Origin of the sequence: Azospirillum sp. TSO35-2, from assembly GCF_003116095.1 — a bacterium.
Classification (GTDB): Bacteria; Pseudomonadota; Alphaproteobacteria; order Azospirillales; family Azospirillaceae; genus Azospirillum.
Map to the genome: position 1 here is coordinate 1,151,514 of NZ_LGRA01000008.1, position 101,187 is coordinate 1,252,700.

At 69.2% G+C, this 101,187-nt stretch carries 86 protein-coding genes and 3 pseudogenes; 40 read left to right on the forward strand and 49 right to left on the reverse strand.

Annotated elements, in window-relative coordinates:
- From TSO352_RS06750 to hydA, 4 genes are all read left to right on the forward strand, one after another.
- Positions 1-798 (forward strand): amidase (locus TSO352_RS06750; protein WP_146210727.1); only part of this gene is annotated, 798 nt, incomplete at its 5' end.
- On the forward strand, positions 795-1,511 hold the full coding sequence (locus TSO352_RS06755) for a GntR family transcriptional regulator (RefSeq protein WP_109106708.1): 717 nt from the start codon (positions 795-797) through the stop codon (positions 1,509-1,511). The genes TSO352_RS06750 and TSO352_RS06755, both read left to right, overlap by 4 nt.
- A gap of 195 nt (positions 1,512-1,706) precedes the next feature.
- A complete protein-coding gene (locus tag TSO352_RS06760) occupies positions 1,707-2,438 on the forward strand; it encodes an aspartate/glutamate racemase family protein (protein ID WP_109106509.1) in 732 nt (243 codons plus the stop codon).
- 20 nt (positions 2,439-2,458) lie between these two features.
- The gene (gene hydA / locus TSO352_RS06765; RefSeq protein ID WP_109106510.1) at positions 2,459-3,910 is read left to right on the forward strand and encodes a dihydropyrimidinase; all 1,452 of its coding nucleotides are present in this window, start codon (positions 2,459-2,461) and stop codon (positions 3,908-3,910) included.
- A 34-nt stretch (positions 3,911-3,944) separates the two neighbouring features.
- Here hydA and TSO352_RS06770 read toward each other — a convergent pair whose 3' ends face one another.
- Both TSO352_RS06770 and TSO352_RS33165 read right to left on the reverse strand, forming a co-directional pair.
- Entirely contained in the window at positions 3,945-5,894 is a 1,950-nt protein-coding gene (locus TSO352_RS06770) for an FUSC family protein (protein ID WP_158284539.1), read from the reverse strand.
- A complete protein-coding gene (locus TSO352_RS33165) occupies positions 5,891-6,343 on the reverse strand; it encodes a MarR family transcriptional regulator (RefSeq protein ID WP_158284540.1) in 453 nt (150 codons plus the stop codon). Before TSO352_RS33165 ends, TSO352_RS06770 begins: the two co-directional genes overlap by 4 nt.
- Positions 6,344-6,518: 175 nt before the next feature.
- Here TSO352_RS33165 and TSO352_RS06775 point away from each other — a divergent pair, with 175 nt between their 5' ends.
- Entirely contained in the window at positions 6,519-7,412 is an 894-nt protein-coding gene (locus tag TSO352_RS06775) for a LysR family transcriptional regulator (RefSeq protein ID WP_109106512.1), read from the forward strand.
- 5 nt (positions 7,413-7,417) lie between these two features.
- Here TSO352_RS06775 and TSO352_RS06780 read toward each other — a convergent pair whose 3' ends face one another.
- The 8 genes from TSO352_RS06780 to TSO352_RS06815 form a co-directional block, all read right to left on the reverse strand.
- On the reverse strand, positions 7,418-8,122 hold the full coding sequence (locus tag TSO352_RS06780) for an SDR family oxidoreductase (protein ID WP_109106513.1): 705 nt from the start codon (positions 8,120-8,122) through the stop codon (positions 7,418-7,420).
- A gap of 15 nt (positions 8,123-8,137) precedes the next feature.
- Positions 8,138-8,902 (reverse strand): fumarylacetoacetate hydrolase family protein, encoded by a 765-nt coding sequence (locus TSO352_RS06785; RefSeq protein WP_109106514.1) that lies wholly within the window; start codon positions 8,900-8,902, stop codon positions 8,138-8,140.
- A gap of 86 nt (positions 8,903-8,988) precedes the next feature.
- A complete protein-coding gene (locus tag TSO352_RS06790; RefSeq protein WP_199231504.1) occupies positions 8,989-10,206 on the reverse strand; it encodes an exo-alpha-sialidase in 1,218 nt (405 codons plus the stop codon).
- A 52-nt stretch (positions 10,207-10,258) separates the two neighbouring features.
- Complete coding sequence (locus TSO352_RS06795) at positions 10,259-11,674, reverse strand: sodium:solute symporter family protein (RefSeq protein WP_109106515.1); 1,416 nt, start codon at positions 11,672-11,674, stop codon at positions 10,259-10,261.
- A gap of 94 nt (positions 11,675-11,768) precedes the next feature.
- Positions 11,769-12,668, reverse strand: coding sequence for a dihydrodipicolinate synthase family protein (locus TSO352_RS06800; RefSeq protein ID WP_109106516.1), 900 nt, complete (start codon positions 12,666-12,668; stop codon positions 11,769-11,771).
- A 46-nt stretch (positions 12,669-12,714) separates the two neighbouring features.
- A complete protein-coding gene (locus TSO352_RS06805; protein ID WP_109106517.1) occupies positions 12,715-13,851 on the reverse strand; it encodes an iron-containing alcohol dehydrogenase in 1,137 nt (378 codons plus the stop codon).
- A gap of 11 nt (positions 13,852-13,862) precedes the next feature.
- Complete coding sequence (gene pdxA, locus TSO352_RS06810; protein ID WP_109106518.1) at positions 13,863-14,897, reverse strand: 4-hydroxythreonine-4-phosphate dehydrogenase PdxA; 1,035 nt, start codon at positions 14,895-14,897, stop codon at positions 13,863-13,865.
- Positions 14,894-16,090, reverse strand: a complete 1,197-nt coding sequence (locus TSO352_RS06815; protein ID WP_247871936.1) for a four-carbon acid sugar kinase family protein — start codon at positions 16,088-16,090, stop codon at positions 14,894-14,896. Before TSO352_RS06815 ends, pdxA begins: the two co-directional genes overlap by 4 nt.
- Positions 16,091-16,339: 249 nt before the next feature.
- Between TSO352_RS06815 and mgtA the strand changes: the two genes are divergently transcribed.
- The 6 genes from mgtA to TSO352_RS06845 all read left to right on the forward strand — a co-directional run bounded on the left by mgtA (position 16,340) and on the right by TSO352_RS06845 (position 25,153).
- The gene (gene mgtA, locus TSO352_RS06820; protein ID WP_247871937.1) at positions 16,340-19,009 is read left to right on the forward strand and encodes a magnesium-translocating P-type ATPase; all 2,670 of its coding nucleotides are present in this window, start codon (positions 16,340-16,342) and stop codon (positions 19,007-19,009) included.
- Between the two features lie 286 nt (positions 19,010-19,295).
- Positions 19,296-20,306, forward strand: a complete 1,011-nt coding sequence (locus TSO352_RS06825; RefSeq protein ID WP_109106519.1) for a BMP family protein — start codon at positions 19,296-19,298, stop codon at positions 20,304-20,306.
- A 17-nt stretch (positions 20,307-20,323) separates the two neighbouring features.
- Positions 20,324-21,904 carry an ABC transporter ATP-binding protein gene (locus tag TSO352_RS06830; protein WP_109106520.1) on the forward strand — a complete coding sequence of 527 codons (1,581 nt, stop codon included), beginning with the start codon at positions 20,324-20,326 and terminating at the stop codon, positions 21,902-21,904.
- Positions 21,894-22,943, forward strand: a complete 1,050-nt coding sequence (locus TSO352_RS06835; protein WP_109106521.1) for an ABC transporter permease — start codon at positions 21,894-21,896, stop codon at positions 22,941-22,943. The genes TSO352_RS06830 and TSO352_RS06835 overlap by 11 nt, the downstream gene beginning before the upstream one ends.
- A 6-nt stretch (positions 22,944-22,949) precedes the next feature.
- Positions 22,950-23,873 (forward strand): ABC transporter permease, encoded by a 924-nt coding sequence (locus TSO352_RS06840; RefSeq protein WP_109106522.1) that lies wholly within the window; start codon positions 22,950-22,952, stop codon positions 23,871-23,873.
- The gene (locus tag TSO352_RS06845) at positions 23,873-25,153 is read left to right on the forward strand and encodes an amidohydrolase family protein (RefSeq protein ID WP_109106523.1); all 1,281 of its coding nucleotides are present in this window, start codon (positions 23,873-23,875) and stop codon (positions 25,151-25,153) included. Before TSO352_RS06840 ends, TSO352_RS06845 begins: the two co-directional genes overlap by 1 nt.
- Positions 25,154-25,180: 27 nt before the next feature.
- On the opposite strand, the gene TSO352_RS06850 is transcribed toward TSO352_RS06845, so the two are convergent.
- Positions 25,181-25,549, reverse strand: coding sequence for a hypothetical protein (locus tag TSO352_RS06850; RefSeq protein ID WP_109106524.1), 369 nt, complete (start codon positions 25,547-25,549; stop codon positions 25,181-25,183).
- 351 nt (positions 25,550-25,900) lie between these two features.
- On the opposite strand from TSO352_RS06850, the gene TSO352_RS06855 reads away from it, so the two are divergent.
- Both TSO352_RS06855 and TSO352_RS06860 read left to right on the forward strand, forming a co-directional pair.
- Complete coding sequence (locus TSO352_RS06855; protein ID WP_109106525.1) at positions 25,901-26,875, forward strand: TRAP transporter substrate-binding protein; 975 nt, start codon at positions 25,901-25,903, stop codon at positions 26,873-26,875.
- 290 nt (positions 26,876-27,165) lie between these two features.
- Positions 27,166-29,019, forward strand: coding sequence for a HAMP domain-containing methyl-accepting chemotaxis protein (locus TSO352_RS06860; RefSeq protein WP_247871938.1), 1,854 nt, complete (start codon positions 27,166-27,168; stop codon positions 29,017-29,019).
- Positions 29,020-29,167: 148 nt separating this feature from the next.
- Here the strand turns inward: TSO352_RS06860 and TSO352_RS06865 are convergent, their stop codons facing one another.
- The 15 genes from TSO352_RS06865 to TSO352_RS06935 all read right to left on the reverse strand — a co-directional run bounded on the left by TSO352_RS06865 (position 29,168) and on the right by TSO352_RS06935 (position 48,798).
- Positions 29,168-29,659: a cupin domain-containing protein gene (locus TSO352_RS06865; RefSeq protein ID WP_109106527.1), complete on the reverse strand. Its 492-nt coding sequence runs from the start codon at positions 29,657-29,659 to the stop codon at positions 29,168-29,170.
- Between the two features lie 58 nt (positions 29,660-29,717).
- The gene (locus TSO352_RS06870) at positions 29,718-30,974 is read right to left on the reverse strand and encodes an MFS transporter (RefSeq protein ID WP_109106528.1); all 1,257 of its coding nucleotides are present in this window, start codon (positions 30,972-30,974) and stop codon (positions 29,718-29,720) included.
- Between the two features lie 18 nt (positions 30,975-30,992).
- A complete protein-coding gene (menD, locus tag TSO352_RS06875; RefSeq protein WP_247871939.1) occupies positions 30,993-32,801 on the reverse strand; it encodes a 2-succinyl-5-enolpyruvyl-6-hydroxy-3-cyclohexene-1-carboxylic-acid synthase in 1,809 nt (602 codons plus the stop codon).
- A gap of 433 nt (positions 32,802-33,234) precedes the next feature.
- Positions 33,235-34,416 (reverse strand): tricarballylate utilization 4Fe-4S protein TcuB, encoded by a 1,182-nt coding sequence (gene tcuB / locus TSO352_RS06880; RefSeq protein WP_109106529.1) that lies wholly within the window; start codon positions 34,414-34,416, stop codon positions 33,235-33,237.
- On the reverse strand, positions 34,400-35,845 hold the full coding sequence (gene tcuA / locus TSO352_RS06885; protein WP_109106530.1) for an FAD-dependent tricarballylate dehydrogenase TcuA: 1,446 nt from the start codon (positions 35,843-35,845) through the stop codon (positions 34,400-34,402). Before tcuA ends, tcuB begins: the two co-directional genes overlap by 17 nt.
- 17 nt (positions 35,846-35,862) lie before the next feature.
- Positions 35,863-37,602: an FAD-dependent oxidoreductase gene (locus TSO352_RS06890; protein ID WP_109106531.1), complete on the reverse strand. Its 1,740-nt coding sequence runs from the start codon at positions 37,600-37,602 to the stop codon at positions 35,863-35,865.
- Complete coding sequence (locus TSO352_RS06895; RefSeq protein ID WP_109106532.1) at positions 37,599-38,309, reverse strand: SDR family oxidoreductase; 711 nt, start codon at positions 38,307-38,309, stop codon at positions 37,599-37,601. The genes TSO352_RS06890 and TSO352_RS06895 overlap by 4 nt, the downstream gene beginning before the upstream one ends.
- Before the next feature lie 111 nt (positions 38,310-38,420).
- On the reverse strand, positions 38,421-39,377 hold the full coding sequence (locus tag TSO352_RS06900; protein WP_109106533.1) for an NAD(P)-dependent oxidoreductase: 957 nt from the start codon (positions 39,375-39,377) through the stop codon (positions 38,421-38,423).
- Positions 39,378-39,385: 8 nt separating this feature from the next.
- A complete protein-coding gene (locus TSO352_RS06905; RefSeq protein ID WP_109106534.1) occupies positions 39,386-39,808 on the reverse strand; it encodes a cupin domain-containing protein in 423 nt (140 codons plus the stop codon).
- A gap of 3 nt (positions 39,809-39,811) precedes the next feature.
- Positions 39,812-40,735: an NAD-dependent epimerase/dehydratase family protein gene (locus TSO352_RS06910; RefSeq protein WP_109106535.1), complete on the reverse strand. Its 924-nt coding sequence runs from the start codon at positions 40,733-40,735 to the stop codon at positions 39,812-39,814.
- Positions 40,732-43,320, reverse strand: coding sequence for a branched-chain amino acid ABC transporter ATP-binding protein/permease (locus TSO352_RS06915; protein WP_109106536.1), 2,589 nt, complete (start codon positions 43,318-43,320; stop codon positions 40,732-40,734). The genes TSO352_RS06910 and TSO352_RS06915 overlap by 4 nt, the downstream gene beginning before the upstream one ends.
- Positions 43,317-44,186, reverse strand: a complete 870-nt coding sequence (locus TSO352_RS06920) for a branched-chain amino acid ABC transporter permease (protein ID WP_109106537.1) — start codon at positions 44,184-44,186, stop codon at positions 43,317-43,319. The genes TSO352_RS06915 and TSO352_RS06920 overlap by 4 nt, the downstream gene beginning before the upstream one ends.
- A gap of 42 nt (positions 44,187-44,228) precedes the next feature.
- Positions 44,229-45,467, reverse strand: a complete 1,239-nt coding sequence (locus tag TSO352_RS06925) for an ABC transporter substrate-binding protein (RefSeq protein WP_109106538.1) — start codon at positions 45,465-45,467, stop codon at positions 44,229-44,231.
- Positions 45,468-45,525: 58 nt separating this feature from the next.
- Positions 45,526-47,316 (reverse strand): thiamine pyrophosphate-binding protein, encoded by a 1,791-nt coding sequence (locus tag TSO352_RS06930; RefSeq protein ID WP_109106539.1) that lies wholly within the window; start codon positions 47,314-47,316, stop codon positions 45,526-45,528.
- 27 nt (positions 47,317-47,343) lie between these two features.
- The gene (locus TSO352_RS06935) at positions 47,344-48,798 is read right to left on the reverse strand and encodes an aldehyde dehydrogenase family protein (RefSeq protein ID WP_109106540.1); all 1,455 of its coding nucleotides are present in this window, start codon (positions 48,796-48,798) and stop codon (positions 47,344-47,346) included.
- A gap of 135 nt (positions 48,799-48,933) precedes the next feature.
- Between TSO352_RS06935 and TSO352_RS06940 the strand changes: the two genes are divergently transcribed.
- From TSO352_RS06940 to TSO352_RS06950, 3 genes are all read left to right on the forward strand, one after another.
- Positions 48,934-49,902 (forward strand): LysR substrate-binding domain-containing protein, encoded by a 969-nt coding sequence (locus tag TSO352_RS06940; RefSeq protein ID WP_109106541.1) that lies wholly within the window; start codon positions 48,934-48,936, stop codon positions 49,900-49,902.
- Positions 49,903-50,151: 249 nt separating this feature from the next.
- On the forward strand, positions 50,152-50,535 hold the full coding sequence (locus TSO352_RS06945) for a response regulator (RefSeq protein ID WP_109106542.1): 384 nt from the start codon (positions 50,152-50,154) through the stop codon (positions 50,533-50,535).
- Positions 50,536-50,690: 155 nt separating this feature from the next.
- Positions 50,691-51,353 (forward strand): response regulator, encoded by a 663-nt coding sequence (locus TSO352_RS06950; RefSeq protein ID WP_109106543.1) that lies wholly within the window; start codon positions 50,691-50,693, stop codon positions 51,351-51,353.
- Here TSO352_RS06950 and TSO352_RS06955 read toward each other — a convergent pair.
- Positions 51,335-51,544: pseudogene (locus TSO352_RS06955) on the reverse strand (ATP-binding protein); the annotation flags it as partial. The gene TSO352_RS06950 and the pseudogene TSO352_RS06955 sit on opposite strands and share 19 nt — an antisense overlap.
- A 103-nt stretch (positions 51,545-51,647) precedes the next feature.
- On the opposite strand from TSO352_RS06955, the gene TSO352_RS06960 reads away from it, so the two are divergent.
- Both TSO352_RS06960 and TSO352_RS06965 read left to right on the forward strand, forming a co-directional pair.
- Positions 51,648-52,094: a (2Fe-2S)-binding protein gene (locus TSO352_RS06960; protein WP_109106545.1), complete on the forward strand. Its 447-nt coding sequence runs from the start codon at positions 51,648-51,650 to the stop codon at positions 52,092-52,094.
- Between the two features lie 16 nt (positions 52,095-52,110).
- The gene (locus tag TSO352_RS06965) at positions 52,111-54,387 is read left to right on the forward strand and encodes a xanthine dehydrogenase family protein molybdopterin-binding subunit (protein WP_109106546.1); all 2,277 of its coding nucleotides are present in this window, start codon (positions 52,111-52,113) and stop codon (positions 54,385-54,387) included.
- Between the two features lie 198 nt (positions 54,388-54,585).
- Here TSO352_RS06965 and TSO352_RS06970 read toward each other — a convergent pair whose 3' ends face one another.
- The gene (locus TSO352_RS06970) at positions 54,586-55,212 is read right to left on the reverse strand and encodes an AraC family transcriptional regulator (RefSeq protein ID WP_109106547.1); all 627 of its coding nucleotides are present in this window, start codon (positions 55,210-55,212) and stop codon (positions 54,586-54,588) included.
- A 358-nt stretch (positions 55,213-55,570) separates the two neighbouring features.
- On the opposite strand from TSO352_RS06970, the gene TSO352_RS06975 reads away from it, so the two are divergent.
- The 10 genes from TSO352_RS06975 to TSO352_RS07020 all read left to right on the forward strand — a co-directional run bounded on the left by TSO352_RS06975 (position 55,571) and on the right by TSO352_RS07020 (position 65,984).
- Complete coding sequence (locus tag TSO352_RS06975; RefSeq protein ID WP_109106548.1) at positions 55,571-56,524, forward strand: LysR substrate-binding domain-containing protein; 954 nt, start codon at positions 55,571-55,573, stop codon at positions 56,522-56,524.
- A gap of 171 nt (positions 56,525-56,695) precedes the next feature.
- Positions 56,696-57,721 carry a TRAP transporter substrate-binding protein DctP gene (dctP, locus tag TSO352_RS06980; protein WP_109106549.1) on the forward strand — a complete coding sequence of 342 codons (1,026 nt, stop codon included), beginning with the start codon at positions 56,696-56,698 and terminating at the stop codon, positions 57,719-57,721.
- Positions 57,722-57,734: 13 nt separating this feature from the next.
- Positions 57,735-58,313 carry a TRAP transporter small permease gene (locus tag TSO352_RS06985; RefSeq protein ID WP_109106550.1) on the forward strand — a complete coding sequence of 193 codons (579 nt, stop codon included), beginning with the start codon at positions 57,735-57,737 and terminating at the stop codon, positions 58,311-58,313.
- Complete coding sequence (locus TSO352_RS06990; protein WP_109106551.1) at positions 58,313-59,596, forward strand: TRAP transporter large permease subunit; 1,284 nt, start codon at positions 58,313-58,315, stop codon at positions 59,594-59,596. The genes TSO352_RS06985 and TSO352_RS06990 overlap by 1 nt, the downstream gene beginning before the upstream one ends.
- 121 nt (positions 59,597-59,717) lie before the next feature.
- Positions 59,718-60,662, forward strand: coding sequence for a hydroxymethylglutaryl-CoA lyase (locus TSO352_RS06995; protein ID WP_109106552.1), 945 nt, complete (start codon positions 59,718-59,720; stop codon positions 60,660-60,662).
- Positions 60,655-61,896 (forward strand): CaiB/BaiF CoA-transferase family protein, encoded by a 1,242-nt coding sequence (locus tag TSO352_RS07000; RefSeq protein ID WP_109106553.1) that lies wholly within the window; start codon positions 60,655-60,657, stop codon positions 61,894-61,896. The genes TSO352_RS06995 and TSO352_RS07000 overlap by 8 nt, the downstream gene beginning before the upstream one ends.
- Before the next feature lie 41 nt (positions 61,897-61,937).
- The gene (locus TSO352_RS07005) at positions 61,938-62,528 is read left to right on the forward strand and encodes a gamma carbonic anhydrase family protein (RefSeq protein WP_109106554.1); all 591 of its coding nucleotides are present in this window, start codon (positions 61,938-61,940) and stop codon (positions 62,526-62,528) included.
- A 322-nt stretch (positions 62,529-62,850) separates the two neighbouring features.
- A complete protein-coding gene (locus tag TSO352_RS07010; RefSeq protein ID WP_109106555.1) occupies positions 62,851-63,534 on the forward strand; it encodes a GntR family transcriptional regulator in 684 nt (227 codons plus the stop codon).
- 41 nt (positions 63,535-63,575) lie between these two features.
- Positions 63,576-64,661, forward strand: a complete 1,086-nt coding sequence (locus TSO352_RS07015) for a phosphotransferase (RefSeq protein ID WP_247871940.1) — start codon at positions 63,576-63,578, stop codon at positions 64,659-64,661.
- A gap of 6 nt (positions 64,662-64,667) precedes the next feature.
- Entirely contained in the window at positions 64,668-65,984 is a 1,317-nt protein-coding gene (locus TSO352_RS07020) for an aminotransferase class III-fold pyridoxal phosphate-dependent enzyme (protein ID WP_109106557.1), read from the forward strand.
- Between the two features lie 136 nt (positions 65,985-66,120).
- On the opposite strand, the gene TSO352_RS07025 is transcribed toward TSO352_RS07020, so the two are convergent.
- On the reverse strand, positions 66,121-67,005 hold the full coding sequence (locus TSO352_RS07025) for a LysR family transcriptional regulator (protein ID WP_109106558.1): 885 nt from the start codon (positions 67,003-67,005) through the stop codon (positions 66,121-66,123).
- Positions 67,006-67,187: 182 nt separating this feature from the next.
- On the opposite strand from TSO352_RS07025, the gene TSO352_RS07030 reads away from it, so the two are divergent.
- Positions 67,188-68,069 (forward strand): MBL fold metallo-hydrolase, encoded by an 882-nt coding sequence (locus TSO352_RS07030; protein WP_109106559.1) that lies wholly within the window; start codon positions 67,188-67,190, stop codon positions 68,067-68,069.
- A gap of 88 nt (positions 68,070-68,157) precedes the next feature.
- On the opposite strand, the gene TSO352_RS07035 is transcribed toward TSO352_RS07030, so the two are convergent.
- Positions 68,158-69,123: a LysR family transcriptional regulator gene (locus tag TSO352_RS07035; RefSeq protein ID WP_247871941.1), complete on the reverse strand. Its 966-nt coding sequence runs from the start codon at positions 69,121-69,123 to the stop codon at positions 68,158-68,160.
- 138 nt (positions 69,124-69,261) lie between these two features.
- Here TSO352_RS07035 and TSO352_RS07040 point away from each other — a divergent pair, with 138 nt between their 5' ends.
- From TSO352_RS07040 to alr, 3 genes are all read left to right on the forward strand, one after another.
- Positions 69,262-70,623, forward strand: a complete 1,362-nt coding sequence (locus TSO352_RS07040) for an aspartate aminotransferase family protein (RefSeq protein WP_109106560.1) — start codon at positions 69,262-69,264, stop codon at positions 70,621-70,623.
- Positions 70,624-70,766: 143 nt separating this feature from the next.
- Positions 70,767-72,266, forward strand: a complete 1,500-nt coding sequence (locus TSO352_RS07045; RefSeq protein ID WP_109106561.1) for a CoA-acylating methylmalonate-semialdehyde dehydrogenase — start codon at positions 70,767-70,769, stop codon at positions 72,264-72,266.
- A gap of 129 nt (positions 72,267-72,395) precedes the next feature.
- Positions 72,396-73,502, forward strand: coding sequence for an alanine racemase (alr, locus tag TSO352_RS07050; RefSeq protein WP_109106562.1), 1,107 nt, complete (start codon positions 72,396-72,398; stop codon positions 73,500-73,502).
- A 27-nt stretch (positions 73,503-73,529) separates the two neighbouring features.
- Here the strand turns inward: alr and TSO352_RS07055 are convergent, their stop codons facing one another.
- The 9 genes from TSO352_RS07055 to TSO352_RS07095 form a co-directional block, all read right to left on the reverse strand.
- On the reverse strand, positions 73,530-74,297 hold the full coding sequence (locus TSO352_RS07055) for an SDR family NAD(P)-dependent oxidoreductase (RefSeq protein ID WP_109106563.1): 768 nt from the start codon (positions 74,295-74,297) through the stop codon (positions 73,530-73,532).
- 71 nt (positions 74,298-74,368) lie between these two features.
- Positions 74,369-75,403 (reverse strand): proline racemase family protein, encoded by a 1,035-nt coding sequence (locus TSO352_RS07060; RefSeq protein ID WP_109106564.1) that lies wholly within the window; start codon positions 75,401-75,403, stop codon positions 74,369-74,371.
- Positions 75,404-75,417: 14 nt separating this feature from the next.
- Positions 75,418-76,890 carry an aldehyde dehydrogenase family protein gene (locus TSO352_RS07065; protein WP_109106565.1) on the reverse strand — a complete coding sequence of 491 codons (1,473 nt, stop codon included), beginning with the start codon at positions 76,888-76,890 and terminating at the stop codon, positions 75,418-75,420.
- Between the two features lie 59 nt (positions 76,891-76,949).
- Positions 76,950-78,215: an FAD-dependent oxidoreductase gene (locus TSO352_RS07070; protein WP_109106712.1), complete on the reverse strand. Its 1,266-nt coding sequence runs from the start codon at positions 78,213-78,215 to the stop codon at positions 76,950-76,952.
- A gap of 8 nt (positions 78,216-78,223) precedes the next feature.
- A complete protein-coding gene (locus tag TSO352_RS07075) occupies positions 78,224-79,099 on the reverse strand; it encodes a dihydrodipicolinate synthase family protein (RefSeq protein WP_109106566.1) in 876 nt (291 codons plus the stop codon).
- 64 nt (positions 79,100-79,163) lie between these two features.
- Positions 79,164-79,829 (reverse strand): amino acid ABC transporter permease, encoded by a 666-nt coding sequence (locus TSO352_RS07080; RefSeq protein WP_109106567.1) that lies wholly within the window; start codon positions 79,827-79,829, stop codon positions 79,164-79,166.
- A 13-nt stretch (positions 79,830-79,842) separates the two neighbouring features.
- Positions 79,843-80,511, reverse strand: coding sequence for an amino acid ABC transporter permease (locus TSO352_RS07085; RefSeq protein WP_109106568.1), 669 nt, complete (start codon positions 80,509-80,511; stop codon positions 79,843-79,845).
- 15 nt (positions 80,512-80,526) lie between these two features.
- Positions 80,527-81,231: an amino acid ABC transporter ATP-binding protein gene (locus tag TSO352_RS07090; protein ID WP_247871942.1), complete on the reverse strand. Its 705-nt coding sequence runs from the start codon at positions 81,229-81,231 to the stop codon at positions 80,527-80,529.
- A 214-nt stretch (positions 81,232-81,445) separates the two neighbouring features.
- Positions 81,446-82,276 (reverse strand): transporter substrate-binding domain-containing protein, encoded by an 831-nt coding sequence (locus tag TSO352_RS07095; protein ID WP_109106570.1) that lies wholly within the window; start codon positions 82,274-82,276, stop codon positions 81,446-81,448.
- 216 nt (positions 82,277-82,492) lie between these two features.
- Between TSO352_RS07095 and TSO352_RS07100 the strand changes: the two genes are divergently transcribed.
- Positions 82,493-83,203, forward strand: coding sequence for a GntR family transcriptional regulator (locus tag TSO352_RS07100; RefSeq protein ID WP_109106571.1), 711 nt, complete (start codon positions 82,493-82,495; stop codon positions 83,201-83,203).
- Positions 83,204-83,447: 244 nt separating this feature from the next.
- Here the strand turns inward: TSO352_RS07100 and TSO352_RS07105 are convergent, their stop codons facing one another.
- From TSO352_RS07105 to TSO352_RS33170, 4 genes and pseudogenes are all read right to left on the reverse strand, one after another.
- Positions 83,448-83,957, reverse strand: a complete 510-nt coding sequence (locus tag TSO352_RS07105; RefSeq protein WP_109106572.1) for a plastocyanin/azurin family copper-binding protein — start codon at positions 83,955-83,957, stop codon at positions 83,448-83,450.
- Positions 83,958-83,962: 5 nt separating this feature from the next.
- A complete protein-coding gene (locus TSO352_RS07110) occupies positions 83,963-84,376 on the reverse strand; it encodes a DUF5602 domain-containing protein (protein WP_109106573.1) in 414 nt (137 codons plus the stop codon).
- A gap of 57 nt (positions 84,377-84,433) precedes the next feature.
- The gene (locus TSO352_RS07115; RefSeq protein ID WP_109106574.1) at positions 84,434-85,150 is read right to left on the reverse strand and encodes an RNA polymerase sigma factor; all 717 of its coding nucleotides are present in this window, start codon (positions 85,148-85,150) and stop codon (positions 84,434-84,436) included.
- 214 nt (positions 85,151-85,364) lie between these two features.
- A pseudogene (locus TSO352_RS33170) lies at positions 85,365-85,466 on the reverse strand (IS5/IS1182 family transposase); the annotation flags it as partial.
- A 201-nt stretch (positions 85,467-85,667) separates the two neighbouring features.
- Between TSO352_RS33170 and TSO352_RS07120 the strand changes: the two are divergent.
- Positions 85,668-87,989 (forward strand): molybdopterin-dependent oxidoreductase, encoded by a 2,322-nt coding sequence (locus TSO352_RS07120; protein WP_109106575.1) that lies wholly within the window; start codon positions 85,668-85,670, stop codon positions 87,987-87,989.
- Between the two features lie 30 nt (positions 87,990-88,019).
- On the opposite strand, the gene TSO352_RS07125 is transcribed toward TSO352_RS07120, so the two are convergent.
- From TSO352_RS07125 to TSO352_RS07145, 5 genes are all read right to left on the reverse strand, one after another.
- Entirely contained in the window at positions 88,020-89,030 is a 1,011-nt protein-coding gene (locus TSO352_RS07125) for an ABC transporter ATP-binding protein (RefSeq protein ID WP_158284542.1), read from the reverse strand.
- Between the two features lie 109 nt (positions 89,031-89,139).
- Positions 89,140-90,372 (reverse strand): ABC transporter permease, encoded by a 1,233-nt coding sequence (locus TSO352_RS07130; RefSeq protein ID WP_109106577.1) that lies wholly within the window; start codon positions 90,370-90,372, stop codon positions 89,140-89,142.
- On the reverse strand, positions 90,369-91,115 hold the full coding sequence (locus TSO352_RS07135) for an ABC transporter ATP-binding protein (RefSeq protein WP_109106578.1): 747 nt from the start codon (positions 91,113-91,115) through the stop codon (positions 90,369-90,371). The genes TSO352_RS07130 and TSO352_RS07135 overlap by 4 nt, the downstream gene beginning before the upstream one ends.
- A 45-nt stretch (positions 91,116-91,160) precedes the next feature.
- Entirely contained in the window at positions 91,161-92,588 is a 1,428-nt protein-coding gene (locus tag TSO352_RS07140; RefSeq protein WP_109106579.1) for an efflux RND transporter periplasmic adaptor subunit, read from the reverse strand.
- A gap of 252 nt (positions 92,589-92,840) precedes the next feature.
- Complete coding sequence (locus TSO352_RS07145; protein WP_109106713.1) at positions 92,841-94,562, reverse strand: long-chain fatty acid--CoA ligase; 1,722 nt, start codon at positions 94,560-94,562, stop codon at positions 92,841-92,843.
- On the opposite strand from TSO352_RS07145, the gene TSO352_RS33175 reads away from it, so the two are divergent.
- Together TSO352_RS33175 and TSO352_RS07150 are read left to right on the forward strand one after the other, a co-directional pair.
- Complete coding sequence (locus tag TSO352_RS33175; protein ID WP_158284543.1) at positions 94,549-94,710, forward strand: hypothetical protein; 162 nt, start codon at positions 94,549-94,551, stop codon at positions 94,708-94,710. The two genes, TSO352_RS07145 and TSO352_RS33175, sit on opposite strands and share 14 nt — an antisense overlap.
- Positions 94,711-94,856: 146 nt before the next feature.
- A protein-coding gene (locus TSO352_RS07150; RefSeq protein ID WP_109106580.1) for an IS3 family transposase occupies positions 94,857-95,995 on the forward strand; the annotation gives its coding sequence in 2 pieces (ribosomal slippage) (positions 94,857-95,112 and positions 95,112-95,995; 1,140 coding nt in all).
- 141 nt (positions 95,996-96,136) lie between these two features.
- On the opposite strand, the gene TSO352_RS07155 is transcribed toward TSO352_RS07150, so the two are convergent.
- On the reverse strand, positions 96,137-97,066 hold the full coding sequence (locus tag TSO352_RS07155) for a LysR family transcriptional regulator (RefSeq protein WP_109106581.1): 930 nt from the start codon (positions 97,064-97,066) through the stop codon (positions 96,137-96,139).
- A 246-nt stretch (positions 97,067-97,312) separates the two neighbouring features.
- On the opposite strand from TSO352_RS07155, the gene leuC reads away from it, so the two are divergent.
- From leuC to TSO352_RS07175, 4 genes and pseudogenes are all read left to right on the forward strand, one after another.
- Positions 97,313-98,725, forward strand: a complete 1,413-nt coding sequence (gene leuC / locus TSO352_RS07160; protein ID WP_109106582.1) for a 3-isopropylmalate dehydratase large subunit — start codon at positions 97,313-97,315, stop codon at positions 98,723-98,725.
- Positions 98,726-98,737: 12 nt separating this feature from the next.
- Positions 98,738-99,349 (forward strand): 3-isopropylmalate dehydratase small subunit, encoded by a 612-nt coding sequence (leuD, locus tag TSO352_RS07165; protein ID WP_109106583.1) that lies wholly within the window; start codon positions 98,738-98,740, stop codon positions 99,347-99,349.
- A 200-nt stretch (positions 99,350-99,549) separates the two neighbouring features.
- Positions 99,550-100,821, forward strand: coding sequence for a 2-hydroxycarboxylate transporter family protein (locus TSO352_RS07170; RefSeq protein WP_199231506.1), 1,272 nt, complete (start codon positions 99,550-99,552; stop codon positions 100,819-100,821).
- A 123-nt stretch (positions 100,822-100,944) separates the two neighbouring features.
- Positions 100,945-101,187 (forward strand): annotated as a pseudogene (locus tag TSO352_RS07175) (NADP-dependent malic enzyme); the annotation flags it as partial.

The window sequence follows — 101,187 nt, forward strand, 5'->3', positions numbered from 1 at the left end:
GGCCCCGGCTTCGCCGAGCCGTTCAGCGGTCTCGCGGTGATGGCCCCCATCGCCGCCGATGTGGCCGACGCCGCGCTGATGGTCGAGGCGCTGCTCGGTCCCGACCCGCGCGACCCGGATTCCGCCGCCGTCGCCCCGGCCGAGGAGCGCCCGCCCGCCAGCCTGACCGTGGCGTTCAGCCTGCGCTGGGGCCTCGACGCGCCGGTGGACGGCGACGTGCGCGAGGCGGTGGAACGCGGTGTCGAGGCCCTGGAGCGGGCCGGTGCCCGCATCGTCCGCCGCGATCCCTGCTGGCCGGCGGGCGTCACCGAAACCGCGCTGATGCCGTTGCAGCACGCCGGCCTCGCCGCGCTGTACGGCGCCGCCTTCCGCCGCGACCCGGCGCTGTTCGATCCCGACATCGCCGCCCAGATCGAGCGCGGCCTGGCGCTGAGCGGGGCGGAGGTCGCCGCCGCGCAGATGCTGAGCGCCGACGTCGCCCGGGCCTTCGCCGGCTTCTTCAGCAACGCGGACCTGCTGATCGGCCCGACGACGCCCTGCGTCGCGTGGCCGCTGACCAAACTGGGGCCGGAGACCATCGGCGGCCAACCGGTGCCGCCGCGCGCCCACGCGGTGTTCACCCCGCTGATCAACCACGCCAAGGCGCCGGCGGTCAGCGTCCCCTGCGGGACCGGGCGCGACGGCCTGCCGGTCGGCGTGCAGATCGCCGGACCGCGCGGGCTGGACCGGCGGGTGTTGCGCTTCGCCGCCGTCGTCGAGCGGACGCTGGGCTCCCAAGGCCGGGGAGCGGACGCATGACCGACGCCGGGACCGACGCCACCCCCGCGCGCCGCCGCCGGGCGGCTCCACCGCCGCCGCTCGCCGACATGGCGACCGACCGGTTGCGCCACCTGATCGTCTATGGCGAACTGGCGCCGGCGACCCGGCTGATCGAACCGGAGCTGAGCGAGAAGCTCGGCATCTCGCGCACGCCGCTGCGCGAGGCGCTGAAGCTGCTGGCGGCGGAGGGGCTGGTGATGCTGCGCCCCAACCGCAACGCCATCGTCGCGCCGCTCGACCCCACCGAACTGACCCACCTGTTCGAGGCGGAGGGCTGCATCGAGAGCTTCGCCGCCCACGCCGCCGCCGAGCGGATGACCGCCGCCGACCTGCGCCGCCTGCACGGCTTCCAGACCCGGATCGAGGCGCTGCAGGGGGCCGGCGCGCTGGAGGAGTATTTCGCCATCAACCAGAAAATCCACCGGCTGATCGTCGCCGGCGCCAAGAACCCGGCGCTGGCCGAGGCGCACGACCGGCTGCTCGGCCGGCTGGCGCGGGCGCGCTACTTCGCGCTGGGCGCGCAGGGCCGCTGGAAGGAGTCGGTGCTGGAGCACCGCGAGATCCTGACCGCGCTGGAGGCCCGCGACGGCGCCACCGCGCAACGCCTGTTCGTCCAGCATGTCGGCCGCACCGGCGAGGTCGTCGCCGCCGCCTGCGCCTCCCCCCGCGCGGCGCGGGAGGAAGAGGGGTGATGCGATCCCTCACAGCCGCGCCGCCGCAGCCGCCCTAGGCCCCGTCATTCCCGCGCAGGCGGGGCGCCAGAACTTCCGAAGCAAAACCAATGGGTCAGCCTGGATCCCCGCCTGCGCGGGGATGACGGCCCCCCTGTGTCCGCCCCCCTGTGTCCGGCCCCCAAACCACCACCCTATCCCCACGGAACCCTCCCCATGACCAAACGCACCCTCCTGGGCATGCTCACCCCGTCCTCCAACACGGTGCTGGAGCCGGTGACGGCGGCCATGCTGTCCGGCCTGCCCGACGTCACCGCGCATTTCGGCCGCTTCCGCGTCACCGAGATCTCGCTGAGCCCGGCGGCGCTCGGCCAGTTCGACGACGCGCCCTTCCTCGACGCCGCCCGGCTGCTAGCCGACGCCCGGCTCGACGTGATCGGCTGGAACGGCACCTCGGCCGGCTGGCTCGGCTTCGACGCCGACGAGCGGCTGTGCGCGGCGATCCGGGACGAGACCGGCATCGCCGCCTGCACTTCGATGCTGGCGCTGAACGAGATCCTGGAGACCACCGGCCGCAAACGCATCGCGCTGGTCACCCCCTACCTGGACGAGGTGCAGGCGGCGATGGTCGCCAACTACCGCGCCGCCGGGTTCGACGTGGTGGCGGAGCAGCACCTCAACGACCGCGGCAACTTCTCCTTCTCCGAGGTGACGGAGGCGCAGATCGCCGCGATGTGCCGCGTGGTGGCCGCCGCCAAGCCCGACGCCATCGCCATCATCTGCACCAACATGCGCGGCGCCCCGGTCGCCGAGGCGATGGAGCGCGAGCTGGGCATCCCGATCTACGACACCATCAGCACCGTGGTGTGGAAGGCGCTGCGCCTGACCGGGGTGGACACCCGCCGGGTCGCCGGCTGGGGCAGCCTGTTCCGGGAACTCCACGGCTGACGCGAGAGGGGGGCATCGACATGGAAACGTTCGATCTGGTGATCCGCGGCGCCACCATCGCCACCGCCGCCGAGGTGTTCAAGGCCGACATCGGCGTGCGCGGCGGCCGGGTCGCCGCCCTGGCCGACCACCTGCCCGACGGCGAGCGGACCATCGACGCCACCGGCCTGCTGGCCCTGCCCGGCGGGGTGGATTCCCACTGCCATCTCGACCAGCCGACCGGCGACGGCACGGTGATGGCCGACGATTTCCTGACCGGCACCCGCGCGGCGGCCTTCGGCGGCACCACCACGGTGATCCCCTTCGCCTGCCAGCAGAAGGGCCGGTCGCTGCGCGACGCCGTCGACGACTACCACCGCCGCGCCGCCGGCAAGCCGGTGGTCGACTACGCCTTCCACCTGATCGTCAGCGACCCGACGCCGACGGTGCGCGGCCAGGAGCTGCCGGCGCTGATCCGCGACGGCTACACCTCGTTCAAGATCTACATGACCTACGACGACCTGAAGCTGAGCGACCGCGAGATCCTGGAGGTGCTCGACGTCGCCCGGTCCGAGGGCGCCATGGTGATGATGCACGCGGAGAACGCCGACTGCATCGCCTGGCTGACCGACAAGCTGGAGCGCGCCGGCCAGACCGCGCCCTTTTTCCACGGCCTGTCCCGCCCCCCGGTGGTGGAGCGCGAGGCGACGCACCGCGCCATCGCGCTGTCCGAGCTGGCCGACGTGCCGATCCTGATCGTCCATGTCTCCGGCGCCGAGGCGGTCGAGCAGATCCGCTGGGCGCAGGGCCGCGGCCTGCGGCTCTACGCCGAGACCTGCCCGCAATATCTGTTCCTCACCGCCGACGACCTGGGCGGTCCGCACGGGCCGCCGGGCTTCGAGGGCGCCAAATGCGTCTGCTCGCCGCCGCCGCGCGACGCGGCGAACCAGCGGGTGATCTGGGACGCGCTGGAAAACGGCGTGTTCCAGGTCTTCTCGTCCGACCACGCGCCGTTCCGCTACGACGACCCGCAGGGCAAGAAGGTGAGGGGCGAGGCCGCTTCCTTCCGCCATGTGCCCAACGGCATTCCCGGCATCGAGACGCGCCTGCCCCTGCTGTTCTCCGAAGGGGTGGTCCGGGGCCGCATCACCCTGCCCCGCTTCGTCGAGCTGACCGCCGCCGGCCCGGCGCGGATGTACGGGCTGCACCCGCGCAAGGGCACCATCGCGGTCGGGGCCGACGCCGACATCGTGCTGTGGGACCCGGAGCGCCGTGTCACCATCACCAATGCCGACCTGCACCACAACGTCGACTACACCCCCTACGAGGGCATGGCGGTGACCGGCTGGCCGGTGGTCACCCTGTCGCGCGGCGTGGTGGTGTGCGACCACGGCCGGCTGCTGGCGCCCGCCGGCCATGGCGAATTCCTGCGCTGCGCCTCGCCCGATCTGGCCCGCCCCAAGGGGGTGCGGCCACCGGCGCCGGCCTTCTGACGGCCGGGGTGACGGATCCCGGCGGGTCCCGTCGTCACGCGGCGGGACGGCGGAAGATGGCGGGCTGGTCGGCCATCGCCCGGGCGGCGTCGGCGAACGGACGCGCCTCGGCCGGCGTGGTCCGCGCCAGCCAGCGCGCGGTCCGCTCCAGCGCGGAACGGGCGCGGTCGGGATCCCGGGTGATCCGCCGCAGCCGCCGCAGCGCGGCGTCGAAGCGGCGGGCGGTTGCCGGCGGCAGGTCCGCGCCGCCGCGCAGTTCCTGCAGGCGCAGGATGGCGCGGCCGACCTGCAGCATGGCGAGGCTGCCGTCGATGGCGACCAGATCACGCTCGCCGGTCTTGTCCACCCAACGCACCAGCCGCAGCAGGCGGTGATAGAGCCGCACCCGCCAGACGCGCCAATGGGCCGGGGCGTCCGGCGCCGCGGCGATGCCCTCCAGCTCGTGCAGCATCATGCCGACCAGCGTGTCCATCCGCCGCCGCGCGTCGGCCGGATAGGCCAGCCGGAAGGCGGCGAGCGCCACCACCGGCGCCGCCACCACCGCCAGCACCGTCGCCGCCGAGGCGGCGACGCTGCCGGTCAGCGGGTAATGCGGCTGCAGGAGCAGCAGCATGACCATGTTGTAGTCGAAGCCGCTTGCCATGGTCCGCCGATGGGCGACCGCCAGCGCGCCGGCCAGGATGAAGGGCATGACCAGCAGGATCAGCCCCAGCTCGCCACCGGCCGCCGGCCAGACCAGCCAGCGGCAGGCCAGCGCCGCCAGCGCGCCGGCCGCCTGCCCCAGCAGGACGTGGCGCATGATCACCGCCGGGTTCTCGAAGGTCGAGAACAGCGAGATCATCACCGTGGTGCCGAGCAGGGTGAAGGCGCCGGCGCTCCAGCCCGACAGTTGCCAGGCGACCCCGACCAGCAGCACGGTGGCGGCGGCGCGGATCAGCGCCTCGCGCGCGCCCACCCAGTCGCGATGGAGCGGGGCGTGGAGAAGGTGTGGGGTGGCCGGCGGCATTGCCCCCCGGTCCGGCTCGGCGTCGCCGACGCCCAGCCGCGCGCTCAGGGCGGCCTCGATCCGCTGCAGGGTCTCGCGCAGGGCGGGTGCGTCGGCCGACCGCTCCACCGCCCGGCGCAGCGCCGCCACCCCGTCCGCAGCCGCGCCGCGGTCGAGCGCGTCGGCGGCCTGCCGCAGGGCGGCGCCGACGGCGGCACCGGCGGCCGGGTCGATCGCCTCCGCCTCCGAGCCGCGCAGCCACAGCAGGGCCGCCGTCTGGGCGATCAGCACGTCGCGCAGCGTGCGCGCCGACCGGCGGCTGCGCCGCGACCCGGCGCCGTGCGGGTCCAGCGCCTCCTCGATCGCCGCCATGTCGGACAGCAGGGCGTGCTGCTCGCGGGCGGCGACGCCGCCATCCCCGTGCAGCCGCGCCGCCAGATCGCGCAGGACGCGCCCGGTCAGCCGCCGCATGCGGCCGACGATCTCGTCCTCCGCCGCCTTCGGCGTCAGCAGCAGCCCGATCACCAGCGCGGTGAGCACGCCGACCAGCACCGTCAGGAAACGGTCGAGCCCCAGGGCCAGGATGCGGTCGGGGTGCGCCGTGTCGAGCAGGGCGACCATCGCCGCCGAATAGCCGGCGAGGATCGCGCCGTAGGAGACGAAACCGCGCAGCACGTTGCCCGCCCCGGCGCACAGCCCGAGCCAGACCGCGAGCCCGACGACCATCAGGATCGGCTGCCCCAGCGACACCAGCACCAGCAGCACCCCGACGACCACGCCCACAACGGTGCCGACGCCGCGGAACAGGCTCTTTTCCACCAGCATCCCGCGCGTCGGCTGGGCGGAGGCCCAGACCGTCATCGCCGACCATTGCGGATGCTCCAGCCCCAGCAGCCACGCCACCAGCAGGGCCAGGCAGGCGCCCAGCGCCGTGCGCAGGGCGAAGGGCAGCCGCGCCGCGTCGAAGCCCAGCCGGGACAGCGTCGCCACGGCGGTCACGCCGACCGCTCCCGCAGGGTGGAGAGCCGGTGGGCGATCCTGTCGAAGCCGTCCAGCATCGCCGCCAATTCGCCATCGTCGAGGTCGCGGAGCATGTCGGCCTCCGACCGCGCCAGCAGGCGGCGGATGTCCGCCACCGCCGCCCGCCCGGCCGGGGTCAGCAGGATCCGCTTGCTGCGGCGGTCGGCCCCGTCGGTGTGCCGCTCGACCAGCCCGCGTTCGACCAGCGCGTCCAGCAGGCGGACGAGGCTCGGCCCCTCGATGCCGACCAGCCCGGCCAGCTCCTTCTGGCTGATGCCGTCGCCGGACATTTCCAGATGGATCAGCGGCGTCCAGGTCGCGTCGGTCAAGCCGGCCGCCGCCAGTTGACGGTCGAGTTCGCGGCGCCAGCGCCGGGCCAGCGTGACGAGGTGAAATCCGAAACGGAGGCGGGGGTCGGTGGGATCCATTGCTAATTATTAGCATCCTAATTAGTAGGATCATACCGTTTCCGCGAACCTGTTCCGGAAGCCGACCCGGTTCACGGCACCAAGCCCGGGGGCGTGCCGCACGAGGCATCTGCCGGATGTCGCCTCGTTCAATCCCATGCGATAATCCGCGTGTCGCCAGAAGAGGGATTCATCAATGCCGCGGGAGAACGTCAATGACCTGCTGGCGTTCATAGCCGTCGCCCGGGAGCGGAGCTTCACCAGGGCGGCGGCCAAGTTCGGCCTGTCGCAGTCGGCCCTGAGCCACACCATCCGCCAGCTCGAAGCCCGGCTCGGGGTCCGCCTGCTCACCCGCACGACGCGGGCGGTGTCCCCGACCGAAGCCGGGGAACGGCTGCTCAACGGAATCGCGCCGCATTTCGCCGAGATCGAGGCCCAGCTCGACGCGCTGAGCGAGCTTCGCGACACGCCGGCCGGCAACATCCGCATCACGGCGTCCGATCATGCGATCCGGTACGTGCTCTGGCCCAAGCTGCGCCGGGTCCTGCCGAACTACCCGGACATCAAGGTCGAGCTGGTTCTCGACAACGGTCTGACCGACATCGTGACGGAACGCTGCGATGCCGGCGTGCGCATGGGCGAGCACCTCGCCAAGGACATGATTTCGGCCCGGGTCGGCCCGGACATCCGCTTTGCCGTGGTCGGCGCCCCGTCCTACTTCGAACGCAACCCGGAACCGTCGCACCCGCAGGACCTCGTCCACCACATCTGCATCAATCAACGCCTGCCCACCTATGGCGGCTTCTGGGCCTGGGAGTTCGAGGAGAACGGCCGCGAGATCAAGATCCGTGTCGACGGCCAACTCGCCTTCAACGACATCCACAGCGTTCTTGCGGCGGCGGTCGACGGCTTCGGTCTTGCCTATGTTCCCGAAGACGTCGTCCTGCCCGACCTAGCGCAAGGACGGCTGCGGCGCGTTCTGGAAGAATGGTCGCCCTATTGGGACGGTTACCACCTCTACTATCCAAGCCGGCGCCAGTCCTCGCCCGCCTTCGTCACGCTGGTCGACGCCCTGCGCCACCGCGCGTGACCGGTCTAGAGCGACGCTCCGCCGCAGACGAGGATCTGCTGGCCGGTGATGGCGGCGGCGGCGTCGGACAGCAGGAACGCGGCCAGCGCCGCCACCTCCTCCGGCTTGATGAAGCGGCCGATCGGGGGAAGCCTGGGCGGGACGCCGGTGCGGCCGGGGTCCTTCAGCATCGGGGTGTCGGTCGCGCCCGGCGCGACGACATTCACCGTGACGCCGCGCGGCGCCAGCTCGATCGCCCAGGACCGGGCAAGGCCGACCATGGCGGCCTTGGTCGCCGCGTATTGGCCTCGGCCGGCGGCGCCCTGGGCCGTGCGGCTGCCGATCAGGACGACGCGGCCGCCGCCGGCGCCGGATTCGGGCATCCGTGGGACGACATGCTCGACGAGCTGCGTCGCCGCCTCCACATGCAGGCGCCACATCGTCCTGGCGTCGCCGCCGGCCCCCTCGCCGAGCCGGCCGACGCGCATCACACCGGCGGCGTGGACCAGCGCATCGACGGGCGGCAGCCCGGCCAGGGCACCGGCGGTGGAGCCGGGGTCGAGCAGATCGGCGGGCCGGAACCGCAGTTGCGGGTGGCCGAGGGCCGGCGCCGACCGGCTCATCCCCTCCACCAGCCAGCCGTCCTCCAGCAACCGCCGGGCGACGGCGGCGCCGATGCCCGAGCTGACCCCGGTGACCAGCGCCCGGCGGCGCTGCGGTTCGGCGTTCATGACGGGGCCCCCAGATCAGCGCACAGCCAGGGCGATGCGGCCCAAGCCGGGGAAGTCGGCGACCGCGTGGCTGCCGGGCTGGATGAAGAGGGTGCCGGTGCAGGAGCCGGTGGTCACCGTATCGCCGGCGTGCAGGCCGCCGAACGGCCGGGCGCCGACGTTGGCCAGCCACGCCAGCAGGCGGATGGGGTCGCCGGCCTTGTTGCCGCCCACCACGTCGACCTTGCGCTCGCCGTCGATGTCGAGCGTCAGCGGCTGGCGGACCGGGTCGATGGCGCGCCAGTCCGCGGTGGCCGGGCCGACGATCAGCGCGCCATGGTTGCCCTGGTCCGCCAGCGCCGCGAACGGCCCCTGCGACCCGTAGGTGGCGAAGCGGGTGTCGCAGATCTCGAAGGCCGGATGGACGGAGCCGATGGCGTCCAGCACCTCCTCCCGCGTCCAGGGCGTGTCGCGGGCCGGCAGGTCGCTGTTCAGACGGTAGACGATCTCCGCCTCGATGCCGATGACGTGGAACATCGCCGCCGGCAGCTCCGCGACCTCGAAGAACAGGGTCTCGGCATGGATGGGGGCGCTGGACGGCTCGGCGTCCGGGGCGGAGGCGCCGACCTTCCAGGCGGTGACGGGACCGATGCGGCGGGCGACCTCGGTCTGGATGGCGTAGGCGTCGGCCTTGTCGGCCGGCCGCGCGGTGGCGGGCAGCGCATCGAGCGGGCAACGGTCACGGCGCGCGGCGAGCAGCGCGCCGGCGGCCTCGCGAACAGCCTCGGCGGTCATGGTCATGGTGCGGATCCCGGAAGGAAGAGGGGGCGGACGGGCGGGGACGCCGGGCGGCGACCCCATCGCCGGTCATCGCCGATTATCGCCGTTCAATGGCCGCCGCGCACCCAGTCGGGCGAGACGCGGCTGTGTTTGATGGCCTGCCGGAAATAGGTGAAGGCAACGTGCAGGTCGCCGTCCGCCGACTGGGTGACCGACGGGTAGGAGAATTCCCGGTTCAGGCTGTCCTTGGAGTTGTTGGTCATGCAATAGCCGTCGCCGACCTCCAGGTTCCGGCGCAGCGGCCAGGTCAGCCCGCCGTCCTCCGACAGGGCCAGCGTCAGCGGCGCGCGGGGGGCGCCCCAGAAGGCCTTGCGGGCGGGCGCCGGCGGCGGGGCCACGGCGGCGACCACGGCGGCGCCGCCGGCGGGAACATCGTCCTCGATCTCGTCATAGAGCGAGGCGCGCCGCCCGGTGGCGTCCTCCGCGCTCGACTGGTTGAAGACGATGGCGAGCCGGCCGTCGGCGAGCGCGGTCACCTGGATCGAGGAGTTGTTGTTGGGCAGCTCGGTCGGGACGGGGGCGCTCCAGCTCCGGCCGTTGTCGGTGGAGACGCTGCGGTAGACATGGTCGGCCCAGCGGCTGCGGTAGAAGGCGGCCAGCGTGCCGTCGCGCAGGGGAACGATGCTCATATGGACGCAGCCGACGCTGTCCGGCACCGGATGCTCGGTCCAGCTTCGGCCCTGGTCGGTGGAGATCCGCACGGCGCTGGTGTCGTTGTCGCCCACCCACTTCTCGCCCGGCGTGCCGTGGCAGAGGAAGGTCGGCAGCAGCCAGTCGCCGTTCGGCAGCACCACCACCGGCTGGCGGATGAAGACGCCGTCGCCGTCGCGGCCCTCGAACAGGGTGCGGATCGGCCCCCAGCTCCGCCCATGGTCGGCGGAGCTGCGGCAACGCACGAACGCGGTGTCCTGGTTGCCGGAGATCTGCGCGGTGTAGAACAGCCACAGCGTGCCGTCCGGCGCCGGGAACAGGACCGGGTTCTGTTCCGACCGGGTCGGGTCGTCCGACAGCTTCACCGGATCGGTCCAGCGGTCGCTTCCCCGGGCCAGCCGCGAGAAATAGATCGAGATGTCCGGAATGCCTTCCTGCGTGCCGCCGAACCAGACGCAGCCGAGATCGCCGTTGCCGAGCACGGCGATGTTGGCGGCGTGGTTCTGGACGCAAGGCGACGGCAGGTAGGCGTCGCGGCGCCCGGCATCCCCCTCGGCGGGCGCGATGCGCCCGCGGTCGGTGGTCGAAGGCAGGGATGAGCGTGTCGTCATCATATCGGTCACATGCAAACGGAGGACGAGGGACGAACGGAGAATGGCCGGCCGGTCAGCTTATGTCGGCTTGCGGCGGGGCCACGACCATGGCCGGGGCGCTGCGGCCGCGGATCAGACGCTCCACCGCCATCACCAGCATCGGGGTGAACAGGGCGACATACATGTTGTCGATGCCGTAGGGGTTGCCCATCACGTACCAGACGGTGGTGCTGACCGTGGCGCCCAGCAGGCCCAGCGTCGCGCCGAGGTTGCTGGCGAACAGCGGCAGGAAGAAGCCGATGACCGCGACGACCGTGATCGACAGGCGCAGCGCCCGGGTGAAGAAGGACAGCTTCAGGATTTCCGGCACGAAGAAGACGAAGATCAGCGGCAGGAAGCCGATGACCAGCGACAGGATGCGGGTGGTGCGGAACTCCTGCTCCGGCGTCGGCTTCTTCCACGGCACGTAGAAGTCGCGCACCATCAGCGAGGCGATGGCGAGCGCCACCGTGCTGACGCTGACGAAGACCGAGGCGACGAGCGAGGTGGTGACGATCGCGGCCATCAGCGGGTGCATGGCGTCGAGGAACACCGGCAGCGCGTACAGGCTCTTCATGTCCGGGTAGAGGTAATGCGCGGTCACGCCGATCAGCGCCAGCATGAGGCCCAGCGGCAGGCAGAAGATCGCGGCGTAGAAGGCGGAGCGCTGGGCCTCGCCGGCGCTGCGGTTGGACGAGATCGCCTGGATGACGAACTGGGTGGAGAAGATGGCGCCGACGGTGCCGATGACCCAGGCGAAGACGGTCGGCAGGCCGATGGTGCCGTCGATGGTGAAATAGTGGGGCGGCAGCTTCTCCACCATCGGGCCGATGCCGCCGCTGAGCGACAGCGCGGTGCCCAGCAGCAGCGCGATGCCGAGAAGCTTCATGCCGCTGTGCAGGATGGTGACGTAGGCGATGCCCTTCAGCCCGCCGAACACGTAGTAGAAGGTGCTGACCACCGCGATGATGACCATCGCCCAGGTCAGGTTCAGGTTCATGACGGTGGACAGGGCGGCGGCACCACTGATGTAGTTGCCGACATTCACCAGCAGCAGCGCGTACATCATGATGATCGACACCGTCCGCATGGTGGAGGTGCCGTAGTGCTTCGCGATGGCGGCCGAGATGGTGTATTCGCCGGAGCCGTAGATGCGCTTGGCGAAGAACAGGCCGAACAGCAGGAAGCCGATCGACGCCCCCAGCACCGACCAGGCCGACGCCATGCCGGAGTTGAAGGCCTCCTGCGCGGTGCCGACCGTCGACTTGGCGCCGATGAACTCCGACATCAGCAGGACGCCGACAACCGCCGCCGGCATCGACCGCGCGGCGTTCATGAACTCGCCGTTGTTGCGGCTGCGCAACCGCACCGTCAGCCAGGAGGTGAAGAGGATGTAGACGATGACGACGCCCAGGATGAGCGCACTTTCTCCACTGGTGAAGTGATTCATGGACGGGTCTCCCTAGCGGGCGGATGGGTCCGCCTTCCGTGTTGTTCGGGGGGTGGCGCCGGCCTGCGGCCGCGCCATGCGGTGCGGAACAGCGTCACACCGCTTCGGCGTAGCGCGCCGCGATCTCCTTGATCTGCCGGTCGACCTCCTCGGCGATCAGCACCGGGGCGCGGCTGAGGCCGACCTCCGGCATGGCGCTGCGCAGCGCGCGCTTGACCATCGCCGGCGGGAAGCCCAGCGCGTACAGCTCCTTGCGCAGCGTGCTGAACTGGGCCTGGTGCGCGTCGGCCGCCGCGGCGTCGCCGGCCACGAAGGCGGCGTGGATGCCATTGAGCGTGACCGGCGCGATGTTGCCCAGCCCGGAGATGCAGCCGGCGGCGCCGTTGCGCAGGCCGTGCAGCACCAGCGAGTCCGGCCCGACCAGCACGTCGAAATCGTCGCGCTCGCGCGCGATGGCGAGGAAGGCGTCCAGGCTCTCCTGCGAGCCGGCGCTGTCCTTGATGCCGATGATGTTCGGGTGGTCGGCCAGGATGCGGGCGGTCTGCGGTTCCAGCGTGTTCCCGGTGCGCGCCGGGATGTTGTAGAGGTAGAGCGGCACCGTCAGCGCGTCGGCGACGCGGCGGTAATGCGCGACCAGCTCGGCCTGCGAGCAGGCGATGAAGGACGGGGTGATGGCGGACACCGCCTTGACGCCCAGCCCCTGGACCGCCTTGCCCAGCGCGATGGTTTGGTGGGTGGAAATCTCGCCGACGTGGGCCAGCACCGGCACGCGGCCGGCCGCCGCCTCGACGCAGGTCTCCGCCACCGCCAGCTTCTCGTCGAAGGACAGGGCGTAGAACTCGCCGTTGGTGCCGGCGCAGAAGACGCCGTTGCCGGCGGTCGCCTGCCGCGTCACCTGACGTCGCAGCGCTGCGAATTCGACGCGCTCGTCGCCGTCGAAGGGGGTGACGATCGCGACGAAGGGGCCGCCGATCCTGCTACCGGTCTTGCTCATGGGCTTTGGCCTTTTTAACGAACGGGATGAGAGTCGCGCCGCGCCGTCAGGCGGCGGCGCGGTACATGCCCAATATGTCCTCGCGGCCGAGGTCGCGCGGGTTGTTGTCGAGCAGGCGGCGGATGGCGTGCGCCTCCTCCGCCATGCGGGCCAAGTCGGCCTCGGGCACGCCGAACTCGGACAGCCGCATCGTGCAGCCGAGCCCCAGGCACCAGCGGTAGGCCGCCTCGAACACCGCGGCCGGATCGCTGGAGGCCGGCAGTCCCAGCGCCTGCAGCACGGCGGCGGTCTTCTCCGGAACGGCCGGCGCGTTGAAGGCCAGGACATGCGGGAAGATCAGCGCGTTTGCCGCGCCATGCGGGATGTGGTGGCGGGTGCCCAGCGGGTAGGCGACGGCGTGGCCGGCCGCCGTGTTGACCGGACCCAGGCAGACGCCGCCGTAGAAGGACGCCAGCGACAGGCCGGCCCGCGCCTCGCGGTCGTTGCCGTCGGCGATGGCGCGCGGCAGGAAGCGCCCGACCAGCCGGATGCCTTCCAGGGCGTAGAGGTCGACCAGCGGATGGGCCTTGCGGTTGGTGTAGGCCTCGACGCAATGGGCCAGCGCGTCGACGCCGGTGGCGGCGGTGACGGCGGCCGGCACGCTGAGCGTCAGGTCGGGATCGACCACGGCGAGGTCGGCCAGCGTGTGGACGCTCTGCACCGCCAGCTTGCTCATCGTCGCCGGGTCGGTGACCAGCGCGCGGGTGCCGACCTCGCTGCCGGTGCCGGCGGTGGTCGGCACCTGGACCAGGGCGGCGCGCTTGGCCGCGACCTTTTCCGGCCCGACCACGTCGCGGATGGTCTGGCCGCTGCCGGGCAGGACGGCGGCCAGCTTGGCCAGATCCATGGCGCTGCCGCCGCCGAAGCCGATCACCAGCTGCGGCTCCACCCGTTCGGCAACGGCGAGCAGCGCCTCCAGGTTGGGGACGTCGGGCTCCGGCTTGATGTCGGCGAAGACGGTGACGGCGCCGTCCAGCGCCAGCCGGTCCACCCGCGCCGCGTTGAAGGCGTCGGCGACCACCAGGATGCGGGTGAAGCCGCGCTCGCGCGCCCAGCGCCCGGCCTCCGGCGCCGTCCCGGCACCGAAGACGACGCGGGGCGGGCGGAGCAGCTCGATGGGTGTGGTCAGGTCGATGGTGCTCATGGTCGGGATCCTCAGGCGGCCGCGCGGACGCGGGCGGCGGCGAGCTTTTCGGCGTAGTCGATCGCCTCGATCAGGCTCAGCTCGTTGGCGATGCCCTTGCCGGCGATGTCGAAGGCGGTGCCGTGGTCGACCGAGGTGCGGATGATCGGCAGGCCCAGCGTGATGTTGACCCCGCTCAGCGCGTCCCAGGTGCCGGTGTCGGGATTGACGTTGAAGCCCAGCAGCTTCACCGGGATGTGCCCCTGGTCGTGGTACATGGCGACCACCGCGTCGTACTGGCCGGCGCGCAGCTTGACGAAGATGGTGTCGCCCGGCACCGGCCCGACCACGTCCAGCCCATCGGCGACGCAGGCGGCGACCACCGGCTCGGTCACATCGATGTCCTGGCGGCCGAACAGCCCACCCTCGCCGGCGTGCGGATTCAGCGCGGCGATGGCGATGCGGCGGCGCGGCAGGCCGAGCCCGGCCAGCGTCTCGTCGGTGCGGTCGATGACGTAGCGCAGCCGCTCCGGCGTCAGCCGCTTCGGCACGTCCTCCAGCGCGATGTGGGTGGTGACGTGGCTGACCCGCATGTTGCCGTGGGCCAGCATCATGACGGAGCCGCGGGCGCCGGTCAGTTCGGCCAGCAGGTCGGTGTGCCCGGCGTAATGGTAGCCGGCCTTGTTCATCGCCTCCTTGTTCAGGGGCGCGGTGACGATGCCGTGGATGCGGCCGGCCTCGGCCAGCCGCACCGCGCGTTCCACCGCCAGATAGGCGAAGCGGCCGCCGTCGACCGACAGCACGCCGGGGCGGATCGGCTCGCCCTCCGGCCCCGCCTGCAGGCAGGCCAGCGCCGGCCACGCGCCCTCGACGTCGCTCACCTCGGGGAAGTCGAGGTCGGCGCCGAGCGCGGCGCGCGCCGCGTGGAGGGCCGGGTTGCTGCCGATGACCAGCAGGCGCAGCGTGCCGTCGGCCAGCCGGTCCTTCAGACGCGCGCAGGCCTTCACGATGATCTCCGGCCCGACGCCGGCCGGATCACCCATGGTGATGGCCAGATGCGGTGTCATGCTTGTTCTCCCTGATGATGCGGCGCGCCCAGGGCGAGCAGCCGGCACAGCAGCGCCGGGTCGCCGAACGCACCCGATTTCGAGACGACGCGGACACCGTCGAAGCGACCGCCGCGCAGGATGGAGCGGGGAACCCCCGGCCAGATCTGGCCGTCGAGGTCGAGCCGGTCGGCTCCCAGGGCCAGGCAGAGCCCGCGCAGCGTCTCGCCGCCGGCCACCAGCAGGGTGCCGGGCGGGTCGAGTTGACGAACCAGCCGGGCGAAGTCCCGCTCGATCCGCCGCGCCGCGTCGGCACGGGGCAGCCCGTCCGGCAGGGCGAGGGTGGCGAGCGCGACCCCGTCCCGGTCCAGCCCCTGGGCCAGCACCGCGGCGCTGGTGGCGCCGCCGTCGGGCAGCGCCAGCACACGCGGCGCGCAGGCGTCGAGCTGGGCGACCATCACCGGGTGGTTGGTCCCGAACAGCCCGAGGATCGGCCGCGGCAGCCGGACCGGGTCGGGCTCGCCGGCCGGGGCGCCGGCCTGCCGGGCCAGCGCCCCGGCAAGCCCGCTGCTGCCGCACCACAGGACGGGACCGTCGAGCGCGAGGCCGGCGGCGGCGATGGCGTCGAGGTCGGCGTCGGTCTCCGCGTCCCACAGGCTGACGCCGCCCGGAACGGCCTCGCCGGGCGCGCGGGGTTGGACGCGGAAGCCCTCCTGTTCCAGATCGGCGCGCAGGTCGCTGGCCGCCGCCATCCACCCCGGCTGATCCTTCCGGCGGGCAAGCTGGAGGCCACCGCGGGTGATGCGGCCCTGATAGGGGAAGGCGGGCGCCACGATGCAATGGACCGGGGCGACGGCGGACATCCAGGCGGCGATCTCAGCCCCGGCATGGCCGCGCAGCAGGCTGTCGAGCTTGGCGTAATGGAGCGTGCCGGGGCCGCGCGGCAGCCCGGCGGCGAGGGCCGCGACCCGGGTCCGCGCGTCGTCCCGCGACGCCTCGCGCGTGCCGCTGTCGAGGGCGATGGCGGCCGGCGAGGTCGCGGGCAGGCCGGACCAGCGAACGGGGATCGGGTTGGCGGCGGTGGCGAACTGGGCAGCGGTGTCGAGCGCGCCGGTCAGGTCGTCGGCGATCAGGCACAGGCGCAACGCCGCCGCCGCGGCGGTCACCCTCCCGGCGCCTTCCGGCGATCCGACATGCGGAACCATGCTGTCCATGGGTGGTCCCCATCCTGTGAGCGGCGGCCGTCGAAGGCGACGGACCGCGTCCGGGCGTTCCCGCCATCCTCGACGATGCCTCACCTGATCACAGCGCTGCGGAGATGTCAATATGTTGTAATCTTGTGCGCGACGGAATGGCGCAGATGAGGCCCGGTGACGTCTTTACATGTTTACAGATTTGTCGGCGACCATCCGCCGGAGAGCCAGGACGGCAGGGGCGAAGCGCGCACCGGCGGGACGGGATTCATGCAGGGCAGCAACGCGTCGTTCGCATCGTTTCCCGGTGGGCACCCGTCTACACTGGAGCAGACCGCACAGCCGAAGGGCACGCCGTTGAGCCAGGGCACCATCCACGACGGGATCTGGAACCGACCGATCACCGCCATCCTCGAAAGCCTGGGGTCGACCGCCGCCGGGCTGGGCCGCGCTGAGGTGGAGGCCCGCCAGCGGCGCTACGGCCTCAACCAGCCGCTGGCGCACCGGCGCCGGCCGTTGTGGCTGCAGTTCCTGGCCCGGTTCCTGAACCCGCTGGTGCTGATCCTGCTGTTCGCCAGCGGCCTGTCGGCGGCCACCGGCAACGTCACCAGCTTCGTCATCGTCATCGTGATGGTCGTGCTCAGCGTCACCCTGGACTTCGCCCAGGAGATGCGGGCCGAGAACGCCGTCGAGGCGTTGCGCCGCACCGTCGCCGTGCGCGTCCAGGTCCGCCGCGACGGCGTGGAGGTGTCGGAACCGGTCGACCAGCTGGTGCCGGGCGACGTGGTCCGCCTGGCCGCCGGCGACCTGGTGCCGGCCGACTGCCGCCTGCTCGAGGCGCGCAACCTGTTCGTCAACCAGGCCATGCTGACCGGCGAGCCCTACCCGACGGAAAAGCGCGTCGATCCGCCGGCCGTCCCGGCGCAAGACCCCGGCGAGGCGGTCGACACCGTCTTCATGGGCACCTCGGTGATCAGCGGCAGCGCCGTCGCCGTGGTTTGCCGGACCGGCGACGCCACCGCCTTCGGCCAGTTGAGCGGCAGCCTGCAGGCGACGCCGCCGCCCACCGCCTTCGAGCTGGGCATCCGCCAGTTCGGCTTCCTGATCCTGCGGCTGACCGTCTTCCTGGTGCTGTTCGTGCTGGCGGTGAACGTGCTGTTCCACCGGCCCTGGCTGGAATCGCTGATGTTCGCGCTGGCGCTGGCGGTCGGGCTGACGCCGGAACTGCTGCCGATGATCGTCACCGTCACGCTGGCGCGCGGGGCGACGCGGCTGGCGCAGCGCCGGGTCATCGTCAAGCGGCTGGCGGCGATGCACAACATCGGCGCGATGGACGTGCTGTGCACCGACAAGACCGGGACGCTGACCGAGGCGACCATCCGCATGGTCCGGCATCTGGATTTCCGCGGCGAGGAGAGCGAGCGCGTCTTCCGGCTGGCCTACCTGAACAGCCATTTCGAGAGCGGCATCAAAAGCCCGCTCGACGAGGCGATCATCGCCTTCCGCCGCCTGGACGTGACCGGCTGGCAGAAGATCGACGAGGTGCCGTTCGATTTCGAGCGGCGCCGCGTCTCCGTCCTCGTCACCGACGGTGCGGAGCGGCGGCTGGTGGTCAAGGGCGCGCCGGAGGACGTGCTGCGGCTGTCGACCCACTATGAGGCCGAGGGCGGCGTGGAACGGCCGCTCGATCCGGCGGCGCGGGCGGAGCTGGACGCCCTGTTCCAGAAGCTGGGGGAGGACGGCTTCCGGGTGCTGGCGATCGCGTCCAAGGCGATGGGGCCGGAGCACGTCTCCGCGGCGCTGGGGGATGAGAGCGAATTGGCCTTCGCCGGCTATGCCGTCTTCCTCGACCCGCCCAAGGCCAGCGCGCTGGCGGCGATCCACGCCCTGACCGGGGCCGGGGTGGCGGTGCGGATCCTGACCGGCGACAACGAGCGGGTGACCCGCCACGTCTGCGCCGAGCTTGGCCTGACCGTCACCGGCCTGATCACCGGCGATGACCTGCGGGCGATGAGCGAGGAGGCGCTGCGCGCCCGGCTGGCCAAGGTCAACGTGTTCTGCCGGGTGACGCCGCAGCAGAAGGAACGCGTGCTGATGGCCTACAAGCGGTCCGGCCGGGTGGTCGGCTTCCTCGGCGACGGGATCAACGACGCCTCGGCCATCCACGCCGCCGACGTCGGCATCTCGGTGGACAGCGCGGCCGACGTCGCCAAGGAGGCGGCGGGCCTCATCCTGCTCGACCACGACCTGTCGGTGGTGCACGACGCGGTGATGGAGGGGCGCCGCACGGTGCAGAACGTCACCAAATACATCCTGATGGGCAGCAGTTCGAACTTCGGCAACATGTTCAGCATGGCGGGGGCGTCGCTGTTCCTGCCCTTCCTGCCGATGCTGCCGACCCAGGTGCTGCTCAACAACCTGCTGTACGACATGTCGGAGGCCGGGGTTCCGCTGGACAACGTGGAGGCGGAGGCGCTGGCCAAGCCGGTGCGCTGGGATCTGCGGCTGATCCAGCGCTTCATGCTGGTTCTGGGGCCGGTCAGCTCGCTGTTCGACTTCCTGACCTTCTACGCCCTGCTCCACCTGTTCGACGCCGACGAGGCGCTGTTCCAGACCGGATGGTTCGTCGAGAGCCTGGCCACCCAGGTGCTGGTCATCTTCGTGATCCGCACCCGCCGCAGCCCGTGGCTCAGCCGCCCCAACCCGGTCCTGGCCGGGCTGACGCTGGGGGCCGCCGCCACCGGCGCGCTGCTGCCGCTGACGCCGCTGGCGTCCTTCTTCGGCTTCGTCGCCCTGCCGGTGTCCTTCTATCTGGCCCTGGCCGCGGCCGTCGCCGCCTATCTGGTCCTGGTGGAGATCATCAAGCGGGTGTTCTTCCGCCACCTCGCCGTGCGACACGGCGTACGGGGGCAGGCCATGCGGGGCGCCCGGCGATCCTGATCGGACAGTCAAGAAGAGTTGCCCTTTTTTCAACCACATGCCAGCATTCTGACCGGCCGGACGACCGCGACCGCGCGGTGGGCGGCGGTCCCGGTCGCTGGCATTCTCGTTGCATTCGGATGTGCGCCACGCACAGCTCCATGGATCGGGGTGACATTCCCCAGTATTCATGAGTATTCATGATCTTGAGCATTCATGGTCCTGGCGGGCCAGCCGCCTTGCGGCCAACGACACTCGGTGACGAAGGGGAATGACGATGGGGGCTCGGGGGATGGAGGTTCAGGGGATGAAGGTTTGGGCAGCGACCCGCCGTGCGGTGCTGTGCGGCGGCGCCGCGGCCGCCATCGCGGCGGTGGCGGGCGGATCCGCGCCGGCGCTGGCGCAGGAAAAGCTGAAGGTCGCCGGCATCTACACCGTGCCGATCGAGCAGCAGTGGGTCAGCCGCATCCATGTCGCGCTGAAGGCCGCCGCCGACCGTGGCGAGATCGAGTATGTCTGGGCCGAGTCGGTCGCCAACACCGATTACGAGCGCGTGATGCGCCAGTACGCCGAGGGTGGCCAGCAGCTGGTCTTCGGCGAGGTCTTCGGGGTGGAACGCGCCGCCCGCACCGTCGCCAAGGACTACCCGAAGACCGCCTTCGTCATGGGCTCCAGCTTCAAGCCGCAGGAGCCGAACTTCTCGGTCTTCGACAACTACATCCAGGAGCCGGCCTACCTGACCGGCATGATAGCCGGCGGCATGACCAAGTCGAACGTGATCGGCATGGTCGGCGGCTACCCGATCCCCGAGGTGAACCGCCTGATGAACGCCTTCATGGAGGGCGCGAAGGAGGTCAACCCGCAGGTCAAGTTCTCGGTCAGCTTCATCGGCTCCTGGTTTGACCCGCCGAAGGCCAAGGAAGCCGCCTTCGCCATGATCGACCGCGGTGCCGACGTGATGTACGCCGAGCGCTTCGGCGTGTCCGACGCCGCCAAGGAGCGCAAGGTGCTGGCGATCGGCAACGTCATCGACACCCAGCCGCAGTACCCGGACACCGTCGTCGCCAGCGCGCTGTGGCACATGGAGCCGTCGGTGCAGCGCGCCATCGCCGCGGTGAAGGCCGGCGGCTACAAGGCCGAGGATTACGGCCCCTTCAGCATGATGGCGAACAAGGGCTCCAGCCTGGCGCCCCTGGGCAGCTTCGAGGCGAAGGTCCCCGACGCCGTCAAGGCCAAGGTGGCGGAGCGCGAGCAGCAGATCCGCGACGGCAAGTTCACCGTGAAGGTCAACGACGCCGAGCCGAAGTCGACGATGTGACGCCCGGCGCATCCCCGATGTCATCGCCCACGACAGGCGGGCCGGAGGTCGTCCTCCGGCTCGCCGGCATTTCCAAGCGGTTCGGCCCGCTGCTGGCCAACGACGCCATCTCGCTGACGCTGCGCGCCGGCGAGGTGCTGGCGTTGCTGGGCGAGAACGGCGCCGGCAAGACCACCTTGATGAACATCCTGTTCGGCCATTACGTCGCCGACGAGGGGACCATCGAGGCGTTCGGCCGGCCCCTGCCGCCGGGGTCGCCCCGCGCGGCGCTGGCGGCCGGCATCGGCATGGTCCACCAGCATTTCACCCTGGCGGACAACCTGTCGGTGCTGGACAACATCGCGGTGGGGACGGAGTCGCTGTGGCGCCTGCGTTCCGACCGCGGCGGCGCCCGCCGCCGGCTGCTCGACCTGTCCCAGCGCTTCGGGCTGGCGGTGCGGCCGGACGCGCTGGTCGGCGACCTGTCGGTCGGCGAGCGCCAGCGGGTGGAGATCCTGAAGGCGCTCTACCGCGACGCCCGCATCCTGATCCTGGACGAGCCGACCGCGGTGCTGACCCCGCAGGAATCGGCCGGCCTGTTCGACACGCTGCGCCGGCTGACCGCCGACGGGCTCGCCGTCGTCTTCATCAGCCACAAGATGAACGAGGTCTTCGCCGCCAGCGACACCGTCGCCGTCCTGCGCGCCGGAAGGCTGGTCGCCACCCACCCCACCGCCTCCACCGACCGGGCGAAGCTGGCCGAGCTGATGGTCGGCCGCAGCGTCAAGCCGCCCGCCCCCGCCCCGCTCAGCCCGGGCGAGCCGGTGCTGGAGCTGGCGGGCGTCACCGTCGCCTCGGGCCACGCCCGGCCGCTGCTGGACGCGGTCGACCTGACGGTGCGGCGCCATCAGGTGATCGGCGTCGCCGGGGTGTCCGGCAACGGCCAGTCCGCGCTGGCCGAGCTGGTCAGCGGCCTGATCCGTCCCGATGCCGGGCAGGTGTCGCTGAAGGGCAGCGTGGTGCACCACGCCGACCCGGCCGACATGGTCCGGCGCGGCGTCGCCCGCATCCCGGAGGACCGCCACAGCGCCGGGCTGGTCGGCGCCATGGCGGTGTGGGAGAACCTGATCGCCGAGCGCTACCGCGACCCCGCCTTCTCCCGCTTCGGCGTGCTGCGGCGCGACGCCGCGCGCGCCCATGCCCGCCGGGTGATCGAGGAGTTCGACGTCCGCTGCCCCGGTCCCGACGCCCGCACGCAACTGCTGTCGGGCGGCAACATGCAGAAGCTGATCCTGGGCCGCACCCTGGCCTATGGGCCGGACCTGATCCTGGCGAGCCAGCCGACGCGCGGGCTCGACATCGGCGCCGTGTCCTACGTCCACAGCCGGCTGCTCGACGCCCGCGCCGCCGGGGCCGGCGTGCTGCTGATCTCCGAGGATCTGGACGAGATCCTGGCGCTGGCCGACTGCGTCACCGTCGCCTATCACGGCCGGCTGACGCCGCTGCTGCCGCATGACCGCGTGTCGGTCAGCCAGCTCGGCCTGCTGATGGCCGGGCATTGGGACATCCTGCGCGACATCCTGCCGGAGACCCCAAGGGAGAATGGCAATGCGGCTTGAACCGCGCACCGACACCCCGCTTGCCCTGCGGCTGTTGGCGCCGATCGGCGCCGTCGTCGCGGCGCTGGCGCTGTGCGCCCTGCTGGTCGCCTGGACCGGCGCGCCGGTGCTGCGCGCCTATGGCCTGCTGTTCGAGGGCGCCGTCGGCTCCCGCTTCGCCCTGACGGAGACGCTGACCCGCGCCACCCCGCTGATCCTGACCGGCCTCGCCGCCGCCGTCGCCTTCCGCGCCAAGCTGTGGAACATCGGGGCGGAGGGGCAGCTCTACATGGGGGCGCTGGCCGCCGTGGTGGTCGGCGGCGGCATGCTCGACCTGCCGGGCTGGGCGCTGGTCCCGCTGGTGATGATCGCCGGCATGGCGGCGGGCGGCGTCACGCTGCTGGGGCCCGCCGTGCTGAAGGTCCGCTTCGGCGTCGACGAGGTGGTGACCACCCTGCTGCTGAACTTCGTCGTGCTGCTGCTGGTGTCGATGCTGCTGGAAGGGGCCCTGAAGGACCCGATGGGCATGGGCTGGCCGCAGTCCGCCCCGGTGGCCGAGGCGGCGGAGCTGCCCAAGCTGGTGGCGCGCACCCGCCTGCACGCCGGGCTGGCCATCGCGCTCGGCCTGTCGGTGCTGCTGTGGCTGGTCGACACCCGGACCATCTGGGGCTACGAGAACCGCGCGGTCGGCGCCAACCCGCGCGCTGCCGCCTTCGCCGGCATGCCGGTGAACCGGATCATGCTGCGCACCGCCCTGCTGTCGGGTGGCCTCGCCGGGCTGGCCGGGGCGGCCGAGATCTGCGGGCTGAAGGGCTACCTGACGCTCGACCTGTCGCCCGGCTTCGGCTACAGCGGCATCGTCGTCGCCATGCTGGCGCAACTGCACCCGATCGGCGTGGTCGGTGCGGCGCTGTTCATCGCCGGCATCTTCGTCGGCGCCGACGCGATGAGCCGGGCCATGCCGGTGCCCAACTACATCGCCGACGTCCTGGTCGCCACCAGCCTGCTGTGCATGCTGGTCGCCGGGCTGCTGGCGCGCTACCGGCTGCGGCGGGGGTAAGGGGTCATGGATTTCCTGTCGATCATCCTCGACATCCTGCTGTCGGCCGCCTTCTGGACCGCGGTGCTGCGCATCGCCACCCCCTATGTGCTGGGCACCCTGGGCGAGCTGGTGTGCGAGCGCGCCGGCGTGCTGAACCTCGGCATCGAGGGCATCATGACGCTGGGCGCCATGGCCGGCTGGATGGCGGTCTATCAAGGGGCCGACCTGTGGACCGGCGTGCTGGTCGCCGCCGCCTGCGGCGCGCTGCTCGGCCTGCTGCACGCGGCGCTGACCGTGCCGCTCGGCCTGTCGCAGCATGTGACCGGCATCGGCGTGACCCTGCTGGGGACAAGCCTGTCCTACTTCGTCTACCGCCTGGTCCTGCCGCAGGCCAGCACGCCGCCGACCATCGTGCCGTTCCAGCCGCTCGACCTGCCCGGCGCCTTCGCCCAGACGCCGCTGACCTATCTGGCGCTCGCCCTGGTCGGCGTCGTCGCCTATGCGCTGTACCGCACGCCGGTCGGGCTGGCGGTGCGGATGGTCGGCGAGCATCCGGCGGCGGCCGAGGCGCAGGGGCTGAACGTCACCGCCATCCGCATCGGCGCGGTGATGGCGGGCAGCGCGCTGATGGGGCTGGCCGGTGCCTTCCTGACCCTGTCGGCCTTCAACGCCTTTTTCTTCAACATGGTGAACGGGCGCGGCTGGATCTGCATCGCGCTGGTGGTCTTCGCCTCCTGGCGGCCGGGCAAGGCGCTGCTGGGCGCCCTGCTGTTCGCGCTGTTCGACGCGCTGCAACTGCGGCTGCAGCAGGCGAGCGGCGGCGTCCTGCCCTACCAGCTGTTCCTGATGATGCCCTATCTGCTGAGCATCCTGGCGCTGGTCCTGGTCGCCCGCCGGGCGTCCTACCCGCGCGCCCTGATGATCCCGTACCGCAAAGGAGAACGCTGATGTTCGACCTGATCCTGCGCCGCGCCACCCTGCCGGATGGCCGCAGCGGCATCGACATCGGCATCCGGGATGGCCGCATCGCCGCGGTCGAACCCGGTCTGGCGGGCGAGGCGGCGGCGGAGATCGACGCCACCGGCCGGCTGGTCACCCCGCCCTTCGTCGATTCCCATTTCCACATGGACAGCACGCTCAGCTACGGCCTGCCGCGCGTGAACCAGAGCGGCACGCTGCTGGAGGGCATCGCGCTGTGGGGCGAGCTGAAACCGCAGCTGGTGCAGGACGCCATCGTCGAGCGGGCGCTGGCCTATTGCGACTGGGCGGTCGGGCGCGGCCTGCTGGCGGTGCGCAGCCATGTCGACGTCTGCGACCCGCGCCTGCTGGCGGTCGAAGCCCTGCTGGACGTCAAGAAACGCGTCGCGCCCTATCTGGACCTGCAGCTGGTCGCCTTCCCGCAGGATGGCGTCCTGCGGTCGCCGGGCACCGAGGAGCTGCTGGTCCGGGCGCTGGACATGGGCGTCGACGTGGTCGGCGGCATCCCGCATTTCGAACGCACGATGGCCGACGGCGCCGCCTCGGTCCGCCTGCTCTGCGAGATCGCGGCGCAGCGCGGGCTGCTGGTCGACATGCACTGCGACGAGAGCGACGACCCGCTGTCGCGCCATGTCGAGACGCTGGCCTGTGAGACGCAACGTCTGGGGCTGCACGGCCGGGTGACCGGCTCGCACCTGACCTCGATGCATTCGATGGACAATTACTATGTCTCCAAGCTGATCCCGCTGATGGCGGAGGCGCAGCTGGGGGTGATCGCCAACCCGCTGATCAACATCGTCCTCCAGGGCCGCCACGACACCTACCCCAAGCGCCGCGGCATGACCCGCGTGCCGGAGCTGATGGCCGCCGGCCTGACCGTCGCCTTCGGCCACGACTGCGTCATGGATCCCTGGTATCCGCTGGGCTCCGGCGACATGCTGGAGGTGGCGCACATGGGCCTGCATGTCGGCCAGATGACCGGACAGGACGGCATCAAGGCCGCCTTCGACGCCGTCACGGTCAACCCGGCCCGCCTGCTGCACCTGGAGGGCTATGGGCTGGAGCCCGGCTGCAACGCCGATCTGGTGGTCCTGCAGGCCAGCGGTCCGGTGGAGGCGATCCGCACCCGCGCCGCCCGCCTGTTCGTCCTGCGCCGCGGCCGGATCGTCAGCCGCTGCGAACCGGTGCAGGCCAGGCTCGACCTGCCGGGCCGGCCGGCGACGGTCGATTTCCTGCTGAACCGCGGATAAGTCGGACGACGGGAAGCCCGGCGCGGTTCAGCCGGGCCCGGGGGTGGCGGCCACCTCGGCGCGCGTCGAGCAGCCGGGCGGCAGGACATCGCCGACGGCAAAGCCGCCGCCAGCGCCCACCACCCCGACACCGTCGACACCCTTGCGCAGGATGCGGGTCGGCGGATCGACCCGTATCTCGATCATCGCCTTGTCGCCCGGTGCGTCGCCCGCGGTGATCAGCCTCTCCGCTGTGCCGACCGGCACCACGCACAACACCGCCAGCGCCCCGTCCCAGAGCGAGCGCACCGCACGGTTGAGCCGGCGCGGCGGCGGATGGCCGCGATCGACGCGGGCGCCGGCGCGCAGGGCGGCGCTCATGATGCCGCCGGGCGGCTCCGGCCGCTGCGCCGCCATGGCATCGTGGCGGCCGGATGCGGTTCCGTGGGGCCTGCCCCACCGGGCGATCCGCCAATCTCCACCACGTCCGTGGACACTGCCGCCACCTGCAGGACAGGCGACGCTGAAGCGCCGCTCAAGTCCGGCGCCGTCACGCGAATCATGCGACCTATGGACGCATACTCCGGAATGCCGGCCGTTTTGAACGGTAACAAATGACTGATCGCTCTCGCGTAGAGGGTTTTAGCGCGACTGGATGCTAAAATAGGTTTGACCTGAAAGCATACACTTTCTACTTTTGCAACTGCCAAGCGGTATAGGTGCTGCAACTCTTATGCAGGTTCAGCGGTTCACGGACGGAGGCTCGTTATGAGGGCGTTTTGGGGTGCGGTGATCGGCGCGGCGTTGCTGATGGCATCGGCCGGCGTGCAGGCGCAGGAAAAGCTTCGGGTCGGCCACGTGCTGCCGAAGGGTTCGCAGTTCAGTGAAGCCGTTCGCGTGATGAACGAGGAACTGCAGCGCCGGACGAACAACAAGTATGTGCTTGAGGAGCATCCGGCCAGCGTGCTGGGGTCCGGCCCGGCCATGCTGGACGCCGTGAAGCTTGGCACCATCGACATGGTGCTGTCGTCGTCGGGCGGGGCGCTGGCGCAGTTCAATCCCAACATGGGCATCCTCGACCTGATGCTGCTGTTCCGGGACGAGGCGCACGCGGATCTGGTCCTGGACGGCCCCATCGGCGCGGCCCTCCTCGACTCCTTCAAGGACACCGGCACGGTTGCGCTGGGTTGGGCCGAGAACGGCTTCCGGCAGCTCACCAACTCGCTGCGGCCGATCAAGACTCCGGCCGACCTGAAGGGCATGAAGATGCGCATCGCGGAGAGCGAGCTGTACAAGCAGGCTTTCCTGACGCTGGGGGCGGAGCCCTTCACCATGCCGTTCGCGCAGCTGTATCCCGCCCTGAAGAGCGGTCAGGCGGAAGCGGAGGAGAACCCGGTCACCACCATCGTCGGCTCGAAGCTGTACGAGGTGCAGAGCCACATCACGATCAGCAAGCACACCTATTCGCCGGGCGTCTTCCTGATCAACAAGGAGTTCTTCGACGAGCTGTCGCCCGAGCTGAAGACCGCCTTCATCGAAGCGGCCCGCGCCGGCGGCAAGGCCTCGCGCGAGTACGTGCGCAGCCGCGACCGCGAGGGCATGAACACCCTCAAGACGACGCCGATCACCATCACCACGGACTTCGATCGCGCAGCGTTCGAGACGGCTCTTGAACCCTTCTACAAGGAAGCCGCCAAGAAGTTCACGATGGAGAAGATCCTGGCGATCAAGAACGCCAAGTAACCGGCACGCCTTGGTACCGATGGCGGGGAATTCGCCGGGGTCGGACATCTCACCCCTCTGCGCTTTTCCCGCCTCCCTGACGCGATCTCGCGCCCAACGTCCAACCGACGTTTTTCACAACGGGTGTCCGCATGTTTCGTTTGGCCTCGCACATGAAGATCTCGCAGAAAATCTACGCAGGTTTCATGGCCTCGATCGCCTTGATCGTATTTCTGGGCGTTCAGTTTGTGAACAACGTCGACACCATCCGCGGCGAACTTGAACGGGTCATGGCCGTCGGTCACAACGCCATGAGCACGGCTCGCCTCGTCGAGATAAGCGAGCATATGGACCGGGCGGTCCTGAACTACATCGCGTCCCAATCCGAGGCCGAGCTCTACAGCGCGCGCAAGGAAGTGGATGTGTTCGTGCGCGCCATCGGCGAAACCGATGCCCTGACGGAATCGACGGCGGACCGGGCCAGCATCAGCGCCCTGCAGAAGGCCGCGGCCAACTACCGCGCCGCTTTCGATGACACCGTCGGAGCGGTCACCCGCCGCCGCGAGGGCGTCGGCCAGTCCTTCCTGGTCGGCGCCCAGTTGAACACCACCGCCGTCGCCCTGGTGGAGGGCACGCAGAACAGCGGGGAAGCGCCGGCGCTTCAGGCCGCGCTGCGCCTGCAGCAGGCGCTTCAGGCCACCCGCATGGCGGCCGCCCGCTATTTCACCACCTTCGATCCCAACGACGCCGATTCCGCCAAGGGCGAGCTGGCGCGCCTGCGCGACACGATCCAGGAAGCCAAGACGATCATCACGAACAAGCGCCTGCTGCGCTTCCTCGGCTCCATGGAGCCGCAGCTCGTCACCTTCACCAAGGGGCTGGAGGACGCCGTCGGCGGCAGCCAGACGCTGATCGAATCGCAGGTCCGGATCCGCGACATCCTGGCCGAGCTGGAACGCATCGTCCGCAGCATCGTCACCGCCTTCTCGGACATGCAGGCGCAGACCCAGTCGCGCGCCGCCGAGGCCCTCGACGCCAGCTGGCGCCAGGCCGTCGTCACGCCCGTCATCGCGGTGCTCGCCGGCATCATCTTCGCGCTGCTGATCGCCCGATCGATCGTCCGTCCGGTCCGCAGCATGACGACGGCCATGAGCGTGCTGGCCAAAGGCGACACCTCGATCGACATCCCGGCCACCGGGAACCGGGACGAGGTCGGCGACATGGCCCGAGCGGTCCAGGTGTTCAAGGAAAACGCCATCCACATGGAGCGGATGCGCAACGCGCAGGAGGAGCAGCGGCAGCGCAACGAGACGGAAAAGCGCGAGACCATGAACAACCTGGCCGAGAATTTCGAAGGCACGGTCATGGACGTGGTTCAGCTCGTCATCCGCGAGGCCGAGGCGGTGGAGACCAACGCCCGCCTGTTCGCCGACGTCGCCGAACAGACGGTCGAACTGGCCACCCAGGGCGCCTCCGCCACCGAAGAGGCGAGCATCAACGTCAAGATGGTGTCGGAGGCGGTGGAGGAGCTGTCCCGTTCCGTTGCCGCCATCAGCAATCAGGCGTCCCAGTCCACCGAGATCGCCCGCGACGCGGTCAACGAGGCGCGCAAGACCAACGGGGTCGTCTCGGCACTGGCCGAAGCGGCCGGCCGCATCGGCGATGTGGTCCACATGATCGAGAACATCGCCAAACAGACCAACCTGCTGGCGCTGAACGCGACGATCGAGGCCGCCCGCGCCGGCGAGTTCGGCAAGGGCTTCGCCGTGGTCGCCAACGAGGTGAAGGCGCTGGCCAACCAGACCACCGTCGCGACCGGCGAGATCAGCGTGCAGATCGACGCCATCCAGTCGACCACCTTCAGCGCCGTGAACGCCATCAAGCGGATCGGCGAAACCATCGACCGCATGGACAGCATCGCCATGAGCATCTCGGGGGCGGTGCAGCAGCAATTCCAGGCGACGACGGAAATCAGCGAGAACCTGCGTCAGGCGGCGTTGGGCACCACGGAAGTCGCCAGCTCCATCACCCATGTGCTCCACAAGGCGACGGATGCCGGCAGCTCCGCCGAATCGCTCCTGGAAAGCTCGGGAACGCTGAGCCACCAGACGTCGCTGCTGAAGGACGAAGTGAACTCCTTCACCGACCGCATCCGGGCGTCCTGACGCCGGCGAATGGCCGGGGTGCTGCCGAAGGCACCCCGCAATTTCCGCCGACGCGATCACCCCGCCAGGACCATCCGTCAAAAACGTCGCGGCGCCGGAACGGGATTTGTCCAGTTCCGGCGCCGTCGGCGTTCTTCCGTGAAAAGCCTTACTGGGGCGGCTTGATCGACAGCGGCGCCCCGACTTCGCCGGCGTAGACGGCAAGCAGCCGGACCGGTTTCTTCCCCTCGTTGGCCCCGTGGTGGAATTCCGCCGTCTCCACGAAGGCGTCGCCCTCCTTGTACACATGGACGGCGCCCGACACGCCCCGGATGGTCAGCTCGCCCGCCAGCATGTAGGTGACCAGCGGGATGGGATGGTTGTGGACGCCGGTGTCCACGCCCGGCGGGATTTCGGTGATGCGCACCGTCACCTGCGGCGTTCCCGTCGGATAGACGATCGGGACCCCGTTGCTGTGGGTCGTCGACTGCAGCAGGATCCAGGACTGGGGCGTCGGCGGGGGCTTGACCGCTTCGGTCGTCTCGGCCAGAGCCGACGATCCCGCCAGCAGGCCGGCGGCGAGCAAAAGGCCGCAAGGACGCAGCCGGCGGCGCAGGTCGGCTGCGTCGACGCTCTGCCGGTGTTTCATGAAAGTGACCATGGCGCGCTTCTCTCATCCGTGGGAGGAGGGTTGGACAGGGCGCTTCCGGCTCTGGAACTCAGGCCGGGTCCGCAGCGGTGCGACTCCCCTCGCGCATCGCCAGGGACATGAGGGCGCCCAGTGAAAGGGCGGCAAGAACCAGGGCGACACATCCGGGCCACCCTGCGGTCTTCCACAGAAGTCCGGGCGCGATGGCGCCGAGGCTGCCACCGAGGTAGAAGCAGCAGACGTAAAGACCGGCGGCCGCGCCTTTGTTCGTCGTCGCCACCCGGCCCACATAGCCGAGCGCCAGCGACTGGCACAGGAACACGCCGCCGAGGAAGATGCCGGTTCCCACGGCCACGGCCGCGAGGTGGGGCAGCAAAAGGAGCAGTTGCCCGACCATGCAGACGCCGAAGGCCACGCGATAGGCGTTGCCCGTCCCCAGGGCGTGCAGCAGCCGACTGTTGACGAGTGGAGCGGTGGCGCTGAGCGGATAGACCAGGAAGACGAGGCCGATCCCCGCCGCCGTCAGTTCAAAGGGCGGGGCCGCCAGATGAAACCCGAGGTAGGACAGGCATCCGGTCATCGAGAACAGCACGGTGCCGCCGCACAGGCTCACAGCCCGGATCCGGCCATCACGGAGATGCTCCCGCATGCCCCGAAGGTTGGACAGGATCGACCCGGTCTGGCGCGCGGTGTCCGGTGTCAGCCACAGCGCGACGAAGACCGCGCACAGCGCGGAAACCACGGCCAGGGCCGCGAAGCCGCTCTGCCAGCCGGCGAGATCCGCGAGCAGGCCGGAGACGAACCGCCCGGCGAACCCGCCGATGGCCGATCCGGTCACGAACATGCCCGTGACCGACGCGCCGCGCGCGCCGTCCCAGCGGGTGCCGATGTAGGCCACCGCGCCGGTGAACAGCGCCGGCAGCACGATGCCCTGGGCGAAGCGGACGGCGAGCAACTCGTCGAGGGTGCCGCACAGCGTCAGCAGAAGCGTCAGCGGCACCAGGGTGGAGATGGCCGCCAGCATGGAGCGCTTGCGGCCGAAACGGTCGGTCAGCGGCCCGGCCAACGGCGCCGACAGGGCGACGGCGAGCGTCGTCGCGCCGATCACCGCCCCGGTCTCCGCCGGGCTGGCCGAGAAGCTGCTGGCCAGCTGCGGCAGGACCGATTGGGGCGCGTAGAGGGGCAGGAACGCCGCGAACCCGAGGAGAAAGATCGCCGCCCGCTCCCGCGGCAGGATCGGGAGAGGGGGTGACCGGGTGGAAGACGCGGGTTCGGCCCGGTGGTCCTCCTTCGCCGCGCGCGCTTTTTCGGGTTGATGACCGTCCATGGGATCCGTGTCGCGCGATCAGTCGTTGACGTTCGGGTCGAACTCGACGCTCGACTTGTCGGATTCGGTGATCTGCGGAACGCCGAAGGTGATGGTCATGCCCTCGGGCCCGCGCAGCCGGATGATGGCGTTGATGCCCTCGGCGGCACCCCAGAACAGCTTGTGCTGGCGCACGCTCTCCTTGCGATCGATGACCGCCTCGATCAGGCACGGACCGGTGGCCGCCATCGCCTCCTCCAGCGCGCCGTTGAAACCGGCAAGGTCGTCGGCCCGCCAGGTCCGCCAGCCGGCGGCCTGGGCCGCGAGGCCGATGTTCAGCGTCGGGGGGGCGATGAAGTCCATGACCTCCGGCGTCTTCGCCATCGGCAGATATTCGAAGATGGCGCCGCCGCCGTTGTTCAGGACGACCAGCACGATGTTCAGATCGCCGGCGAGCTGCAGGCTGCCGACGTCGTGCGAGAAGGCCATGTCGCCGATGACCGACAGGGTCTTCATCGGGCGCTGCGCCGCCGCGATGCCGACCAGCGTGCCGATGGAGCCGTCGATGCCGTTCACGCCGCGGTTGGCGAAGAGACGCAGCCGGGCGTCGGTCCGGCCGGAGAAGCTGTCGGCGTCGCGGACGGCCATGGAGTTGCCGCAGAAGAACACCGCCCCATCGGGCGTCGCCTGGACCATCCGCCGCAGGATTGGCGCTTCCCAGAACATCGTGTCGAAGGCGGTGCGCGACAGGCCGTCGATGTAGGTGTCGCAGGCGACGAAGGACTGCACCCAGGCCGCCGGGGCGGGACGGAGGGCGCCGGACGCGACCAGCGCCTTGCACAGGGCTTCGGGGCTGGCGCGCACGATCTCGGTCATGCGCAGGATCGGGTCTTGCCACTTGGTGGTCGGGTCGACGCCGATGTAGTCGGTGCAGTTGATGTTCTGGAGGTAGGTCAGCACCGGCTTGGAGATCGGCGGACCGCCGAAGTTCATCACCCATTCCGGCTTGTGGGTGTCGGTGAAGCGCGTCGCCCTCAGGAAGGAATCGGCGCGCGCGATCACCGGAACGTCGCTCGGGGCGCCGAAACGCAGGTTGCTGAAGGGGTCGGCGATGATCGGCGCGCCGAGCCGGCGCGACAGCTCGTAGATGGCGGTCGGGAAGCCCGGCTCGTCGATCCCGCCGGCGCCGCAGACGATCACGCCGGGGCGTCCGGCCAGACTCCCGGCAAGCCGGCGGGCGTGGGCCTCGTTGACCGTGAGGGTCGGGGTGGTGACCGCCGGCGGCGTGGGAACCGGGCGCTTCCTGCGGATCTGCGCGACCAGCGGGTCGCGGAACGCCTGGTTGACATGCACCGGGCCCGGGGTGGCGCCCGTGGCCTGCTCGTAGATGCGGGAGACGAGCGGCGAGAGCGAGTCGATGCTTGCGTCGGGAAGCTGGATGTTGTGGGACGCCCGCACATGCTGGCCAAAGGCGCGGATCTGGTCGATCGCCTGCGCGGAACTCCGGTCCTGGTTCTCGGGGGCACGATCCGCGGTGATGATGATCAGCGGGATCATCCCGTAGTTGGCTTCCATGACGCTGGGATAGAACTGTCCCACCGCCGACCCGGATGTGCAGACCAGGATGGTCGGCTTTTGCGTCACGTTCGACAGGCCGAGGGCGAAAAAGCCGGCCGACCGTTCATCGATGACGACCGATACCTTCAGCTTTGGGTTGGCGCGGCAGGCAAGCGCCAGCGGCGCCATCTGCGCGCCCGGACACATCACGGCGTGCGTGCAGCCAGCCTCCACCAGGGAATCGATCAGGAAGGCCGACCAGGTGAAGTTCAGCTCCGCGTCGCCGGACACAATCCCGCGGAAGGTTGTGTTGTCGACCTCCGCCGGCACCGGGGCTGTGGGCGGCGGCGCTGACACAACTCCCTGCGCGGCCTGCGCCGCATCATCACTGGTGGAGCGCCCAACCAATTCAACTGTATTGCTCACCTCAGCCCCCATTTTGAACACCATAGCATGACATTGAGGCCACGCAAGTTCAGAATAGGTTAGTTCAGCTCGCTTCCGCAACTTCAATGGGAATACTCGATCTTCCAACAATTTGGGATAATTGCACTCCAGGTTGTGGATGATGAGCCGTTTCCAATCGTCGCGGCATGGCGCGCGCAGCTGGGGCGGTGGCGAGGCCGCGGTGACCGCGCCGGGTTCCCCGGATGCCGGTCCGAGGAGGGACACGCCGCCCGGGCAACGTCCTCGGGCCGGGCATCGCCGCCGCGCGCTCTCCCCGTCAGTCGCCGACCTCCAGACGGTTCGGCAGGCGCTTTTCGATGGCGAATTTCAGCAGGGCGGCGGCCCGGAAGACCCCATGGGCGAACTTGCCGTAGGGCATGGTCAGGAAGAACGCCATCACCGTCCCGAGATGGACGGCAAGCCAGACCGGCATCAGGCGCGTCTCCCGAAAGACCAGCAGCGCCAGCCCGGTGGCGGCAACCGCCAGCAACAGGGCGATGAAGCCGCGGTCCATGGCGTGCTGAGCGGGGTCGCCGTGCGCCGGATCGCGGCGCAGGTTCAGGTAAAGCAGCCCCGCCGGCCCGACCAGAAGCCCGACGCCGCCGAGCACGCCCAGAATCACGGGAAGGCTCGTCAGGGCGTAGGGGGCCTCCAGCGACAACAGGTAATGGTAAAGCGTCGCCACGCCGGTGGAGGCGAAGCACAGCAGGAAGCCGTAGGCGGTCAGGTGATGGCAGTACCGCCGCGCCAGGGTGAAGCGGTCGCTCTCCTCGTTGCAGCCCTCGCCATGGCCGCCACCGAGATAGCGCAGGGTCGCGGCGGCGGTGGCGGCCTCGGCGACGGCCGGCGCGCGAACACGGCCGATCATCGGGCGGTCGCGGGCGTCGGCCAGCGCCGCCGGCGACACCCGCGACCAGAAACGCGCCACTCCCATTCCCAGGGCGAACAGGGCAAACAGAAAGGCCGCGCCGAACAGGCCGGCGAGCAGGTTGTGCGGGAAGACGGCGTAGAACCGGCCGTCACCGCCGCCATAGGACAGGCCGCCGCCCACCGCCAGCGCAAGGAGCAGGAAGAGCGAAAGCCCGCCGGCCAACGCCAGCGCCGTCGTCAGTCCCGCCCGTTCGTACAGCCGGCCGAAGGCGGGCGGCCAGGCGTAGTCGCGGTAGGTCTGCACCCTCACCTCGGCCAGCGAACGCGGCACGTTCACGGCGAATTCGTGCGGCGGCGCGTATTGGCAGGCGTGGAGGCAGGCCCCGCAGTTGTGGCAGAGGTTGGCGAGGTGGTGGAGGTCGGCCTTGTTGAACTCCAGACGCCGGGTCATCGCCGGAAAGACGGCGCAGAACCCCTCGCAATAGCGGCAGGCGTTGCAAATCCGCAGGATGCGGGCGGCCTCGCTCTCGGCAGCGGTCGGGAGAGGGGCGGACGCCGCCGGCGCGGGTCGATCAGCGGGCTGCTGCAAAGGCGAACTCCTCTTCGAATGCCGGGTGGATGCGCCCAAGGGCGCGCGCCGCGGACGCTCCCGCGACCCGCCCGAACGCCGTTCCGATGCTCATGCCGATGCCGGCCGTGTAGCCCTGCCCCAGCACGTTGCCGGCCATCATTTCGCCGGCCACGAACAGGTTGCCGCTCGGCCGGCCGCCAAACCCGACCGCGGCGGTCACGTCGGTCTTCAGGCCGAGATAGGTGAAGGTGATTCCGGGCCGGAGCGGATAGGCGAAGAACGGCGGCGTGTCGATGGGCAGCGCCCAGTGGGTTTTTGCGGGCGTGAGACCCTCGGTGCGGCAATCGTCGAGCACGGTGTGATCGAACGTCCCCGGCCGGCAGGCCGCGTTGTAGGCGCCGAGCGTCCGGGTGAAGGCGGCGACGTCGAGGCCGATCTTTCCGGCGAGGTCGGCCAGCGTGTCGGCGCGGGTCCCGTCGAACACCGGCGGCATGAAGCGGCCGACCGCCTTGCGGTCGATGATCGACCATGCGGTCTGGCCGGGCTGGCCGGCGACCAGCCGTCCCCAGATCGCGTAGCGCTTGGGCCAGAAGTCCTCGCCCTCGTCGTAGAAGCGTTCGGCCTCCCGGTTGACGACGACCCCCAGCGAGACGCAGTCGATGCGGGTGCAGATCCCGCCGTCATACAACGGCGCGCGGGCGTCGATCGCCACGCAATGGGCCTGCGTCGGGTCGCCGACGGGGTCGGCGCCGGCCTCGAGCATGAATTTCAGGAGCGTGCCCTGGTTGAAGCGGGTGCCGCGGACGAGGAAGTTCTCGGCCGGCCATTCGCCGCGCTCGTTCTGTCCCCAGGCTTCGCGCTGCCAGGCGAGGTTGGATTCGAAGCCGCCGCAGGCCAGGACGCAACTGCGGGCGGCGATGCGCTCGCCGGACTCCGTGATCGCCGCCGCGAAGCGATCGCCGTCAAGCTCCAGCCGCGCCACCGGCGTGTCGTAGCGGATTGCGACGCCGAGCGCCGCCGCGCTGCGGTAGTAGGCGTTCACCAGCGCCTTGCCGCCCCCCATCATGAAGGCGTTGGTCCGCGCCACATGCAGCGCGCCGGACAGCGGCGGCTGGAAGCGCACCCCGTGCCGGCGCATCCAGGGCCGGCAGCGCGATGAATGCCGGATGACGAAACGGGCAAGCCCTTCGTCGGTCTTGCCGGCCGTCACCTTCTCGAGGTCGCGCCAGTATTCCTCCTCGCCGTAGGCCTCGACCAGCACGTCCTGGGGCTCATCGTGCATGCAGCGCAGGTTGCGCACATGCATGGAGTTGCCGCCGCGCCAGGCGCGCGGTGCCGCCTCCAGCAGCAGCACGGACGCCCCCGCCTCCCGCGCCGTCAGGGCGGCGCAGAGTGCGGCGTTGCCGCCGCCGATGACGAGAATGTCGGGTTCCGTGATCGTCGTCATGACCTTTTCCCTTGCCGTCATGCGCCGGCCGCCGCGCCGCGGCCGGCCAGCCAGCCGAACACCAGCGCCGGGCCCAGCGTAATTCCGGGCCCCGGATAGGCCCCCTCCATGACCGAGGCCATGTCGTTGCCGCAGGCCCAGAGGCCGGGGATCGGCGCGCCGTCGGTCCCGATCACCCGCGCCGCCGCGTCGGTGCGGATCCCGGCCGACATGCCGAGATCGGCCGGATGCACCGCCACCGCGTAGAAGGGCGCTGTCTCGATCGGCGCCACGCACGGGTTGGGTCGCCGGTCGGCGTCGCCGAGCGAGCGCTGGTAGACGTCGCCGCCGCGGCCGAACGCCGGGTCTTCGCCCCGCGCGGCGTCGCGGTTGAAGGTCGCGATGGTGTCGGCCAGCGCCGCTTCGGGAACGCCGATGCGTCGGGCGAGATCGGCGACGGTGGCCGCCCGCTTCAGATAGCCGCTGGCGACCTCGGGCTCGATCCGCCGGGTGAAGGGACGGATTTTCCCGAGCCCATAGCTCCACAAAAAGCGCGCGTCGCAGAGAAGCCAAGCCGGCACCGCGCGATCGGACATCTCCAGCTGTCGGCGCACGAAGGCGTGGTAGGAGACCGCTTCGTTGACGAACCGCCGCCCGTCCTGGCCGACCGCGATCAGCCCCGGCTTGGCCCGGTCGGTGACGGTGTGGGGAAAGACCGCCGCCGTTCCGCCGGGCCGGGTGAAGGTCGAGGCGGGCACCCAGAAGGCCCCGTCCGTCGTCGGCTCCGACAGGGCGGCGCCGACCTGCTCCGCCAACCGCGCGCCGCGCGGCGCCGCGCCGGGCGCCACGGTGGCCGTCAGCGCGCCGGCAGCGCCGGGGACGTAACGCCGCCGCAGCTCCGGATCGTGGGACAACCCGCCGGTCGCCAGGACGATCCCCTGCCGTGCGACGATCGCCCATCGCCCGCCGGCCGAGGACGCCCGGATCCGGGTGACGCGGCCCGTCCCGTCCTCGGCCAGCCCTTCGGCGGTGACGCCCGTGCGGATCGTCACCCCGAGGTCGAGCACCGACTTCAGCAGCCGGCCGACCAGCGCGTTGCCGAGATACAGCGTGGTCCCCCGCCGCGCGGTCATGCGCTCGACGCCATGGCGCAGCAGAAGCCGCGCCACATGCAGGGCCGAGCGGACCGAGCGGGTGGCGCGCCGCAGGTGCGGGATGTCCTGGCGGCTGATCATCATGCCGCCGAACAGCGTGAACTCCGGCAACGGGTCGCGGACCAGCGCGAAGGCACTCCCGAGCGTCCGCCCGTCGAAGACGACCGGTTCGAGCACCCGCCCGCCCGCCGTCGCCCCCGGCAGGTCGGGCTGGTAGTCGGGATAGGTCAGCACCGGCTTCAGCCGCACGGCGGTGTGCGTCTCCAGCCAGCGCAGGACGTCGTCGGCGTGGGTCAGGAACGCGTCGAGCCGCCGCCGGTCCGCCCCCGGCACGGTGTGGGCAAGGTAGGTCCGGGCCGCGTCGAGGCTGTCGGGCCGCCCGGCCTCCGCCATCTTGTGATTGGCGGGGAACCAGACCATGCCGCCGGAGATCGCCGTGGTGCCGCCGACGACCTCCCCCTGCTCGAGGAGCAGGACGGAGCGTCCCGCGGCCGCGGCGGCGCAGGCGGCGGTCAGCCCGCCGGCCCCGGCGCCCACGACAACGACGTCCCAGACCTCGTCCGCCAATGCCGGCGCCGATGTGGACGCCGGTGTGGACGCCGATGCCGGGGCGGCGTCGCTCATACCATCCCGCCGTTCGGCTGGACGATCTGGCCGTCGATCCACGACGCTTTCTCCGAGGCGAGGAAATGCACCACCTCGGCGATCTCCTCCGGCCGGCCGATCCGGCCGAGCGGGCTCATCGCCGCGCTGCGCTGCTTGGCCTCGTCGGTCTTGCCGGCGTTGAACAGGTCGGTGGACACCGGGCCGGGGGCGACGGCGTTGACGCGGATGCGCCGCCCGGCTAGCTCCTTGGACATCGAGCGCACCAGGCACTCCACCGCCGCCTTGGTCGCGGCGTAGGGGCCGACGCCGGGCACGGCGTGGCGGACCAGCGAGGTGGTGAGGGCGACAATGGCGCCACCGTCGGCAACCCGGCGCGCCGCCTCGGCCAGCACGTTGAAGGCGCCGACCACGTTGACCTCCATCAGCTGCCGGAAATGCTCCGGGTCGAAGGTGCCGACAGGGTTCGGCGGCACGTTGATGCCGGCGTTGGCGATCACCGCCTGCGGCGCGGCACCGAAGTCGGTGCGAACCTGCTCGAAGACGGCGGCGACCGCGGCGGCGTCGCGGACGTCGGCCTGATAGGCGCGGCCATGGGGGGACGGCTTGGGCGTGCCGGTGGTGGTGAAGCCGACGGTCCAGCCGTTGGCGGCGAAGAGTTCGACGCAGGCGGCGCCGATGCCGCGCGAGCCACCAAAGATAAGGACGACGGGGGAAGCGTTCGTCATGTCGTGAACCTCGACGGTCAGTGCAGGGCGTCGCGGCGCGGCGCGTGGCCGCATCGCGTGGTCGGAAGGGGCGTGGTCGGAAGGGGGCGTGGTCGGACCTCGGCAGCCCGGTCAGGACGGGCCGGCGCGGGTGGCGGCAACCGTCGCCGCGATGCCGCTCTGCAGGTCGTAGCCAGGGCGGTACCCAAGCTCGGCCGCGGCACGGCGGATGTCGAGCGCGCCCTTGGCCGCGCTGACGATCGGCGTGTCGCCCAGCCGGTGGACGGGGGCGCAGCCCACGGTGATCCGGGCGCCGGGAACCGCGCGGTTGACCGCCTCGGCGGTGTCGCGCAGGGTCGGTGCGACGCCGGTCGCGATGTTGTAGGCGTCGAAACGGTGGGTGTCCTTGTCGAGCGCGAGCAGCACCCCGGCGACCGTGTCGTCGATGTAGACCTGATCGACGGCGAAGTCGGCGCCGGTCGGTTCGTGGAAGGGTTCCCCGCGCAGCGCCGCCTCGATGAAGGTGCGCGGCATGCGCAGGCGCGGCAGATGCGGCCCGTAGACCCAGCAGGTCCGGACGTTGATGCAGTCGAGCCCGTGGTTGCGGGAATAGACGCGCCCGTAATGCTCGGCCGCGAGCTTGGTCAGGCCATAGACGCTGACCGGGCGCTGCGGATGGTCCTCGTCGATCAGCGGGGCCTGGAAGTCGCCGTAGGTTTCCTCCGTGCTGATGTGGACGACCCGCCTCACGCCCGTCAGGCGCATCGCCTCGAACAGGTTGACCGAGCCTTCGACGTTGACGCGCAGGGCGGCGAGCGGGATGTCCGCCGCCTGCGTGACGCCGACGATGGCCGCCGCGTGGATCACGGCGTCGGGCTGGTGCGTCTCGAACAGCCGCAGCACGCGGTGCCATTCGCCGAGGTCGGCCGCCTCGACGGCAAGCCGGGGGTCGCGGGCCGCGAGCGCGGCCATCGCCGGCGGGACCGCGAGGTCGAGGCCGACGACCGTGTCGCCGCGGGCGAGAAGGGCACGGACGATGGCGCCGCCGAGCCAGCCGCAGGCGCCGGTGACCAGGATTTTCCGGGGCATGTCGGGCCTCACCGGGGTTGCGGCTCTTCGTCGGTCGGCGGGCTGGTGATGACCAGGAACACCAGCGGCTCGTTGCCCGTGCAGTGGAACTCGTGCACCACGCCGGGCGGGATGAAGGTGACGTCGTCGGCGCGCACCAGCCGGCGCTCGCCGTCGACGATCAGCAGGCCCTGGCCGGAGAGCACGTGGTAGATCTGCTCCTGGACGGCGTGCACGTGGGATTCGACGTGGGCGCCGGGTTCGTAGGAGGAGATGCGGTGGTCGAAGAAGCGGCTGCCGACGGTCTGCGGCGTCACGATCGCCTTGGACAGGGCGCGGTTGAAGTGGCCGGGATACTGGGTCCACAGCAGCTCACCCAGGTTGCGGGTGGCGGCGTATCTGTTCTCCGCCGCGTCGGCGAAGGCATCGACAGGGGGCGAAACGAGGCTCATCGGTCAATCTCCTTGGGCGAAGCCGGGCAACCCGGCGAGCAGGTGCCGCTGATCGTGTTCGGCGACGAAACCCAGCCGCCGTTCGGCGTGGGTCAGGTCGTAGAGCGGGGCGAAGGGTTCCCGGGCGTAGACCTCCGGCGCGCGGACCACGACCGCGTCGCCGTGGAGCCGCCGGAGCCGGTCGAGCGTCGGTTCCGGCGACAGGGTCACCCGCGCCGACAGGTAGAAGGGTTCGAAGTCCCCCGGCGCCATCGAAAGGCCGAGGGCAAGGCGGAAGGCGCGGGCGACGTCACGCGGGTCGATGTGGTGGTGCAGCGGCCCGCCGCCGGCCGCCGACGGCCCGCCGGCCATCGGACCGCGGTAGGCGTCGGGATCCCGGGCGCGGGCGACGATCTCCGCCGCCATCTCCGGATAGGCCACGAAGACCGTCCGCAGCGCCACCGCCGACATCCCGCGCAGCGCCCAGGCGCGCACCATGCCCTCGCCCAGCACCTTGGACACCGCATAGGGGTCGGTGGCGAGCAGCGGGTGGTCGAGGTCGAGCGGCGCGTAGCGGGGCGGAAGCATCCGACCCTCGCGGACCGTGTAGCCGGCGACGGAATCGCTGGAGCAGAAGACCATGCGGCGCACGCCCGCCGCCTCCGCCGCCTCCAGCACGGTGTAGGTGCCGAGCAGGTTCACCCGCATGATGGCCTGCCCGTCGCCCGACCAGATGTTCGGCACGGCAGCGATGTGGCAGACGGCGTCGACGCCGGCCATCGCCGCGGCGACGAGCGCCGGGTCGGTGACGTCGCCGACCACCCATTCCGCAGGCTCCTCGCCGGCGCGGCGGTCGAGGCCGCGCACGGCATGGCCCTGGGCGGTGAGGTCGCGCACCACGTGGCGCCCGAGAAGACCGGCGGCGCCGGTCACCAGGATTCGGCTCATCGTCCTGCACTCCGGGTCCGTGCCGGGGCGTCGGTCGTCTGCACGATGCCGAGCAGCCGTTCCTGCAGCGCCTGGTCGGCGGCGAGGTCGGCGGCGCCGCCGCCGTAGGCGACACGGCCGTTGACCAGCACATAGGCGCGGTCGGCCATCGCCAGCACGCTTTCGGCGTGATGCTCGACGATCACCAGGCTGGCGCGCGTCGTCAGCTTGGCGACCGCGGCCCGCACCTCCTGCACCACGGCGGGGGCGAGGCCCTCGAACGGCTCATCCAGCAGGATCAGCCGGCTCGGCACCATCAGCGCGCGGGCGATGGCCACCATCTGCCGCTCGCCGCCCGACAGATGCTCGGCGCGCGACTTCAGCCGCTGCGCGACCCGGGGGAAGAGGTCGTAGATCTCCGCCAGCGACGCCCCACCCGGCCGCGCGGCGAGCTTCAGGTTTTCCATCACCGACAGGTTCGGGAACAGCCGCCGCCCTTCCGGCACCAGCGAGATGCCGAGGCGGTTGATCGCGTCGGGGCGCAGGCGGGTGATGTCGGTGCCGTCGAAGCGCACGCTGCCGGCGGTCGAGGGCAGGACGCCGGTGATGGTCCGCAGCGCCGTCGTCTTGCCGACCCCGTTGCGACCGAGAAGGGCGACCACCTCGCCCGCCCCGACGACGAGGTCGAGGCCGTCGAGCACGGTGCCGCCGCCATAGCCGGCGCGGACGCCCGCCAGCTCGAGGAGCGGCCGGTATTCGGCGTGCCGGGCCGCCGGTTGCGCCGGATCGGCGGTGCGGGGGAGCGCGGCGGGTGCGGCCGGAGCCGCGCCATGGGCGCTGCCGAGATAGGCGGACACCACCTCCGGATGGCCGGCGACGTCGCCGGGCTTGCCGTCGGCGATCAGCCGCCCCTGGTGCAGCACGGTGATGCGGTCGGACATGGCCAGGACGCGGTCGATGTCGTGCTCGATCAGGAAGACCGCGTGCGACTTGGCCAGGCGGACGATCAGATCGCCGACGATCTTGCGGTCCGATTCCGCCAGCCCGGCCAGCGGCTCGTCGAGCAGCAGAAGCCGGGCCCGCGTCGCCAGCGACACCGCGATTTCCAGCAGGCGCTTCTCGCCGTGCGACAGCGCCGAACAGATCTCGGCGGCGCGGTCGGCGAGGCCCACCGCGTCGAGCAGCGACCAGACGCGCAGGTTGGCGGCCTCGTCCGCGTGGGCGTCGCGCCACAGGCCGTACCAGCGCCGGTCCGCCGCCTGCACCGCGACGCGGACATTCTCGAAGGCGGTCAGGTTGGGGAAGACGCTGAGGATCTGGAACGACCGCGCCATCCCCAGCCGGGCCCGCTGGTGCGGGGCGAGGTGAACGATCGGGCGGCCGTCGAACGCGATGCTGCCGGCATCCGGGCGAAGCACGCCGGTCAGCAGGTTGAAGAAGGTCGTCTTGCCGGCGCCGTTGGGACCGATCAGGCTGTGCAGCCCGGTGCGCCCCACCTCCAGCGAGATGCCGCTCTGGGTGACGATGGAGCCGAAGCTCTTGGACAGGTCGCAAACCGTCAGGATCGGCCGCGAGGGGTCGCCCTGGTCCGCGGCGGCGGCCGGGCGGTAGGGCGGGATGCTGGCCGGCCGGTCCGGGATGCCCCAGCGCGTCAGCGTCCAGCGGTCGCGGCCGACGATGCGCTGGAAGATCCCCTGCACCCCTTCGTGGGAGAGGAGCGCGAAGGCGATGATGATCGGCGCGAAGAACAGCCACCAGTTCTCCGTCACCGCGCTGAGGCGGTCCTCCAGGACGATGAAGATCGTCGCGCCCCACAGCGGCCCGAGAAACTGGTGCACGCCGCCGAGCGCGGCCATCAGCACCGGGTCGCCGGCGTGCTGCCAGTTCAGGTTGTTGGCGTAGACGCCCTGGAGGAGCAGGCTCATCATGCCGCCCGCCACGCCGATGGCGCCGCCGGCGACGATCACCGCCACGAGCTTGGTGCGGTAGGTGTCGTAGCCGAGGCTCGCCACCCTCTGCTCGTTGTCGCGCAGCGCCTGCATGACGCGGCCGAGCGGCGCGTGGGCGATCCGCCACAGGATCCACATGACGCCGACGACGACCACCAGCGCGAAGCCGTGAAAGGCGTTCGCCGAGGGGAAGAGCGGACGCACGACGTTCTGCAGGCCGTTCTCGCCCCCCGTCACCGAGGTCCATTTGAAGGCGATCTCGAAGGCGATCTGCGAGCAGGCGAGCGTGAGGAGCGAGAAGTAGAGGCCGCGCCGCCGCAGGATCACCGCGCCGACCACCAGGGCGAGGGCAAGGGAGAAGACCGTCGCGATCATGACGGCGACGATCTCGTTGCCGCCGGACACCATGCCGCCGAGGATCGCAACCGCGTAGCTGGCGCTGCCGAAGAAGAAGGACGCACCGAACGGCACGAGGCCGAGATAGCCGATCAGGAAATTCACCCCGGCGCCGTACAGCGTGTAGATCGCGATCTGCGTGACGCGCTGGATCGGCATGCCGGTCAGAAGGGCGAGGCCCGAGGTGACGAGCAGCACCACCGCCAGGACGACGATCGGGTGGCTCCACGCGCGGGCGATCTTGGAGGAAAGGGTCGTCATTCGAAACGCTCCCAGCGCTCGCCGAACAGGCCGCGCGGACGCAGCAGCATGATCGCGAACATCAGCACGTACATTGAGGCCGCCGCCGCCTCGGGCTTGAACTGGATCGTCAGCGCGGTGACCACGCCGACCGCCAGCCCGGCGACCACGGCGCCGCGGAAGGAGCCGAGCCCGCCGACCGCCACCACCACGAAGGCGGGCATGACGGCGTTGGCCGACATCGACGGCGACACCGCCCACAGCGGCGCCGCCAGCACCCCGGCGATGGCGGCAAGGGCGCAGCCCAGGCCGAAGGCGGCGGTCAGGACGCGCGGCAGGTTGATGCCCAGCAGCTCGACCATCTCCGGATCCCGGCTGCCGGCGCGCAGGATGCGCCCGTAGGGTGTCCAGGCGAGGAAGGCCCACAGGCCGAGCAGCGTCGCCACCGTCGCCCCCAGCACGGCGACGCGGTATTTCGTGATCAGCAGCGGACCGAACTCGACGATGCCGGCGAAGACCGGCGGCGCGCTGAACGGCTTGCCGTCAGCCCCCCAGACGACGCGGATCACCGCCTCGATCAGCAGCGCCAGCGCGAAGGTCACGATCAGGCTGAGCAGCGGCTCCTTGCCGTAGAGGCGGCGAATGATCGCCACCTCCACCGCCATGCCCACCAAGCCGACCAGAGGCGGCGCGAAGACGACCGCGCTCCAGCCGAACCAATGGAACAACTGCCAGGCGAAATAGGCCCCCAAGGCGAAGAACGCGCCGTGCGCAAAGTTGATCACGCCCAGCAATCCGAAGGTGATCGACAGGCCGACGGCGATCACCACGTAGAGAAAACCAAGGACAAGTCCGTTTGCGACTTGCGACACCAGAATATCGGTCATGGCCGGGATCCACCTTCGGGAATGCGTGGGCCGAAAGGCGGGTCAGAGCGGCGGCATCGTGCAGCCGATCTGCTCCTTGGTGCCGAAGGCCTTTTCCGTATCGGCGGTCGTGTCGGACGTGTTCTTCAGGACGTCGAAATAGTCCCACTTGTCGGTGATGTCCTTCTTGACCTGAACGATGACGGCCGGCCGCACCATCTGGTGGTCCCAGGCGCGGAAATAGAAGGGGAAGGGGCCCTCGGTGTTCTTCCATGCCTCCAGCGCGGTGACGATGTCGCCGGCCTTGGCCGACTTGGCGGCTTCCATCGACTCCAGCAGGGCGCGCATCCCGATCCAGCCGGACCAGGTCTTGTCGGACGGCGGGTTGCCGTATTTCTTTTGGAAGTCGGCGGTCATCGCCTTCTCGGCGGCGGTGTTCTTCGGGTTGTTGTAGTACCAGGGCTTGATGAAGATGCCGGTCGAGGCCTGGGGGCCGACGTCCCAGAAATCGGTGTCCGTCACGGCGACGGCGGCATATGGGATCTTGCCCTTCATCCCCATCTCGTTCCACTGCTTGAGGAAATTCGAGAAGTCGCCGCCGACGAGGCCGCCGATCACCACGTCCGGCCGCGCCTGCCGGATCTTGAGGGCGTAGGACGAGTAATCGGCTGTGTTGACCGGCACCTCGTCGACGCCGACCTCTGTCCCGCCGATGACGGGAAGCTGCGCGCGCGCCGAACGCAGGATGTCCTGGCCGAACGCGTAGGACGGCGTGATGAAGTAAATCTTCTTGCCCAGGTTGGCGACGTAGGGCATCAGCCCGGCGATCTGCACCGGCACCGTCGCCTGGGTGCGGAAGGTGTAGCGGCTGCAATCCTTGCCGGTGATCTCGCTGGCCGCGGCGCCGGTCAGGATCAGCGGAATCTTTTCGCGGTTGGCGACGCTCATCATCGCCAGCGCCGACGAGGAGTAGTTGCCGCCGATGACGGCGACGACCTTGTTCTCGTCGATCAGCCGCTGCATGTTCTGCTGCGAGACCTGCGGGTTGGGCTCGTCGAGCCAGACCAGCTCGATCGGCCGGCCGAGCACCTTGCCGCCGGCCTGCTCCACCGCGAGCGCGCTGCCGCGCTGGAGATATTCGCCGATGGAGGCCCCCGGCCCCTGCTTGGAATAGATCAGGCCGATGCGGATCGGGCCGGTGTCCTGCGCGGTCGCGGCGGCTCCCCACCCGATGGTGGTCATCGCCGCGATGCCGGCCAGCAACCGCAGGGCACATCGTTTGTCAGGTTGGGTCCCATTCATGGCGTAATCCTCCGCTGTTTTTTGTCGTTGCAGTCGTTCGGCCCCCCAGCCGATGCCCTCAGTCGAGACGGTGCGGTTTGCCGAACGCCGGCTCCTTGAAGGGGATCGGCGGCAACGCCCAGGTCCCGGTCGAGGGCGGACGGACGTCGGCGTCCACATGCAGGTCGATCACGCAGGGGCGGCGGTTGCGGACCGCGGTTTCCACCGCGCCGCGCAGATCGCCGCTGCGGGTGACGGTGACGCCGTCGGCACCGCAGGCCCGCGCCCAGGCGGCGAAGTCGGGGTTGTAGCGCTCGCCGCCCGGCCCCTGGTTGCCCTTGTAGAAGGCGGTCCCGATCTCGCGGCCGTCGAAGAGCCCGTATTGGATGTCGCGGATCGCGCCCCAGGCGAAGTTGTTCCAGACGATCCACACGCAGGGCAAGTCGTATTCGACGGCGGTGGCGACGACGTGGGGCGCCATCATGAAGCCGCCGTCGCCGACCACCGCGACGCAGGGTCGTTCGGGGGCGGCGAGTTGCGCGCCCAGCACGCCGCAGACGCCGAAGCCCATCGACGAATAGCCCCAGCTGTTCAGCATGCTCTGCGCCCGCTGCGGCTTCCAGAACTGCATGAACCAGTTGTGATGGACGCCGGAATCGAGCGACAGGATCACGTCGTCGGGAAGCACGTCCTGCAGGGCGCCGACGACGTATTCCGGCCGGATCGGCGTGGTGACGGCCGAAAAGTTCGGGCGGACGAAGGCCTCCCATTCCGCCCGCCACCCGGCGATCTCGGCCCGCCATTCGGCGAAGGCTTCGGCGGTGACGTCGGTGCGCTGCGACAGCGCCGCGGCCAACTGGCCGGCGAAGGTCTTGGCGTCGGCGATGATGCCCAGGGTCGGCGGGTAGTTGCGGCCGAGTTCCGCCGGGTCGATGTCGACCTGGAGCAGCTTGGTGGCCGGGAAGTTCCAGGAATAGCCCGGGTTCCAGCTCGACGACGAGCGGTCGTCGAAACGGGTGCCGACGCAGATGACGAGATCGGCGAAGCGCCCGGCCTGGTTGGCCGGATAGGCGCCGTTGCGGCCGATGAAGCCGAGGGTCAGCGGATCGTCGGCGGGGACGAGGCCCATGCCGTTCGGCGAGGTGATGACCGGAATGCCCCAGCGGCGCTGCAGCGCGGTGATCTCCGGCCCGGCCTCCGACAGGGCGGTGCCATGCCCGATGAAGAACACGGGGCGCTTCGCCGCCGCGACCAGCGCGGCGGCGGCGGCGACGTCGGCCTCGTTGGCGCCCGGACGGTGGCCGCCGTGGCGATGCGACGCCGGCGGCAGCTCGACCTCCGCCTCCTCCTGGAACACGTTGTAGGGAATGTCGAGGTTCACCGGTCCCGGCCGCCCCGTCACCATGGTGTCGAAGGACTGGCGCAGCGCCAGCGGCAGCATGTCGACCCGGCTGGGCTGGAAGGACCGCTTGACGACCGGCCGCAGCACCTGGGCGAAATCCGCCTGGTTGTGGGCGTAGAGTTCCTGGAACGGGCCGCGGTTGGCCTGCGAGGTCGGCACATTCGCGGTGATCGCCAGGAAGGCCGAGGAATCCGACAGCGCCGTGACCAGCGGCATCACCATGTTGGCGGAGCCCGGCCCGGTGGAGGTCAAGGTGGCGACCGGGCTGTGCTTCACCCGGAAATAGGCGTCCGCCATATGGCCGGCGCACTGTTCGTGGCGCGGCGACACCAGCGTCACGCGGTCGCGCACGGCGTGCAGCGCGTCGAGAATGCCGACGTTGCCGTGCCCGCAGACGCCGAAGACGAACGGCACCTTCTGCTTCACCAGATATTCGGCGATGACCTCGCCGCCCTTCATCCGACTCATACCCTGCGCCTCCCGTGCTCCCGGCCGTCAGGCCTGGATGGTGACCATGCGTTCTTCGCTCATTTCCCGGATGGCGTAATGGGGACCCTCGCGCCCGAAACCGCTGTCCTTCGACCCGCCATAGGGCATGAGGTCGACCCGCGAACTGGGCGTGTCGTTGATGTGGACGCCACCGACCTGGAGTTCGCGCGCGGCGCGCAGCGCGCTGTCCAGGCGCCGGGTGAAGATGCCGGTGGCAAGGCCGTAGGGCGTGGCGTTGACGCGGTCGATGGCCTCGTCCAGCCGGTCGAAGGGAACGACGCACATGACCGGACCGAACACCTCCCGGCAGCCCAGCGGCGTGCGCGGGTCCACGTCGGCGAGCAGCGTGGGCGGCACCACCGCGCCGACCCGCGCGCCGCCGGCCAGCCGCCGGGCGCCCAGCCGGACCGCCTCCTCGATCCAGCTCTCGATGCGGCCGGCCGCCGCCTCGCTGATGACCGGGCCGACGGCCGTCGCCGCGTCGTTGGGATCGCCGTAGGGCAAGGCGGCGACCATCGCCGCCAGCCGCCGTTCGACCTCGTCGGCCAGGGGACGCTGCACCATGAGGACCTGGATGGAGGTGCAGACCTGCCCCGCCTTGCGATAGGCGGCGTTGATCACCTTGGGCAGCGCCACGTCGAGATCGGCGTCGTCGCACAGGATGCAGTGCGCGATGGACCCCAGCTCCATCTGGGTGCGGCGCAGGCCGGCGCCCTTCTGGATCAGGCGCCCGACCTCCGTGCTGCCGGTGAAGGCGTAGAAGCGGACGGCGGGTTCCTCGAGCAGCCAGCCGGCAACCTCGCCGTCGCCATGGAGCACCGTGATCATGGCCGGCGGCAGGCCCGCCTCGATCAGGCACTCGGCGATGATGGAGGCGCTCATCGGGGTGTGCAGCGACGGCTTCAGGATCACCGAATTGCCGGCGGCGAGCGCCGGCCCGACCTTGTGCGCCACCGTGTTCAGCGGCGCGTTGAAGGGCGTGATGGCGCACACGCTGCCCAGCGGGATCCGCAGCGTGAACCCCAGCCGCCCCTGCTGGCCGGCCGCCCCGTCGATCGGCACCATCTCGCCACCGAAGCGGCGGGCTTCCTCCGCCGACAGGCGGAAGGTCACGGAGCAGCGCTGGATCTCGCCCATCGCGTCGCGGCGGGTGAAGCCGGCCTCGCGCACCATGATCTCGACGAGGTCTTCGGCGCGGCCGTCGATCAGGTCGGCGGTCCGGTCGAGGATGAGTCCGCGCTCGTGCGGGCCGAGCGTGTCGGCGCGGAACGCGGCGTCGGCGGCAGCCACCGCCTGCGACACCTGGTCCCGCGAGGGCAGATGCGTCCGCAGGAAGGGCTGCAGGCGGTACTTGTCGGAAACGTCGACAGTGGTCGCTCCCTCGGTCCACGCGCCGCCGATCAAAAGCCGGCAGACGGGTGCGTCCTGAAGGGGTGAGCGGTGCGCGGCGTCCTGCGCCATTCCGAAAGCCTCCCTAGCGGCCCGTTTCTTCTGTCGTTCCTTCTGTATCGTCGAATTGACAGGGCGGAAAATATGGAATCACACTAAGCGCCATAAGGCCAGCCTATGGCCGTTCGCCCAAGGGAGGAGGGCATCATGGACCTGCGCCAGCTGCGCTATTTCGCCCAGATCGTTGAAAGCGGCAGCTTTTCAAAGGCTTCCCGCTGCCTCTTCATCGCCCAGCCGGCGCTGAGCCAGCAGATCGCCAAGCTGGAGGGCGAGGTCGGAAAACCTCTGCTGAACCGCTCGTCGAAGGGGATAACCCCGACGGAAAACGGGTTGGCGCTCTATCATCACGCCCGCTTCGTCCTGCGGCAGCTCGACCAGGCGCTGTCGATCGCCCGCCAGGAGGTCGGCGAAATCCAGGGCATGGTGTCGGTCGGACTGCCGGCCACCACCGTCCTCGCCATCGGCCTGCCGCTCATGAAGAGGATCCGCGAGAAATATCCGGGCATCCTTCTCAACGTCGTCGAGGGGATGAGCGGTCACATCGCCCATATGATGCGGCTTGGACAACTCGACATTGCGATCCTTTTCACCAACGATGTTTCGTCGCAATTGGAGTCGACGCCGCTGCTCGAGGAGGAACTGTTCGTCGTCTTCCCCGAATCCAGCGGCTATGCTTCGCCCGAGCGGACCGAGATCTCCGTCGCCGAGGTCGCACAGATCCCGCTGATCCTCCCGACGAACGCCCACGGCCTGCGCCGCCGGGTGGTGGCCGAGTTCGACAAGCGCAATCTCCGGCCGAACGTCGTCGCCGAGATCGACTCGCTGTCGCTGCTGATGAGCTGCGTTCGCGACGGCATCGGCGCGACCATCAAGCCGATGTCCGCTCTCCTTCTGGTCGGGAGCGACCGCGAACGCTGGCGCTCCCTAAGGATATCGGATGCAACCATCACCCGTAGAAACTATCTGTACTCGATATCACGGGATCTTATGTCTCCGGCGGCCCTTTCGGTGACGAACGAGATCAAGGACACCTGCCGGACTCTGGTCGCCGGCGGGAACTGGCTGGGCGTCCGGCCGATCGACGGCCCGGGAGCCGGGCTGTCCAGCGCAGCGTGACGCTGGGCACCCCGACGATCTGCAACGGCTTCCCGCACGGCATGGCGCTCCCCCACGCGGACACCATCGACGCCGACCTGCTGGCCGTCTTCAAGGCCCGACCGTGCCGCGATCCCCGCAGGGCCATGACCGGCGCTGCGGGGTCAACCTATACGCAGGTATGGATGGCGCGTCCTGCTCCGGTTGTTGAAATGGAACGCTCGCGACGGAGGTGGTTGACGAGAGGGGCCGCGGCTGGAGTGTGATGTTGTGCTGAGCGTTCCCACCATCTGTGTCGTCGACGAGGATGAAGGCATCCGGGAAAGCCTCGACAACTTCCTACGCTCCGTCGGCATGCGGGTCCGCACCTTCTCCACGGCGGAGGAATTCATCGCCTATGAGGGGGAGACCGGCTGCCTCATCACCGACCTGCACCTGAAGGGCATGGACGGGTTCAGCCTGCAGATGGTGCTGCTGCAGCGGGGCCGCAGCCACCCGGTGATCGTGATGACCGCCTTCGCGACACCGGCCGCCCGCAACCGCTCGCTGGCCCAGGGGGCCTGCGCCTTCGTGACCAAGCCGCTCGACCCGGAAAACCTGCTCCTCCTCATCGAAGACGCTCTCAAGAAGACCCAAGGGGACCGTGAACCATGACCGGCCAAGCCCAGCGCAGCGGCGCTTCCATCGGAAGGTACGATCGTGCCGGCGGGAGGTACGACCTCGCCGGTTTTGCCGCCGGGGAGCGGCCCGGCTACCATGGCTTGGCGGGCCAACCGCGGCGGCGGCACACGGATGTGGCGGAGGGACTCATGGCGAAGGAAACCGTGGCAGGCGAACCTGCCCTGGTCTGCATCATCGATGACGATGCCGACGTGCGCTGCGCGGTGGAAAGCCTGCTGCGCTCCGCCGATTACCGGGTGCTGGCCTTCGCGTCGCCGGAGGACTTCCTCGCCTGCGGCGACGTGGCCGGCGCCGCCTGCCTGATGCTGGACGTCTATCTGGACGGTGCCGACGGGTTGGCGGTGCAGCAGGCGCTGCATGACCGTTCCATCGCCGTGCCGGTGGTGCTGATGACCGGCCAGGGCGACATCCCGATGGCGGTGCGCGGCATGAAGGCGGGCGCGGTCGATTTCCTGGCCAAGCCCTTCACCGAAGAGGAGGTCCTGCAGGCGGTCGGCGAGGCGGTGGCGCTGGACGGCCGGCGCCGGTCCGAACGCGGCGAGGACGACGCGGTGCGCGCGCTCTACGCCAAGCTGACTCCGCGCGAACGCGACGTGATGGCGCTGGTCAGCGCCGGGCTGATGAACAAGCAGGTGGCGGCGAAGCTGGAGCTGAGCGAGGTCACGGTGAAGATCCACCGCGGCAACCTGATGCGCAAGATGCACGCCCAATCGCTGGCCGACCTCGTGCGGATGGCCGAAATCCTGGGTGTGCGCGAACGGACCGTCACCCGCTACAACGTCGCCGGCTGAGCCACCTCCACCACGGTCGGCGCCACCGGCAGCACGAAGGACACGGTGGCCCCATGCCGGCCGTTGGCCGCCGACCGTTGGCCGCCATGCTTCCCCACGATCGTCTTGCCGATCGACAGGCCCAGCCCCATCCCCTCGTCCCTGGTGGAGATGAAGGGCTCGAAAATCCGCGGCTGCACGTCGTCCGGGACGCCGGCGCCGCTTAATACCTAGGGATGGATACGAGACCGGCGGGCGGCGGGCAAGAATAGGCCCCAGCAGAATTCCCCACCTGAATTCCCCACGGAAACCGTCATGACCACACTCCACATCAACGGCCGCGCCTATCCGGTGGCGGTCGAGGACGACACGCCGCTGCTCTGGGTCCTTCGCGACACGCTGGGGCTGACCGGAACGAAATACGGCTGCGGCATCGCCCAGTGCGGCGCCTGCACCGTGATGATCGACGGCACCGCCACCCGCTCCTGCCAGGTGCCGGTGGCGAGCATCGGAACCGCCGACATCCGCACCATCGATTCCATCGAGGACGACCCCGTCGGCCGCAAGGTGGTGGAGGCCTGGGTCGCCACACAGGTGCCGCAATGCGGCTATTGCCAGTCCGGACAGGTGATGGCGGCGACCGCCCTGCTGAAGCGGACGCCCCACCCGACCGACGGCGACATCGCCGACGCGATGACCAACCTGTGCCGCTGCGGAACCTACAACCGCATCGCCGCCGCCATCCGCCAGGCCGCCGGCTGAGAGAGGGACGCACCGCATGGACCGCTTGCTCGCCGCCGCCCCGAACCGGGGCAAAGATCCGCTCGAACTCCAGATCGAGGCGCAGTCTGCCGTCGCGCTGATGAAGCCGGACGGCGTCTCCAACCTGTCGCGCCGCTCCTTCCTCGGCTTCGGCGCGAGCGCGCTGGTGCTGGGCGCCCTGCTGCCGGCGATGCCGGTCCGGGCGCAGACCGCCGCCGCGGTCAAGCCCGGCACGCGGGTTCCGGCCTTCCTGGTCATCGGCAAGGACAACGCCGTCACCCTGCTCAGCCCCTTCGTGGAGGGCGGCCAGGGCATCAACACCGGCCTTGCCCAGATCGTCGGGGAGGAGTTGGACGTCCACCCCAGCCGCTTCACCGTGGAGTGCGCGCCGCCGGGTCCCGATTACACCGTCATCAACGGGCTGCGGATGACCGGCGGCAGTCTCTCCACCCGGTCGAGCTACCCGCTGATGCGCCGGCTGGGCGCCACCGCCCGCGACATGATGATCCGTGCCGCCTCGGCAACGCTGAAGGTCACGCCGGAGAGCCTGACGACGGAGGACGGCTTCGTCATCCACGCCGCATCCGGCCGGCGGCTGTCCTATGGCGCGCTTGCCCCGACGGCCCTCGCCCTGCCGCCGCGCGACGACGTGGCGCTGCGTGACCCGGCCAGCTTCCGCTACATCCGCCAGCCGATGGCGCGGCTGGACGTGCGGGCGAAATCGACCGGCAAGGCCGTCTACGCCATCGACCAGAAACTCGACGGCATGCTCTACGCCGCGGTCCAGCACGCGCCGAACCAGGGCACCCTGGTGGAGGCCATCGGCAACGAGGCCGCGGTGGCGGCGATGCCCGGCGTCCATTCCGTCCACAGGCTGCCGGGCGCGGTGGCGGTCACCGCCGACAGCTGGTGGCGCGCCCGCAAGGCGGTGGACGCGCTGTCGGTGAGCTGGTCGGCGCCCGCGCGGTCGGGCCTCGACACGGTGGCCGCCGACTACGCATCGGACGGGATGCTGGCGGCGCTGAAATCCGCCACCGCGGCCGGGCTCCCGGCGGAGCGGGCGGGCGACGTCGCCGCCGCCTTCGCCCGTGCGGCCAAGGTGATCGAGGCGGACTATGACGCCCCCTATCTGATCCACGGGCAGTTGGAGCCGCCGTCCGCCATGGCGCGCTTCAACCCGGACGGCACGCTGGAGCTGTGGGCGCCCAACCAGATGCCGGAGCAGTTCCAGTCGGCGGCGGCCGAGACGGCCGGGCTGGCGCCGGACAAGGTCATCCTGCATTCGCCGATCCTGGGCGGCTTCTTCGGCCGGCATTTCCTCTATGGCAACGCCACCCCCTTTCTCCAGGCGATCCAGTTGGCGAAGGCCACCGGGCGGCCGGTGAAAACACTGTGGTCGCGCGAGGAGGAGTTCCGCATGGACGCCCTGCGCCCGCTCAGCTTCAGCCGGCTCCGCGCGGCCATCGGCGCGGACGGGCGCCCCACCGCGATCCAGGCGCGCACGGTGGGTGAAGGACCGCTCAGCCGCTGGTTCGGCGCGGTGTTCAAGGACCCGGTCGACCGCTCGGCGGTGGAGGGCGTCACGGGGAAGCCCTACGCCATCGCCAACCGCGCGATGGACTACATCAAGTTTCCCCATCCGGTGACCATCGCCTTCTGGCGCTCCGTCGGCCATTCGATGAACGATTTCTTCTATGAGGGGTTTCTGGACGAGATCGCCGACGCCGGCGGCCAGGACCCCTTCGCCCTGCGGATGGAGCTGCTGAAGGACAAGCCACGCCACCGCAAGCTGCTGGACACCGTGGCGGCGATGTCCGGCGGCTGGAAGCGCGGCCCCTACGAGGTGGACGGCGTGCGCCGCGCGCGCGGTGTCTCCATGGCCTCCCCCTTCGGGTCGGAAACGGCGACGATCGCCGAGGTGTCGGTCCAGGGTGGCGAGACGCAGGTCCACGCGGTCTGGGTCGCCTTCGATCCCGGCAGCATCGTCAACCCGGCGATCGTGAAGTCGCAGGTGGAATCCGCCGTGGCACTGGGCCTGTCGGCCACCCTGTTCGAAGAGCTGGTCTACAAGGACGGCGTCCGTCAGTCGCACAATTTCGACGACTACCCGATCCTGTCGCGCCGCTCCATGCCCACCGTGCATGTGGAGATCGTGGAGAGTGGCGCCCCGATGGGCGGCGTCGGCGAACCCGGCCTGCCCGGCGTCCCGCCCGCGGTGGTGAACGCCGTGGCGGCGCTGACCGGCCAGCGCATCCGCAGCCTTCCGTTGGCGAAGAGCAAGCTCGGGGTCTGAAGGCGAAGCCACCAGCGGCCGCGGAACCATGGCCGCCGGACGACAGCCCGGCGGCCTTCCTCGCGTCGCTCGCCGTCAGACCTGGATCGGGTTCTCGGCGAATCGGGTTCTCGGCGAGGTGGCTGCTGAAGCCGATGACCAGCGCACGCTCGTTCGGGCCGCCGCCCCCCTCCCGCCACGGGCGGTGGGCTGCCGCCGTCAGCGGTCGTCGGCGATGAGGTCGGCGACGGGCGCCGAACCGTCGATCCGGTGCTTGTGCCGCCACAGGCGGGGAGCCTCACCGGCAACGCGGCGGAAGATGCGTGAGAAGTGCGACTGATCGGAAAAGCCGCAGTCGAGCGCGATCTGGGACAATGGCGTGCTGGTGGTTTCCAGCAACTCCTTCGCCCGCTCGACGCGGCGACGGACGATGTAGGCATGCGGCGGGCAGCCGAAGCTCTCCTTGAAGGCCTGGCAGAAATACCCGCAGCTCAGCTTCACCGCCGCCGCCAGATCCCGGTTCCTGATGGTGTCGGCGAGATGGGCATCGATATGAGCGGTAACCCGCCGCACCTGCCAGACCGCCAGCCCGATTCTCCGGCCGGCATCGTCCGGCACCTCGACCGCCGGGCCCCGATCGCTGCCGACGCGTTGCAGCCGGGCCAGGGCCAGCGACAGGCAGTCCTCCACCGACTGCCGATCCGGCGCCAGCATGTCGCTGGCGACCCGCAGCAGCCAGTCGGCCGCCGCCGTCAGCCGGTCGCCGTCAGCCGACACCCACCCGACGGAGGCCGGAACCGGCAGCGCCGGGAGACGCCTCGGCGTTTCGGAAGCCGCCAAATCCATACCGATCTCCTGCTCCGGTCACCGTGACGGCGACAGTGCCGGAGGCTCCGGTGTGCGGGAACCCATACTCAGGTATCGATCGCCGGATGGGCCGGGTCGGGCGGACAGGCCGCCGAGGTCGTTGGGCAGGCGCCTGACCAGCGGCCTTGCGCCCCGACCAGGGGCGGATCACCTGGCACGCCAAACCCTTTGTCGGGGAGAAAGATAGTGGGGGGACATCGCCCGGGCCGGTGTCGAACGACCATTGTCCGATACCGACAATATCACCCAGTAATGCGACGTCAGTTCCCTCTTTGTATCAGTATCCGGTGATGATATTTCTCTTGGTGCTTTTGGGAATACGGCGGGATGAAATCGGATGTCGACCAAGCTGGACTTTCGCCGCCTCCGCTATTTCGTCGCCGTCTGTGAACTCGGCAGCTTTTCCAGGGCCAGCGAGTTTCTGAACGTGGCCCAATCGGCGCTCAGCCAGCATGTGGCGACGCTGGAGGAGGATTTGGGCGTACAGCTCCTGCTGCGTCAGCCGCGCGGCGTCAGCCGGACCGAGGCCGGCGACCGGCTGCATGCCCACGCACGAGGCGTGCTGCACGCGTTGGAGCAGGCGGAGTTGGACGTGCTGTCACTGTCGCGGGCGGTGGTGGGGCCGGTGATGGTCGGCTTCAATTACACCGCGATGGAGGCGATCGGCCTGCCCTTCATCCGGCGCGTGGCCGCCACCCTGACCGAGGTCAAGCTGCGCGTGATCGAAGCGCACAGCGAGATCATGCACCAGTGGATGCTGTCCGGTCAGGCCGACCTCGCCCTGACCCTGGTGCCGCCCAACGACGACCGGCTGGAGGCCGTCCCGCTGCTGGACGAGGAACTGGTCTGCCTCGGCACCCGCGCGATGATCGGCGAGGGCGGCCCCATCGATCTGGCCGACGTGCTGCGCCTGCCGCTGATCATGCCCGGCCGCACCGCCGTTCTGCAGGCGCTGGCCAGCGACGCCGAGGTGCGCAACGCCATCGCCGCCAAGGTCTATCTGGAGATCGAATCGGCCGTGCCGCTGAAACGGGCGGTCGGCGCCGGGCTGGGCGTGACGGTCCAGTCGGCCGCCCTGGCCGGTGACGAGATCGCCCGCGGCGAGCTGGTCGCGCGGCCGGTGGTGAACCCGTCGATGGGGCGCACCCTGTATCTGGTGTCCTCGCGCATGAAGACCGCCTCCCGCGCGGTGGTGGAGGCGCGGCGGCTGATGATCGACGTGGTGCGCGAGGCGCAGGCGAGCGGCCGCTGGCCCGGCCGGTTGCGCGACAGCTATCTCGAAACCAGATAGCTCGCTTCGCTTCTTTGTATTTTACGACCCTGCCTCCCCGTGCTGTTCTGTTTAGCGGACAAACAATCCGAAAGCCCGCAGTTGAACGGGCTCCGCTTCCGGCCCCAATCGCCCACCAATCGCCCAACCGGCCGGAACGCCGCAACGAACCACCATCGGGAGGTGCAGGACATGACGCCCACCAAGACGGCCAGCCACGCGAAGATCATGCTGGCGCTGTGCGCCGCCGCCTCGGCCACGGCGCTGATGGCGCTGCCGACGGGCGCGGAGGCCGCGACGCGGATGCGCTGCAGCCACCAGCTGCCGCCGGCCCACCACATCTCCAAGGTGATCGAACGCTGGGCGGCGGAGGTGAAGACGCTGTCGGACGGCGATCTCGACGTCCAGGTGTTCGGCGCCGACAGCCTGATCAAGGCCAACGACAACATCCTGGCCGTGGCCAAGGGCGACATCGAATGCGCCTTCTCGCTGAACTTCCAGTGGGGCAAGACCCTGCCGCTGATGAACGTCACCGTCGGCCCCTACACCATGTCCTCGATCGAGGCGTGGCGGAAATGGCCGACCTCCGAGGCGGCGGCCTTCCTTGAGGAACGCCTGCTGAAGAAGGGTGTGAAGAACGTGGTCTGGATGTTCCAGACCAACACCAGCGTCTTCACGTCCAAGGGCAAACCGCTGCTGAAGCCGGAGGATTTCAAGGGCCAGAAGATGCGCGGCATCGGCCCCGCCTTCGACCGCGGCCTGAAGGCGATGGGCGCCACGCCGGTCGCGATCCCCGGCAGCGAGGTCTATCAGGCGCTGGCCACCGGCATCATCGACTCCGCCATCACCGACGTCGCCGCCGCCTGGTCGCGCAAATATTACGAGGTGCAGGACCACATGACGGTGGTGCCGGTGCTGGCGGCCTATCTGCACGGCTACGTCAACCCCGGCTGGTACAACAAGCTGACCGACAAGGACAAGGCCGCCCTGAAGAAGGCCGGCGAGGATGCCGCCGGCTGGGCGCTGGAGGCCTCGCAGGAGGCGGCCGCCAGCGCCCCGGCGGAACTGGAGTCGAAGGGCGTCAAGGTCCACGTCGCGACCGCGGAGGAGAATGCCGCCTTCAAGGCCGCCATGGCTCCCGCCTTCGCCGAGGGCTTCGCCGACGAGACCGGCACCGACGGCCGCAAGCTGCTCGAACTCGTCCAGAAGCTCCAGTAGGGGAGGACCGGCCATGAGCAGCATGTCCACCCCGGACAGCGTCGCCACCATAAGCGGCAAGGGGGGAGCCTCCCACGGCGCCCTGCGCCTGCTGACCGCCACCGCATCGATCCTGTCGCGCATCGGCGGCGGGCTGAGCGTCCTGCTGATCGCCGTCGTCCTGGTTCTGACCACGGCCGGTGTCGTCGCCCGCTATGTCGTCGGCCACCCGCTGGAGGGCGTCGACGAGGCCTGCGGCTATCTGGTGGTCGCCCTGGTGATGGCGGGGGCCGCCGAGGCGCTGCGCACCGGCCACCACATCCGCATCGACCTGATCATGGGCTTCGTCGGTCCGCGCGGCCGGCGCTGGCTGGATGCCTGGGCCAACCTGGCGGTGCTGGTCGTCGCCGTCCTGCTGGTCCGCACCGGCTGGCACACCGCCGCCTTCTCCTACGATTTCGACGCCTTCTCGTCGGGCCAGCTGGAGCTGCCGCTGTGGATCCCGCAGGCGACGCTTCCCATTGGCGCCGCCCTGCTGGGGATCGTCGCCTTCGCCAAGCTGGTCGGCGCGCTGGCGGGGCAAGAGTCGGACGAGCGGACGGGAGGCCACTGATGACGTTCCTGATCCTGGGCCTGCTGCTGCTCCTGCTGTTCAGCGGCATGCCGATCTTCGCGGCCCTCGCCCTCACCTCGCTCGGCGTGCTGGCCCTGTTCGAGGGCAGCGTCGACAGCATGGCCGACGCGGTGTTCTCCAGCCTGAACAACCCGCTGCTCGCCACCATCCCGATGTTCGCCTTCATGGCGCACATCATGATCAAGGCCAAGGTGGTCGACGACCTCTACGAGATGTCGAACACGCTGGTCGGGCACATCAAGGGCGGGCTCAGCTTCGCCACCATCCTGTCCTGCACCATCTTCTCGACCATTTCCGGCTCTTCGGTGGCGACCGCGCTGACCATCGGGTCGATCTCCATCCCGCAGATGAAGCGCTACGGCTACCGCCAGCGCGACACCTACGGGCTGATCGCCGCCGGCGGCACGCTGGGCATCCTGATCCCGCCGTCGGGGCCGATGATCCTCTACGCCATCGTCACCGACGCCTCGATCGGCGCCCTGTTCCTGGCCGGGATCATTCCCGGGCTGCTGATGGCGGTGATCTTCGCCGGCTACAGCTGGCTGCAGGCCAAGCGGCAGGACAGCGTGCAGTCGCAGCCCTGGCCCGGCTTCCGCACCGTCGCCGCCGCCTTCCGCAAGTCGATCTGGGCGGTGATGATGCCGCCGCTGATCCTGGGCGGCATCTATCTCGGCGTCTTCACCGCCGGTGAGGCCGCGGCGGTCGGGGCGGTCTATGCGCTGGCGGTGGCGCTGCTGGTCTACCGCAACGTCTCCGTCGCCGATCTGCTGGACTGCGGCGTGCAGACGATGCGGACCAGCGTCATGCTGTTCATGATCATCGCCGCCGCCGGCATGTTCGGCCACGCCATCACCATCATCCGCCTGCCGGCCCAGATCATGGAGACGGTGGCGACGCTGGGCCTGTCGCAGAGCGGCTTCATCCTGGCGGTGATGGCCGCGATCTTCATCCTGGGCATGTTCCTGGAAACCATCGCCATCATCCTGATCACCACGCCGATCATCCTGCCGGTGATGACCGCGCTGGGCATCAACCCGATCTGGTACGGCGTGATGCTGATGATCAACCTGGAACTGGCGCTGATCACCCCGCCGGTCGGCATGAACCTGTTCGTCATCAAGGGCATCACCACCTCCTCGCTGGCCGAGGTGACGCGCGGCGCCCTGCCCTATGTGCTGCTGATGATGGCGGGCCTGTTCGTCATCTGGCTGTTCCCGTCGCTGTCGCTCTGGCTGCCGCAAGCCGCAGGCTTCGGAACGTGATCGCAGGCTTCGGAACGTGATCGCGGGCTTCGGCCGCTAGACAGCAGACCACACCGCATGTCCTTCAAAGCCTTCCACCGGGTGCGCCGTCCCTCGCGCACCCGAACGAGGACCCCTTGCCATGACGAAAGATCCCGTGACCATCGTCGAGGTCGGCCTGCGCGACGGGCTCCAGATCCTCGACCGCGTGATGCCCACCGCCGACAAGCTGCGCTGGCTGGAGGCCGAGCACCGCGCCGGCGTCAACCGGTTCGAGGCCGCCTCCTTCGTCCCGCCCAGGCTGCTGCCCCAGATGGCCGACGCGGCCGAGGTGGTGGCCGGTGCCCGCGCCCTGCCCGGCGTCATCATCCACACCCTGGCCCCCAACCTGAAGGGCGCCATGGCGGCGCTCGCCGCCGGCTCCGACGTGCTCGTCCTGCCCCTGTCGGCCAGCGAGGCGCACAGCCGCGCCAACATCCGCAAGACCCGCGAGGAGTCGGTGGAGGAGCTGGCCCGTGTCTGCCGCGCCCGTGACGAGCGTGCGAGGGAGGGCGGTTGCCAGACCCGCATCGACGCCGGCATCTCCACCGCCTTCGGCTGCACCATCCAGGGCGAGGTGCCGGAGGACGAGGTGGTCCGCCTCGCCGAAGCCTGCCTGGAGGCCGGGGCCGACCGCGTGGCGCTGGCCGACACCGTCGGCTATGCCGACCCGGCGCAGGTCCGCCGCCTCTACCGGCGGGTGAAGGAGATCGCCGGCGACCGCCTGCAAAGCGCCCATTTCCACGACACCCGCGGCCTTGGCCTCGCCAACTGCTTGGCGGTGCTGGACATCGGCATCCGCGAATTCGACGCCTCGCTCGGCGGGCTGGGCGGCTGCCCGCACGCCCCCGGCGCCAGCGGCAACGTCGCGACCGAGGATCTGGCCTTCATGCTGGAGGCGATGGGCTTCGACACCGGCATCGACCTGGATCGGCTGATCGAGGCGCAACGCCTGCTCGCCACCCTTCTTCCCGGCCAGACGCTGCACGGCAAGATCGCCGCCGCCGGCCTGCCCAAGCATTTCCACCGGAGTCCCGTCCATGCCTGACACCGACACCGCCCTTCCGCCCCCCGACCTCCCTCTTTCCGGCATCCGCGTCGTCGAATTCTCCCACATGGTGATGGGGCCGACCTGCGGCATGATCCTGGGCGACCTCGGCGCCGACGTCATCAAGGTGGAACCGGTCACCGGCGACAAGACCCGCGCCCTGCCGGGAGCCGCCGCCGGCTTCTTCCGCACCTTCAACCGCAACAAGAGGTCGCTGGCCGTCGACCTGAACAGCCCCGACGGGCTGGCCGCCGTGCACAAGCTGGTCGACACCGCCGACGTGGTGCTGGAGAATTTCCGCCCCGGCCTGATGGCGCGCTACGGCCTCGACTACGCCAGCCTCGCCGCGCGCAACCCGCGCATCATCAACCTGTCGCTGAAAGGCTTCCTGCCCGGCCCCTACGAGAAGCGCACCGCGCTGGACGAGGTGGTGCAGATGATGGCCGGCCTTGCCTACATGACCGGCCCCACCGGCCGGCCGCTGCGCGCCGGAAGCTCGGTCAACGACATCATGGGCGGCATGTTCGGGGTGATCGGCATCCTGGCGGCGCTGCGCACCCGCGACGCCACCGGCCGCGGCCAGGACATCCAGTCCGGCCTGTTCGAGACCTGCGTCCTGCTGTCGGCCCAGCACATGCAGCAGTTCGCCGTGACCGGCGAGGCCCCGCCCCCCTTCCCGGAACGCATCGCCGCCTTCAGCATCTACGACACCTTCGAGGTGAAGGACGGCGAGCAGATCTTTCTCGGCGTCGTCAGCGACGTCCAGTGGCGGACCTTCTGCACCGCCTTCGGTTTCGACGATCTGGCCGCCGACCCGCGGCTGGACGGCAACACCAAACGCTGCCTCGCCCGCGACTGGATGCTGCCGGAGATCCGCCGCCGCCTCGCCACCTTCAGCAAGGCCGGGATCGCCGAGCTGTTCGAGCGCAACGGCCTGCCCTACGCCCCGATCAACCGGCCGGAGGAGCTGTTCGACGATCCCCACCTGATCGAGAGCGGCGGCCTCGCCCCCATCACCACCGAAACGGGCGGGGAGACCCGCGTCCCGCTGCTGCCGCTGACGCTGGACGGCCGCCGGCTGGGGCCGCGCATGGCCTTGCCGCCGGTGGGGGCGCAGAGCGCAGCGCTGCTGGCCGAACTGGGCTACACTGGGCCCGACATCGACCGGCTGCTTGCCGCCGGGGTGGTGGCCGACCCGGCGGCCGAGGCCGAAGCGGAACGGCTCGCCTCCTGACCGGCGCGAAGCCCGGGCAGGACCAACAAGGACAACAACCGATGACCACCGAGAGCGCCGCCGAGACCGTCTTCGAAACCGGGGAAGCCCTGCTCGCCCGCCACCCCGGCGCCATCTTCCAGCCCTTCAAGGGAGTGTGGCCGCGCATCGCCGCCGACGCCTTCATCGCCCCCGGCGCCGTGGTGGTCGGCGATGTGGAGATCGGGGCGGAGGCCAGCGTCTGGTACGGCTGCGTCCTGCGCGGCGACGACCACAGCATCACGGTGGGGCCGCGCACCAACGTCCAGGACGGCACCATCATCCACGTCATGCTGAACGAGTACCCGACCGTGATCGGTGCCGACGTGGTGATCGGCCACGGTGTGCGGATGCATGGCTGCACGCTGGCGGACGGCTGCCTGATCGGCATCGGCTCCATCGTGCTGGACGGGGCCGTGGTGGAAAGCGGCGCCATGCTGGCCGCCGGCGCGGTGCTGCCGCCACGCAAGCGCGTCCCCGCCCGCCAGCTCTGGGTCGGCAGCCCGGCCAGGCATCTGCGCGATGTCACCGACGCCGAGGTGGCCTTCATCGCCTTCGACATCCGCCACTATGTCAGCCTCGCCCACAGCTACCGCGAGGCGGCCGGGGAGTGACGGAACCGCGCCGGGTTCCCCGGATGCCCCATCGCTTGAGAGTGTGGGGTCGTCACGACGACCCGGACATCGCCCGAACACACCGCTGACGTCCGGGCGGCGAACGGCGGCGATCGCATCGCAACCCCACGCGCAAGGGTTGGTTTCCCTACCGGCCAGCGCGATTGGGGGCGTCGTCCGGCGTCACACCGGCGGACGGTCGGCGCAGCCGGCCATGCGCTCGCGCCTTCCGCATCAAACGCCGCCTTGATCTTCCACCGATCATCCCCCATGATGATGCATCATACAGCATGAGCGTCGACGCCGGAGCAAAGGGTGGGTGATGGCCGAGTACGATCTGGCCCTTCTCGAGCACGACAATCTCGGCAGCACGATCTACCAGAGACTGTGCGAAGCCCTGATGAAGGGCGTGTTCAAGCCGGGCGATCGCCTCAAGATCCGCGACTTGGCGGAGCGCCTGGGGACGAGCGTCACGCCGGTGCGCGACGCCATCCTGCGCTTGGTGCAGGATCAGGCTCTGGTGCTACGGTCGCCCCGCGACATCCGCGTTCCGCGGCTGACCCGGGCCGTCTACCTGGAAATCCGCGACATCCGCGTCAACCTGGAAGGGTTGGCCGCCGAGCGTGCGGCTCGGAACGCCACGCCGGCCCGCATCCTGACCTTGGAAGCCATCCTGAAACGCAACGAAGAGGCCATCGCCGCCGGCGAGACCCCGCTTGCCACCGAACTCAACCAGATGTTCCATTTCGAACTTGCGACCATCGCGGACATGCCGGTGCTCCGCGATATTCTGCGACGGTTGTGGCTGCAAATGGGACCACTGATCGCCGACGTCTACGCCGACGCCGGGCGCACCATGATCGACCACCACTATCCGCTGATGGACGCCATCCGGCGTCGTGACGGCCCGGCCGCCGCTCACGCCATTCAACAGGATATTCTGCTGGCCAGCGGGCCAATTCTGGAGCGCATCGACATGGCAAACTCCCACTCCGTCGCCTTGTGACCCCCTGTTCCCACATTTCCCCTTCCGGGCCGCACCCTACGATGATGCATCAAACATTGAAATCCTCCAACGTCGGGACCACAGCGGCCACCGCACCGCCGGATGTGCTGACCACCGTCGCCCCGCCGATCTCGCGGGAGGACGCCGGCGCTGCGGCACTGCGTCACTTCGGCGTGGCGGGGACCGTGCGCGAACTGACCAGTGAGCGGGACCGCAATTTCCACATCGCCGGCCCCGACGGGCAGGGCTATGTGCTGAAATTCACCAATCCGGCGGAGCCGCAGATCGTCACCAGCTTCCAGACCGAGGCCATGCTGCACGTCGCCGCGCGCGACGCCACGCTGCCGGTGCCGCGCGTCATGCGGACGCTGGACGGGTCGCCCCAGGTCGAGGTCCAGGTCCACGACAGCACCATGGTGCTTCGGCTGTTGACCTATCTCGAGGGCACCCCGCTTCATGCCACCCCGGCGTCACCGGGGCAGATGCGGGCGCTGGGAACCACATTGGCCCGGCTGGATGTGGCGCTGGCCGATTTCGACCATCCCGGTGCGCAGCGGAACCTGTTGTGGGACATCACCCGCACCGCCTGCATCGGGGATCGGCTCGGCTATCTGGAGGATGAGACGCGCCGGCGGATGGTCGAGCGATTCGTCGCCCATTTCGCCGCCGACGTGGCCCCGCGGCTGCCCGCGCTGCGCCATCAGGTCATTCACAACGACCTCAATCCCCACAACGCGGTGGTCGATCCGGTCACGCATGACACCGTCACCGGCATCATCGATTTCGGCGACGCGCTGAAGGGGCCGCTGGTCAACGATCTGGCGACGGCCCTCGCCTACCATGTCGCCAGCGGCGAGACGCCCTTCGGCTCCATGGTCGAGATGACCCGCGCTTACCATGCCGTTCTTCCGCTGACACCGGATGAGGTCGAATTGCTGCCCGATCTGGTGGCGGCCCGGCTGGCTCTGACCATCGGCATCACGAGCTGGCGGGCGGCCGAATACCCCGAGAACCGCGACTACATCCTGCGGAATTCCGAACGTGCCTTCGCCGGCCTGGAACGGCTGACCGGCGGCGAGGCCGCCACCGTGCACGGTCTGCTCCATCTCGCCTGCCAGAAAGTGTGAACCGCCATGACCATGATCAACGCCTACACGCCCGACTCCGCCGCATCCCTGCCGGAGCGCGAGCGCGCCCTGATCGCCCGCCGCGAGACGCTGCTCGGCCCGGCCTACCGCCTGTTCTACACCGACCCGATCCATGTCGTGCGGGGGGAGGGCTCCTACCTCTATGACGCCGACGGCAACCGTTATCTGGACGCCTACAACAACGTCGCCTCGGTCGGGCACTCGCGGCCCGAGGTGGTGGAGGCGATGGCCAAGCAGGCGGCGGTGCTGAACACCCACACGCGCTACCTGACCGACGGCATTCTTGAATTCGCCGAGGCCTTCCTGGCGGAGTTTCCGCCGGAACTGTCGCACCTGATGATGACCTGCACCGGCAGCGAGGCCAACGACCTGGCCTTGCGGGTCGCCCGCGTCCACACCGGCGGGACGGGCGTCGTCATCGCCCACAACGCCTATCATGGCGTGACCTCGGCGCTTGCCGAGCTGTCGCCCTCGCTCGGATCGGCGGTGACGCTGGGGGACCATGTCCGCGTGGTGCCGGCTCCGGACAGCTACCGCATTCCCGAGGCCGAGGTGGGCGCCGCCTTCGCCCGGTCGGTGGAAGCGGCCATCGCCGACCTGAGGGAAAAGGGCATCAAGCCGGCGGCGCTGCTGGTCGACACCATCTTCTCCAGCAGCGGCGTTTTCACCGACCCGGCCGGCTTCCTCGCTCCGGCGGTCGAGGTGATGCGCAAGGCCGGCGGCCTCTTCATCGCCGACGAGGTGCAGCCCGGCTTCGGACGGCTCGGCACCCACATGTGGGGCTTCGCGCGCCACGCCCTGGTGCCCGACATCGTCACCGTCGGCAAGCCCATGGGCAATGGCCATCCCGTGGCCGGCGCCGTGTTCCGGCCGGCGGTGATCGAGCGGTTCGGCAAAAGCCAGCGTTACTTCAACACCTTCGGGGGCAACCCGGTGTCCTGTGCGGTGGCCCTGGCCGTGCTGCGGGTGATCAAGGCCGATCGCCTGCAGGAAAACGCCCTCACCGTGGGCACAGAACTCATCCAGGGCCTGCGGGGTCTGGCCGGCAAGCACGACCTGATCGGCGACGTGCGCGGCAGCGGTCTGTTTGTCGGCGTCGAACTGGTGCGCGACCGCGCTGACAAGTCGCCGGCCTCGGACGAGACCGCCCGCGTGGTCAACGCGATGCGCAAGCGCCGGGTCCTCATCAGCGCCACGGGGCAGGAGGGCCACATCCTGAAGATCCGTCCGCCGCTGGTGTTCTCGTCGGACGATGCGAAGCTGTTCCTCGCCACCCTGGACGAGGTGCTGGCGGCGCTGTAGCGCGTCGCCCTTGCGGTGCAGGCGGAGAAGGGGAGGAATTCGGCAAGGGCGCCGACGGCAATCAAAGCCCAGGCGCAATCGGCGGGATGAAAGACCGTCTCAACGCTGGGGGAGGATGGTAAGGCGCGACGTCGCGTCAGCGTGCGGAGTCGATCACGCGCAGGAAACGGTCAAGTGCCGGGTTGTGCGCGGCGTCGAGGCAGGCAAAGGCCAGCGGCAGACGGATCGACAGGTCGGCGAGTTCGACGAACCGGGCCAGTGCCGGCGGCCGCCCGCGGTTCGCGGCGTTCACGATGGCGGCGCCGATGCCGGCGGACACCAGGGACAGGATCGCCGCCTCGGTGGAAACCTCCTGCACCACATTCGGCGTCAGCCCGGCCTGCTGGCAGGCGCCGATGAGGCGGTCGTAATAGGCCGGGTAGGCGTGGCGCGGAAAGGTGATGAAGGGCCGGCCGGCGAGATCGCGGGCATGGACCGGGGTGTCGGCCGGAAGGTTCCAGGCCCTCGGCACCGCCAGCACCACGTCATGGTCCAGCAGCGGACGGACGTGCAGGCCCGCCGGCGCCGGTTCGAACAGATAGACGAACCCACCATCCAGCCGTCCGTCGACCAGCTCTTCCAGCTGTGCCGGCGTGCTGAGCGGCGCCAGCTCCACCCGGACGCCGGGCGCCTCGCGCTGGAAGCGGTTGAACAGCTCCGGCACCAGCCCGTCCCAACCGGCATTCTCGACGAAGCCGATGCGCAGTTGCCCCTCTTGCCCGGCGGCGACCAGACGGGCGGAGCGGCCGGCCGCTTCCAGCAGGGCCAGCACCTTGCGCGCCTCCGCCAGATACAGGGTTCCGGCAGCGGTCAGCCGCAGGCCGCGCGGGCCGCGGTCGAACAGCGCCGCCCCCAACTCCTCCTCCAACTGCTGGATCTGACGGGATATGGCGGGCTGGGTGATGTTGAGCCGCGTGGCCGCCAGCCGCACGCTCTCATGCTCGGCGACGGCGATGAAGTAGCGCAGATGGCGCAGTTCCATGGATCGGTGACCTCCGAAGGGTGTTCGCAGCCGGCCCAGCCCCAGCCATGACATGCCTCTCTCCGTTTGAGAAGCGACGGGTGTGATGCCTGCCGGGCATCGGCCGCTCCCCGCATCGGCATTGGACGGGCACCGCCCTCTGGCGCACCCTGGTCCGCGAATGCAGAAATCGTGGAATCGTCATGCTGACTTCTTCGACACCACACCTTCTGGGCGATGTCCGCATCACCCGCATCGACGAGTTCGCCAGCGACGCCTTCACCCCGGAGCGCCTGTTGCCCGACTGGGATCCGGCGGCGGTCCGCCGACACGCCAGCTGGCTGGTGCCCGGCAGCCTGAGCCCGGCGCAGGACCGTGTGGTGATCAGCGTCCACGCTTGGCTGGTCGAGGCCGGCGGTCGGCGTGTCCTGGTGGACACCGGTGCCGGCGCGGACAAGGACCGGCCGGGCAAGCCGCTGTTCCATCGGCGGAGCGATCCCTTTCTGGAACGGCTGCGGGCGGCCGGGGCCGAACCGGAGAGCATCGACACGGTTCTGCTGACCCACCTGCACACCGACCATGTCGGCTGGAACACCCGGCTGACCGACGATGGCTGGGTGCCCACCTTTCCCAACGCCCGCTATGTGATGCCGCGGGTGGAGCTGGAAACCATGATGGCTGCGGCACCGGACAGCGATCGCGCCGCCCTGTTCCGCGACAGCGTCGAGCCGGTGCTGGCCGCCGGCCTGGCCGATTTCGTCGGGCCGGACGGCGGCGAGGTCGGCGGCTTCCGCTTCCAGCCCACCCCGGGGCACAGCGCCGGCCATATGTGCATCGCGCTCGACTGCGGAGGCGGCACGGAGGCGCTCTTCACCGGCGATCTGATGCACCACCCGATCCAGATTTACCATCCCGACTGGAATTCGGTGTTCTGCGAAAGGCCGGACGAGGCGCGGCGGTCACGAACGAGGGTGCTGGACAGGGTGGCCGGCACGGACACGACGCTCTTCACCGCCCATTTTCCCGAAAGCTCGGCCGGACGGGTGAGCCGCGACGGCAGCGGTTTCGCGTGGCGGTTCCGGTGACGGCGCCGGGCGGCCCTGCCGTCCCGGCATGAACCGCGGGGGTCTGATGCGATCTTCGCCGCGATCGAGCGGATCGCCGGACCGGGGATCAACCCACCACCTTCCCGCTGTCGTCCTTGGCTGCTGGAACCCACCCGGCATCTTCGCCGTCACCGCCCCGGTTCCCGCGCAAGACGTCCAGGAACCGCTCCAGCACCAGATTCGGTTGGGCGCCCTTCTTCGTCACCACCTGGAACTCCAGGGCGTGATGGTAGGTGTCGGGCAGCAGCGCCCGCATCATGCCGCGCTCGACCCATTGCCGCGCGTAATGGATCGGCAGAAAGCCGACATAGCATCCGGTGAGGATCAGGAACGCCACCCCCTCGCGGTCGGTCGCGCTCGCGGTGTTGTTCAGCTCGTGGGGAAGCTGCGCCTGGGTCGGCGCCACGGCGTCGGCGACCTCGACCGCCTCCCGCGTCACCGCACCGTCGGGGCGGTCGAACAGCGGATGACCATCCCCGCAGTAGAGCAGGGATTCCTCCTGGTAGAGCGGAAGACTGGCCAACCCCGGCAGGCCCCGGCGGACCGGAACGACACCGACGTGCAACTGCCCGTCGAGCACGCCCCGCTCGATCTCGTTGGGCGGGATCATGCGGATGTTGACGCGGACCTCCGGCGCCAGCTGCTTGAGACTGCGCAGGGCGTGGGTCACCCGCATCTGCGGCATGGTGACGAGGTTGTCGGTGATGCCGATGTTCAGTTCGCCGCGCAGGCGGCCATGGACGGTGTTGATCTCGCTGCGGAAGCTCTCCGTGCTGGCCAGCAGACGCAGCGTCGCCTCATAGGCCAGATGCCCTTCATCGGTCAGCCGGAACCCCGCCCGTCCCCGCCGGCAGAGTGTGAGGCCAAGCCGCCGTTCAAGATCCGCCATATGCTGGCTGATCGCGGCGCGGCTGATGTTCAGTTCCACCTCCGCGGCGGAAAAGCCGCCGCATTCCACCACCGTCCGGAAAACACGCAACAGCCGGATGTCAGCATCGCTGATCGGGGCCAAGGGCCGGGCGGGCTTGCTCATGCTGGCACCATGGTGGTTGAAGGCGCGATAGTTAAGTGCAGACTTATGTGAAGTTCTTATAGTTTGGATTTAATCGCAACCACGAACCGTGCACACTCTCCATCGACAGCGCCCCTAACACATGCGGGAGAACAGCGGATGGCCCCCTTGGACAACGATCACGCCCAGTCGCTCGGCAAGGCCGCCGGACTGACGCGCGAGGAGCTTGACTCGCATTGGATGCCGTTCACCGGTAATCGTCAGTTCAAGAGCAACCCCCGCATGATCGTAAAGGCGGAGGGGACCTGGTATTGGGATGCCGAGGGCCGCAAGATCTATGACAGCCTGTCCGGTCTGTGGTGCAGCGGCGCCGGCCATTGCCGCCGCGAGATTTCGGAGGCGGTGGCCCGCCAGATCGCGGAGCTGGATTACAGCCCGGCCTTCCAGCATGGCCATCCGGCCGCCTTCAAGCTGGCGCACAAGCTGGCGTCGATGACCCCGGCCGGGCTCGACCATGTCTTCTTCGTCGGTTCGGGTTCCGAAGCGGCCGACACCTCGCTGAAGATGGCGCGGGCCTATTGGCGGATGAAGGGCCAGCCGACCAAGACCAAGCTGATCGGGCGGTCCAAGGGCTATCACGGCGTCAATTTCGGCGGCACCAGCCTGGGCGGCATCGGCGGCAACCGCAAGCTGTTCGGCACCGGCGTCGATGCCGACCACCTGCCCCACACCCTGCTGCCGCAGAACCAGTTCGTGAAGGGCATGCCGGAGGAAGGCGCTTATCTGGCCGACGCGCTGGAGGAGTTGGTGGCGCTGCACGACGCCTCCAACATCGCCGCCGTGATCGTCGAGCCGCTGGCCGGCTCGGCCGGCGTGCTGCCGCCGCCGAAGGGCTACCTGCAGCGGCTGCGCGAGATCTGCGACAAGCACTCCATCCTGCTGATCTTCGACGAGGTCATCACCGGCTTCGGCCGCATGGGCGCCCGCTTCGGCGCCGACGCCTTCGGCGTGGTCCCGGACATCATGAACGTCGCCAAGGGCCTGACCAACGGCGCGGTCCCGATGGGTGCCGTCGTGGCGAAGCGCGACATCTACCAGGCCTTCATGGACAATGGCGGGCCGGAATACATGGTGGAGTTCCCGCACGGCTACACCTACTCCGCCCACCCGGTCGCCTGCGCCGCCGGTCTGGCCGCGCTCGACATCTTCGAGCGGGAAAAGCTGTGGGAAAAGGCCGCGGCGCTGGCGCCGCACTTCGAAAACCTGATCCACGGGCTGAAGGGGCTGAAGAACGTCGCCGACATCCGCAACTATGGCCTGACGGGCGCCGTCACCATCGCGCCGCTTCCGGGCGAGCCGGCCCGCCGACCCTATGAGATCGGCGAGAAGTGCTGGAAGGCCGGCTACTACGTGCGCTTCGGCGGCGACACCCTCCAGTTCGGCCCGCATTTCCACAGCGAGCCGGCCGACCTCGACCGCTTGTTCAACGTCGTCGCCGACGCCATCCAGGCCACCGCCTGACAAGGGGCCGACCCGTAGGGTCCCCTGCCCTGCGCACCCTCGGTCGGCTCGGCCGCTCGTCCTCCACGAAACCGGAGGACGAGCGGCCGGACCGGGGCGCTTGATACCAACTCCCCAGGCCCAATTCTCCAGGAAAAGCCATCATGACCATCGTTGCCCACCTGATCGGCGGCAAGACTGACGCGCCCGCCGGCACCCGCACCGCCGACATCGTCAATCCCGCCACCGGTGACGTGGCAGGCCAGGTTGCCTTGGCGTCGCGTGCCACGGTGGAAGAGGCCATCGCCGCCGCCGAGGCCGCCTTCCCGGCCTGGCGTGCCACGCCGCCGGCCAAGCGCGCCCGCGTCATGTTCCGCTTCAAGCAGTTGCTGGAGGAGAATGCCGAGCGCATCTGCGCGCTGATCACCCGCGAACACGGCAAGGTCCTGGACGATGCCTTCGGCGAACTGACCCGCGGCATCGAGAATGTCGAATATGCCTGCGGCGTGCCGGAACTGCTGAAGGGCGAGTTCTCCAAGAATGTCGGCCCGGCCATCGACAGCTGGTCGGAATTCCAGCCGCTGGGCGTCGTCGCCGGCATCACGCCGTTCAATTTCCCGGCGATGGTGCCGCTGTGGATGTACCCGGTCGCCATCGCCTGCGGGAACACCTTCGTCCTGAAGCCGTCGGAGCGCGATCCCAGCTCCGCCCTGCTGATCGCCCAGCTGGCGCTGGAAGCCGGCCTGCCGCCGGGCGTGCTGAACGTCGTCAACGGCGACAAGGAGGCGGTCGACACCCTGCTGACCGACCCGCGGGTGCAGGGCGTCAGCTTTGTGGGCTCCACCCCGGTCGCCGAATACGTCTATGCCACCGGCAGCGCCCACGGCAAGCGGGTGCAGGCGCTGGGCGGCGCCAAGAACCACGCCATCGTCATGCCCGACGCCGACCTCGACAACGCGGTCAACGCGTTGATGGGGGCCGCCTACGGCTCCTGCGGCGAGCGCTGCATGGCGATCTCCGTCGTCGTCGCGGTGGGCGACGAGGTGGCCGACCGGCTGAAGGACAAGCTGTCGGTGGCGCTGCGCGACCTGAAGGTCGGCGCCGGCACCTCGGCCGGCTGCGAGATGGGGCCGCTGGTCACCCGGGCGCATTACGAGAAGGTGAAGGCCTATGTCGACCAGGGCGTCGCCCAGGGGGCGGAACTGGTGGTCGACGGCCGGGGTCTGGTCGTGCCGGGGCATGAGAACGGCAACTTCCTGGGCGGCTGCCTGTTCGACCGCGTCACGCCGGAGATGAGCATCTACCGGGAGGAGATCTTCGGCCCGGTGCTGTGCCTCGTCCGGGTCAAGTCGATGCAGGAGGGCATGGACCTGATCGACGCCCACGAATATGGCAACGGCACCTGCCTGTTCACCCGCGACGGCGAGGCCGCCCGCTATTTCGGCGACATGATCAAGGTCGGCATGGTCGGCATCAACGTGCCGTTGCCGGTGCCGGTCGCCTATCACAGCTTTGGCGGCTGGAAGCGGTCGCTGTTCGGTGACCTGTCGGCCTATGGCCCGGACGGCGTGCGCTTCTACACCCGCCGCAAGACCATCACCCAGCGCTGGCCGACCGGCGGGGTCCGCGAAGGCGCCCAGTTCGCCTTCCCGTCGATGAAGTAAGCATCTCTGCGGTCGCGACGCCGGTGCCGATGTGGGCGCCGGCGTCGTCTGCATTTTTCCCTGCCCGCGGGCAGGCGACCAGAACCACGAACCCGAATTCCGATCCATTCAGGAAGGATAGCCCGTTCCATGGCTCATCCGTCGATGGCGCACGCCGGTGCCACGCTGACGATCGACCTGGCCGCAATCCGCGACAACCATCGCCAGCTGAAGGAAATCGCCGGTGGAGCCGTCTGCGCGGCCGTCATCAAGGCCGACGCCTATGGTCTGGGGGCCAGCCGTGTCGCTCCGGCGCTGGAGGATGCGGGGTGCGACACGTTCTTCGTCGCCCATATCGGCGAGGCCATCGCACTGCGCCCCCATCTGAATCCAACCACGCGGGTCATCGTCCTTCACGGCCCGCCCCCTGGAACCGGGCCCGATTTCGTCGCGCACGACATCCGCCCGGTTCTGAGCAGCCGCGAGCAAATCCAGGCCTGGAGCCGTTTGGCCACCCGGCTCGGCCGACCGCTGGATGCCATGCTGCAGGTCGACACCGGCATGTCGCGCCTGGGTCTGGCACCGGATGACGTGATCGGGCTGGCCGATCAGCCGGGCATGCTCGACGGCATTCGGGTGTGTGGCGTGATGAGCCATCTCGCCTGCGCCGACGACCCGCAGCATCCGGCCAACGCCGAGCAGCACAGCCGCTTCGTCGAGGCGCTGCGCCTTCTTCCACCGGCTCCGGCCTGCCTGTCCGCGTCGTCGGGCATTTTCCTCGGAGCGGACTTCCACTTCGACATGGTCCGTCCCGGCGCCGCCCTGTATGGCATCGCACCCGTTCCCGGCAGGGCCAATCCGATGAGCCCGGTGGTGCGCCTCCAGGCACGGATCATCCAGACCCGGACGGTTCCGGCCGGGGCCGCCGTCGGCTACGGGTACACGCACAGGACGACCTCACCGCGCAGGATCGCCACGGTGTCCGTCGGCTACGCCGATGGATATCTGCGGGCGCTCAGCGGCACCGGCTGCGCGCACATCGGGGATGTCCGGCTGCCAGTCATCGGACGGGTGTCGATGGACACCATCACGCTGGACGCCAGCGACGTCGACGAGCATCACCTCCAGCCGGGGGCGTCCGTCGAACTCATCGGTCCCAAGACCTCGGTCGACGATGTCGCGCGATCCGCCGGAACCATCGGCTATGAAATACTGACGAGCATCGGCAACCGGTACCACCGGGTTTACGCGCACTGACGGCCAATTTCGCCGTCGAAGGCCGGATCAGCGGATGTGGCTGCCGCCGTTCACATCGAGCGTGGCCCCGTTCAGGGAACGCTGGGACGGCCGCAGCACGAAGGCAACGAGTTCCGCCACCTCCGACGGCTCGGCCATCTCGCGGATCGGAATGTCGGCGACCGCCGCGTCCTTGCCGAAGCGTTCGATGACGTCGTCGGCCATGGCGGTCCGCACCCAACCGGGCGCGATGGCGACGGCGGTGACGCCGTCGGCGCCGAAGCTGCGCGCGATCGATTTCGTCAGGTTCAGCAGAGCCGCCTTGCTGGCGCCGTAGGGCATGGCGTCGGCGGCATAGCCGCGCTGCCCGGCCCGGCTCGCCATGTTGACGATCCGGCCGCCGCCGGTCTCACGGAAATGGCCGATGGCGGCCCGACACAGGTCGGCGGCGGCGAACAGGTTGATCTGGAACTCGGACTTCCAGACCGCCTGCCAGCGGTCGAGATCGCTTTCAGGGCCGGCCTCCGTCCGGGTGCCGGCGTTGTTGACCAGGGCGTGGATCCGCCCGGCCGCGGCGGCGGCCCGCGTCCACAACGCGGTCGGGCCGTCCGCCGCAAGCAGGTCGGCCTGCACGACCCAGCCCTTGCCGCCGATGCGGTCGAGCAGGGCCTCTGCCTTGTCGCGGTCACGCCCGTAATGGATGACGGGATGCGCGCCCTCCGCCACCAGACGCTCGACGATGGCGGCACCGATGCCGCCGGACGCCCCCGTCACCAGGACATGCAGCCCGGCGAGGGGCAATGAATGAGGACCCATCTGGAAACTCCCGCTACCGGATCGCCCGTCGGGAGCCGACGCCCGACGGGCGGATGTCGTCGTTCTAGAGTTCAGCCGAGCAGATGCACCTGCGGCCCCCAGCTGTCGGACAGGGCGAAGCCGGCCGGGAAGGGGTCGGACGCGTCCATGCGCAGTTCCTCGCGGCCATAGACGTATCCCTGGCCGGTGACGCGCGGCAGCACCGCCTTGCGGTCGCCGACCGTCGTCTCCCCCACCGCTTCCACCAGGAACTCGCCGCCGATGATGGAGCGGGACCGCCGGCTGTCGCCCACCGTCACCAGACCACGGGCGTGCAGCGTCGCGAGGTTGGCGGAACTGCCGGTGCCGCAGGGAGAGCGGTCGACGCGCCCCGGCTTCAGCGTGGTGCAGGTCCGCACCGCGCCGTCGGGCTCCTGGCTGCGGAACATGACATAGGCGATCTCGTCCACGCCCTGCAGGGTCGGGTGCTGCACGCGGACGCTCTCGGCCAACAGCTCCTTCAACGCGATGCCGGCCTCCGCCAACTCGCGGGCCTGGCCCGGCGCAATCGTCAGGCCGGTCTGGTCCACATCGACGATGGCGTAATAGACGCCGCCGAAGGCGACATCGACCTTGATCGTGCCCCAGCGGGCGGTGCCGACCGGCCGGTCGAGCGCCTCGACGAAGGACGGAACATTGTCGAGGCTGACCGACAGGCAGCGGCCGTCCTGGCAGCGGGCGCGCACGGTGATCAGACCGGCCGGCGTGTCCAGCCGCACCCGTGTCTCGGGCTCCGTCATCGGCACACGGCCGCTTTCCAGCAGCGCCGTGACCACGCAGATGCAGTTGCTGCCCGACATCGGGTGGGCGCGGTCCGCCTGCAGCACGATGAAGCCGGCGTCGGCATCGGGCCGGGTCGGCGCCACCAGCAGGTTGGTCGACATGTGCACGGCGGCGCGCGGCTCGAAGGTGACGAAGCGGCGCAGGCTGTCGTCCACACTGTTGATGTGGTTCATCTTGTCGAGCATGGTGCGGCCGGGGATCTCCGGCGCGCCGTCGACGATCACCTTGCCGATCTCGCCCTGGCAATGAACCTGGACGAGCTTGAGCGAGCGTTCCCAGTTCATGATGGTGCCTCCCGTCACTTGATGTACCAGCCCCAGGGATTGTCGCTGACGAAGCGCGTGATCTGCTTGGTTTCCAGGTAATTCGCCAGACCCCAGCGGCCCAGCTCGCGGCCGATGCCCGATTGCTTGTAGCCGCCCCAGGGTGCCTCGGTGAAGGTCGGCTGGGAACAGTTGATCCAGACGATGCCGGCGCGCAGGGCCGCGGCGACACGCTCGGCGCGCGCGTCGTCGGCCGACATCACCGCCGCCGCCAGACCGAAGCGGCTGTCGTTGGCAAGCCGCACCGCCTCGGCCTCGTCGCTGAACCGGCGCACGGACAGCACCGGCCCGAAGAACTCCTCACGCCACGCCTCGCTGTCGAGCGGCGTGTCGAGCAGCACGGTCGGCTGAATGAAGTAACCGGCCTCGAACCCCTCGGCACGGCCACCGCCCGCCGCGACCGTGGCGCCCTGCTGGCGCGCGCGGTCGATCATCGCCAGCACCTTGTCGAACTGCCCCTTGGAGACCAGCGGCCCCAGCAGGGTTCCGTCCTCAAGCCCGTTGCCGATGCGGATGCGCCCGGTTTCCAGCACCAGCCGGTCGACCAGCCGGTCGTGGATGCCGTCCTGCACCAGCAGGCGCGAGGTGGCCGAGCAGACCTGCCCCTGGTTCCAGAAAATGCCGAACAGGATCCATTCCACCGCCTTCTCGACATCGGAATCGTCGAAGACGATGAAGGGCGACTTGCCGCCCAGCTCCAGACTGATGCGCTTGATGTCGCGGGCGGCGGCGGCCATGACCTTCGAGCCGGTGGGAACCGAACCGGTGAAGGCCAGCTTGTCGACGCCGGGATGGTCGCACAGCGGCTGCCCGGCGTCCGGGCCGGTGCCGGTCACGATGTTCAGCACCCCCGGCGGCAGCTCGATGCTCTGGGCGATGTCGCCCAGTTCCAGCGCCGTCAGCGGCGTCAGCTCCGACGGCTTCAGCACCACCGTGCAGCCGGCCGCCAGCGCCGGCGCCACCTTCCAGGCCGCCATCAGCAGCGGGTAGTTCCAGGGAATGATCGCCCCGGCCACGCCGATCGGCTCGCGCACCGCCTTGGAGGTGAAGCGCGCATCGGACAGGGCGATCGTCTCGACCGCGCCGTCCAGTTCCTCCGCCAGATCGGCGTAGAAGTCGAAGCAGCCGGCGGCGTCGGCGATGTCCCAGGCCGCTTCCGGCAGCGGCTTGCCGTTGTCCAGCACCTCCAGCCGCGCCAACTCGTCCTGGCGGTCGCGGATGGCGGCGGCGATCCGGCGCAGGTAGCCGGCGCGCTCGGCCCCGGACATACGGCGCCAGGGACCATGCTCGAAGGCGGTGTGGGCGGCGCTGACGGCGGCGTGGACGTCCTCGGCCGTGGCGGCCGCCACATGGTGGATGACCTCTTCGGTCGCCGGGTCGATGACCGGGAGGCGTCCGCCTCGGGCCGCCGGGGTCCATTGCCCGGCGATGAAAAGCTGGTCACGCATGTCGGTGTCTCCGATGTCGGTGTCTACGGGCGCCCGATATCCGGGCCGCCGTCCGTCGTTCAAAACCGGTTCACACGATAGGGCGTCATGTCGATGGGCGGCGGCGCACCGGTCACCAGATCGCCGATCAGGCGCGCCGTCGTCGCCGAATAGGTCAGGCCGAGATGCCCATGGCCGGTGGCGTAGAACAGGCCGGGCACCCGCGCCGACGGGCCGATGACCGGCACCGTGTCGGGAAGCGCCGGACGGTGACCCATCCATTCCGAGGCCCCGTCCGTCTTCAGGCCCGGCAGCGCCTCCCGCGCGCGCTTGACCAGCACGCGGGCGCGGCGGTAGTCGGGCGGCGCATCCAGCCCGGCCATCTCCACCGTCCCGCCGACCCGGATGCCGCCGGCGGTCGGCGTCACCATGAAGGCGCGCGCCGGCCAGATGATGGAATGGCGCATGGCGATGCCGGGATCGGCGATCTGGGTGTGATAGCCGCGCTCGGTCTCCAGCGGGATCGGCTCGCCCAGGCGGCGGGACAGCCGGCCGGTGAAGGCGCCGGCCGCCAGCACCACCCGGCCGGCGGCGATCCGCCGCCCATCCCGCAGGCGCAGCGCCCGGACCGCACCGTCGCCACCGTCCCGTTCGAACTCCGCCACCTCGCCGGTTTCGATCCGCCCGCCGGCGGCCAGGAAGCGGTCCACCAGCGTCAGCACCAGCCGGTACGGGTCGCGGACGGAACGGTTCTGCGGGAACAGCACCGCCCGGCCGATGCGGTCGCTGATCGCCGGTTCCAGCGCCCGCAGCTCGTCGCCGCTCAGCAGGCGATGGGGGAAGCCGAAGCGCTCCACCACCTCGATGTGCTCGCGGTCGGCGGCGAATTCCGTGTCGTCGGCATAGAGGCTGAGGCAGCCCTCCTCGCTCAGCACGTCCGCGGCGCCGGCCGCCGCCAGGAGCGGCAGCAGGTCCTCATAGACGCGGCCGCAGAGCACCGCCCCCGCCGCCTCCAGCGCCCGCACCCGCGACGGCCGGCTGGCCAGCACGAAGCGCAGGAACCAGGGAGTCAGCTTGCCCAGATAGCTCGGGCGCAGCCGCACCGGCCCTTCCGGGTCGAGGAGCCAGCGCGGCAGCTGCGCCCACATCGACGGGCGCGAGGCCGGCATGAACTCCGTCACGGCGATGCTCGCCATGTTGCCGTAGGAGGCGCCCCGGCCGGGAGAGTCCCGGTCGACCAGGACCACATCCTCCCCGCGGCGCCGCAGCTCGAAGGCGATGGCGGCGCCGATGATCCCGGCGCCCACCACGACGATCGGCTTCTGTTCCCCTGTGTCCGAAGCCATCGTCATCCTCAGCCCAGAACGGGTTCCATCGCCTTCTTGAACGCGGCCTTCTCCTCGTCGGTCAGCGGCAGGAGAGGCTGGCGGCCGACGCCGACCGGCGTGCCGGCCAGCTCGCAGCCATACTTGACCTTCTGGGCGAACTTGCCGCTTTCCAGGCTGGACATGGCGCCGTAGATCACCTGCATCTTGTCGCGCGCCGCCAGCCAGTCGCCGGCCTCGATGGTGTTCACCAGATCGACGCAGGCCCGCGCCATGCAGTTCGCCGGGCCGCAGATCCACGAGGTGGCGCCCCACAGGTAGAAGTCCAGCGTCTGGTCGTCCGACCCGTTGGTGACCTGATAGCGGTCGCCGAAACGGCTGCGGATGTCGATGGCGCGCAGCAGGTTGCCGCTCGATTCCTTGATGCCGATGACGCGCGGCTCGTCGGCGAAGGCTTCCAGCACCGCCATGCCGACCTCGACGCCGACCTTCGGCGGGTAGTTGTACAGCACGATCTCCACATCGACGGCGTCCAGCACCGAGCGGTAATGGGCGATCAGCTCGTCGGGCGCCGGGGTGGCGTAGAAGGGGGCGGACAGCAGCACCGTGCCGTAACCGGCGTCGCGGGCGCGCTTGGTGTGCTCGATCACTTCCCAGGTCGACCCGGCGTTGGTGCCGGCGATCAGCAGCTCGTCCTTGTTGGCGAACTCCGCGACGAATTGCAGGACCGACAGGCGCTCGTCGGCGGTCAGGGCGTTGTATTCGCCGGTCGAGCCGCAGGGGACCCAGCCCTTGACGCCGTCGTCGCGCAGCTTGGTCAGTAGCTTTTCGAAGCGATTGAAGTCGATCTTGCCCTGGTCGTTGAACGGGGTGACGAGGGCGGGCATGACGCCTTTGAGCTTCATGGGAAAATCACTCCTGGATGGGTTGTCGGATGGTCCGGACCGGTGTTGGTCCGGAGGGATGGCGTCAGGCGGACAGCTTCGCCAGGACCCGCGATTCGAACCGCGTCACGACACGGGTCAGCGGGAACGCGATGGCGAAGTAGATCAGGGCGACGACGGTCAGCACCTCGACCGGCCGTGCGGTGTTGTTGGAGATGTTCTGGCCGATGAACATCAGATCGGCCATGCCGACCGCCGACAGCAGCGCGCTTTCCTTGAACAGGCTGACGCAGTTGGACAGCAGAGTCGGCGCGGCGCGCAGCAGGGCCTGCGGCAGGACCACATGCACCACCTGCGTCGCGTGCGGCAGGCCCAGCGCCGTGCAGGCGTCGTATTGCTCGCGGCTGATCGACTTCAGGGAGGCGCGGAAGGTCTCGCTGGTGATGGCGCCCATATACAGGGTCAGCGCGATGATCCCGGCAACGATGTTGGGGATTTCCGTCCCGATGACCAGCGGCAGGCAGAAGAAGAACCAGAACAGCTGCACGATCACCGGCGTGCCGCGAAAAACCTCGACATAGGCACGGGCGGGAACCCGGACGAACGGGCTGTTGGCGCTGCGCGCCATTCCCACCAGGAAGCCGAGCAGGCTGCCCAGCACGACACAGATGACCGTCAGTTGCAGCGTGGTCCAAAGGCCGAGAAGCAGGGCTTCCTTGAACCGCAGCACGATGGCGAAATCGAAGGTCATGGACGGCCTCTCCTCAGCGGGAGGTGGGTTCGTAGCGGCGCGCGGCAAACTCGACGCACTGGGCGACCACGAACGAGATCACGAAATAGATCAGCGCCACGGCGGTGAAGGTTTCGATCGGGCGGTAGGTCTGGGTCGCCAACGACTTGCCCGCATACATCAGGTCCTGCACGGCGACGAGCGCCACCAGGGCACTCTGCTGGAAGGTGCCGATGCCATTGGTGACCAGCACCGGCAGCGACAGCCGCAGCGCGTTGGGCAGGATGATGTACAGCGTCCTCTGCACCGGGCCGAAGCCCAGCGCCACGCTGGCGTCCATCTGCTCGCGCGCCACCGACTGGATCGACGCGCGGTAGGCTTCGGCGTTGAAGGCGGTCAGGTTCAGCCCCAGCGCGACGATGCCCATGGTGATGGAGTCGATGTACACGTCGAACAGGATCGGCACGCAGTAGAAGAACCAGATGATCTGGACGATGGCGGGCGTGCAGCGGAAGAACTCGACGAACAGCATGCTGAGCACGCGGACCGGGAAGATGGAGCTGGTCGTCAGCAGCGCCACGCCGAACCCCAGGACCAGCCCCACCACATTGGCGGCGACCGTCAGCTCCAGCGTCACCAGCAGCCCGTCGATCAGGACGTCGGTGTTGGAGAGCACCGAATAGAAGTCGAACGCGTAGTCCATTCGATCACCCTTCCGTCAACGGATGTGGAAGACACGCTCGATGAACTCCCTGGTCCTCTCCTCCCGCGGCGAGCCCAGAACCTGCTCCGGCGGACCATCCTCGACGACGACGCCACCGGCACAGAAGATCACGCGCGAGGCGATGTTCTTCGCGAACCACATGTCGTGGGTCACGATCACCATCGGCATGTCCTGCTGGGCCAGTTGCAGGATGACCTGCTCGACCTCCGCCACCAGTTCCGGATCGAGCGCCGACGTCACCTCGTCGAACAGCATCAGCTTGGGGTCGAGCATCAGCGCGCGGGCGATGGCGACGCGCTGCTTCTGCCCGCCGGACAGGTGGTTCGGATAGGCCTCCGCCTTCGCCTCCAGCCCGAAGCGGGCCAGCAGGGCGCGGGCGCGGGCCGTCGCCGTCGCCTTGTTCTCACCATGCACCTTGCACGGCGCCAGGATCAGGTTGTTGAGGATGTTCAGGTGCGGGAACAGCGTGTAATGCTGGAAGACCATGCCAATCTGGCGCCGCACCACCGTGTCGATCGTCGTGCGGCGTCCCGCCGGGCTGGCCTCGATGTAGGGCTTGCCGGCGAACCGGATGCTCCCCTCGTCGATCTGCTCCAGCCCCATCAGCACCCGCAGCAGCGTGCTCTTGCCGCCACCGCTGGGGCCGATGACGACCACGCGCTCGCCCGGCTGCATATCGATGGACAGGCCTTTGAGCACGCGGATGTTCGGACCGTAGCCCTTGTGAAGGTTCCGGACCTGGACGAGGGGGGCGGCCGTCCCGGCAGCGGGTGCGCCCCGCTGCGTGCCGAGCCGGTCGTCGCTCTGAAGGAGAGGGGCTGGGGAGGATTGGGTCACGGCTTCGTCTCGCGATCTGCAGGAATTGCGTGGTTGCGGTGGGGAGCCGCACGCGATGCACGGCCCCGGCCCGCTCTCACTTGCCGGCCTTGATGACCTCGTCCACGGCCTTGCGGATCAGCTCCTCGACCTGTCCGGTGGCGACCTTTTCCTCCAGGAAGATGTTCACGACCTCGATGTCGGCATAGGACAGCTGGGCCGGCAGGCCGAAGGCGACCCCCTGCTTGGCCAGCGCCGGAACCGGATTCATCACGGCGGCCCAATCGGGATTCGACTGAAGGAACAGCTGGTTGCTGTCCGAAGCGTCAACCAGCAGGTCGGCGCGCTTGGACATCACGGCCATCCGCGTTTCGTCGTTTCCGGGCAGACGCAGCACCTGGGCCTGCTTCACCGCCGCGGAAATCGCCTTGTCCTGCGAGGTGCCGGACATGACGGCCAGCGTCACCCCCGGCTTGTCGATGTCGGCGATCGCTTTCGGCGCCTGCGGCAGCTTGGTGTTCTGCTTGTTGTAGGCCAGCGAGATCTCGTACTGCATGGCGGCGATCGAGAAATTCACCGCCATGGCCCGCACCGGGGTGCGGTTGAGCGCCAGCGCCATGTCCCATTTGCCGGCCTGAAGCCCGGCGACGAGGTTGTCCCAGGTGCTGTCGACGAACTTCGGCTTCACCTTGAGAACATCGGCGAACTGCCGGCAGAGGTCCGAGAAGAACCCCGAATATTCGCCGGTCGCCGGATCGCGCATCACATAGGGCGCCGCAACGGCGGCTCCACACCGCAAGGTGCCGGATTTCTGGACCTTCTGCCAGTAGCCCTCGACCGCCTGGGCATGGGCCGTGCCGGACATGGCGGCGCAGAAGGCCAGGACCGCGAAACCTTTGAGAGCAGGAGCAATCGCTTTCGACATCATCGCCAAATTCCTTTCATGCGCCGCATGACCCATGGATGGGTGAAACGGAATGGGTGATTCTGTGGGGGTGTTGTCGACAGCGTGCCGACATGAGGGACTATGAAGCCGATACGATCAGTGTGTCAAACAGAAAAAAACAACGTGTCGACACGACGACGCGCTGCCGATATGGTTGGGATGCCAACCAAGTTGCTGATGCACGCAAAGGGGCCGAGGATGACGTGGGATAGCGAGACCAAGCGCGTTAAGGGCAGCGGCTGGCGGAGCGTGTATGACGCCTTGAGAATGGACATTCTCACGCTGGCGCTTCGTCCGGGGGACCTGCTCGACGAGACCGCCTTGGCTGACCGGTTCGAGATGTCGCGATCTCCCATCCGCGAGGCGCTGATCCGGCTGGCCGGCGAGGAACTGGTCGTCACCCTCCCCAACCGCAGCACGATCGTGGCGCCGATCGAAATCGCCACCTTCCCGAAATATGTGGAGGCGCTGGACATCGCCCAACGCATGGTCACGCGTCTGGCCGCCGCACTGCGCACCGAGGATGACCTGGTGAACATCAAGGCGGCCCAGATGTCGTTCGAGAAGGCGGTGAAGTCCGGCGATCACCTGCTGATGTCCGAGATGAACCGCGACTTCCACATGAGCATCGCGGCCGCCGGCAAGAATCCGTATCTCGCATCCTTCTATGACCGTCTGCTCAACCAGGGCCGGCGCATGCTTCACATGCATTTCGACTTCATAGAACGGACCACCGACGCCTACCTGCTCACCGGCGACCATCACGCGATGATCGAAGCGATCCAAGCAAGGGACGTTGAACGGGCCGACGAACTGGCCCACGCGCACACGCGGCAATTCCGCGACAACTTCATCAATTTCATGAAAGAAAATTACGCCGACACGTTCATGATCAAGACCGGGGGATAGACGACGCTGCAGTGGCTTGCGCTGCGACTGTGCGGAGCCCTCGCATCACCCCCAGAATCCTGGTCGGGCGTGTTTGGCTCCTCCTGCGCGAGAAACCGATGTCGCTGCCGGTCTTTCCCGATCAAAACGCTATCGTTGACGCGTGTTGCGACGCCAGGAGCGCGCTCGTCACCGAAGCCGGCCGCGTCAAATCCCCCTGCTTCCCGCCCCGGCTCCAGAAGGTCATGTCATAGGGGAGTCGGTATCACGGGGTGGCGCGGACGGCCTTGCGGCGAACGATCTCCTCGGGCGAGGGAAGCAGCCGGCGCGCCGGCTCGGGCAGCGTGGCGGCGGACAGGCTTCCCTGTGGGCGGCCGACGACGAGGCGCCCGGCCATGCCCGCCTCCTCGTGCGGGATGCAGAAATAGTCGTACACGCCCGCCGTGGTGAGACTCAGTTCGAAGCTCTGCTCCGGCAGCAGGTAGTCGGAGTTCCACGGCGCCGCCCCCTCGGGAATGCGCAGCGGGTGACCGGCGTTCGCCGGATGGTAGGCGGTACTGGTGTGTGCGTTGCCCGGATCGATGTTGATCCATCGGATCGTCTGCCCCGGCTCGACCAGCACACCGATCGGATCGAACCACACCTTGGAACCGTCGGCGTTGCCGCGCATGCGGATCTCCACCACCGCGGCCGCCGGCGCGGCGGCCGGCAGCCCGATGAGTGCGAGGCCGGCTGCCCAGCCGCCGGCCCGCAGGAGGGTGCGTCGCGCCAGCATCACGGCTACTTCGCCACGCGCGCCTCGTCGGCCTTGGACACGTGCCAGAGGACGATGTGGTAATGCGGCTTTTCGACGCCCGGATGGCCGGCGTTGTAGTACATGTCGACGTGGTCGACGTTGCCGCCGGCGGCCTTCAGGTTGTCGAATGTCTTCTGCCCCTGGATGTCCTCGACCGGGATCATGTAGATGGTGCTGGCCAGCCGGCCATCGTGGTCGTAGGCAAGGAACGGGCCGGCCGGCAGCGTCTTGGGATCGACGTAGAGCGTGCCCATGCCCGGCAGGAAATCAGGCAGCTTCACCAGCTCGCTGACCTTCTTGTAGGCGCCGCCAGGCGGGGCCTTGTCCACGCTCTGCGCCTGGGCGGGAACGACGGCCAGCGCGAAGGCGCCGGCGATCAGGATGGTGCGGATCAGCATGGTGTCCTCCCTTGGGATGTGGTCCGAAGCCTCGGACCGGTTGTGGCCCGGCGTCCGTCACCCGGCGTCGGGCGGCGGGTCCGGTAGACCCAGGCGTTTGAGCACGTGAGCGACGATGCGCGCGCAGCGCTCGCCGGCGAACGGGAACACCCCGGCCAGGTCGGGCGAGAGCTGCCGCCGCAGGCTGTGGCCGAGCAGGCGGCGAGCCCGGTGCAGGCGCGTCTTCACGGTGTCCTGCGGGATGCCGAGGCAGGACGCGGTCTCCTCGACGCTCATCTGTTCGATCTCGCGGAGCGTGAAGACGACGCGGAACGGCTCTGGCAGCGCGTCGATGGCACGTTCGAGCAGACGCCGCACTTCGGCGCGGGAGGCATCCTCCTCGGGCGTCGTCGGCGCCTGCTGGGCGCCCGGGAAGGGGATCACCTGGGCACCCGGCGTCGTGCCGCCGGTGTCCTCCTCGTCCAATCCGGTCATGGTCCGTCTCTGCCGCAAGCGCCGCAGCGCCTCGTTGAGAACGATGCGGCCCAGCCACGTTGCCAGGCTGGACGACTCGCGGAACTGGTCGATGCGGGTAAAGGCCAGGACATACGCATCCTGCACCGCGTCCTCGGCGTCGGCAGGATCGCGCAGGACGCCGCGCGCCATGCGGAAGAGCCGCTGGTTGTGCCGCTGCATCAGCACGCGGAAGGCCCCCGCATCGCCCTGCCGGATGCGTCTGGTGAGATCGGCGTCGCAGGATGCCGCGCTCCGGCCCATCATGTTCGCCCACTCCATGCATCACTCCCTGTGTTCGAGGCTTTGATGCATGAGGTGGGGCCGGGGTTCCCGCGCAGACAGGGTGCCCCCTTCGTGGTAGGCAGCGGCAGCACCTGGCCCGGACTATCGGCGCCCCGGCTTTGGTGCGCAAATCGGTGTGGCGGCAGAGCCCACCGCGGGGCCGCGGTGATCAGGCGACCGGCAGCCCGTCGCCGCCAGCGCCGACGCCACCTCCAGGTTGGCGCTGCGCCGCGTCGTAAGCCGCCCAGTTCTCGACCCGGTGGCGGGCCTGAGGGCTCTTGTGACGGCGGCTCTCGTTCGCCTTGTGCGGCATCGGGGTCTCGACTTCGGCGGGGCCGCCGTCCTACCCCCCGGCATTGCTGCCATAGCCAATCTCCCGTCGATTTATGCGCCAAGGTCTTCATACTGGGGGGTACTTGACTGGATTTGCGTCGCCTCTCTGGCAATGACGATAAACCGTCATTGCCCTCCCGGCAGGGTGACGGACAACCAAGTCGATGGCATGGAACGAGAGATGAGCACGACACCCTCAGAGTCGGAGGCACAGGTCCGGGCGCAAGGCTACTGTCCGCTGTGCGTGTCCCGGTGCGGCATCGTTTCGGTGGTGGAGAATGGTCGGCTCGTCAGCGTGGAGGCCGACCGCAGCCATCCGACGGGCGGCGCGGTCTGCGTCAAGGGGCGAGCGGCACCGGAGCTGGTGTACGCGCCCGGGCGCCTGCGCACTCCCCTGCGCCGCACCGCTCCCAAAGGGGATCCTGACCCAGGCTGGCAACCGATTTCCTGGGACGAGGCGCTTGCGCTGACCGCGGCGAAACTCCAGGAGATCGCCGAGCGCCATGGGCCCGAGGCGGTGGTGTTCGGTGTCGCGACGCCCAGCGGCACGGCGGTCGCTGACGCCTTCTCCTGGATCCATCGCCTGGCGAATGCCTTCGGCAGCCCCAACGTCCTGTTCGCCACCGAGAACTGCAACTGGCACCGCGACTTCGGCGCCGCGTTGACCTTCGGCTCCGGCATCGGCATGCCGGATTTCGAGAACACCGGCTGTGTGGTGCTGTGGGGCGCCAATCCCGCCGCCACGTGGCCTGCCATGGCCAAGGCGGTTCTCGCAGCAACGCAGCGTGGGGCACGCCTGATCGTGGTCGATCCCCGCCAAGCAGGCCTTGCCGCCCGCGCCGACCAATGCCTTCAGCCGACCCCCGGCACCGACGGCCCGCTGGCCCTGGCGCTGGCCGGGGTGTTGCTGGAAGAAGGGTGGTACGACAGCGCGTTCGTGCGGCGGTGGACCAATGGCGCGCTGCTCGTGCGCGCCGATAACGGCCGGATGCTCACGAGGGACGACGTGGTGGAGGGCGGCGCACCGGACCAGTTCCTCGCTTGGCACGAGGGCGAGGGTCGGGCGGTCGTGCATGATCCCCAGGACGCCGAAGCACCCTGGGCGCTGATCGGCGACGTGACGGTGCCGACCTTGGCAGGTCCGGTTGCCTGTCGGCCCGCTTTTGACCTGGTGCGGGCGCTTTGCTCGTCCTGGACGCCGGAGCGGGCGGAAGAAGCAACCGGCGTGCCTGCATCGACCATCCGCGAGACGGCGCGCCTGCTCCATCAATCCCGCCCCGTGTCCTGGTACACCTGGACGGGCACGGGCCAGCACGCCGCGGCAACCCAGACGATGCGGGCGCTCGGGCTTCTGTTTGCCCTGGTCGGGCGCTGGGACGACCTTGGCGGCAACAGGCTGTTTGCCAAGCCCAAGGTGCGCGACGTTTCGGGGCGCGCGTTGCTGCCGGCGGCGCAACAGCGTAAGACGCTCGGTCTGAGCGAGCGTCCTCTGGGACCGCCCGGACGTGGTTGGGTCACCAGCCGTGATGTCGTCCGGGGCATCCTGGATGACACCCCCTATCCCGTGCGCGGCATGGTGTCGTTCGGCTCCAACCCATTGTTGACCAAGCCGCACATCCAGGGCCATGAGGAGGCGCTTGCCGCCCTGGACTTCTTCGTGCACGCCGACATGGTGATGACCCCTACGGCACGCTTCGCCGATATCGTGCTGCCGGTGGCCTCGCCCTGGGAGCGTGAGGGCATGCAGGCGGGCTTCCTGATCAGCCCGGAAGCCGAACGCCTGCTGCATCTGCGTCCCCGCGTGCTGGCTCCGCTTGCCGAGTGCCGATCCGACACCCGCATCGTCTTCGATCTCGCCAAGCGGCTGGGGTTGTCGGAGCACTTCTTCGGCGGCGATCCGGAGGCGGGCCTGGCTCATGCGCTCGCTGATACGGGTGTGTCGGCGGAACAACTCCGCGCCACGCCGGGCGGGGTCCAGGTTTCGCTGGAGACCGCCCTGAGGAAGTACGAGCAGACGGGCTTTGCCACGCCGACCGGACTCGTCGAGCTCTACTCGACGGCCTTGCTGAAGGTCGGCCAGGCGCCACTCCCGACCTTTGACGATGCTGCCGTGGACAACCATTTTCCTCTGGTGCTGACCACGGCCAAGTGGCCGCAGTTCTGCCACAGCCAGCACCGGCACCTGCCCTCCCTGCTCGAGCGCATGCCCGAACCGTTGGTGGAGATCCCGCCGACGGATGCGCAGGCGAATGGCATCGCGGACGGTGACGAGGTGGAAATTATCACGAAGCTTGGCCGTGTCCGCGCTCGCGCTCGCCTGAACAGCGGGCTGAAGGTCGGCGTGGTGTGCGCCCAGTACGGCTGGTCGCAGGAAAACCTCAACGCCGTGCTGACTGGAGAGACGTTTGATCCGGTCAGTGGATCGAACGCCTTGAAGTCTGGACGGTGCCGCATTCGCCGGTATCGCGATGAGGCTGATCAGGATGGTCGTGCCACAGCTTAATCATGCACGCCCCTGGGCAATCATCCCACATCACACGGACCGTCCCGCCCACGCCCCGCTGGTGGCGATCCGCCGTGCCGCCGTCTCGATCAGCTGGTATTTCACACTGCTGACGGTGGCTTCCCGGAACCAGTTGATCAGGTCGCCCCAGGGATCGACGATCTTGGCGAGGCCGGAGACGAACGCGACCACCGCACCGACGTCGATGCGTCCCTGCACCACGTACCAGCCGCCGATGCCGAGAATCACCGCGACGCCGAGGTGGTGCAGCAGGTTCATCAGGAAGTTCATCCCGAACTTCAGCGTGTAGATGCCCATGTTCAGCGCGAAAACGGTGTCGATGCGCGTGGGCTGGTCCAGGCTGTCGGCCACCGTGCTTCCGGTGCTGCCGATCATGTTGCTGCTGATCTGGCGCAGCGTCCTGATGCGCGTCGCCGCCCGCCGGTTGATCGCCCGCTGGATCAGCGGAACGATGATCATCTGCGGCAGGAAAACCAGCGCGCTGACCAACGCGAATTCCAGCCGCAGATGGGCGATGTAGACGAGCACGCTGACCAGGATGCCGGTCTGCAGCAAGGGTTCGGACAAACTGATGCCGACGAAGTTGCCGATCGGTTCCGCTTCCGACAGGACCAGCGCGATTTCCACGCCCTCCTCTTCCTGTGAACCGGGCCGGTGCGGAACGCAGCGGGCCAAGCCGAGGATGGTCATGCGCAGATGCCGCACCGCCCTTTCGCTGACCCAGCCACGGTAGAGGTTCAGGATGAACTTGAGCACACCTTCGAGGAGCGCGATGCCGAAATAGGCGACCGACAGCCAAACGATCGCGGACAGCGATCCCGACGAGATCGCATCATTGACGATGCGCCGCTGGATCTCGAGCGGCCAGATGCTCAAAAGGAAGACCATGACGGAAAGGACCGCCAGCCCGACCTGATGCTTGCCGCTGTGGCGCCAGACATAGCCGCCGATCGACGCCGGCAGCGGTCCATTGCCTTGTCCGCGCAGCGCAACTCCGGCGGCTGCCCGTTCTTCCATCATGCCGGCGCGCCTGACGCCGGCCGCCGCGGATGCCACCGGCCGGCGGTGGCGGCGCTGTCGAGACCGTTCTTCATGTCGCCCGTCTCCCTGTACGTTGCACCGCCACGCATCACTCGTAGCGCAGCGCTTCGATCGGCTGGAGGCGGGACGCCTTGCGGGCCGGGTAGAAGCCGAAGAAGACACCGACCACGGCGGCAAAGCCGACCGCCAGAAGGATCGCCGGCACGCTCAATTCCGTCTGCCAATGCGCCCAGCGCGCGATGGTGAAGGACACGGCGGCACCAACGGCGATCCCGATCAGCCCGCCCGTCAGCGACAGCGTCAGTGCTTCGATCAGGAACTGGCCCAGGATGTCGCGGCTGCGCGCTCCGACGGCAAGGCGCAGTCCGATTTCCCGGGTCCGCTCGGTCACGCTGACCAGCATGATGTTCATGATGCCGATTCCGCCCACCACCAGCGACACCGAGGCCACCGCCGCCAGCAGCAGCGTCAGCACGCGCGACGATGCCTCCTGTGCCTGGGCGACCTCCGACAGGTTGCGGATCCAGAAGTCATCGTCCTGTGCGGGCTGAAGACGGTGGCGCTGCCTCAGCAGGTCGTGGATCTGCGTCCCGGCGGCATGCATGTCGGCCCCCTCGCGCATCTTGACCAGGATGGCGCCCACCGCCCGCCGGCTCACCTCGTTGCCGCCCAGCACGCGGTTGCGCGCCGTGCTCAGAGGCATGACGACTGTGTCGTCCTGATCCTGCCCCTGCATGCTTTGGCCCTTGCGGTCGAGCACGCCGATCACGGTGAACGGCACCCTCCTGATGCGGATCAGTTGCCCGACCGGATCCGCGCCGCCGAACAGCGTGGCCGCCACCGTCTGGCCGAGCAGGGCCACCTTGGCCGCGCGGTCCTCTTCCGCCTGTTCGAAGGGTCTGCCCTGGACAACGCCCCAATCCCGCGCCGCCAGAAAGTCGGAGGTGGTGCCGATGATGACGGTCGACCAGTTGAGATTGCCGTAGATGATCTGGGCCGTGCCGCGTACGCCCGGCGACGCGACCAGAATCTCGGGGATTTCCCGTTGCAGGGCCTGGGCATCGTCGTCGCTCATCGTCATCTGGGTGCCGAAGCCCAGCCGCACGCCGCCGGAGGTGATCGCGCCGGACACCACGATGATGAGGTTGGAGCCGAGGCTGTCGATCTGCTGCGCGATGCGCGCTTCCGCGCCGGCGCCGACCGCGATCATGGTGATGACCGACGCCACCCCGATGATGATCCCCAGCATGGTCAGCACGCTGCGCATCAGGTTGAGGCGCAGCGCCGCCAGCGCGATGCGGATGGCGGACAGAGGGGTCATGTTGCGACCTCCATCGTCTGCAGGCCCGCCAGCATCTCCGAGGCCCTGCGGGGAGTTGCGACCGGCCGGTCGCCGATCAGCCGGCCGTCGCGGAAGCTCAGCGTGCGCTGGGCGAAGGCGGCGATGTCCGGCTCGTGGGTCACCAGCACGACCGTGATGCCGCGCGCGTTGAATTCCTGGAACAGCGCCATGACTTCGACGCTGGTGCGCGAGTCGAGTGCACCGGTCGGCTCGTCGGCGAGGATCAGCAGCGGGTCGTTGACCAGCGCGCGGGCGATGGCGACGCGCTGCTGCTGGCCGCCCGACAGTTGCGAGGGATGATGCCATGCCCGCCCGGCAAGGCCGACCTCGGTCAGGCGGGCCAGGGCGCGGCGCCGGCGCTCCTGAGCGGACACGCCCGCGTAGACGAGCGGCAGCTCCACATTTTCGACCGCGGGCGTGCGGGGCAGCAGGTTGAAGCCCTGGAACACGAAGCCGACCAGGCGGTTGCGCACCCCCGCCAGGTCGTCGGGAGCAAGGTGCGACACGTCGCGCCCGTCGAGGCGGTAGAGGCCGGCGCTGGGACTGTCGAGGCAGCCGAGCAGGTTCATGAAGGTGGACTTGCCCGATCCCGACGGTCCCATGACCGCCACGAACTCGCCGGCGGCGATGCGCACCGACACGTCGTCCAGGGCGAGCAGGGGCACGTCCCCCAATCGGTACTCCTTGCTCAGGTGTTCGGTCTCGATCAGCCAGTTGCCCATGGCCGGGCTCCCCGGTGGAAGGCGCGCCCGTCAGCGGCGCGGATGTCAGAGACGAGGTCCGCCGCCCATGGACGGCATCGTGCCGGAGGCCGCAGCCGGGGTGGTTTCGCCAAGGATGACCCGTTCGCCGGCAGACAGCCTGCCCTCGACGACCTCCACCACGGTCCCGTCGGACGTGCCGAGACGAAGAGGGCGGCGTTCCGGCTGGCCGGAAGCGCCGAGCACCCAGACCTCGCCCGCCTGTGGGGATGGCGGCGCATCCGGCGGGGTGGCCTTGGCCGGGCGGTAGCGCAGAGCGGCGTTGGGGACCAGCAGCACGTCGTCGCGATGCTTGACGACGATGCTGACGTTGGCGGTCAGGCCGGGCAGGAGCGCCAGATCGGGATTGGGCGCCGAGATGACCACGTCGTAGGTGACGACGTTCTGTACGACCTGGGGTGCCTTGCGGATCTGGAGCACCGCGCCGGTGAAGCCGCGGCCAGGGTAGGCATCCACAGCGAAGTGCACCTCCTGGCCGACGCGCACCGTCCCGACATCCGCCTCGTCCACGGATGCGTCCACCTGCATGGCCGCCAGATCCTGGGCGATGGTGAAGAGCACCGGCGCCTGCAGGCTGGCCGCAACGGTCTGGCCGCGATCGACGTTGCGCTGGATGACGGTGCCGTCCACCGGAGCGACGATGCGCGTATGATCCAGATTGATGCGCGCGCCGTGATAGGCCGCCTCCTTCTGCTGCACCAGGGCCGTCGCGCCCGCGAGGTTGGCCTGGGCGAGACTCAGCTGGGCCCCGGTGGACCGGACCATGGCCTGCTGGCTGACCTCCTGCGCGCTCAGCGCCTCGACATCGGCCTGGGCGGCGTCGCTGGCGGACTTGGCGCTGTCACGGTCCGAAGCCGACGCATTTCCCCGCTCGAAAAGCCGTTGGGTGCGGTCGAAACTGGTCCTGGCGTTGAACAGGAGCGCCTGCGATTTGCGCAGCTGGGCCTGGACGTTGGTCAGAGTCGCGCGCGCGGCCTCCAGGTCGGCGGCTGCGCGGGCGACGGTGGCCTGCTGGGTTTCGATGCCGGCCCGGGCGACGGCGAGGTCGCCCGCCGCCTGTGCCACCTGTGTTTCGAACAGCGCGGGATCGATGCGGGCGATGAGCTGGCCGGTCTTCACCTCCGTGTTGAAGTCGGCGACCAATTCGCTGATTTGTCCCGACACCTGCGATCCGACCTGCACGGTAACGACCGGATTGACGGTGCCGGACGCCGTGATCGATGCGGTGACCGCGCCGCGCGTCACCGGTCCGGTCCGATAGGCGGGAGCGGCGGTCTGGGTGCCCATGGTGTGATAGAGCAGCCCCGCCGCGCCCAACAGCGTGAGCAGGATCCCCAACAGCCAGCCCGAGTGCCGGAAGGCGCGCTGGGCTGGTGGGGCCGGGGTGGTCGAGCGTCCGTGGCTCGATCCGTGGTCGGTCAGCGGCAGAGTCATCGGCCGTCTCCGGAAGGACCGGTGCGACGGTCCACGCTATCGATCCAGGCTATCCGTCGGACGGTCCGCAGCATTGACGTGCATCAAGACCGGCTGCACTCGATTGGGGTAGTCCAAAAGGCGTGGCGCCGGGATGGCCCTGCACCGGTGGCGCAGCAACCACTTGCGCCGCTCGTCCGCCACCGCCATCCCCGCGACATGCCTCCTCCTGCTGCGTCAGGCCGACCTCTGCGTCCCTCGCACCTTGCCGGTTCACAAGTCGGGCGGCCCGGGCCGCTCGGTTGCGCTCCGCAGATCGCGTTTCAGGATTTTGCCGATGATCGACGTGGGCAGGGCGGATCGGAACTCGATCGTCGACGGCCGCTCGAAACGGGACAGGCGGGGAACAAGGAAGCTGTGCAGGTCCCCCGCCGACAGCCCGGCACCGGGCTTCACGACGACGAACGCCTTGACCGTTTGGCCGCGCACCGGATCGGGTTCGCCGATGACGGCGACATCGCTCACCGCCGGGTGTTCGCGGATCGCGGCTTCGACGACGCGCGGATACACGTGCTGCCCGCCGGCAATGATGAGATCCTTCAGCCGATCGACGATGTGGAGATAGCCATCCTCGTCAAGAAAGCCGATGTCGCCCGTGTGGAGGTGTCCGCCGGCCAGCGCCCTTGCGGTCGCTTCGTCGTCGCTCCAATAGCCGGCCATGAGTTGGGGACCCCTGACACACACTTCCCCGACCCGGCCGACCGGTAGCGGCGTCGTGCCGTCTTCCACGGACACGATCTCGACGATGGTGCCCGGCAGGGGCAGCCCGGCCGAACCCGGCTTGGTGGCGCCGTCGTAGGGGGTGCAGGTAACGACGGGTGAGGCCTCCGTCAGGCCGTACCCCTCGACCAGCCTGCTGCCGGTCATCGCCTGGAAGCGCTCCTGCAGCAGCGGCGGCAGGCTGTCGCCGCCCGAAATGCACAGCCGCAGCGACGACAGATCATGGCGGGCGGCGGTGGGGCAGTCGATGAGCGCCTGGAAAAGCCGGGGAACGCCGGTCATGATGGTCGGGCGCTTGCTCTGGATGGTGGCAAGAATCTCCCGCACGTCGATGCGCGGCAGCAACACCAGCTCGGCGCCGAGCGCGATGCCGAAGTTCATCACCGCGGTCATGCCGAAGACATGGAACAGCGGCAGAACCGCAAGGAGGCGCTCCTGTGCTACGGCGCTTCCGGTGAGCCAGTCCCGGCACTGGCAGGCATTCACGGAGAGACCGGCATGGGTGAGGACCGTCCCCTTGGGCAGTCCGGTGGTGCCGCCGGTATATTGGATGACGGCCGGGGCATGCTGCGGATCGATGCCGATCGGAACACAGCGGCCGTCGTTGGCGAGCAGACTGGAAAAGGAGAGATGGCGCCCGTCATCCGGAAAGTCGGCGATGTCCTCCCGGTGGAACAGCGGATACAGCCAGTTCTTCGGGAATGGCAGGCTTTCCGCCAGGGAGGCGACGATGATCCGACGCAGCCGGCCCGGCCATCCGACCGCCGACAGGGTGGTCTGGAACCTCGGCAGGTCGAGCGTGATCAGGATTTCGGCGGCGGAGTCGGCGATCTGCCGCTCAAGCTCCAGTTCGGCGTTCAGCGGGTTGGCGTTCACCACCGTCCCCCCGGCCTTGAGGATGGCATAGAAGGCGATGACGAAATAGGGACAGTTGGGCAGCAGAAGCATGACCCGTGTCCCCTCGCCGACGCCCAGCTCCTGCAGCCCCTTGGCGGTCCTTTCGACCCGATCGAGGGTTTCACCGAAGGAATGGCGCCGCCCGAGGAAATCCATGCAGGACCGGTCCCGGTGGGTCGCGGCCGCCTCCTCGAGCAGTTCAGGCAGGGGCCGCGCCGGCGGCGGGCGACGCCAATCCAATCCGGGAGGATAGCTGCGCTCCCAGGGGAAGGTGATCCCCTGCGCGCCTCCTGAGGCGTCGGCGATGGACCTGATCATCACGTCGGTTCCGATCACGGGTGTGCCGGACACAGTCTATCGGACCTGCCGGGATCGCCTCTTGATGCAGGTTAAAGCCGTTGCCCTGTCACCGTCTCCCGAAGGATGGATGATGCAGACCGGCGCGAAATCTCAATGCGTGCCGTGAATGCACAGCGCGGCTTTGGCAGAAGCCTTCGACTTCTTCGGCTTCACCGTGCGAAAGTATCGTGGCGTGATCCTGACGACTAACGTGGTCCCCGTTTCCCGGACAGTCGGATGAGCTTGGTTCGCCCAGGAAGAAGGACGGACCCGATGACGGGGAAACGGAAGCGGTATTCGGCAGAGTTCAAGGCGAAGGTGGCGCTGGAGGCGATCCGGGGCGAGCTTACGGTGTCGCAGTTGGTCGCCAAGCACGGCGTACACCAGACGCTGATCAACGCCTGGAAGAAGCAGGCGATGGAGGGGATGGCCGGGGTGTTTTCCGGCAAGGCTGAAGCGGCTGAAACCAGCCATCAGGGCGAGGTGGAGAAGCTGCACGCGATGATCGACCAGTTGGTCGTGGAGCGGGATTTTTTGCGCAAGGCCTCCGGTCGATGAGCATCGGTCGGAGGCGGGAGCTGGTCGAGGCGGATCATCCGCGGCTGTCGATCACGCGACAGTGCGAGCTGGTTTCGATCAGCCGGTCCAGCTACTACGGACCGGCCAAAGGCGAACCGGCCGAGAACCTGGAGCTGATGCGGCTGATCGACGGGCTGTTCCTGGAAACGCCCTGGTATGGCAGCCGGCAGATGACTCGGCATCTCTGCCGGCACGGCCATCAGGTCAACCGCAAGCGGGTTCGCCGCCTGATGGCGCGGATGGGGTTGCGGGCGGTCTATCAGCGCCCGAAGACGACGGTGCGGCACCCCGAGCACAAGATCTGGCCGTACCTGCTGCGCGACGTGACCATCGACCGACCCAATCAGGTCTGGTGCGCTGACATCACCTACATTCCGATGCGCCGAGGCTTCCTCTATCTGGTGGCGGTGATGGACTGGGCGACGCGCAAGGTTCTGAGCTGGCGTCTGTCGAACACCATGGACGTCGCGTTCTGCATCGAAGCCGTGGAGGAGGCGATGACACGCTACGGCCGACCGGACATCTTCAACACCGATCAGGGCAGCCAGTTCACCAGCCCACGTTTCACCGGCCTCTTGACCGCTGCTGGCATTCGGGTGTCGATGGACGGGCGCGGCCGGTGGATGGACAACGTCTTCATCGAACGGCTGTGGCGTTCGATGAAATACGAATGCGTCTACCTCCACGCCTTCGAAACGGGCAGCGAGGCCAGAGCCCGGATCGGCCACTGGATCGATTATTGCAACCACGAACGCCCACACTCGGCGCTCGGCGGCAGAACCCCGGCAGAGGCCTATGAGGGCACACTGGACCGGATCAGATTGGCGGCGTGACACGAACCTGAACCAAGCTTATTCCAGCCGCCAAACTGTCCGGGAAACGGGGACCATCTCAGAATGTATCTTTCGGTTGTCGGCTCTGCGCTCGCCTCGTTCGATTGGGCGTCACGACCGCGCACGTGAATGAGCCTCGGATTAAGCACTCTGTTTTCCGGCGGCGCGGGCTTCGAGGTGCGACCAGAACCGTTCGGCGGCGCTGGATTGACGGGATCGCGAGCGGTACAGGTGAATCTCGATCGGAATGTCCCAACCGCTGTCCCCGGCGCGCACCAACTCTCCCTTTTCAAGCGAATCCTCGATCAGGCTCCTCGGAGCCCACCCCATGCCCCGTCCGTCCAGAGCCATCGCCACCAACAGCTTGGCCAAGTGCGACGTGAATGCGGGCTTGAGCCAGGCTTTGGAAAGGAACGAGCCTTGCGCCGCCGCGACGATTCTCCCCATGCCGGACTCCGGCCTATAGGAAAGATTGGGGACGGGTGAGCCCGGACGGCCCGGAAGCGCAAACATCGGCTGGCCGCCGCCGTCCGGCAGAGGAGCGCTGATGGGCAACAGGACATCGTCCCCGACATGCACCGAACGAAATTGAGCGTCGTTGAGCTGGGCCTTGGCGGCGTCATGATGATGGCAGAGCAGGAACTGGACCTGTCCGGCGATCATCATGCGCTCGCAGGCCTCCATGTGGTTGGCGACCAGTTGGACGCTGACCTCGAAGGGCAAGGTCGCTTCGACACCGCGAAGCCACGCCGGAAAGAAGACCCATGACAGTGCGTTCGTTGACGCGAACCGCAGCAACTCGGATTCTCCCTGCGCCAGCTCGAGCGCTTCGGTGCGCCCCGCCGCGAGGCGGCGCACAATGTCCTCGGCCGTCGCCTGGAACGCCTCTCCGGATTTCGTAAGCTTGATCGAGTGGGTGGTGCGGTTGATCAGGGGCGTGCCAACCCATTCCTCCAGCGCCCGGATTCTACGGCTCAAGGCCGATTGCGTGATGTGGCGAACGTCGGCGGCGCGGGAGAAGCCGCCATGCTCCAACACCGCGAGAAAGTCCTCAAGCCATGCTATTTCCACCGACTGCCTCCCTTGATCCCGACGCGTTCCAACGAATTCTCGACGCGCCTTCGATTTTCACGCTCTGAACATCGACCGTCTGACCCGACCAAGCAATCCGCAACTCCCACCCTGCGGCGAACGGCAAGGCACGCTGGGTCGGCATAAATTTATTCGCAAACAGCATTGGGAAACTCCGACCCGCCCCATTCATAATAGCGCTACGAATTTCGCGCGTCTTGGAAGATTGGCGCATTGGGGATGAGTATGGACAATTCAAAAACACTGTACGACAAGATCATCGACGCCCACACCGTGCGTCAACTCGATGGAAGTGGACAGATTCTTCTGTATATCGACCGCACAATACTCAATGAATACACCAGCCCACAAGCGTTTTCCGGTCTTCGGGAGGCGGGGCGCAAGGTCTGGAACCCAGCGGCGGCGCTGATGGTCGTCGACCACGTCAATCCCACCGCTGCGCACCGCACACGGACGATGCCGGACGACGGAGCCGCTCGGCAGGTCGAGTATTTCGGTGAGAATGCGCGGGATTTCGGGATTGAGCTTTTCGACATCCTCGACGCCCGTCAAGGGATCGAGCACGTCGTCGCGCCCGAGCAGGGACTTGTCATGCCCGGCATGGTGGTCGCCGCCGGTGACAGCCACACGACCGCGTACGGCGCGCTGGGCGCGCTGGGCTTCGGCATCGGCACCTCCGACATCGAGCATTATCTGGCGACGCAGACTCTCGTGTATCGGCGTTTGAAGACGATGCGGATCTCCATCGACGGCCCGATGCCGTTGGGCGTCACCGCCAAGGACGTGGTGATGGAGGTGATCCGGCGCATCGGCGCGGACGGCGCGACCGGGTACGCAGTCGAGTTCGCCGGCGACACCATCGCCACCATGAGCGTCGAGGGCCGCATGACCATCTGCACGATGATCGTCGAGGCGGGCGCCCGCGGGGCGGTGATCGCCGCCGACCAGAAGGTGCTTGACTACATCGAGGGCCGCCCGCGAGCGCCGAAGGGCGACCTGTGGGCGCAGGCGCGCCGTGCATGGCTCGCGCTCAAGACCGATCCCGACGCCGTTTTCGACCGCGAGATCACGCTCCGCGCCGAAGAGGTGGCCCCGATGGTGACGTGGGGCACCAGCCCCGATCAAGCCGCCACCGTGAACGGGCGGGTGCCCGCCCTGGACGAGGAAACGGACCCGGTGCGCCGGCGCGCGATGACGCGTGCCCTCGGCTACATGGGCCTGGAGCCCGGCATGCCGCTGGAGGCTGTCGCCATCAGCCACGCCTTCATCGGCTCGTGCACCAACTCCCGCATTGAGGATCTGCGGGATGCCGCGCGCGTGCTGCGTGGGCGGCGGGTCGCCGACGGGGTCCGGGCGATGATCGTGCCCGGTTCTACCCAGGTGCGTCACCAGGCCGAAGCCGAGGGGCTGGACCGCATCTTCATCGAGGCCGGCTTCGAGTGGCGCCAGTCCGGCTGCTCCATGTGCCTGGCCATGAACGATGACATTCTGCAGCCCGGCGACCGCTGCGCGTCCAGCACCAACCGCAACTTCGAGGGACGTCAGGGGCCCGGGGCGCGCACGCACCTGATGAGCCCGGCCATGGTCGCCGCCGCCGCGGTCGCCGGGCACCTCGCCGACGTCCGTGATTTCGCCTAGGAGCGCCGCCTCATGCACCCCTTCACGCAGGTGAGCGGCCGCGCCGCCCCCTTCGCCGCCCCCAATGTCGACACCGACGTCATCATGCCCAAGCAGTTCCTCAAGGGCGTGGATCGCAAGGGTCTGGACCGCGGCGTATTCCACGCTTTGCGCTTCGATCCGTCGGGCCGTCCCAACGCCGACTTCATCCTCAACAAGGATGCCTGGACGGGCGCGCGCTTCCTGGTCGTCGGCCCGAACTTCGGCTGCGGCTCCAGCCGCGAGCACGCGGTGTGGGGGCTCTCGCAGCTCGGCATCCGCGCCCTCATCGGCACGAGCTTCGCCGGCATCTTCAACGACAATTGCCAGCGCAACGGCGTGCTCACGGTGACGCTGCCGCCGTCCGTGGTCGACGATCTCGTCGCGCGGGTCAGCCGACCCGACGGCAACCGGCTGACCATCGACCTGCCGGCGCAGACGATCAGGGTCGAGGCCGATGGCCTCGCGATCCCCTTCGCCATCGAGCCTCTGCGCAAGGACGCGCTGGTCCGCGGCCTCGATGCGGTCAGCACCACGTTGCAGCACGCCGACGACATCCGCGGCTTCGAAGCGCGCCATTACGCCGCCAATCCCTGGTTCCGCTGACGCGCTCGCGCGCCGTCACCCCGATCAATTCGCCAGCCGCCGGCCATTGCCGCGCCGGGCCCTGATTGTACGGGGCCCGGCGGGGCGCCGCCCCTGTCACCGCGCGACAGAGGAACAAAATGGAGGATAACGTGTCAGACGTGCAAATCGCCGCTTCGAAACTGGAGGGCGCGCCGCCGTGCGTGGGATGGCGCCGGGTGATGGCCTTCAAGGTTGGTCCCCTGCCTCTTCCCATCTACGCCGTGCTCAGCGCCGTGACCATCGCCGCGGCCTTCGCCGGGAAGCTGCCCAACGACATCATCGGCGGCCTCTCCGTCATGCTGTTGATGGGCTTTCTGCTGGGCGAACTGGGCAGCCGCCTGCCCATTCTGAAGCAGATCGGCGGCACCGCCATCCTCTGCCTGTTTGTCCCCGCCGCGCTGGTCGGGTACAAGGTGATGGATCCCGAGATGATGAAAGCGGTGACCACCACCTTCAAGGTCGCCAATTTCCAGTATTTCTACATCGCCTGCCTGGTCGCCGGCAGCATCCTCGGCATGCCGCACCGCGTGCTGGTGCAGGGCTTTCTCAGGATGTTCGTGCCGCTGCTGGGCGGCACCCTCACCGCCGTCACGGCCGGCATCCTGGTCGGCCTGCTCTTCGGCTACGACCCCCTGCACACGTTCTTCTTCATACTCATCCCGATCGTCGGCGGCGGACTGGCGGAAGGCGTGCTGCCGCTGTCGATCGGCTATTCCGAGATCATGCAGCGACCGCAGGGTGAACTGGTTGCGATGATGGTTCCGGCTGCCCTGATGGGCAACGTCGTCGCCATCATCAGCAGCGGCCTGCTCCACCGGCTTGGCCAGAAATACCCGCACCTCAGCGGCAACGGCGTGCTGGTCCGCTCCGGCGACGACCAGGAGCTGCTCGCGGAGAAGGGCGCCGACCGCCCGCTTGAGCTGCGGCTGATGGGCGCGGGCCTCCTGCTGTCCTGCGGCTTTTTCATCCTTGGCGCCCTCCTGGCCCCGGTCACCGGGATCCCGGGGCCGATCCTGATGATCATCTGCGCCGCGCTGCTCAAGCTCGCCAAAATCCTCCCGGCCGAGATGGAGGCGGGGGCCTACCAGATCAACAAGTTCATGTCGACGAACCTGACGTTCGGCATCCTCGTGGCCATGGGCATGCTGCTGGTGTCCTGGCCGCAACTGGTGTCGTCCTTCACGATCGGTTATTTCGCCATCTGCGGCGTCACGGTCATCGCCATGATCGCGTCGGGGTTCCTGATCGGCGCCCGGCTGAAGATGTTCCCGGTCGAATCCGCCATCGTCACGGCGTGCCACAGCGGGCTCGGCGGCACCGGCGACGTCGCCATCCTCTCCGCCTCGGACCGCATGGGCCTGATGCCCTTTGCCCAGATCTCCACCCGCATCGGCGGCGCGGCCATGATCGTCATCGCCACCCTGCTGGCCCGGCTCGTCTACGGCGGCTGAGATGGGCGCCCGCGGGCGCCCGCCGCATACGGCGGCGCCCTCGGCCTCCGGAACGCACGCCGCCGCGCCGCTTGGCCTGGCAGACCCGACAAGCCTCGATCCAATCAACCCAAGGAAGCCCCCATGTCCGGCGACCTCAAGACTCTTGCGTTGGACTATCACCGCTGCGGCAAGCCCGGAAAGCTCGCCATCGTGGCGACCAAGCCGATGATGACCCAGCGCGACCTGGCGCTGGCCTATTCGCCCGGCGTGGCCTTCGCCTGCCACGACATCGTCGCCGATCCGGCCCGTGCGGCCGAGGTGACGGCGCGCGGCAATCTGGTGGCGGTGATCTCCAACGGCACCGCCGTGCTCGGCCTCGGCGAC

Coding starts and splice junctions, on each gene's coding strand:
- pdxA (WP_109106518.1), bottom strand. CDS start 14,897: ATGACACCGCATCTGGCCATCACCATGGGTGATCCGGCCGGCGTCGGG.
- leuC (WP_109106582.1), top strand. CDS start 97,313: ATGGACAATTCAAAAACACTGTACGACAAGATCATCGACGCCCACACC.
- TSO352_RS07000 (WP_109106553.1), top strand. CDS start 60,655: ATGCCTGACACCGACACCGCCCTTCCGCCCCCCGACCTCCCTCTTTCC.
- TSO352_RS07075 (WP_109106566.1), bottom strand. CDS start 79,099: ATGAAGCTCAAAGGCGTCATGCCCGCCCTCGTCACCCCGTTCAACGAC.
- TSO352_RS07040 (WP_109106560.1), top strand. CDS start 69,262: ATGGCCCCCTTGGACAACGATCACGCCCAGTCGCTCGGCAAGGCCGCC.
- TSO352_RS06760 (WP_109106509.1), top strand. CDS start 1,707: ATGACCAAACGCACCCTCCTGGGCATGCTCACCCCGTCCTCCAACACG.
- TSO352_RS06940 (WP_109106541.1), top strand. CDS start 48,934: ATGGACCTGCGCCAGCTGCGCTATTTCGCCCAGATCGTTGAAAGCGGC.
- TSO352_RS07145 (WP_109106713.1), bottom strand. CDS start 94,562: ATGATCAGGTCCATCGCCGACGCCTCAGGAGGCGCGCAGGGGATCACC.
- TSO352_RS06965 (WP_109106546.1), top strand. CDS start 52,111: ATGGACCGCTTGCTCGCCGCCGCCCCGAACCGGGGCAAAGATCCGCTC.
- TSO352_RS07060 (WP_109106564.1), bottom strand. CDS start 75,403: ATGAACTGGGAACGCTCGCTCAAGCTCGTCCAGGTTCATTGCCAGGGC.
- TSO352_RS06780 (WP_109106513.1), bottom strand. CDS start 8,122: ATGAACGCCGAACCGCAGCGCCGCCGGGCGCTGGTCACCGGGGTCAGC.
- TSO352_RS06815 (WP_247871936.1), bottom strand. CDS start 16,090: ATGGACAGCATGGTTCCGCATGTCGGATCGCCGGAAGGCGCCGGGAGG.
- TSO352_RS07020 (WP_109106557.1), top strand. CDS start 64,668: ATGACCATGATCAACGCCTACACGCCCGACTCCGCCGCATCCCTGCCG.
- mgtA (WP_247871937.1), top strand. CDS start 16,340: ATGCAGGGCAGCAACGCGTCGTTCGCATCGTTTCCCGGTGGGCACCCG.
- TSO352_RS06920 (WP_109106537.1), bottom strand. CDS start 44,186: ATGACCGATATTCTGGTGTCGCAAGTCGCAAACGGACTTGTCCTTGGT.
- TSO352_RS07010 (WP_109106555.1), top strand. CDS start 62,851: ATGGCCGAGTACGATCTGGCCCTTCTCGAGCACGACAATCTCGGCAGC.
- TSO352_RS07105 (WP_109106572.1), bottom strand. CDS start 83,957: ATGCTGGCGCGACGCACCCTCCTGCGGGCCGGCGGCTGGGCAGCCGGC.
- TSO352_RS07025 (WP_109106558.1), bottom strand. CDS start 67,005: ATGGAACTGCGCCATCTGCGCTACTTCATCGCCGTCGCCGAGCATGAG.
- TSO352_RS06755 (WP_109106708.1), top strand. CDS start 795: ATGACCGACGCCGGGACCGACGCCACCCCCGCGCGCCGCCGCCGGGCG.
- TSO352_RS06990 (WP_109106551.1), top strand. CDS start 58,313: ATGACGTTCCTGATCCTGGGCCTGCTGCTGCTCCTGCTGTTCAGCGGC.
- TSO352_RS06900 (WP_109106533.1), bottom strand. CDS start 39,377: ATGCCCCGGAAAATCCTGGTCACCGGCGCCTGCGGCTGGCTCGGCGGC.
- TSO352_RS07005 (WP_109106554.1), top strand. CDS start 61,938: ATGACCACCGAGAGCGCCGCCGAGACCGTCTTCGAAACCGGGGAAGCC.
- TSO352_RS07055 (WP_109106563.1), bottom strand. CDS start 74,297: ATGGGTCCTCATTCATTGCCCCTCGCCGGGCTGCATGTCCTGGTGACG.
- TSO352_RS07170 (WP_199231506.1), top strand. CDS start 99,550: ATGGCCTTCAAGGTTGGTCCCCTGCCTCTTCCCATCTACGCCGTGCTC.
- TSO352_RS07135 (WP_109106578.1), bottom strand. CDS start 91,115: ATGGGCAACTGGCTGATCGAGACCGAACACCTGAGCAAGGAGTACCGA.
- TSO352_RS07100 (WP_109106571.1), top strand. CDS start 82,493: ATGACGTGGGATAGCGAGACCAAGCGCGTTAAGGGCAGCGGCTGGCGG.
- TSO352_RS07065 (WP_109106565.1), bottom strand. CDS start 76,890: ATGCGTGACCAGCTTTTCATCGCCGGGCAATGGACCCCGGCGGCCCGA.
- TSO352_RS06855 (WP_109106525.1), top strand. CDS start 25,901: ATGAGGGCGTTTTGGGGTGCGGTGATCGGCGCGGCGTTGCTGATGGCA.
- TSO352_RS07120 (WP_109106575.1), top strand. CDS start 85,668: ATGAGCACGACACCCTCAGAGTCGGAGGCACAGGTCCGGGCGCAAGGC.
- TSO352_RS06950 (WP_109106543.1), top strand. CDS start 50,691: ATGGCGAAGGAAACCGTGGCAGGCGAACCTGCCCTGGTCTGCATCATC.
- TSO352_RS06970 (WP_109106547.1), bottom strand. CDS start 55,212: ATGGATTTGGCGGCTTCCGAAACGCCGAGGCGTCTCCCGGCGCTGCCG.
- hydA (WP_109106510.1), top strand. CDS start 2,459: ATGGAAACGTTCGATCTGGTGATCCGCGGCGCCACCATCGCCACCGCC.
- TSO352_RS06825 (WP_109106519.1), top strand. CDS start 19,296: ATGAAGGTTTGGGCAGCGACCCGCCGTGCGGTGCTGTGCGGCGGCGCC.
- TSO352_RS07130 (WP_109106577.1), bottom strand. CDS start 90,372: ATGACCCCTCTGTCCGCCATCCGCATCGCGCTGGCGGCGCTGCGCCTC.
- TSO352_RS07115 (WP_109106574.1), bottom strand. CDS start 85,150: ATGGAGTGGGCGAACATGATGGGCCGGAGCGCGGCATCCTGCGACGCC.
- TSO352_RS07070 (WP_109106712.1), bottom strand. CDS start 78,215: ATGGCTTCGGACACAGGGGAACAGAAGCCGATCGTCGTGGTGGGCGCC.
- TSO352_RS06895 (WP_109106532.1), bottom strand. CDS start 38,309: ATGACGAACGCTTCCCCCGTCGTCCTTATCTTTGGTGGCTCGCGCGGC.
- TSO352_RS06935 (WP_109106540.1), bottom strand. CDS start 48,798: ATGGCGCAGGACGCCGCGCACCGCTCACCCCTTCAGGACGCACCCGTC.
- TSO352_RS07095 (WP_109106570.1), bottom strand. CDS start 82,276: ATGATGTCGAAAGCGATTGCTCCTGCTCTCAAAGGTTTCGCGGTCCTG.
- TSO352_RS07015 (WP_247871940.1), top strand. CDS start 63,576: ATGATGCATCAAACATTGAAATCCTCCAACGTCGGGACCACAGCGGCC.
- TSO352_RS07080 (WP_109106567.1), bottom strand. CDS start 79,829: ATGACCTTCGATTTCGCCATCGTGCTGCGGTTCAAGGAAGCCCTGCTT.
- TSO352_RS06915 (WP_109106536.1), bottom strand. CDS start 43,320: ATGACGACCCTTTCCTCCAAGATCGCCCGCGCGTGGAGCCACCCGATC.
- TSO352_RS06785 (WP_109106514.1), bottom strand. CDS start 8,902: ATGACCATGACCGCCGAGGCTGTTCGCGAGGCCGCCGGCGCGCTGCTC.
- TSO352_RS07140 (WP_109106579.1), bottom strand. CDS start 92,588: ATGACTCTGCCGCTGACCGACCACGGATCGAGCCACGGACGCTCGACC.
- TSO352_RS06870 (WP_109106528.1), bottom strand. CDS start 30,974: ATGGACGGTCATCAACCCGAAAAAGCGCGCGCGGCGAAGGAGGACCAC.
- dctP (WP_109106549.1), top strand. CDS start 56,696: ATGACGCCCACCAAGACGGCCAGCCACGCGAAGATCATGCTGGCGCTG.
- TSO352_RS06790 (WP_199231504.1), bottom strand. CDS start 10,206: ATGATGACGACACGCTCATCCCTGCCTTCGACCACCGACCGCGGGCGC.
- TSO352_RS33175 (WP_158284543.1), top strand. CDS start 94,549: ATGGACCTGATCATCACGTCGGTTCCGATCACGGGTGTGCCGGACACA.
- TSO352_RS06840 (WP_109106522.1), top strand. CDS start 22,950: ATGGATTTCCTGTCGATCATCCTCGACATCCTGCTGTCGGCCGCCTTC.
- TSO352_RS06905 (WP_109106534.1), bottom strand. CDS start 39,808: ATGAGCCTCGTTTCGCCCCCTGTCGATGCCTTCGCCGACGCGGCGGAG.
- TSO352_RS06850 (WP_109106524.1), bottom strand. CDS start 25,549: ATGGCGGCGCAGCGGCCGGAGCCGCCCGGCGGCATCATGAGCGCCGCC.
- TSO352_RS06845 (WP_109106523.1), top strand. CDS start 23,873: ATGTTCGACCTGATCCTGCGCCGCGCCACCCTGCCGGATGGCCGCAGC.
- TSO352_RS07110 (WP_109106573.1), bottom strand. CDS start 84,376: ATGCTGATCCGCACCATCCTGATCGCCGGCGCCTTCGCGCTGGCCGTC.
- TSO352_RS33165 (WP_158284540.1), bottom strand. CDS start 6,343: ATGGATCCCACCGACCCCCGCCTCCGTTTCGGATTTCACCTCGTCACG.
- TSO352_RS06830 (WP_109106520.1), top strand. CDS start 20,324: ATGTCATCGCCCACGACAGGCGGGCCGGAGGTCGTCCTCCGGCTCGCC.
- TSO352_RS06925 (WP_109106538.1), bottom strand. CDS start 45,467: ATGAATGGGACCCAACCTGACAAACGATGTGCCCTGCGGTTGCTGGCC.
- TSO352_RS07085 (WP_109106568.1), bottom strand. CDS start 80,511: ATGGACTACGCGTTCGACTTCTATTCGGTGCTCTCCAACACCGACGTC.
- leuD (WP_109106583.1), top strand. CDS start 98,738: ATGCACCCCTTCACGCAGGTGAGCGGCCGCGCCGCCCCCTTCGCCGCC.
- TSO352_RS06930 (WP_109106539.1), bottom strand. CDS start 47,316: ATGAGTCGGATGAAGGGCGGCGAGGTCATCGCCGAATATCTGGTGAAG.
- TSO352_RS07045 (WP_109106561.1), top strand. CDS start 70,767: ATGACCATCGTTGCCCACCTGATCGGCGGCAAGACTGACGCGCCCGCC.
- TSO352_RS07030 (WP_109106559.1), top strand. CDS start 67,188: ATGCTGACTTCTTCGACACCACACCTTCTGGGCGATGTCCGCATCACC.
- TSO352_RS06775 (WP_109106512.1), top strand. CDS start 6,519: ATGCCGCGGGAGAACGTCAATGACCTGCTGGCGTTCATAGCCGTCGCC.
- TSO352_RS06975 (WP_109106548.1), top strand. CDS start 55,571: ATGTCGACCAAGCTGGACTTTCGCCGCCTCCGCTATTTCGTCGCCGTC.
- TSO352_RS06910 (WP_109106535.1), bottom strand. CDS start 40,735: ATGAGCCGAATCCTGGTGACCGGCGCCGCCGGTCTTCTCGGGCGCCAC.
- TSO352_RS06995 (WP_109106552.1), top strand. CDS start 59,718: ATGACGAAAGATCCCGTGACCATCGTCGAGGTCGGCCTGCGCGACGGG.
- TSO352_RS06805 (WP_109106517.1), bottom strand. CDS start 13,851: ATGAGCACCATCGACCTGACCACACCCATCGAGCTGCTCCGCCCGCCC.
- tcuA (WP_109106530.1), bottom strand. CDS start 35,845: ATGACGACGATCACGGAACCCGACATTCTCGTCATCGGCGGCGGCAAC.
- TSO352_RS06890 (WP_109106531.1), bottom strand. CDS start 37,602: ATGAGCGACGCCGCCCCGGCATCGGCGTCCACACCGGCGTCCACATCG.
- TSO352_RS06985 (WP_109106550.1), top strand. CDS start 57,735: ATGAGCAGCATGTCCACCCCGGACAGCGTCGCCACCATAAGCGGCAAG.
- TSO352_RS06860 (WP_247871938.1), top strand. CDS start 27,166: ATGAGCACGGCTCGCCTCGTCGAGATAAGCGAGCATATGGACCGGGCG.
- alr (WP_109106562.1), top strand. CDS start 72,396: ATGGCTCATCCGTCGATGGCGCACGCCGGTGCCACGCTGACGATCGAC.
- TSO352_RS06795 (WP_109106515.1), bottom strand. CDS start 11,674: ATGAATCACTTCACCAGTGGAGAAAGTGCGCTCATCCTGGGCGTCGTC.
- TSO352_RS07035 (WP_247871941.1), bottom strand. CDS start 69,123: ATGAGCAAGCCCGCCCGGCCCTTGGCCCCGATCAGCGATGCTGACATC.
- TSO352_RS06835 (WP_109106521.1), top strand. CDS start 21,894: ATGCGGCTTGAACCGCGCACCGACACCCCGCTTGCCCTGCGGCTGTTG.
- TSO352_RS06800 (WP_109106516.1), bottom strand. CDS start 12,668: ATGAGCAAGACCGGTAGCAGGATCGGCGGCCCCTTCGTCGCGATCGTC.
- TSO352_RS06865 (WP_109106527.1), bottom strand. CDS start 29,659: ATGGTCACTTTCATGAAACACCGGCAGAGCGTCGACGCAGCCGACCTG.
- TSO352_RS06960 (WP_109106545.1), top strand. CDS start 51,648: ATGACCACACTCCACATCAACGGCCGCGCCTATCCGGTGGCGGTCGAG.
- TSO352_RS07125 (WP_158284542.1), bottom strand. CDS start 89,030: ATGATGGAAGAACGGGCAGCCGCCGGAGTTGCGCTGCGCGGACAAGGC.